Annotated in this window: 105 protein-coding genes, 2 tRNA genes and 1 other RNA gene (2 of these 108 running past the window's edge); 83 read left to right on the forward strand and 25 right to left on the reverse strand. The window is 48.2% G+C overall.

From position 1 onward, the window contains the following. The 3 genes from rny to xerD form a co-directional block, all read left to right on the forward strand. Positions 1–533 carry the 3' portion of a ribonuclease Y gene (gene rny / locus LC508_RS00945; protein ID WP_033141166.1) on the forward strand. It extends 1,027 nt beyond the left edge of the window, so the window shows 533 of its 1,560 coding nt (coding positions 1,028–1,560); its start codon lies off the left edge, out of view; the stop codon is at positions 531–533. 193 nt (positions 534–726) lie between these two features. After that, a complete protein-coding gene (locus LC508_RS00950) occupies positions 727–1,296 on the forward strand; it encodes a stage II sporulation protein M (protein WP_033141165.1) in 570 nt (189 codons plus the stop codon). 215 nt (positions 1,297–1,511) lie between these two features. After that, positions 1,512–2,396, forward strand: a complete 885-nt coding sequence (gene xerD / locus LC508_RS00955; RefSeq protein ID WP_033141164.1) for a site-specific tyrosine recombinase XerD — start codon at positions 1,512–1,514, stop codon at positions 2,394–2,396. Between the two features lie 146 nt (positions 2,397–2,542). Here the strand turns inward: xerD and LC508_RS00960 are convergent, their stop codons facing one another. Both LC508_RS00960 and LC508_RS00965 read right to left on the reverse strand, forming a co-directional pair. After that, the gene (locus LC508_RS00960; protein WP_033141163.1) at positions 2,543–3,574 is read right to left on the reverse strand and encodes a 3-deoxy-7-phosphoheptulonate synthase; all 1,032 of its coding nucleotides are present in this window, start codon (positions 3,572–3,574) and stop codon (positions 2,543–2,545) included. A gap of 244 nt (positions 3,575–3,818) precedes the next feature. Continuing rightward, entirely contained in the window at positions 3,819–5,150 is a 1,332-nt protein-coding gene (locus LC508_RS00965; RefSeq protein WP_033141162.1) for a polysaccharide biosynthesis protein, read from the reverse strand. A 162-nt stretch (positions 5,151–5,312) separates the two neighbouring features. Here LC508_RS00965 and LC508_RS00970 point away from each other — a divergent pair, with 162 nt between their 5' ends. The 5 genes from LC508_RS00970 to LC508_RS00990 all read left to right on the forward strand — a co-directional run bounded on the left by LC508_RS00970 (position 5,313) and on the right by LC508_RS00990 (position 9,287). After that, positions 5,313–5,768 carry an RrF2 family transcriptional regulator gene (locus LC508_RS00970; protein ID WP_033141180.1) on the forward strand — a complete coding sequence of 152 codons (456 nt, stop codon included), beginning with the start codon at positions 5,313–5,315 and terminating at the stop codon, positions 5,766–5,768. A 12-nt stretch (positions 5,769–5,780) separates the two neighbouring features. Next, complete coding sequence (gene nifS, locus LC508_RS00975) at positions 5,781–6,974, forward strand: cysteine desulfurase NifS (protein ID WP_033141161.1); 1,194 nt, start codon at positions 5,781–5,783, stop codon at positions 6,972–6,974. Positions 6,975–7,009: 35 nt separating this feature from the next. Further along, positions 7,010–7,447: a Fe-S cluster assembly scaffold protein NifU gene (gene nifU, locus LC508_RS00980; protein ID WP_033141160.1), complete on the forward strand. Its 438-nt coding sequence runs from the start codon at positions 7,010–7,012 to the stop codon at positions 7,445–7,447. After that, a complete protein-coding gene (mnmA, locus tag LC508_RS00985) occupies positions 7,447–8,523 on the forward strand; it encodes a tRNA 2-thiouridine(34) synthase MnmA (protein ID WP_033141159.1) in 1,077 nt (358 codons plus the stop codon). Before nifU ends, mnmA begins: the two co-directional genes overlap by 1 nt. 140 nt (positions 8,524–8,663) lie before the next feature. Beyond that, positions 8,664–9,287, forward strand: coding sequence for a GNAT family N-acetyltransferase (locus tag LC508_RS00990; RefSeq protein ID WP_054352346.1), 624 nt, complete (start codon positions 8,664–8,666; stop codon positions 9,285–9,287). A 16-nt stretch (positions 9,288–9,303) separates the two neighbouring features. Here the strand turns inward: LC508_RS00990 and LC508_RS00995 are convergent, their stop codons facing one another. Then, positions 9,304–10,104, reverse strand: a complete 801-nt coding sequence (locus LC508_RS00995) for a histidinol-phosphatase HisJ family protein (protein ID WP_033141157.1) — start codon at positions 10,102–10,104, stop codon at positions 9,304–9,306. 208 nt (positions 10,105–10,312) lie between these two features. On the opposite strand from LC508_RS00995, the gene gap reads away from it, so the two are divergent. The 3 genes from gap to tpiA all read left to right on the forward strand — a co-directional run bounded on the left by gap (position 10,313) and on the right by tpiA (position 13,444). Then, positions 10,313–11,332, forward strand: coding sequence for a type I glyceraldehyde-3-phosphate dehydrogenase (gap, locus tag LC508_RS01000; RefSeq protein ID WP_033141156.1), 1,020 nt, complete (start codon positions 10,313–10,315; stop codon positions 11,330–11,332). Positions 11,333–11,437: 105 nt separating this feature from the next. Further along, positions 11,438–12,631 carry a phosphoglycerate kinase gene (locus LC508_RS01005; protein ID WP_103731988.1) on the forward strand — a complete coding sequence of 398 codons (1,194 nt, stop codon included), beginning with the start codon at positions 11,438–11,440 and terminating at the stop codon, positions 12,629–12,631. Between the two features lie 63 nt (positions 12,632–12,694). After that, positions 12,695–13,444, forward strand: coding sequence for a triose-phosphate isomerase (tpiA, locus tag LC508_RS01010; protein ID WP_033141154.1), 750 nt, complete (start codon positions 12,695–12,697; stop codon positions 13,442–13,444). A gap of 61 nt (positions 13,445–13,505) precedes the next feature. Here the strand turns inward: tpiA and LC508_RS01015 are convergent, their stop codons facing one another. Further along, positions 13,506–14,408, reverse strand: a complete 903-nt coding sequence (locus tag LC508_RS01015) for a radical SAM protein (RefSeq protein ID WP_242980804.1) — start codon at positions 14,406–14,408, stop codon at positions 13,506–13,508. 188 nt (positions 14,409–14,596) lie between these two features. Between LC508_RS01015 and LC508_RS01020 the strand changes: the two genes are divergently transcribed. The 5 genes from LC508_RS01020 to gpmI all read left to right on the forward strand — a co-directional run bounded on the left by LC508_RS01020 (position 14,597) and on the right by gpmI (position 20,251). Further along, a complete protein-coding gene (locus tag LC508_RS01020; RefSeq protein ID WP_118594051.1) occupies positions 14,597–16,045 on the forward strand; it encodes a L,D-transpeptidase family protein in 1,449 nt (482 codons plus the stop codon). A 232-nt stretch (positions 16,046–16,277) separates the two neighbouring features. Next, complete coding sequence (locus LC508_RS01025; protein ID WP_033141151.1) at positions 16,278–17,057, forward strand: transporter substrate-binding domain-containing protein; 780 nt, start codon at positions 16,278–16,280, stop codon at positions 17,055–17,057. 85 nt (positions 17,058–17,142) lie between these two features. Continuing rightward, the gene (locus LC508_RS01030; RefSeq protein WP_033141150.1) at positions 17,143–17,838 is read left to right on the forward strand and encodes an amino acid ABC transporter permease; all 696 of its coding nucleotides are present in this window, start codon (positions 17,143–17,145) and stop codon (positions 17,836–17,838) included. Beyond that, positions 17,828–18,568 carry an amino acid ABC transporter ATP-binding protein gene (locus LC508_RS01035; RefSeq protein WP_033141149.1) on the forward strand — a complete coding sequence of 247 codons (741 nt, stop codon included), beginning with the start codon at positions 17,828–17,830 and terminating at the stop codon, positions 18,566–18,568. Before LC508_RS01030 ends, LC508_RS01035 begins: the two co-directional genes overlap by 11 nt. 141 nt (positions 18,569–18,709) lie before the next feature. Further along, complete coding sequence (gene gpmI, locus LC508_RS01040; protein WP_033141148.1) at positions 18,710–20,251, forward strand: 2,3-bisphosphoglycerate-independent phosphoglycerate mutase; 1,542 nt, start codon at positions 18,710–18,712, stop codon at positions 20,249–20,251. A 119-nt stretch (positions 20,252–20,370) separates the two neighbouring features. Here gpmI and LC508_RS01045 read toward each other — a convergent pair whose 3' ends face one another. Beyond that, the gene (locus LC508_RS01045; RefSeq protein ID WP_103732201.1) at positions 20,371–21,246 is read right to left on the reverse strand and encodes a helix-turn-helix domain-containing protein; all 876 of its coding nucleotides are present in this window, start codon (positions 21,244–21,246) and stop codon (positions 20,371–20,373) included. 214 nt (positions 21,247–21,460) lie between these two features. On the opposite strand from LC508_RS01045, the gene LC508_RS01050 reads away from it, so the two are divergent. From LC508_RS01050 to LC508_RS01110, 13 genes are all read left to right on the forward strand, one after another. Then, positions 21,461–22,717 (forward strand): uroporphyrinogen decarboxylase family protein, encoded by a 1,257-nt coding sequence (locus LC508_RS01050; protein ID WP_103732200.1) that lies wholly within the window; start codon positions 21,461–21,463, stop codon positions 22,715–22,717. 234 nt (positions 22,718–22,951) lie between these two features. Beyond that, complete coding sequence (locus LC508_RS01055; RefSeq protein ID WP_225305290.1) at positions 22,952–25,276, forward strand: SpaA isopeptide-forming pilin-related protein; 2,325 nt, start codon at positions 22,952–22,954, stop codon at positions 25,274–25,276. A gap of 725 nt (positions 25,277–26,001) precedes the next feature. Next, entirely contained in the window at positions 26,002–27,819 is a 1,818-nt protein-coding gene (ltrA, locus tag LC508_RS01060; RefSeq protein WP_198135805.1) for a group II intron reverse transcriptase/maturase, read from the forward strand. Between the two features lie 209 nt (positions 27,820–28,028). Next, complete coding sequence (locus LC508_RS01065) at positions 28,029–28,733, forward strand: MSCRAMM family protein (protein ID WP_225305291.1); 705 nt, start codon at positions 28,029–28,031, stop codon at positions 28,731–28,733. Continuing rightward, positions 28,726–29,307 carry a hypothetical protein gene (locus LC508_RS01070; RefSeq protein ID WP_054352354.1) on the forward strand — a complete coding sequence of 194 codons (582 nt, stop codon included), beginning with the start codon at positions 28,726–28,728 and terminating at the stop codon, positions 29,305–29,307. Before LC508_RS01065 ends, LC508_RS01070 begins: the two co-directional genes overlap by 8 nt. Continuing rightward, complete coding sequence (locus tag LC508_RS01075; protein WP_118594049.1) at positions 29,304–29,963, forward strand: hypothetical protein; 660 nt, start codon at positions 29,304–29,306, stop codon at positions 29,961–29,963. The genes LC508_RS01070 and LC508_RS01075 overlap by 4 nt, the downstream gene beginning before the upstream one ends. Next, positions 29,960–30,457 (forward strand): signal peptidase I, encoded by a 498-nt coding sequence (locus tag LC508_RS01080; protein ID WP_054352356.1) that lies wholly within the window; start codon positions 29,960–29,962, stop codon positions 30,455–30,457. Before LC508_RS01075 ends, LC508_RS01080 begins: the two co-directional genes overlap by 4 nt. Next, positions 30,432–31,124: a TasA family protein gene (locus LC508_RS01085; protein ID WP_052099417.1), complete on the forward strand. Its 693-nt coding sequence runs from the start codon at positions 30,432–30,434 to the stop codon at positions 31,122–31,124. The genes LC508_RS01080 and LC508_RS01085 overlap by 26 nt, the downstream gene beginning before the upstream one ends. A gap of 85 nt (positions 31,125–31,209) precedes the next feature. Then, a complete protein-coding gene (gene eno / locus LC508_RS01090; protein WP_033141141.1) occupies positions 31,210–32,529 on the forward strand; it encodes a phosphopyruvate hydratase in 1,320 nt (439 codons plus the stop codon). A gap of 188 nt (positions 32,530–32,717) precedes the next feature. After that, positions 32,718–32,954 (forward strand): preprotein translocase subunit SecG, encoded by a 237-nt coding sequence (secG, locus tag LC508_RS01095; protein ID WP_018596465.1) that lies wholly within the window; start codon positions 32,718–32,720, stop codon positions 32,952–32,954. A gap of 112 nt (positions 32,955–33,066) precedes the next feature. Further along, positions 33,067–35,259, forward strand: a complete 2,193-nt coding sequence (gene rnr / locus LC508_RS01100) for a ribonuclease R (protein WP_103731384.1) — start codon at positions 33,067–33,069, stop codon at positions 35,257–35,259. A gap of 4 nt (positions 35,260–35,263) precedes the next feature. Beyond that, on the forward strand, positions 35,264–35,731 hold the full coding sequence (gene smpB, locus LC508_RS01105; RefSeq protein ID WP_033141140.1) for an SsrA-binding protein SmpB: 468 nt from the start codon (positions 35,264–35,266) through the stop codon (positions 35,729–35,731). 42 nt (positions 35,732–35,773) lie between these two features. Next, complete coding sequence (locus LC508_RS01110) at positions 35,774–37,453, forward strand: M3 family oligoendopeptidase (RefSeq protein WP_103731383.1); 1,680 nt, start codon at positions 35,774–35,776, stop codon at positions 37,451–37,453. Between the two features lie 57 nt (positions 37,454–37,510). On the opposite strand, the gene LC508_RS01115 is transcribed toward LC508_RS01110, so the two are convergent. The 9 genes from LC508_RS01115 to ssrA form a co-directional block, all read right to left on the reverse strand. Further along, the gene (locus LC508_RS01115; protein WP_033141138.1) at positions 37,511–38,512 is read right to left on the reverse strand and encodes an ABC transporter permease; all 1,002 of its coding nucleotides are present in this window, start codon (positions 38,510–38,512) and stop codon (positions 37,511–37,513) included. A 1-nt stretch (position 38,513) separates the two neighbouring features. After that, positions 38,514–39,506 (reverse strand): ABC transporter permease, encoded by a 993-nt coding sequence (locus LC508_RS01120; protein WP_103731382.1) that lies wholly within the window; start codon positions 39,504–39,506, stop codon positions 38,514–38,516. Further along, positions 39,503–40,351 (reverse strand): ABC transporter ATP-binding protein, encoded by an 849-nt coding sequence (locus tag LC508_RS01125; protein WP_103731381.1) that lies wholly within the window; start codon positions 40,349–40,351, stop codon positions 39,503–39,505. The genes LC508_RS01120 and LC508_RS01125 overlap by 4 nt, the downstream gene beginning before the upstream one ends. Continuing rightward, a complete protein-coding gene (locus tag LC508_RS01130) occupies positions 40,348–40,500 on the reverse strand; it encodes a hypothetical protein (protein WP_181014410.1) in 153 nt (50 codons plus the stop codon). Before LC508_RS01130 ends, LC508_RS01125 begins: the two co-directional genes overlap by 4 nt. 117 nt (positions 40,501–40,617) lie before the next feature. Continuing rightward, a complete protein-coding gene (locus tag LC508_RS01135; protein WP_330659987.1) occupies positions 40,618–41,697 on the reverse strand; it encodes a sensor histidine kinase in 1,080 nt (359 codons plus the stop codon). Between the two features lie 2 nt (positions 41,698–41,699). After that, complete coding sequence (locus LC508_RS01140; RefSeq protein ID WP_054352358.1) at positions 41,700–42,365, reverse strand: response regulator transcription factor; 666 nt, start codon at positions 42,363–42,365, stop codon at positions 41,700–41,702. 154 nt (positions 42,366–42,519) lie between these two features. Continuing rightward, on the reverse strand, positions 42,520–42,675 hold the full coding sequence (locus tag LC508_RS01145) for a hypothetical protein (RefSeq protein ID WP_156120842.1): 156 nt from the start codon (positions 42,673–42,675) through the stop codon (positions 42,520–42,522). Between the two features lie 89 nt (positions 42,676–42,764). Continuing rightward, entirely contained in the window at positions 42,765–43,088 is a 324-nt protein-coding gene (locus LC508_RS01150) for a sporulation initiation factor Spo0A C-terminal domain-containing protein (protein WP_033141133.1), read from the reverse strand. A gap of 245 nt (positions 43,089–43,333) precedes the next feature. After that, positions 43,334–43,685, reverse strand: a transfer-messenger RNA (tmRNA) gene (gene ssrA, locus LC508_RS01155). A gap of 210 nt (positions 43,686–43,895) precedes the next feature. On the opposite strand from ssrA, the gene LC508_RS01160 reads away from it, so the two are divergent. The 5 genes from LC508_RS01160 to LC508_RS01180 all read left to right on the forward strand — a co-directional run bounded on the left by LC508_RS01160 (position 43,896) and on the right by LC508_RS01180 (position 49,360). Then, positions 43,896–44,657, forward strand: a complete 762-nt coding sequence (locus LC508_RS01160; RefSeq protein WP_103731379.1) for a Tim44 domain-containing protein — start codon at positions 43,896–43,898, stop codon at positions 44,655–44,657. A 145-nt stretch (positions 44,658–44,802) separates the two neighbouring features. Further along, positions 44,803–45,477 (forward strand): response regulator transcription factor, encoded by a 675-nt coding sequence (locus tag LC508_RS01165; RefSeq protein ID WP_054352361.1) that lies wholly within the window; start codon positions 44,803–44,805, stop codon positions 45,475–45,477. 3 nt (positions 45,478–45,480) lie between these two features. After that, positions 45,481–46,950 (forward strand): sensor histidine kinase, encoded by a 1,470-nt coding sequence (locus tag LC508_RS01170; RefSeq protein ID WP_033141131.1) that lies wholly within the window; start codon positions 45,481–45,483, stop codon positions 46,948–46,950. Between the two features lie 86 nt (positions 46,951–47,036). Continuing rightward, positions 47,037–47,711 carry a uracil-DNA glycosylase gene (gene ung, locus LC508_RS01175; RefSeq protein ID WP_103731378.1) on the forward strand — a complete coding sequence of 225 codons (675 nt, stop codon included), beginning with the start codon at positions 47,037–47,039 and terminating at the stop codon, positions 47,709–47,711. Positions 47,712–47,725: 14 nt separating this feature from the next. After that, on the forward strand, positions 47,726–49,360 hold the full coding sequence (locus LC508_RS01180; RefSeq protein ID WP_033141129.1) for a putative polysaccharide biosynthesis protein: 1,635 nt from the start codon (positions 47,726–47,728) through the stop codon (positions 49,358–49,360). Positions 49,361–49,444: 84 nt separating this feature from the next. Here the strand turns inward: LC508_RS01180 and LC508_RS01185 are convergent, their stop codons facing one another. Then, entirely contained in the window at positions 49,445–53,689 is a 4,245-nt protein-coding gene (locus LC508_RS01185; protein WP_103731377.1) for a 2-hydroxyacyl-CoA dehydratase, read from the reverse strand. A 281-nt stretch (positions 53,690–53,970) separates the two neighbouring features. On the opposite strand from LC508_RS01185, the gene tgt reads away from it, so the two are divergent. The 8 genes from tgt (at position 53,971) to LC508_RS01225 (ending at position 62,388) form a co-directional block, all read left to right on the forward strand. Next, complete coding sequence (tgt, locus tag LC508_RS01190; protein WP_033141127.1) at positions 53,971–55,107, forward strand: tRNA guanosine(34) transglycosylase Tgt; 1,137 nt, start codon at positions 53,971–53,973, stop codon at positions 55,105–55,107. Positions 55,108–55,317: 210 nt separating this feature from the next. Next, positions 55,318–55,641 (forward strand): preprotein translocase subunit YajC, encoded by a 324-nt coding sequence (yajC, locus tag LC508_RS01195; RefSeq protein WP_033141126.1) that lies wholly within the window; start codon positions 55,318–55,320, stop codon positions 55,639–55,641. 156 nt (positions 55,642–55,797) lie between these two features. Continuing rightward, positions 55,798–56,466 carry an L-serine ammonia-lyase, iron-sulfur-dependent subunit beta gene (gene sdaAB / locus LC508_RS01200; RefSeq protein WP_033141125.1) on the forward strand — a complete coding sequence of 223 codons (669 nt, stop codon included), beginning with the start codon at positions 55,798–55,800 and terminating at the stop codon, positions 56,464–56,466. A 9-nt stretch (positions 56,467–56,475) separates the two neighbouring features. Beyond that, the gene (gene sdaAA / locus LC508_RS01205; RefSeq protein WP_033141124.1) at positions 56,476–57,351 is read left to right on the forward strand and encodes an L-serine ammonia-lyase, iron-sulfur-dependent, subunit alpha; all 876 of its coding nucleotides are present in this window, start codon (positions 56,476–56,478) and stop codon (positions 57,349–57,351) included. 79 nt (positions 57,352–57,430) lie between these two features. Further along, on the forward strand, positions 57,431–58,282 hold the full coding sequence (locus LC508_RS01210; protein ID WP_225305293.1) for an AraC family transcriptional regulator: 852 nt from the start codon (positions 57,431–57,433) through the stop codon (positions 58,280–58,282). A gap of 287 nt (positions 58,283–58,569) precedes the next feature. Further along, the gene (locus tag LC508_RS01215) at positions 58,570–60,408 is read left to right on the forward strand and encodes an NAD(P)-binding protein (protein ID WP_103733119.1); all 1,839 of its coding nucleotides are present in this window, start codon (positions 58,570–58,572) and stop codon (positions 60,406–60,408) included. Further along, complete coding sequence (locus LC508_RS01220) at positions 60,402–62,150, forward strand: [FeFe] hydrogenase, group A (protein WP_225305294.1); 1,749 nt, start codon at positions 60,402–60,404, stop codon at positions 62,148–62,150. The genes LC508_RS01215 and LC508_RS01220 overlap by 7 nt, the downstream gene beginning before the upstream one ends. 91 nt (positions 62,151–62,241) lie before the next feature. Beyond that, complete coding sequence (locus LC508_RS01225) at positions 62,242–62,388, forward strand: hypothetical protein (RefSeq protein ID WP_181014583.1); 147 nt, start codon at positions 62,242–62,244, stop codon at positions 62,386–62,388. Between the two features lie 54 nt (positions 62,389–62,442). On the opposite strand, the gene LC508_RS01230 is transcribed toward LC508_RS01225, so the two are convergent. Continuing rightward, positions 62,443–62,973, reverse strand: a complete 531-nt coding sequence (locus LC508_RS01230) for a ferritin-like domain-containing protein (RefSeq protein ID WP_054352362.1) — start codon at positions 62,971–62,973, stop codon at positions 62,443–62,445. 244 nt (positions 62,974–63,217) lie between these two features. Further along, positions 63,218–63,288: transfer RNA gene (locus LC508_RS01235), tRNA-Gly, on the reverse strand. Positions 63,289–63,608: 320 nt separating this feature from the next. On the opposite strand from LC508_RS01235, the gene leuB reads away from it, so the two are divergent. The 12 genes from leuB to LC508_RS01295 all read left to right on the forward strand — a co-directional run bounded on the left by leuB (position 63,609) and on the right by LC508_RS01295 (position 77,626). Then, positions 63,609–64,691, forward strand: a complete 1,083-nt coding sequence (gene leuB / locus LC508_RS01240; RefSeq protein WP_033143500.1) for a 3-isopropylmalate dehydrogenase — start codon at positions 63,609–63,611, stop codon at positions 64,689–64,691. A 47-nt stretch (positions 64,692–64,738) separates the two neighbouring features. Further along, positions 64,739–66,406: a dihydroxy-acid dehydratase gene (gene ilvD, locus LC508_RS01245; RefSeq protein ID WP_103733117.1), complete on the forward strand. Its 1,668-nt coding sequence runs from the start codon at positions 64,739–64,741 to the stop codon at positions 66,404–66,406. Positions 66,407–66,444: 38 nt separating this feature from the next. Next, positions 66,445–68,130 (forward strand): biosynthetic-type acetolactate synthase large subunit, encoded by a 1,686-nt coding sequence (gene ilvB / locus LC508_RS01250; RefSeq protein WP_033143498.1) that lies wholly within the window; start codon positions 66,445–66,447, stop codon positions 68,128–68,130. A gap of 153 nt (positions 68,131–68,283) precedes the next feature. Beyond that, positions 68,284–69,366 (forward strand): 3-phosphoserine/phosphohydroxythreonine transaminase, encoded by a 1,083-nt coding sequence (serC, locus tag LC508_RS01255; RefSeq protein ID WP_103731469.1) that lies wholly within the window; start codon positions 68,284–68,286, stop codon positions 69,364–69,366. A gap of 2 nt (positions 69,367–69,368) precedes the next feature. Further along, the gene (locus tag LC508_RS01260; RefSeq protein WP_054352363.1) at positions 69,369–70,532 is read left to right on the forward strand and encodes a phosphoglycerate dehydrogenase; all 1,164 of its coding nucleotides are present in this window, start codon (positions 69,369–69,371) and stop codon (positions 70,530–70,532) included. A 320-nt stretch (positions 70,533–70,852) separates the two neighbouring features. Beyond that, the gene (locus tag LC508_RS01265) at positions 70,853–71,020 is read left to right on the forward strand and encodes a hypothetical protein (protein ID WP_156120899.1); all 168 of its coding nucleotides are present in this window, start codon (positions 70,853–70,855) and stop codon (positions 71,018–71,020) included. Between the two features lie 13 nt (positions 71,021–71,033). Beyond that, positions 71,034–72,269: a DUF1015 domain-containing protein gene (locus tag LC508_RS01270; RefSeq protein WP_103731468.1), complete on the forward strand. Its 1,236-nt coding sequence runs from the start codon at positions 71,034–71,036 to the stop codon at positions 72,267–72,269. Between the two features lie 3 nt (positions 72,270–72,272). After that, positions 72,273–73,331 (forward strand): [FeFe] hydrogenase H-cluster radical SAM maturase HydE, encoded by a 1,059-nt coding sequence (gene hydE / locus LC508_RS01275; protein ID WP_033143494.1) that lies wholly within the window; start codon positions 72,273–72,275, stop codon positions 73,329–73,331. 21 nt (positions 73,332–73,352) lie between these two features. Beyond that, the gene (gene hydG, locus LC508_RS01280; protein ID WP_033143493.1) at positions 73,353–74,774 is read left to right on the forward strand and encodes a [FeFe] hydrogenase H-cluster radical SAM maturase HydG; all 1,422 of its coding nucleotides are present in this window, start codon (positions 73,353–73,355) and stop codon (positions 74,772–74,774) included. Between the two features lie 13 nt (positions 74,775–74,787). Further along, entirely contained in the window at positions 74,788–75,972 is a 1,185-nt protein-coding gene (hydF, locus tag LC508_RS01285) for a [FeFe] hydrogenase H-cluster maturation GTPase HydF (RefSeq protein ID WP_054352364.1), read from the forward strand. A gap of 27 nt (positions 75,973–75,999) precedes the next feature. Next, a complete protein-coding gene (locus LC508_RS01290) occupies positions 76,000–76,491 on the forward strand; it encodes a GNAT family N-acetyltransferase (protein ID WP_033143491.1) in 492 nt (163 codons plus the stop codon). 40 nt (positions 76,492–76,531) lie between these two features. After that, the gene (locus LC508_RS01295; RefSeq protein WP_033143490.1) at positions 76,532–77,626 is read left to right on the forward strand and encodes an alkaline phosphatase family protein; all 1,095 of its coding nucleotides are present in this window, start codon (positions 76,532–76,534) and stop codon (positions 77,624–77,626) included. A 119-nt stretch (positions 77,627–77,745) separates the two neighbouring features. Here the strand turns inward: LC508_RS01295 and LC508_RS01300 are convergent, their stop codons facing one another. From LC508_RS01300 to LC508_RS01315, 4 genes are all read right to left on the reverse strand, one after another. Then, positions 77,746–79,434, reverse strand: coding sequence for a [FeFe] hydrogenase, group A (locus LC508_RS01300; protein WP_033143489.1), 1,689 nt, complete (start codon positions 79,432–79,434; stop codon positions 77,746–77,748). 12 nt (positions 79,435–79,446) lie between these two features. After that, positions 79,447–81,321, reverse strand: coding sequence for an NADH-ubiquinone oxidoreductase-F iron-sulfur binding region domain-containing protein (locus LC508_RS01305; protein ID WP_103731467.1), 1,875 nt, complete (start codon positions 81,319–81,321; stop codon positions 79,447–79,449). Further along, positions 81,318–81,797 carry an NADH-quinone oxidoreductase subunit NuoE family protein gene (locus LC508_RS01310; protein ID WP_033143487.1) on the reverse strand — a complete coding sequence of 160 codons (480 nt, stop codon included), beginning with the start codon at positions 81,795–81,797 and terminating at the stop codon, positions 81,318–81,320. Before LC508_RS01310 ends, LC508_RS01305 begins: the two co-directional genes overlap by 4 nt. Before the next feature lie 285 nt (positions 81,798–82,082). Next, positions 82,083–82,634 (reverse strand): helix-turn-helix domain-containing protein, encoded by a 552-nt coding sequence (locus tag LC508_RS01315; RefSeq protein ID WP_033143486.1) that lies wholly within the window; start codon positions 82,632–82,634, stop codon positions 82,083–82,085. 255 nt (positions 82,635–82,889) lie between these two features. Here LC508_RS01315 and LC508_RS01320 point away from each other — a divergent pair, with 255 nt between their 5' ends. The 20 genes from LC508_RS01320 to LC508_RS01415 all read left to right on the forward strand — a co-directional run bounded on the left by LC508_RS01320 (position 82,890) and on the right by LC508_RS01415 (position 103,790). Further along, entirely contained in the window at positions 82,890–83,471 is a 582-nt protein-coding gene (locus LC508_RS01320) for a LysE family transporter (protein WP_054352365.1), read from the forward strand. 277 nt (positions 83,472–83,748) lie between these two features. Further along, entirely contained in the window at positions 83,749–85,242 is a 1,494-nt protein-coding gene (locus LC508_RS01325) for an IMP dehydrogenase (protein WP_054352366.1), read from the forward strand. Positions 85,243–85,392: 150 nt separating this feature from the next. After that, positions 85,393–88,617: a 1,4-alpha-glucan branching protein GlgB gene (gene glgB / locus LC508_RS01330; protein WP_118594047.1), complete on the forward strand. Its 3,225-nt coding sequence runs from the start codon at positions 85,393–85,395 to the stop codon at positions 88,615–88,617. An 11-nt stretch (positions 88,618–88,628) separates the two neighbouring features. Then, positions 88,629–89,516 carry a mechanosensitive ion channel family protein gene (locus LC508_RS01335; protein WP_103731890.1) on the forward strand — a complete coding sequence of 296 codons (888 nt, stop codon included), beginning with the start codon at positions 88,629–88,631 and terminating at the stop codon, positions 89,514–89,516. Further along, the gene (locus LC508_RS01340; protein WP_054352369.1) at positions 89,513–90,211 is read left to right on the forward strand and encodes a GerMN domain-containing protein; all 699 of its coding nucleotides are present in this window, start codon (positions 89,513–89,515) and stop codon (positions 90,209–90,211) included. The genes LC508_RS01335 and LC508_RS01340 overlap by 4 nt, the downstream gene beginning before the upstream one ends. 65 nt (positions 90,212–90,276) lie before the next feature. Beyond that, a complete protein-coding gene (locus LC508_RS01345) occupies positions 90,277–91,365 on the forward strand; it encodes an oxidoreductase (protein ID WP_033143480.1) in 1,089 nt (362 codons plus the stop codon). A gap of 82 nt (positions 91,366–91,447) precedes the next feature. Then, the gene (gene bilS, locus LC508_RS01350) at positions 91,448–91,972 is read left to right on the forward strand and encodes a flavodoxin family protein BilS (RefSeq protein WP_033143479.1); all 525 of its coding nucleotides are present in this window, start codon (positions 91,448–91,450) and stop codon (positions 91,970–91,972) included. A gap of 5 nt (positions 91,973–91,977) precedes the next feature. Next, positions 91,978–92,385 (forward strand): zinc ribbon domain-containing protein, encoded by a 408-nt coding sequence (locus LC508_RS01355; protein WP_033143478.1) that lies wholly within the window; start codon positions 91,978–91,980, stop codon positions 92,383–92,385. A 46-nt stretch (positions 92,386–92,431) separates the two neighbouring features. Then, positions 92,432–92,504 (forward strand) — tRNA-Thr (locus LC508_RS01360). Between the two features lie 272 nt (positions 92,505–92,776). Next, positions 92,777–93,913: an ABC transporter ATP-binding protein gene (locus LC508_RS01365; RefSeq protein WP_225305295.1), complete on the forward strand. Its 1,137-nt coding sequence runs from the start codon at positions 92,777–92,779 to the stop codon at positions 93,911–93,913. A gap of 2 nt (positions 93,914–93,915) precedes the next feature. Beyond that, positions 93,916–94,773 (forward strand): ABC transporter permease, encoded by an 858-nt coding sequence (locus LC508_RS01370; RefSeq protein WP_033143477.1) that lies wholly within the window; start codon positions 93,916–93,918, stop codon positions 94,771–94,773. Then, positions 94,770–95,570 (forward strand): ABC transporter permease, encoded by an 801-nt coding sequence (locus LC508_RS01375; protein WP_033143476.1) that lies wholly within the window; start codon positions 94,770–94,772, stop codon positions 95,568–95,570. Before LC508_RS01370 ends, LC508_RS01375 begins: the two co-directional genes overlap by 4 nt. 9 nt (positions 95,571–95,579) lie before the next feature. Continuing rightward, a complete protein-coding gene (locus LC508_RS01380; RefSeq protein WP_033143475.1) occupies positions 95,580–96,620 on the forward strand; it encodes a polyamine ABC transporter substrate-binding protein in 1,041 nt (346 codons plus the stop codon). A 20-nt stretch (positions 96,621–96,640) separates the two neighbouring features. Further along, entirely contained in the window at positions 96,641–97,234 is a 594-nt protein-coding gene (locus LC508_RS01385) for a hydrolase (RefSeq protein WP_033143474.1), read from the forward strand. Position 97,235: 1 nt separating this feature from the next. Next, positions 97,236–98,093: a leucine-rich repeat protein gene (locus LC508_RS01390; protein ID WP_081960528.1), complete on the forward strand. Its 858-nt coding sequence runs from the start codon at positions 97,236–97,238 to the stop codon at positions 98,091–98,093. A gap of 59 nt (positions 98,094–98,152) precedes the next feature. Next, positions 98,153–99,520 (forward strand): vWA domain-containing protein, encoded by a 1,368-nt coding sequence (locus tag LC508_RS01395; RefSeq protein ID WP_054352371.1) that lies wholly within the window; start codon positions 98,153–98,155, stop codon positions 99,518–99,520. Further along, positions 99,510–101,030 (forward strand): ATP-binding protein, encoded by a 1,521-nt coding sequence (locus LC508_RS01400; RefSeq protein ID WP_054352372.1) that lies wholly within the window; start codon positions 99,510–99,512, stop codon positions 101,028–101,030. Before LC508_RS01395 ends, LC508_RS01400 begins: the two co-directional genes overlap by 11 nt. A gap of 286 nt (positions 101,031–101,316) precedes the next feature. Continuing rightward, complete coding sequence (locus LC508_RS01405) at positions 101,317–102,021, forward strand: LytR/AlgR family response regulator transcription factor (protein WP_033143471.1); 705 nt, start codon at positions 101,317–101,319, stop codon at positions 102,019–102,021. 18 nt (positions 102,022–102,039) lie between these two features. After that, on the forward strand, positions 102,040–103,347 hold the full coding sequence (locus LC508_RS01410; protein ID WP_103731617.1) for a sensor histidine kinase: 1,308 nt from the start codon (positions 102,040–102,042) through the stop codon (positions 103,345–103,347). Positions 103,348–103,358: 11 nt separating this feature from the next. Next, a complete protein-coding gene (locus LC508_RS01415; RefSeq protein WP_054352375.1) occupies positions 103,359–103,790 on the forward strand; it encodes a DUF3887 domain-containing protein in 432 nt (143 codons plus the stop codon). A gap of 68 nt (positions 103,791–103,858) precedes the next feature. Here the strand turns inward: LC508_RS01415 and trpB are convergent, their stop codons facing one another. Both trpB and LC508_RS01425 read right to left on the reverse strand, forming a co-directional pair. After that, positions 103,859–105,082 (reverse strand): tryptophan synthase subunit beta, encoded by a 1,224-nt coding sequence (gene trpB, locus LC508_RS01420; RefSeq protein ID WP_033143470.1) that lies wholly within the window; start codon positions 105,080–105,082, stop codon positions 103,859–103,861. Between the two features lie 33 nt (positions 105,083–105,115). After that, a complete protein-coding gene (locus LC508_RS01425) occupies positions 105,116–105,757 on the reverse strand; it encodes a tetratricopeptide repeat protein (RefSeq protein ID WP_033143469.1) in 642 nt (213 codons plus the stop codon). Between the two features lie 310 nt (positions 105,758–106,067). Between LC508_RS01425 and LC508_RS01430 the strand changes: the two genes are divergently transcribed. The 5 genes from LC508_RS01430 (at position 106,068) to LC508_RS01450 (ending at position 110,199) form a co-directional block, all read left to right on the forward strand. Continuing rightward, positions 106,068–106,808, forward strand: a complete 741-nt coding sequence (locus LC508_RS01430; protein ID WP_033143468.1) for an ABC transporter ATP-binding protein — start codon at positions 106,068–106,070, stop codon at positions 106,806–106,808. Then, on the forward strand, positions 106,808–107,725 hold the full coding sequence (locus LC508_RS01435; RefSeq protein ID WP_054352376.1) for a SufB/SufD family protein: 918 nt from the start codon (positions 106,808–106,810) through the stop codon (positions 107,723–107,725). The genes LC508_RS01430 and LC508_RS01435 overlap by 1 nt, the downstream gene beginning before the upstream one ends. Before the next feature lie 141 nt (positions 107,726–107,866). Beyond that, the gene (locus tag LC508_RS01440) at positions 107,867–108,805 is read left to right on the forward strand and encodes a hypothetical protein (protein ID WP_033143466.1); all 939 of its coding nucleotides are present in this window, start codon (positions 107,867–107,869) and stop codon (positions 108,803–108,805) included. Between the two features lie 152 nt (positions 108,806–108,957). Next, the gene (locus tag LC508_RS01445) at positions 108,958–109,983 is read left to right on the forward strand and encodes an SPFH domain-containing protein (protein WP_054352377.1); all 1,026 of its coding nucleotides are present in this window, start codon (positions 108,958–108,960) and stop codon (positions 109,981–109,983) included. Between the two features lie 18 nt (positions 109,984–110,001). Further along, on the forward strand, positions 110,002–110,199 hold the full coding sequence (locus LC508_RS01450) for a ribbon-helix-helix domain-containing protein (RefSeq protein ID WP_103731618.1): 198 nt from the start codon (positions 110,002–110,004) through the stop codon (positions 110,197–110,199). Positions 110,200–110,258: 59 nt separating this feature from the next. Here the strand turns inward: LC508_RS01450 and LC508_RS01455 are convergent, their stop codons facing one another. Beyond that, positions 110,259–111,065, reverse strand: coding sequence for an ABC transporter permease (locus LC508_RS01455; protein WP_181014430.1), 807 nt, complete (start codon positions 111,063–111,065; stop codon positions 110,259–110,261). After that, positions 111,058–111,828 carry an ABC transporter ATP-binding protein gene (locus LC508_RS01460; RefSeq protein WP_033143463.1) on the reverse strand — a complete coding sequence of 257 codons (771 nt, stop codon included), beginning with the start codon at positions 111,826–111,828 and terminating at the stop codon, positions 111,058–111,060. Before LC508_RS01460 ends, LC508_RS01455 begins: the two co-directional genes overlap by 8 nt. Before the next feature lie 214 nt (positions 111,829–112,042). On the opposite strand from LC508_RS01460, the gene LC508_RS01465 reads away from it, so the two are divergent. The 4 genes from LC508_RS01465 to asd form a co-directional block, all read left to right on the forward strand. Continuing rightward, positions 112,043–113,041, forward strand: coding sequence for a 2-hydroxyacid dehydrogenase (locus LC508_RS01465; protein WP_103731619.1), 999 nt, complete (start codon positions 112,043–112,045; stop codon positions 113,039–113,041). A gap of 1 nt (position 113,042) precedes the next feature. After that, a complete protein-coding gene (locus tag LC508_RS01470; protein WP_033143461.1) occupies positions 113,043–113,681 on the forward strand; it encodes an epoxyqueuosine reductase QueH in 639 nt (212 codons plus the stop codon). An 84-nt stretch (positions 113,682–113,765) separates the two neighbouring features. Continuing rightward, positions 113,766–115,145 (forward strand): argininosuccinate lyase, encoded by a 1,380-nt coding sequence (gene argH, locus LC508_RS01475; protein ID WP_103731620.1) that lies wholly within the window; start codon positions 113,766–113,768, stop codon positions 115,143–115,145. Positions 115,146–115,256: 111 nt separating this feature from the next. Continuing rightward, positions 115,257–115,343 carry the 5' portion of an aspartate-semialdehyde dehydrogenase gene (gene asd, locus LC508_RS01480; protein WP_033143459.1) on the forward strand. Its footprint extends 999 nt past the window's final position, so only the first 87 of its 1,086 coding nucleotides appear in the window; the start codon lies at positions 115,257–115,259; the stop codon falls past the right edge of the window.

Consider the following 115,343-nt stretch of genomic DNA (forward strand, 5'->3'; position numbering starts at 1 on the left):
CACAGCTTGCCGGCCTTTTGGCGGGTGAAGTTGGGACAGACATTCGCATGGCTAAACGTGCAGGTCTGTTACATGACATCGGAAAATCCATCGATCATGAAGTAGAAGGTTCCCATATTCAGATCGGTGCTGACTTATGTAGAAAATATAAAGAGTCCCAGGTGGTAATAAATGCCGTGGAATCCCATCATGGAGACACGGAACCCACATCACTGGTGGCTTGCATTGTACAGGCTGCTGACGCGATCAGCGCGGCAAGACCTGGTGCTAGAAGAGAAACTTTAGAAACATATACCAACAGATTAAAACAATTAGAAGACATAACAAACTCTTTCAAAGGAGTGGACAAATCTTTTGCTATTCAGGCAGGTAGGGAAATTCGAGTGATGGTAGTACCGGAACACGTAACAGATTCCGATATGGTACTGCTGGCACGGAATATTTCAAAACAGATTGAAGCTGAACTGGAGTATCCGGGACAGATCAAGGTTAATGTGATTCGGGAGAGCCGCGTAGTAGATTACGCAAAGTAGGCTGGACCGGGAAAGATGTGCAGAATGCTGCGATGATATTTTATATATCACTGCAGATTCTGCACTTTTTTATTGCAGAGAAAGATGGCTGCAGGGCCTGTTTACCCGGGAGCAGCGGCGGAAGAAAAAAGATGTGACAGACAGGAGCGTACTAATCGCAGGGGGCAGGGCATAGAATATATAGGGTGAGATTATGAAAAAATATTTGAATGTGTTTTTCCTCCTGTACTTAGGAGGATTTGTAGTGGGGGTGCTTTGTTGTAATTTTTTGAGGAGTTATGCGGGGTATCAGACCAGTCTGCTGGGGGTCTATCTGGCAGACAGGGCGGCGGGAAGTGTTTCCGGGAGCGGGATCTTTCTGCGGTTGTTTGAGAGAAGAGGTGTCTGGTTTTTGTTGTATCTGATCAGCGGGGTGACGCCTTTTGGGATTCCGCTGGTGCTTGGGGGACTGCTTTGGCTGGGGTTTCTGGGCGGGAATCTGCTGACTGTGTTTTTGATGGAATATGGGATTCGCGGAATCGGGGCCGCGCTTGCCTGCTTTTTTCCTCAGGGGCTTTTTTATGTGCCCTCTGTGCTGCTGTTTTTCTTCTTCATTGTGCAGATGAGCCAGAAGTATTGGGGGAAGGGTATTCGGGTGAAGGCGGACTACAGGGCATACCTTTTTTTTATGACCGGGATTGGTATCTTATTCCTGCTGGCTCTTTTTATGGAAAGTTATGTCAACCAAAATGTGCTGAGTTTTGTAATTGAGAGGTTTTTATAAAAAATTAACAAAATATTAACAATTTCAAATTTACCACATCTGGTAGACATAAATAGAGCTTTTTCGATATGTTGTGGAAATGTAAAAAAAGCCTGAAAAACAAGAAAAACTTTGGAAAAATCCGTTTGCTTTTTCTATGGAAGTTGATATATAATTTCATTATGATTTGGAAAGGTATGGCCTTTTACAATTAACTTAACGAGGGATAATCATACATGAAGTGCGAGATTGAAGAGTTTATAGCCTATTTACATAACACCAAAGGCACTTCCAAAAATACAGAAGTATCCTATGAGCGGGATTTGCGAAAGATGGATCAGTTTCTGAGGAACGAAGGAGTGGACAGGGTTCAGGATGTGACTGCCACGAATCTGAATTCTTATGAGATGTATTTGGAGCGGGAGAAGTTCGCTGCTTCCACCATTTCCAGGAGTATCGCGTCTATGCGCGCTTTTTTTCAGTATTGCTGCCAGCAGGGAATGCTTTCGGAGAATCCGGCAGACATATTGAAGGCGCCTAAGATCGAAAAGAAGATGCCTGGGATTCTTACTGTAGAAGAAGTCGATTTGTTGTTGAACCAGCCAAAGGAAAATACAGCCAAGGGTGTCCGGGATAAAGCCATGCTGGAGCTTTTATATGCCACAGGAATCCGGGTCAGTGAGCTGATCGGACTGAAGCTGGAGAATATAAATTTAAAACTGGGATACATCACCTGCGAGGCCAGCGAGAAGGAGAGGGTAATACCTTTCGGAAACGCGGCGAAGAAGGCGGTGAAGGAGTATCTGGAGCAGGCAAGGGAGGAGCTTTTAAGCCATAAGGAAAGCGACTGCCTCTTTGTTAATTGTTCCGGAAAACCTATGAGCCGGCAGGGATTCTGGAAGGTGCTGAAGACCTATGCCTCTTCTGCCGGGATTCAGCAGGATATCACACCACATACGCTGCGGCATTCCTTTGCAGCCCATCTGGTGCAGAACGGTGCGGATCTGAAAAGTGTACAGGAAATGCTGGGACATTCTGATATATCCACCACCCAGATTTATCTGAATATGAATGTGAATAAAATCAGGGATGTGTATCTGAAAGCGCATCCGAGAAAATAGAGGACCTGAAAAGATATGAGTTTTCGGGTTCTTTCTTTTTGGCAGGAGAAACAGGAAAGGCATTTGCCTCCGAGTGTGATGTTCGGAAGCAAATGCCTTTTGTTTTTGAACATCGGAAAGTTCAAAAAGCGTGGCTTTCCGATAATTTAACACAGTTCCGCGATGGTATAGAGGAGTTTCTCTGTCTCCTCCCAGCCAAGGCAGGGGTCTGTGATGGATTTTCCATAGATATGGTCAGGGCCGATCTTCTGGCAGCCGGATACCAGGTAGCTTTCAATCATGACACCTTTTACCAAATGGCGGATATCACGGGATACCAGGCGGCTGTGCAGCACTTCTTTGACAATGCGGACCTGCTGTTCGTATTTTTTGCCGGAGTTGGCATGGTTGGCGTCAATGATGACTGCCGGATTTTCCAGGTCACGGTCATTGTACATTTCCAGAAGAAGCTGCAGATCCTCGTAGTGATAGTTGGGCAGGGTATTGCCGTGTTTGTTCACAGCACCGCGCAGGATGGTGTGGGTGAGGGGATTGCCCTCTGTCTTGACTTCCCATCCTCTGGAGATGAAGTCATGTCCCTGCTGTGCGGCAACCACGGAGTTGAGCATAACAGAGAAGTCCCCGCTGGTGGGATTTTTCATACCCACAGGAACGTCAAGGCCGCTTACCATGAGACGGTGCTCCTGGTTCTCCACAGAACGCGCTCCGATCGCCACGTAGGAGAGCAGGTCAGATAAGTAGTGGTAGTTGTCCGGGTACAGCATTTCATCCGCGGAGCTGAGCCCTGTCTCCTGCAGGGAACGGATGTGCATGTGGCGGATGGCCAGAATGCCTGCCAGTACGTCCGGCTTTGCCTCAGGGTCCGGCTGGTGGAGCATGCCCTTATAGCCCTCCCCTGTAGTACGCGGTTTGTTGGTGTATATACGCGGAACCAGCACCAGACGGTCTTCCACTTTATCCTGAAGCTTTGCAAGGCGGTTGGTGTAGTCACATACAGAATCTTCATTGTCTGCAGAACAGGGGCCGATGATGACAAGGAATTTGTCGGAAGCACCTGTGATGACATCGCTGATCATTTTGTCTCTTTTAGCTTTTATCTGTTTCAACTCTTCGGACACGGGTGCCTGTGCTTTGATCTCATCCGGAGAGGGAAGCTGTTTTACGAATTTGAAACTCATAATTATCTCCTTTGTTTGACTTTCCAGAGCGTGTTTGAAAATTTATTCCGGCAGTCTGTACGCCGCACATCTTGCCGAAAGCAATTTTCAAACACGTTCTAGTTGATTATTATAATACAAAACTTTCCGGTTGTCGACAGTTTTGGGTAATTTTTTGCTTTAAAGCGTCTAAGCGGTAAAGATTAGAACTGCATGGTACGGGAGTCTGGGGGGGATCTTTTCCCGGGTGCGAAAAGCACCGGGTTTATTCACCCGGCGCTGTTTTCATGTAATCTTTTAAGAAAAATAAAGTGAGGAGCGTGATTGCCAATTCACTGATCAAAAGCCCCCACAGATACCCCAGAATACCGAAACGCGGAATCACGAAAAAAACAAAGAGCAGGCGGATGGAGAGGCCTAACAGGTTCTGGGCAAAGTATTTTCCCGTCTCCCCCAGACCGTTTAAGATTCCGCTCAGCGTGCTGGAGAGATACAGGCAGGGGCAGATAAAGGAAAGCGTTTTGATAAAAGTCCCTGCGAACTCATTTTTGAATAAAAACAGCCCCAGAAAATCACCGGAAAAATAAAAAAAGGCGGTGGAGAGGAAACCCAGCAGCAGGCAGTAGCGGGTGGTGGTAAAAATGCTTCTCCGTATATTCTTATAATTCCCCACTGCCTGGTCCTGTGCCACAGAGGGCAGAAGCATGGCTGAGACAGCGTTGGTGATCGCGGAGGGAAACAGTATGAGCGGCAGTGCCATACCGTTTAACACCCCGTAGATGGAGAGTGCGGAGGCGCTGTCCATGCCGAAAAGCCGCAGATGCCCGGGGATCAGCACAGACTCCATACTGTGCAGGATATTGATAAAGAGCCGGTTTCCTGTAAGGGGCAGAGACAAAGACACAATGTCCTTTAAATCCTTACCCGGCGCATGGATATTGCTGATTTGGTAATGATACTTTCTGTAATCCCACAGAATGAACAACAGAGAGAACAGCATGGAGACCAGTTCCCCCGCGAAAAGCCCCACAACAGCCAGCATGGGTGTGAGCGGATGCCCTTCCCCGGTCCACACCAGGTAGAGAAGGTAGGTTGCGCTCATGCGCGCTGTCTGCTCCACAAGCTGCGACCAGGCCGGGATTCCTGTCTTCTTCCTGGCCAGATAGTAGCCGTAGGCACAGGAATGAAAAGTTCCCATGGGAATTGACAGGGAGGAGACACGGAGCAGGTCTGTACACTGTTCCTCCAGCAGGATATGTACGGCAAACCAGGAGGCATGTCGGTACAGCAAAAAGGTGACGGCAAAAGATATGGCCATGGACAGGGAAGTGGCGATGAGAAAAATATCACGGGCGCCCTGTTCATCCTTTAAAGCTACCCGGGCAGCCACGAAGCGGGAGATCGCGGTCTGGATTCCTCCGACTGTCAGTGCAAAACAGAGGGTGTGGATGGGAAAGATAAGCTGGTAGATACCCATCCCCTGTGCACCAATTGTCTGCGACAGGAATATTCTATAGAGAAACCCAAGGATTTTTGTAAGGAAACCAGCCAGGGTCAGGATGAGTGTTCCTTTCAGCAAAATATGTTTGTTATCCATAAGAAGTCCTTTATAGTCACTATCCGCAGAGAGAGCAATAGTAACTTTTATAGCCTTTTTCACAATATATTCCAAAAAGTATCTTGACAGAACAGGATAAGAATGATATTCTACAATCAAATCCGAGTAAAACAGTCGGAATTTGAAAAGGATGGTGATGATTTGAAATTATCAACCAAAGGAAGGTACGGCTTGAGAGCTTTGATCGATTTGGCTTTATACAGCGAATCTGAGGCTGTTTCCATACAGAGCATTGCCACACGCCAGAACATTTCTGACAGTTATCTGGAACAGCTGGTGCGCAAGTTAAAGAGTGCCGGGTTGGTAGTGAGCGTCCGCGGTGCACAGGGCGGATATAAGCTTGCCAGACCTGCCGGTGAGATATCCGTAGGGGATGTCCTTCGGGCGCTGGAGGGCAGTCTGGATGCCGTTACCTGTAATGGAGGAGGAGAACATAGCTGCCAGGGTGCGGATTTGTGCGTCACCCGCTATGTATGGCAGCGTATCAATAATAGTATAAAAGAAACTGTAGATTCCATCATGCTGGATCAGCTCGTAGAGGAAAGCCGCAGGATGCGGGATAAGGGGCAGATTCAGGTGCAAAAATGTGACAATTAGGAGAGAGGAATTATGAAGACAACAATATATCTGGATAATGCAGCAACAACAAAAACAGCACAGGAGGTTGTAGATGCCATGCTTCCGTACTTCACAGAGAGCTACGGAAATCCATCCAGCATCTATGAGATCGGACAGAGAAGCAAAGAGGCGATCACAAAAGCCAGAGAACAGATCGCAGAGGTGCTGGGCGCAAAGTCAGAGGAAATTTACTTTACAGCAGGCGGCAGTGAAGCGGATAACTGGGCTTTGAAAGCGGCATTTGAAGCATACAAAAGCAAAGGAAACCATATCATCACCACGAAGATTGAGCATCACGCTATTCTGCACACCTGCGAATATCTGGAAAAACGCGGAGCAAGGGTGACCTATCTGGATGTGGATGAGAATGGTATCGTAAAGCTGGATGATCTCTTAGAAGCCATCACACCGGAGACAATCCTGATCTCCATTATGTTTGCAAACAATGAGATCGGCGCTGTCCAGCCCATCAAAGAGATCGGAATGATCGCCAAAGAACACAATATATTATTCCACACAGATGCGGTACAGGCATTCGGACAGGTCCCGATTCATGTGGATGAGATGAACATTGATATGTTAAGCTCCAGCGGACATAAGATCAACGGGCCAAAGGGCATTGGTTTCTTATATATCCGCAAAGGCGTAAAAATCCGCAGTTTTGTACACGGCGGTGCTCAGGAGAGAAAGAGAAGAGCAGGTACAGAGAACGTGCCGGCCATTGTGGGATACGGTGTGGCAGCAGAGCGCGCAGCCAGAACCATGGAGGAGCGTACGAAGAAAGAGATAGAGCTGAGGGATTACTTTATCGGCAGAATCTTAAATGAGATTCCCTATGTCCGCCTCAACGGTGACGCCAAAAGACGTCTGCCGAACAACATTAATGTGAGCTTCCAGTTCATTGAAGGTGAGTCCCTGCTCATTATGCTGGATATGAAGGGAATCGCGGCGTCAAGCGGCTCTGCATGTACCTCCGGATCCCTGGACCCGTCCCATGTACTGCTGGCCATCGGTCTGCCTCATGAGATTGCCCATGGTTCCCTCAGAATGACCATCAGCGAGGAGACAACAAAAGAAGATCTGGACTACACACTGGACCAGATTAAGGAGATTGTAAACCGTCTGCGTGAACTCTCCCCGTTATATGAAGATTTCATAAAAAAACAGAAACAGAACAGAGCGTAAGATCAAAAAAGACAAATTATGGAGGAAAATAAATTATGTACAGCGAAAAAGTAATGGACCATTTTCAGAACCCGAGAAATGTAGGAGAGATTGAAGGCGCCAGCGGTGTCGGAACCGTAGGCAATGCAAAATGCGGAGACATTATGAGAATGTATCTGGATATTGATGAGGACGGAATCATCCGGGACTGTAAATTCAAAACCTTCGGCTGCGGCGCCGCAGTGGCAACCAGCAGTATGGCTACAGAGCTTGTGAAGGGCAAAACCATTCAGGAGGCCCTGCAGGTGACAAATAAAGCGGTTATGGAGGCTCTTGACGGCCTTCCCCCGGTAAAAGTACACTGCTCCCTGCTTGCTGAGGAAGCAATCCATGCAGCACTCTGGGATTATGCGGAAAAGCACGGAATTAAGATCGAGGGTCTGGATAAGCCAAAAAGCGATATTTCTGAAGGGGAAGAAGAGGAAGAGTATTAATGGAAAAAAAGAAGGTAGTTGTGGGGATGTCCGGCGGTGTGGACTCCTCAGTGGCGGCCTATCTGCTGAAGGAACAGGGATATGATGTCATTGGAGTCACCATGCAGATCTGGCAGGATGAAGACAATGCGGCACAGGAGGAGAACGGCGGCTGCTGCGGCCTGAGCGCTGTGGACGATGCCAGAAGAGTGGCGAACATGCTGGAGATTCCCTACTACGTCATGAACTTCAAACATGAGTTCAGAGAAAATGTCATTGACTATTTCATTCAGGAATATCTAAAAGGCCGCACACCCAACCCCTGTATTGCCTGCAACCGTTATGTAAAATGGGAATCCCTTCTAAAAAGGAGCATGGAGATCGGTGCGGATTACATTGCCACAGGCCATTACGCCAAGATCGTGCAGACAGACAGCGGCAGGTATTCTCTGAAAATGTCGGATGCCACAGGAAAAGACCAGACCTATGCCCTTTATAATCTTACCCAGTTCCAGCTTTCACACACGCTTATGCCTGTTGGATTCTATGAGAAGGATGAGATCAGAAAAATAGCGGAACAGATTGGCCTTCCCGTGGCGAAGAAGAAGGACAGCCAGGAAATCTGCTTTGTGCCGGACAAGGACTATGCCGGATTTATCGAGGAGAATACAGAGCATAAGATAGAAGAGGGCAGCTACGTGCTGGCAGACGGTACGGTGATCGGGCGCCATAAAGGGATCACCCATTATACCATTGGTCAGAGAAAAGGCCTGGGCCTGGCAATGGGACATCCTGTCTTTGTGACAGAGATTCGTCCTGAAAGCAACGAGGTGGTGATCGGAGAAAATGAGGACCTGTTCCAAAGAGAACTGATCTGTAACCGGATTAACTTTATGTCCATTCCTGACCTGAAAGAGGACATGCATGTTATGGCTAAAATCCGGTATAACCACAGAGGTGCTTCTGCTGTCATACACAGAGAAGAGGAAGACAAGATTCGGGTGATCTTCGATGAACCCCAGAGGGCCATCACTCCGGGACAGGCAGTTGTCTTTTATGACGGAGAATATGTAGCCGGAGGCGGCATTATTTTATGACTTTTTTGGAGTATAAAATTGCCCGGGAGACAGTTTTTGCATGAAGCTGTTTTCCGGGCCGTTTTTTCTTTGGGCCGGTACAGATCGTATGCAGAACACGCGGCCGAAATATTGGGTTTTAACCGGGAGGTAAGGATTAGATGAATGTGAGAGCAGAGAGACTGGATAATGAAAGCATTCGGTACATATATAAAACCTACATGAAGAAAGATTTTCCAAGGTCAGAACTCAAACCTCTGAAAAGTATTCTGGCGCTGACAGAGAGCGGCAGAGGGGATGGGTATGGGTTCTATGACGGGAATGCACTGGCAGGATATGCGTTTTTGATAAAGGCACCCTCCGGGAGGGCATACCTGATCGATTATCTGGCAGTGCTGCCGTCTGTGAGAGGCAGAGGGTATGGGAGTGCATGTCTTCTGGCACTTCAGTCTATTTTAGATAAAAGAGACATGTACAGCGATAAAGAAGCCGTACGGGAGAAAGAGGGGTATATCATCATGGCAGAGACCGAAGACCCATCCTTTGCAGCCCGGGAAGAGGAACTGCAGGTCCGCAGAAGAAGAATCCGCTTTTACGAAAAAAATGGATTTTTTGATTCCCGGAACACCTGCCGCCTCTTTGGGGTGGAATACAGAATTTTAGGAAAGTCCTCCGCTGCAGCCGAAAAAGAGGAGATACAGATACGCTGCAGGGAGGAATTGGACAGCATTTACCGCACTGTCATTCCTAAGATCGTATATGGCAGCCAGGTGATCTGGCTGTAAGATTTCGGAATTTCTCTTACAATGGAAGAAATTCCGGTTTTCTGTTCCTGAAAACCGTATAATAATGAAAACCACATTCCTTTAACAATGCCCCTGCGCGCTCAAAGTCATAGGCTATATGTTCCGGCGCATGAGCGTCAGAGCCAAGGGTGAGGATTTCGCCTCCCAGTTCCCGGTAGCGGCTCAATATCTTTTCCGTGGGATTGGGATGCCCGAGACCGTATTTGAACCCCGCGGTGTTGCATTCCAGTCCGATGCCTTTCTGCACCAGAACGCGGAGAATTTCGTCCAGGATATCCCTGTATTTTTCATAGGTATAATACAGGTTGCGGTTGGGGCCGTAGCGAACCACATAGTCAATGTGACCGCATACATCGAAACAGGAGAAGACTTTTAAGTTTTCCAAAAGGCAGGTAAAATAGCTGCGGTATGCCTCCTCCTCGCTGCGGTTTTCAAAAAATATCCTGTCATAGGGGTCACATCCGTCCGCAACATGCACGGAGCCGATGACAAAATCAAAGGGGTAGCCGGCTGCGAAGGACGGCAGTTTCCCGGTCAGATGGGGCTGGAGTCCAAGCTCGATACCGAAATTTATCTCTATTTTATCTTCATACTTTTTTCTGAGTTCCAGAAGTTTTTCCCGGTAAGCCGGCATATCCACAAGAAAATCAAATTCTCCTGTGGGAAAATCGAAATCCATATGCTCTGTAAAGCAGACCCGGGGCACATTTCTGTGAATGGCACCGAGGATCATGTGCTCCATAGGAGCTTCGCTGTCGCTGGAAAATGATGTGTGCATGTGATAATCTGCGTACATAGATGACATCTCCTTTTCATTTGCTGCCCTAATTATATAGGAAAGAAAGGGAATTGTACATAAAGAGAATGTAAAACTGGTACGATTTTTCATTTTATGCTTGAATTTTTGTCTCAGATTAGGTACAATATCAAATAGGTTGATGTTTCTTTAACAATCTTAATAGAAACCTCACGGAATACAAACACTTTTAGGAGGAATGAATAACATGGCAGTAAAAGTAGCAATCAATGGATTTGGACGTATTGGACGTCTGGCTTTCAGACAGATGTTTGGAGCAGAAGGATTTGAAGTTGTAGCAATCAATGACTTAACATCTCCGACAATGTTAGCTCACTTACTGAAATATGACTCTACACAGGGAAGATATGCACTTGGCGATACAGTAACAGCAGGTGAAGATTCCATCACAGTTGATGGCAAAGAAATCAAAATCTACGCAAAAGCTAACGCTGAAGAACTTCCTTGGGGAGAAATCGGTGTAGATGTTGTTCTGGAATGTACAGGTTTCTATACATCCAAAGCAAAAGCAGAAGCTCATATCAAAGCAGGTGCTAAGAAAGTTGTTATCTCCGCTCCGGCTGGAAACGACCTTCCGACCATCGTTTACAATGTAAACCATGAGACACTGACAAAAGATGACAACATCATCTCCGCAGCTTCCTGTACAACAAACTGCCTGGCTCCGATGGCAAAAGCATTAAACGACCTGGCTCCGATCAAATCCGGTATCATGTGCACAATCCATGCTTACACAGGCGATCAGATGACACTGGACGGACCGCAGAGAAAAGGCGATTTAAGAAGATCTCGTGCAGCTGCAGTTAATATCGTTCCGAACAGCACAGGTGCTGCAAAAGCAATCGGTCTGGTTATTCCGGAACTGAACGGCAAACTGATCGGATCTGCTCAGCGTGTTCCGACCCCTACAGGTTCTACTACAATTCTGACAGCAGTTGTTGACGGAACTGTAACTGTAGATCAGGTTAACGCAATCATGAAAGAGCAGGCTACAGAGTCCTTCGGATACAACACAGATGAAATCGTATCCAGCGATATCATCGGTATGAAATACGGTTCTCTGTTCGATGCAACCCAGACAATGGTTCTGCCGTTAGACAATGGCACAACTGAGGTTCAGGTTATTTCCTGGTATGACAATGAGAATTCTTACACAAGCCAGATGGTAAGAACAATCAAATACTTCGGAAAATTATTAGAGAAATAATATTACGAATAAAGACTCATTAAGGGGTCCGGTCTATTTTGGACCGGGCTCCTTTTGTCCATTCTGTTATTTAACAAGAACAAATATTAAAGGAGGCATCATCCAATGCTCAACAAGAAATCAGTTGATGACATCAACGTAAAAGGAAAAAAAGTTTTAGTCCGCTGTGATTTCAACGTTCCCCTTCAGGAAGGTAAGATCACAGATGAAAACCGTCTGGTGGCAGCCCTTCCTACCATCAAGAAGCTGATTGCTGACGGTGGAAAAGTAATTCTGTGCTCTCATCTGGGCAAACCTAAGGGAGAAGCAAAACCGGAGTTATCTCTGGCTCCTGTTGCCAAGAGAATGTCAGAGTTACTGGGCCAGGAAGTAAAATTTGCAGCAGACCCGGAAGTAGTCGGACCGAATGCAAAAGCTGCTGTCCAGGCAATGAAAGACGGAGATGTTGTTTTACTGGAGAATACACGTTACCGTGCAGAAGAGACAAAGAACGGAGAGGCATTCAGCAAAGAGCTGGCATCTCTGTGCGATGTATTTGTAAATGACGCATTTGGTACTGCCCACAGAGCACACTGCTCCAATGTCGGTGTGACACAGTTTGTAGATACCGCAGTTGTCGGATATCTGATGCAGAAAGAGATCGACTTCCTGGGAAATGCTGTGGACAACCCCAACAGACCGTTTGTTGCAATTCTGGGCGGCGCTAAAGTTTCCAGCAAGATTTCTGTGATCGACAACCTGCTTGATAAAGTAGATACTCTGATCATCGGCGGCGGAATGTCCTACACATTCTCAAAAGCTCTGGGCGGACACATTGGCGTGTCTCTCTGTGAAGACGATTATCTGCAGTATGCACTGGATATGATGAAAAAGGCAGAGGAAAAAGGCGTGAAACTTTTACTGCCGGTGGACAACCGTATTGGTGATGCATTCTCCAATGACTGCAACATCCAGGTTGCAAAACGCGGTGAGATCCCGGATGGCTGGGAAGGCATGGACATTGGACCTGAGACAGAGAAGATTTTCTGTGACGCTGTAAAAGATGCCAAGACTGTTGTATGGAACGGACCTATGGGATGTTTCGAGATGCCGAATTTTGCTCATGGTACAGAAGCAGTTGCAAAAGCACTGGCTGAAACAGATGCTACCACTATCATCGGCGGCGGTGATTCTGCAGCGGCTGTCAATATCCTGGGATATGGTGACAAGATGACCCACATTTCCACAGGAGGCGGCGCTTCCCTGGAATTCTTAGAGGGCAAAGAACTGCCGGGCGTGGCAGCAGCTAATGATAAATAAAAGTAACTGTGAAAACACTGGACAGTTGCAGATAAAGAATAAGTGAAAGAAGGAAATAAAGTCATGGCAAGAAGAAAAATTGTTGCTGGTAACTGGAAGATGAATATGACTCCCAGCGAAGCTGTTGAATTAGTAAACACATTAAAACCTCTGGTAGCAAACGAGGAAGTTGACGTAGTATTCTGTGTACCGGCAATTGATATCCTTCCGGTTGTAGAAGCCTGCAAAGGCACAAACATCCAGGTTGGCGCTGAGAATATGTACTATGAGGAGAAAGGTGCCTACACAGGTGAGATCGCTCCTGGCATGCTCACAGATGCCGGTGTAAAATATGTTGTTTTAGGCCACTCTGAGAGAAGAGAATACTTCGCAGAGACAAGCGAGACTGTAAATAAAAAAATGCTGAAAGCATTTGAGCATGGAATCACTCCGATCATGTGCTGCGGCGAGACTCTGGAGCAGAGAGAGCAGGGCGTGACCATGGACTTCATCCGTCAGCAGGTGAAAGTTGGATTCCAGGGCGTAACAGCAGACCAGGCTAAGACAGCAGTGATCGCTTACGAGCCGATCTGGGCTATCGGAACAGGTAAGACAGCTACCACAGAGCAGGCACAGGAAGTTTGTGCAGGTATCCGTGCATGCATCGCTGAAGTATATGACGAGGCGACTGCAGAAGCTATCCGCATCCAGTACGGCGGATCCGTAAATGCCAAGACAGCTCCGGAACTGTTCGCTCAGAACGATATTGACGGCGGCTTAGTAGGCGGCGCTTCCCTGAAACCGGAATTCGGACAGATTGTGAACTACAAATAATATGTAACAGCAGAAAGAAAGCCTTCCACGGTAAACACGGGGAAGGCTTTTTTGACACTGTCTATATCCCCTCCAGATCAAAGGGCGGGGTGTATTCCTCTTTGGCACTGCTTTTTTCCTGCATATATCCGTCTGTGAGCCCAAGACGGACAGCCTCCTCCAGTACGCTCTCGTATTCATAAGTTGTGATCCTGCGGTTGATCTCAGGATACCCGCTGCTTTTATAGAATGGGGTAAACTGGCTCAGCAGGCTGATGAGATAGTGGTTGTCCGGAAGATTTTCCTTGATCCAGTGCAGCAGCCGGATGGAATCTTTTCGACAGCCGGGGAGGACCATATGGCGGATGATGACACCGCTTTTCAAAAGTCCGTTATCGTCAAATCTGGGAGCACCTGTCTGCTCTATCATATATGGTATGGCTTTGGACGCGGCGGAAAAATAATCGGGGGCCATGGAGTAGCGCATGGAGAGCGCGGAATCATAATATTTTAGATCCGGCAGATAAATATCCACATAATCTCTGAGGCGTGCCAGGGTTTCCGGTTTTTCATATCCTCCGCAGTTGTACACAACGGGAATATGCAGGCGGTCCTTTACCCTGTCAAGGGCAGGCAGGACGGAAGGCAGGTACTGGGTGGCTGTCACCAGATTGATATTGTGGGCACCGGCATCCTGCAGTTCCAGGAAGATTTCGGACAGCCTCTCCTCTGTGATCTCCTTTCCAAAGCCTTCACTGCTTACGGAATAATTCTGGCAGAAACAGCAGCGGAGCGTACAGCCCGTAAAAAATACAGTGCCGCTGCCGTTGGTGCCGCTGATACATGGCTCTTCCCAGTGGTGCAGGGCAGCTCTTGCGGCCGTCAGCCTGTCGGTACATTGACAGTAACCTTTACGCAAATGACGGTCTGCATGGCAGTTCCTTGGGCAGAGTGAACAATTTTTATATTCGTCAGGCTGGTTCATCAGCGATTTTCCTCCAAACATTTCAAATCTCTTCCAAAACTGTTTCGTTTTATTAACATCATAATGAAAATTTCCTAAAATTTCAAGTGTGTGCCTGAAACCTCTTCCTTTTTGTCGTATTTTGCGTTAAAATAATTCATGTGAAACTTTTTAGGGGAGAAATGCGTCTAATAATTAAGGGTGTGAAAATGAGTAAAAAAACGAATGAAAAAAAGAAAACAGAAAAAAAGAATAAGGGAAAAAGCAAGGTCGTCAAAAGGATACTGCTGGCGCTTCTGATCGTGCTGCTTTTGGCAGTGGTGGGTATCTATTGTGCTGTGGGCTATTATTACCAGGACAAGTTCTACAGCGGCACTACCATCAACGGATATGACTGCAGTGAAAAATCTGTGGACTACATCAAGGAGATCATTAAAAAAGAGGCGGAGACATATTCTCTGACGATCAAAGAGAAAGAGGATAAGCAGGATGTGATCCAGGCGGCAGATATTAAGCTGACTTATAAGGACGACGGTGAACTGGAAAAGCTTATGGAGGACCAGAACGCCTGGCTGTGGATCTTCAGCCTGACAAAAGACAAGAATTATGAGGTGAGTCTGGATAATTCTTATGATGAGGCAAGTCTTGACACGGTCATCAGCAGCCTGGCCTGTCTCAAGCCGGAGAATATGACAGCGCCGCAGGATGCTTATCTGGAGGATACAGGGGAAGCATATCAGATCGTTCCTGAGGTGGATGGCAATACGCTGGATCAGGAAAAGACAGTAAAAGCCATCAAGGATGCCGTTAACGGACGAAAAGGAGAAGTCTCCTTAGAAGAGTCAGGCTGTTATCAGGCACCGGCAGTGCGGCAGGATGACCCGGGGCTGACCCAGGAAAGAGATAAACTGAATGCATTGACCACCATGCAGATCGTTCTGGACTTTGGGCATGGACAGGAAACCATCACAAGGGACCTTTTGAAATCCTGGCTGAAGAAAGACGATGCAGGCAATTATTATTTTGATGAACCTACTGTGAAGCAGTATATTATCGATCTTTCCGCAGTATACAACACAAAGGGCAAAGCAAGGGACTTTGTTACTACAGGCGGAAGTACGGTCCATCTTACCGGAGGCGACTATGGCTGGCAGTTATGGCAGGATAAGACTACAGAGTCTCTGATGAATACTCTCAATGCAGGGGAAAGCACAACCTTGGAAGTGACCTGGCTGTACAAGGCGCAGAAGCATGATGGCAATGAGATTGACGGTACTTATGTGGAGATATCCATTTCCCAGCAGCATATGTGGTTCTATAAAAACGGCAGTCTTATTGTGGATACCCCGGTCGTGACCGGCAATCCCAACACAGGACATGCAACACCGGCAGGGGGTGTCTGGAATCTGAAAGATAAAAAGAGTCCTTTCACTCTGGTGGGCAAAAAACCGGACGGAAGTATTGACTATGAAGAGCCGGTTAACTATTGGCTGCCATTTAACGGAGGCGTGGGAATCCATGACCTTGTAAAGAGAGATGCTTTTGGAGGCGATATCTATCTGTCCAATGGTTCTCACGGATGTGTCAATACACCCATAGATGCGGTGCAGATGATCTATAATAATATTGAGGTGAATACACCGATTGTGGTGTACTGACGAAAGACGGCCGGAGCGGAAGCTTCGGCCGCAGCTATATCCGGAAATATTTGGTGCTCTCTGTGTGCGTAACAGCATCACTGCGGCGCGGGAAGGTGTGAATGTGTATCTTGTTTTTGCAGTTTTTCTGTTGAAATTTGCCTGCAAAGCTGATATAATGCTAATCAGTTGAATAAAAATACATAATATACATTAAAAATGCATAAAAATGAATGCGTAAGGAGAGAGAAAAATGAAAAAATTAGCAGCAGCAGCTTTAGTTGCTGCCATGGTACTGTCTTTGGCAGGATGCGGCAGCAGCACAAAGAAGATTGAGTCAAAAGAGGATTTAAAGGATGCCGTTATCGGCGTTCAGCTTGGAACAACAGGTGATACCACAGTATCAGAGGCGTCAATCGGCGCAAAAGAGGTAAAGCGTTATAACAAAGGCGCTCAGGCAATCCAGGCGCTGAAAAAAGGCCAGATCGACTGTGTGGTGATCGATACAGAGCCGGCCAAGAAGTTCGTTGAGCTGAATGATGACCTGAAAATGATTGAGAACCAGTTTGAAGACGAGCAGTATGCCATCAGCATGAAAAAAGGCAACACAGAGCTGAAAGATGCATTTAATAAAGCTCTGGGCGAGCTGGAGGAGGAAGGTGTTCTTTCCGATATCGTAAACAATTATATCGGTGACGAGGCGGGTAAAAATCCTTATGAATCACCGGCAGATGCAGACCGTTCCAAAGGAAAGCTTGTGATGGCTACCAACGCGGAGTTTGAGCCGTGGGAGTATCATGACGGTGAGGCTATCGTAGGTATCGATGTGGATATCGCGCAGGCAATCTGTGATAAGCTGGGTTATGAGCTGGAAGTGTCCGATATGGAGTTTGACGCCATCCTTCCTGCAGTACAGTCCGGAAAGGCAGACTTCGGTGCAGCCGGCATGACAGTAAACGAAGAACGTCTGGAGAGCGTTGATTTTACAGACACGTATGCAAACGCAAGCCAGGTAATCATAGTAAAGAAATAAGTTGAAAGATGACCCATGAAAAGAAAAGCTGCTGACAATCCTGCCGGCAGCTTTACTTGCGGGAGAAAGTAAGACAGGTGAAAAAATGTGTGTATTAGGGATTTCACAACAGCTTTATAACAACTTTATCAAGGATGACCGGTATATGTGGCTGCTGGAAGGCTTGAAAAATACTCTGCTCATCACACTTCTGGCAGTGATCATCGGTATCATCATCGGATTTGCGGTGGCCATTGTGCGTTCCAGCCATGATAAAAACGGTTCCTTCGGTGTTTTAAACGCCGTATTTAAGATTTATCTGACCGTGATCCGCGGAACACCAACCATGATCCAGCTGCTGATCATGAACTTCGTTATTTTCGGCAGCCTTTCTCTGGACCCTGTGCTGGTGGGCGGCCTGGCTTTTGGTATCAACTCAGGCGCCTATGTGGCGGAGATCGTCCGTTCCGGTATTATGTCAGTGGATCAGGGACAGTTTGAAGCAGGGCGTTCTCTGGGACTTAATTATTCCCAGACCATGAAGTCCATTGTCATGCCGCAGGCATTTAAGAATGTACTTCCGGCACTGGTCAACGAGATGATCGTGCTTTTAAAAGAGACTTCCATTGTGGGCTACATCGGAATGATGGATTTGACAAAGGGCGCTATGCTGATCCAGAGCCGTACCTACAACGCATTCCTGCCTCTGTTGGCAGCAGCGCTGATTTATTTGATACTGGTTATGATTTTAACAGCATGTATGAATAAGCTGGAAAGGAAGTTGAGGACCAATGAGCGATAACAACATTTTACTGGAAGTGCAGGGGCTTGAGAAAGCCTTCGGAGATAATAAAGTGCTGGACGGCATAACCACGGATATCCGCCAGGGTGAAGTGGTTGCGGTCATTGGACCTTCCGGATCCGGTAAATCCACTTTTCTCCGCTCCCTGAATCTGCTGGAAGTGCCTACAGGGGGAAGGATTCTCTTTGAAGGTACGGATATTACAGATCCCAAGGTGGATATTAACCGCCATCGCCAGAAAATCGGTATGGTGTTTCAGCAGTTTAATCTTTTCCCTAACATGACTGTGAAGGAAAATATCATGCTTGCGCCTGTGAAGCTGAAACTCATGTCACAGAGTGAGGCGTCAAAGAAAGCGGACGAGCTGCTTGCCAGAGTTGGGCTGCCGGAGAAGGCTGACACATATCCGGAAATGCTCTCCGGAGGTCAGAAGCAGAGGATCGCCATCGCAAGAGCTCTGGCAATGAATCCTGATGTTATGCTGTTTGACGAGCCTACATCAGCCCTTGATCCTGAAATGGTCGGGGAGGTTCTGGAGCTTATGAAGGAACTGGCACAGTCGGGAATGACTATGGTCGTGGTGACTCATGAAATGGGATTTGCCAAAGAGGTGGCTTCCAGGGTGATCTTCATCGATGAGGGGAAGATCCAGGAGGAAAACAAACCAAAGGAATTTTTTGAAAATCCGAAAAACCAGAGATTAAGGGACTTTTTGTCAAAAGTATTATAAATTCAAATCTTCCTGCCCTGTCATTTTTTTAACAAAATCCGTCCAAATCTTGCAATTAGGATTGAAAAATTCTGGATTTCTGTTAAAATGAAAAAGGTATGAGATGCAGAAATGGAATTTGACATATAAAGGAGAGAAAATATGAGTAAAAAACCAACCGTATTAATGATTCTCGATGGATATGGCCTGAATGATAATTGTGAGGCAAACGCTGTATGCGAGGCGAAGACTCCTGTTATGGACCAGTTAAAATCCCAGTGCCCCTTTGTAAAAGGCAATGCAAGCGGAATGGCCGTGGGCCTTCCGGAAGGACAGATGGGCAACTCTGAGGTGGGTCACCTGAACATGGGTGCAGGACGTATTGTCTACCAGGAGCTGACGAGAATCACAAAAGAGATTGAAGACGGGGATTTCTTCCGGAACGAAGCACTGCTGAAGGCAGTACGCAATGCCAAAGAGAACGGCTCAGCACTGCATTTATTCGGACTTCTTTCTGACGGTGGTGTGCACAGCCATAATACCCATGTGTATGGTATTCTGGAGCTGGCTAAGAGAGAAGGTCTTTCCAAAGTATTTGTACACTGCTTCCTGGACGGACGTGACACTCCGACCACAGCAGGAAAAGAATATATCAAAGAGCTCAATGACAAGATGAAAGAGCTGGGTGTTGGCCAGGTGGCATCCGTTATGGGACGTTACTATGCTATGGACCGTGACAACCGCTGGGATCGTGTGGAGAGAGCCTACAATGTTATGACTAAGGGAGAGGGCAAGCAGGCAGAGTGCCCTGTATGCGCTGTCAAGGACTCCTATGCGGCAGAGAAGACTGACGAATTTGTAGAGCCTACAGCCATTGTAAAAGACGGCCAGCCGGTAGGGATCATCAGGGACAAAGATTCTGTCATCTTCTTTAATTTCCGTCCTGACAGGGCGCGTGAGATCACGAGAGCCTTCTGTGATGAGGAGTTTACAGGTTTCGCAAGAGAGAAGAGACTGGATCTGACCTATGTATGCTTCACAGAGTATGACCCGACTATCCCGAACAAAGACGTGGCTTTCCATAAGGTAGCCATCAGCAATACATTCGGTGAATTCCTGGCTGCCCATGGCATGAAACAGGCACGTATCGCAGAGACAGAGAAGTATGCGCATGTGACCTTCTTCTTTAACGGTGGTGTGGAAGAGCCTAATGAGGGCGAAGACAGAATCCTGGTGAAATCACCCAAGGTTGCTACTTATGACCTGAAACCGGAGATGAGCGCTTATGAAGTCTGCGACAAGCTGACAGAGGCCATTCGCTCCGACAAATATGATGTTATCATCATCAACTTTGCCAACCCTGATATGGTAGGCCATACAGGAGTGGAAGAGGCAGCGATCAAAGCAGTGGAAGCCGTGGATGAGTGCGTAGGCAGAGCCGTGGACGCTGTGAAGGAAGTGGGAGGCCAGATGTTCATCTGTGCGGACCACGGAAATGCAGAGCAGTTGAAAGATTATGTGACAGGGGAAACCTTTACGGCCCACACAACGAATCCGGTGCCGTTCATTCTTGTCAATGCAGACCCCTGCTATGGTCTGAGAGAAGGCGGATGCCTGGCAGATATTGCACCTACACTGATTGAGATGATGGGGATGGAACAGCCGAAAGAAATGACTGGAAAATCTCTGCTGATCAGGAAATAAATGATTCAGTATGCCTGAATGAGAAAGGGCGCTGTTTCCCAAAACGGTTATAGGAACCGGGAGGGAACAGCGCTCTTTTTGCTGTACCGGAACAGTCTTCCGGACAGGATGTACGTAGATCAGGGGGATTTCTGAAAGCCGGAGGGGTCGAAGAATTTGCGGTAAACAGCAGGAGTGAAATCCAGGTCTTTTTTAAAGGCGCGGATAAAGTGGGAGGTGCTGGAAAAACCGCATTCCACGGCGATGGCGTCTATGGAGCGTGTGGTCTCCATAACAAGCTCCCTGGCCCGCCGGAGTCGGAGGGTGGACAGGTACTCATGGGGAGAGGAGCCGGTTTCGGCCTTGAATACCCGTGAAAAGTGGTATTTGCTCAGAGCTGTCTGGCGGGCAGCGTCCTCCACGGTCACTGGCTCCTGGAAATGGGTTTCCAGATAGAGGCAGGCTTTTTGAATGGAGGGGCTTAATGGTTTTCGGATTTTGGCAGCCAGAGAACCGAACAGGGTGTGGACCAGGGCGGAAAGACGGTGGTCATCAGGCTGGGGAAGACGGAGCTGATCCAAAAGCTGTTGGAAAGTTAACGCGGCCTCGGATTTATTACGGAACAGTGCTCCGTCTTTTTGGTAGAGATATTCACAGTAATCAGAGGTGATGCTGCCGTCAAAGTGAAAGAACTGGAACCTTACCTGTTTGGGTGTGTAATAATGGTGGGGATACATACAGTCTAAGAGAACGATATCCCCGGTAGCTGCTGTGAAAGAGTGATCCCTGTATGTAAAATGCAGTTCCCCTGACAAAATGCAGAAAAAAAGGTAAGAGTGCAGACCCTTTCGGCTGACCTGGTAGGGCGGTGCACAGAGATATTCAGCTCCCCAGTATACGCAGAAGAGATGCTCCTTCGCAAAGGGGGAGGGGGAATGAAAGTATATCCCTTTTTTGCTCATGATTCCCCGTTCCCCCGGTATCATGCCTTCCTCGTGTATTTTTTCCAATATCATAAGCAGCCTCCTGACAGCACAAAATGTATATTAATGAGCATGATTGAGTAGTGAAAAAACTATAAGAATAGTATATATTATGAATTAGAAACAAGCAAGACGGAATTACAGAGACATGGGAGAAAACTATTTTGTATGCGCACGATTTGTTAATTATGGGTAAACTGCGCATGTTGGGACGTACTTTTTGAAGTACGGGAAAGGAGAGGTAAGGATGACATCAAGAGAGAGAGTTCGCGCGGCGTTTGAACACAGGCAGCCGGATAAAGTGCCGGTGGATTTTGGGGGAATGTGCTGTTCCATGATCAATGCCATTGTGCTGAAGGATCTGCGGGCATATTACGGGCTGGAGTACCGTCCGCCGAAGATCAATGACATGTCCACCATGACAGCCTTTGTGGAGCCGGATCTGGCAGACTGCCTGGGATGTGATGTACAGCAGCTTTATAACTATGGGGACACTTACGGACATATCAATACAGACTGGAAAGAGTGGAGATACCGGGGAGAGACTGTGTTGATTCCCTCCAATGCGGTGGTAAAGGATGACGGAAAAGGCGGATATTTCGTCTATCCGGAGGGAGATGATTCCCTGCCCCCGTCCGGCCACATGCCCGCCAATGGATTTTACTTTGATAATCTTACGCGCACGCCGGAATTTGATGAGGACGAGGCTAATCCGGATGACAACGTGGAGGATTATACCCATGTGACAGATGAACAGATCGCCTACCACAAAAAAGTGCTGGCTCGGGTGAAAGGTTCACAGAGGGCCATACAGGTAGGCCCAGGCTATTTTGGCCTTGGGGATGCCAATAATATACCGGGACCAAATCTGAAGAATCCCAGGGGAATCAGAAGCATTCAGGAATGGTATATGGCGCCCCTTCTCTATCCGGATTACGTGGAAGAGGTTTTTGAGAAGGGAACAGATATTGCCATAGAGAGTTTTAAGAAATACTGGGATGCATTTGGTTCGGATATTGATATTCTCTTTATCTGCGGTACGGATTTCGGAACCCAGAGAGGCCCTTTTATGAGCCCGGAAGTGTTCCGCGACCTGTATATGCCGTATTATAAAAAGATGAATGACTGGGTGCATGAGCACACAACGTGGAAGACACTGAAACACTGCTGCGGGGGTATTTTCCCCATTCTTCCGTATATGATCGAAGGCGGGTTCGACGCCATCAACCCGGTGCAGTGTTCTGCAGAGGGAATGGACCCTAAGACACTGAAAGATACATACGGCAAAGACATTGTATTCTGGGGCGGCGGTGTGGATACACAGCAGGTACTGCCCTTTGGCAGGCCGGAGGAAGTGCGCAGACAGGTTCTGGAAAGACTGGAGATCTTTTCAAAGGACGGCGGCTATGTGTTTAATACCATACATAACATACAGGCCAATACCCCAATTGAAAATATAGCTGCCATGATTGAGGCTGTGAAGGAGTTCAACGGGGACAGGTAATAATATTTCAACAAAAATGCAGGGTAAAACAAGACGGGAATTTGTGAAAGTTTCCGTCTTGTTTTCATGAATTTCGTATGCTATGATTTATCTACAAATCAAATCTCGGAGCGATTCCGAAAATCTGAAAAGGCCGTTCGGCCGAAGTTTCCAAATGTAAAGTAAAAGCAGAAGGGGTAAAAAGATCCTTATAGGGGAATTTTGCGCCCTGAAGCGGAAAGGGGCATTGTTTTTATGAAAAAATGGAAGAAGGTTCTGGCAGCAGGGCTTCTTACAGTCCTTTTTTCCTGTGCTGTCTGTGCACAGGCAATTTCTGCCGGAAACGGCAGGGATATGCTGCATACGGATGCGCACGGTTTGGCTGTGGGGACAGCAGCGGGGGGAAAAGGCCCTCCGTTCAAATCGTCAGGAGGACAGGAATATGGACAGAAGTCCATAGGAGCAGAAAAAACTGCAGTTCAGAAGGAGGTTGCAGAAAATGATCACAGCAAGAAAGTGGGATTACACGGATGTACAGGAGAAAAGACAGAATATCAGAGCTCATCAGGCTATGAAGAAGACATGGAATCCGGCCAGATGCCGGGAACAGGCCAGATTTCCGGTCTGGAGACAGGGCGAGGGGAAAAGCCTGCCTGTAGTACATCCGCAGTACAGAAAGAAATGTCCTGTGATCCAGGTGTGGAGGCACGGGGAATATACAAAGCTGCCGGTCACCCGAAAACACAGTATATATCCGGCAAAGGATATGTACAAAAGAGACAAGAGCAGCAAAATTCTGACCTGGAACCCGGATATAAACAGAAAAACGGGCAGGATAGCTGTGAGGAAACCGAGATCAGTCTAATGGCTGAAGGAGGTGCAAAAGAGTTCGGCAGGCAGAAAAAGACGGACGGTTTGGAAGAGCCTGCAGGTTCTGCTTCTGCGCAGAAGCAGCCGGAGGATGTCAGTACGCCCGGTGAAAAGGACAAAAAGGAAAAACCGGAAAAGCAGCCGGGAAAGGAGAAGCGGCTGGAACAGAAGAAACAGCTAGAGAAAGAGAAACAGCTAGAGCAGGAAAAACAACCAGGGCAGGAGAAACAGCCAGGGCAGGGTAATCAGCCAGGGCAGGGTAATCAGCCAGGGCAGGAGAAGCAGCCGGAACAGGGTAAACAGCCAGGGCAGGAGAAGCAGCCGGAACAGGGTAATCAGCCAGAGCAGGAAAAACAGCCGGAACAAGAGGAACAGTCGGGGCAGGAGGCACAGTCGGGGCAGGGTAATCAGCCAGAACTGGAGGCGCAGCCGGAACAAGAGGAACAGCCAGGGCAGGAGGAACAGCCAGAACAGGAGGTGCAGCCGGAACAGGATACATCCGGGCCGCTGTTGGAGGAACAGATACCGGGACAGTATTCCAGAATCTCGGATATGTACCTGAGGAGTGCGGCCACCAGTACCATACAGGTGGGATGGCAGGAATCCTTAGGTTCCATTGACCCCGGCCTTTTAAGCCTGGACGATCCGTATAATGTCTCGATCAAGTATGTGGACTCCAGCGATTCTGACAACCAGGATATGCGGGGAAAGTGGCGCCTTCTTTACTGTGTGCAGTATCAGCACAATGCGCCGGAGGGGCAGATTACCTGGGATGGAGCAGGGCGTGTGTCACCGTCTATTGCCTATCTTATGTACTGGGGCTGCCGCTACTGGGGCCAAGAGAGCCTGTGGCCAAATTACAGGACAGGATACGGATGGAAATATGATGCACTGGCCACCCAGTATGCTGTCCACATAGTCAACGGGGAATTCTCCCTGAACACACTTTATAATCATCTCAAAGGATCTAAAAAAGAACAATTCTACAGCATCATCAACAAGATGGTAAATGATGCAAATCATCCCCCCTATTACACACCGTTTGCTGACGGATGGAGAGATTTTGACTACGCATTGTCTGACTCCAGTGTGACCTGGACAGCTCAGGATTATAACGGCAAGGCCGGTTTCACAACAAAATGGATCAGCCAGAACCTGTCGGACGGCCTCACAGACTGCAGCGAGTACATCACATCCAAAAAGGGAACGGCGGACAACGGTGCCACCGTGATCTGGAAGGACAGCGGCGATGCGTCCGCATTCCGGATCTGGATTCCCAAAACACAATATCTGCTGCTGCAGGAAAAAGGGGCCAAGGTCACAGCAACAATCTCAGGAAACCATTCCCTGTATCTGGCGGGATGGGTATATAAAAGCAGTAATTCCAAATATCAGATGGTGACCATGCTGGAGGGCGGCGGTGGTTCCGCGGCACATAAAAAGACAGTTACAGCCCAGATTCCCAAAAAGGCGGTAAGCTGCTACATTGATCTTCAAAAAGCGGACAAGGATACCGAAGAAACAAAACCACAGGGCAATGCGGAATTTTCCGGTGCGGTATATGAAGTGAAAAATAAAGCAGGGACCGTGGTGGACAAAATGACCACAAATACATCAGGGAAAGCCACCAGCGTACCGCTTGCTACAGGAACTTATACAGTCAGGGAGGTTACCGCGCCAAAAGGATATAACCGTGTGAAACGTTCCTAGCTGAAAAGGCTAGGCAGACAGCAAGTGCTGTTTAGAACTATTACTTTGAGAAATCAAATGAGTGGGTAACGCCACAAAGGGTTTCCTCTAATACTCCGACATGCGGGAAAAGTTGATATTAACATGAACCGTATGAAGCTCGGTGAAGTCGGTTGAAAGTGACCGTAAAGCATTATCAAATGCTACGAAATCTGCTCAGAGGTGGGCGGTGTCACCCATAGACCGGGAGTCTATAAAATACTCATGGATAGAATGGGTTCGCAAAACTATTGGCGAGACGAACCTGACGAATCTCCGAATGTACGGGTCTATAACCCTAATGCACAGAAATGTGTATGCCACGTGCGTGGTGTCAGTGCGGACGAGTAAGATTAGTTGTTATGAAAATCCGTTTATTGTTAAAGGCAGTAACAAGCTGACAGGCTCAAAGGAGAATCCTAAAAGTATATGTAAAGATAAAAGTAATGGAACGTTGGAAGCTGCCAACATGGAGAAAATATCTTCTATGAAGTGGTTGAAAGGAAATCTTTTGTGAAAATAGCAGAAGTATAACTTTATTTATGGCAGTGAAAGCGGTGACATGGTACTGATGAAGCGTCTAACAAACGTGGAGGGACGGTCACTAGTCTATGAAAGATGTATCATTCATTCTTCTTAGTAAGTTGTTAGAATAAGGTTCTGGTGAGACTAAAAAGGGCAAACCTCAATTAAGGAGGAGCCAACTTATTAAAAAGACAAACAAACTAAGGTACGCTGAGTATTATGATATGCAGTCTAAATTAGACCAATTATATATGCAAAGCAAGAATGGAAATAACTTTTATAAGCTGACAAAGCTTATGGAAAGTGAAGAAAATATCCGATTAGCCTATCGGAATATAAAGAAGAACATGGGCAGTCATACTGCTGGTGTTGATGGAAAAACAATAGCTGACATCGAAGATTTGACAGTTGAGGAAGTTGTAACAAAAATACGGGAAATGTTCAAATGGTATGAACCTGAAAAAGTCCGAAGAGTGTATATCCCTAAACCTGATGGACGGAAACGACCGTTAGGCATTCCCGCTATATGGGACAGGTTATTCCAACAATGTATTCTTCAGATTTTAGAACCTATATGTGAAGCAAAATTTCATCCACACAGTTACGGATTCCGACCAAACAGAAGTGCTCATCATGCAATAGCAAGAGCAAATCATTTTATGAATAATAAAGGGAACGGATACCATTATTGTGTTGATATGGACATTAAAGGATTTTTTGATAATGTAAATCATGGAAAATTGCTAAAACAAATGTGGACAATGGGAATACGAGAAAAGAAACTGCTTTCCATAATTTCCACTTTATTAAAAGCAGAAATTATCGGAGAGGGTAAGCCGATAAAAGGAACACCGCAAGGCGGTATATTAAGTCCGTTATTGGCAAATATTGTGTTGAATGAACTTGACTGGTGGATTAGCAATCAGTGGGAAACAATCAAAACTATAAGAGAATATACAACACATAAGGGTGCAAGAAGAGCCTTGATGAGACAAAGGAAGAATCTAAAACATTGCTATATGGTTCGTTATGCCGATGATTTTAAAATCTTCTGTCGAGATTATCCGAGTGCATTGAGATTGTATCATGCTACGCAAGATTTTATTGAAAGAAGATTGAAATTGGAAATCAGTCCCGAAAAATCAAAAATAGTCAATCTTAGAAAACAGCGAAGTGAATTTCTGGGTTTTACTATGTATGTAAGACCAAAAAGAAATGGTTATGTGGCTTATAGTCACATGAGTGACAAGGCAATCAGACATGCACATGATAAACTAAAACAATCTATTAAAAGGATTGCAAAGGAACAATCACGTGACGCAGTGTGGAAATATAATACGGTAGTAATGGGAATCCATAATTACTATGAAGTAGCCACGCACGTAAACAGAGATTTAGCCCATATGAGTCAACACCTTACAAAATCTTTATACAACAGGCTGAGAAGAGATTGGAGACCAGCGAGTAAAGCAGATTTATCCATAACACTTTTAAAACGTTATGGCAGGTATAATCCAAAATGGTATAAAGCTCACGATATGATTATCATTCCTATATACACATGGAAACACAGGTATGCGATACAATTCAATCAAAATATCTGTCCATATACAAAAGAAGGAAGAGCCTTGATACACAATAATCTAAAAGCGGTGAGCAGGGAAGTTCTTATACACATACAGAGATATTATTGTGATTATCGTTCTATTGAATATAACGATAATCGTATCTCAAAATTTATTTCTCAATATGGAAAATGTGCAATCAGTGGCGAAGAATTAACGTTGAGGGATTGGGAGTGTCATCATAAAGTTCCCTTGAAATATGGTGGAACAGACAAATATAACAATCTTATTATTATGATACTACCATTTCATAAAGCAATTCATAAAAGGGATAGAAAAGAACTTGACAATCTAATGGAGAAGTATCAGTTATCAGAACAAAAAAGGAAGTTATGTATAGAATTACATGAACTGGCTAATCAATCAGAAAAATAGATACATTGGAGTAGATGGCACGCCGTATGAGGTGAAAGTCTCATGTACGGTGTAGAGTGGGGGAAAATTCGGAGATAATATCAAAGAATTACCTATCACTATTGGATAAAAATACATATACGGTTACCTTTACAAACACGGATTTGAATCAGACCGTATACCGGAAAAGCGTCCGCTCAGAGGAGCCTGTGAAAAAGGGAAATGTGACTTTGAAGAAATTATCATCAGAGTCTGACAAGACCTTAAAGGGTGCGGTTTTTTATCTCTATACAAGTAAAAACAAAAAAGTAGGAGAATACACTACGGATGATAAGGGATGTATCACAGTCAAAAATTTACCATGGAACAGTTACTTCTTCATTGAGCAGACTGCGCCGGAGGGATACGAACTGTCCGATGAGAAGATCGCATTTTCTATAAATAAGGAATCCGCGGGAAAGACCCTGGAGGTTGCGGCCAGGAATACACCGAGAAAAGTAAAACTCATTCTGGAAAAAGAGATCCGTGCGGATGAGATCAATTTTGCCAACGGCAACCCCATTTTTCTGTTTGAGGTTAAGGGGGTGGATCTGGAAGGAAAGACACATATTCTGCATGGAACTGCCGAATTTACCAGGGAGTATACGGAACAGGAGAAAAACAGTGATGGTACGATCCGAAAAACTGTCACATTTTCGGAATTACCTGCCGGTACTTACACGGCATATGAGATGGAAGTTATGCGGTATTCACTGGAAGATATTACAGAAATAACAGGAGGCACCAGGAAGGAAGATACCGTGGTATTTGACCTGATCCAAAACGATGCCGGCCGCGCAGTCTTTATCAATCATAAAGACGAATGGCAGGACTGGTCAGATACGTCTGTCTGTGAAAATATTATTTTGAAGAGGGAAAAGGAAGAACATGAGTGAAGTCAGAAAAAAAGAACGGCTGAAGGAAGCCGCGGCACTGCTGCTGCTGATTCTTCTGCTGACAGCAGCCGGTCTGGCTGTGGGTGTGGGGAGTGCTTATTTCAGTGACCAGGACGCGCGCAGCAACCGAATCAGACCGGGTGACAGCAATCTGGAGATCACAGAGGAATTTCATCCCCCGGATGAGTTAAAGCCCGGGGAGGTCATAGCAAAAAGCGTGCAGATTGCCAACAAAGGCAAATCCAGTTGTTTTATACGGTGCAGGCTTCTTATGGATGATGAGGAAATCCTGCCCTATCTGCATCTGGGAATCGATTCAGAAAACTGGGAGAAGTCAGAAGATGGATACTATTATTACAAAAGCGCACTGGAGATGGGAGAGATCACTACAGAACTGCTGAGACAGATTACCGTGTCAGAGGGTGCACCGGAAGAATTGTTAAAGCGGGGATTTTCCCTGAGTGTCTATGCGGAATCTTACCAGCAGGGCCAGTTTTTAAAAGACGCCTGGCAGGAGGCATGGAAACATTTTGACAGGAACAAAAAAACAGGGAAAGAGGAGGGGAATGTATGAAAAGAAAGAGATATCATCCGCTGTTGTGCATCTGCCTACTGTTTGTAGGATTGAGTCTTCCGGTCCCTGTCCTGGCAGAAAAGGCCGAAGGTCTGGAAAAAGCCAAGGGGAAGGTGGATATCAGGCTTGAAGAATTCACCCTGGATAGAAACGGCCGGGAAGTACCCTGGAAGGACCTGGAGGCAGTTATGCCCGGACAGGAGATCATAAAGATTCCCAGAGTCACTAATTTGCAAAATGAATGTGAGATTCGGGCTAAGATTGAAGTGACCATGGGAAAGGAGGTGAAGCTGCCCGTCACAGAGGATATGATAAAGGGAATGCCAAAAGAATGGAAACGACGGGAGGATGGCTGGTATTACTATGAGAAGAAACTGAAAAAAGGTGAGAAAACAGACATCTTCCGTTCTTTTACCATTCCTTCTGCGTGGGATACAAAATATGACAGCAGTGGAAATATCATAAAATACTACACGGAGAACAGCCTGGATATTGTTGTAACCGTGGAGGCTGTGGGAGAGGGAGACTGGACAAAAGAAAAAGCCACAGTACGCTCCCCGAAGACAGGTGATGATACAGCCCTCTTTTTGACAGCGGTTCTGTGTCTGGGATCTGCGGCTGCGGCCTATGCGGTGTGGAAATGGAGAAAACAATGAAAAAAGCATGTTACCGCATAGGGGAAATCTTGTACTGGGTACTTTGTCTGCTTTTGATAGCCAACATAGCCTTATGTATTTTCGGTATTCGTCCATTTGTTGTTGTCAGCGGATCAATGGAACCGGCCATTCAAACGGGAAGTATATCCTGGGTAAATCTCCGCGCGGATGCCGATCACCTGCAGCAGGGGGACATTCTGGCTTTTGAAAGAAATGACGGAGAACTGGTCCTGCACCGGATTCTCCGAAGAACAGAAGCGGGAATAGTGACAAAGGGGGATGCCAATTCGGTGCCGGATGCGGCTTTGGTGAGAGTACACCAGATAAAAGGTAAGGTTTTGTTTAGCGTCCCGTATGTGGGAAAGGCGTTTATGAAAAACGCAGAAGAGTTTGCCGTATTTTTTTTAACAGGCAGTGTGATTTTATTTATTTTATTAAAAACAGTGAAAATTTCAGGAGGAACGTATTATGAGAAACATAACACGGAAGAGTAAAAAACAAGCATTTCTTTTATGTCTGGCACTGGCAGCCATACTTTTGGCCGGAAGTGCGGCGGCGTACTTTACGGACAGGGAACAGGTGAAAAACCATTTAACCATCGGTAAAGTGGATATTACCCTGACAGAACCGAAGTGGGACGCTGTGCCTGAGAAAGAAAAGCAGGATATCACGCCCAATAAAAAGCTGATCAAAGATCCTAAGGTGACCAATGTGGGGATAAATGACGCTTTTGTCTTTGTCACAGTACAGGTGCCGGTGGCAGATGTCATTACTGCAAACCAGGACGGCAGCAGGAATCCAAAGGCACTTACGGAACTTTATTCCTGGACCGTCAACAGCGGTTGGACAAGGATGGGAAATGCGGCAGACATTAAAAATGAGAGTAATGTGGTGGTAGCCCATGAGTACAAATATGTATACGGCACAGAGTCTGCCTGCACCGCGCTGGCAAAAGGAATCACAACACCGGAGCTTTTCAGTTCCGTAACTTTTGCCAATGTGATCGAGGGCGAAAAAATGCCGGATGGAACTGCCATGGAGGAGGCAGCAACGGATATTGATCTGAAGGCTTTTGCCATTCAGACTACGGATCTTACGGAGAAGGATGTGACGGACCCTGCAAACGTCTGGAAAATTTTTGAAACACAGAATAAATCCTGACAGCGTAAAATAATTTGTCAAGGCATATTTTTACCGGAGCCAGACAATACTAGTTTTGTATGAAGAAATTGCAGGAGGTAATGCCATGTATCGTTATTTACCAATACGAAAGGTATACGCCAGAGAAGTATTAGACTCCAGAGGAAATCCGACTGTGGAAGTGGAAGTGACAGTCGGTGAAGGAATAGTGGGAAAAGACGGGGTGACAGGAAGGGCGATCGTACCCTCCGGCGCATCTACGGGAAGATTTGAGGCAGTTGAGCTGAGAGACGGAGAAAAAAGGTATAGAGGCCTTGGTGTACAGAAGGCTGTGAACAATGTCAATGTGAAGCTGGCAGACGCTGTGCTTGGAGAAAACGCGCTGAGGCAGAGTCATATTGACAATCTCCTTCTGGAAGCAGACGGAACCGACAACAAGGAGCATATAGGTGCCAATGCGGTGCTGGGTGTGTCGCTGGCTGTGGCGAGAGCGGCCGCCAAAGCCCTGAAGCTTCCTCTTTATCAGTACCTCGGCGGATGTCACGCAAAGAGAATGCCGGTTCCCATGATGAATATATTAAACGGAGGAAAACATGCGGACAACACGGTAGACTTCCAGGAATTTATGATCATGCCGGTGGGAACAGAGAGCTTCCATGAAGGTCTGCGCATGTGTACAGAAATCTATCAGGCTCTGAAAAAGATACTGAAGGACAAAGAGTTATCCACAGGAGTAGGGGACGAGGGCGGCTTTGCGCCAAATCTGAGCAGTGCCGGGGAAGTATTTGAGATCCTGAATCAGGCTGTGGAAAAGTGCGGTTATGCACCGGGGGAACAGATCTGCTATGCTATGGATGCTGCGGCAAGCGAACTGTATGACCAGGAAAAAGACTGTTATTACTTTCCAGGGGAATCCCAGATGAACGGCAGTGAAGTACAGAGAAATTCCAGGGAAATGGTAGAATATTACCAGGAGCTGCTGGATAAATTTCCGATTGTCTCGATAGAGGACGGCTTACACGAGGATGACTGGGACGGATGGCAGCTCATGACGCAGGAGCTTGGTGAAAAGGTGCAGCTTGTGGGAGATGACCTGTTTGTCACGAACGTAAAACGACTCAAATGCGGTATTAAGTTAAACGCGGGAAATGCCATATTGGTGAAAGTAAACCAGATCGGCACTCTGACAGAGGCTATGGATGCTGTGGAAATGGCCCAGAAAGCAGGATATCGGGCAGTGATATCCCACCGCTCCGGTGAGAGTGAGGATACTTTTATTGCGGATCTGGCTGTTGCAGTGAATGCGGGACAGATCAAAACAGGTGCTCCCTGCCGTTCAGAACGTACAGCAAAATATAACAGACTTTTAAGGATTGAGGATTCTCTTGGCGCGCAGGCTTGTTATGAGACACCATTTGAGAGATAAAATCCCGAGACATCCGGCGCGATACAGAGCAGAATGCTCCATATCTGTGCATCGCGAAGCGTGATACTGGGCACGCAGTGAACAGTAACTATAATATTTCCAGAAACAGGCTAAAATCGCTAAAAACAGTTGAAATCTCGGAAATACTGTGATACACTAATTTTGTTTGACGATTAGGAGGTGTAATCATGGAAATTTTGAGAATTGTACTGACGATTTTATTCGTTATTGATTGTATTGGGTTGACCGTTATTATTCTGATGCAGGAAGGAAAATCTCAGGGACTTGGCACAATTGCTGGTATGGCTGATACCTATTGGGGTAAAAACAAGGGCCGTTCTATGGAAGGGGCACTGGTTAAAGCCACTAAGATCATGGGAATTTTATTCTTTGTTCTGGCACTGGTTTTGAATCTGAAATTTTAAGAGATGGCACTCTTGCAGTCACGCAAGGGTGTCATATTTTTATAGGCGAAAGACGCCTTTAGTTAGGAGTAAATATTTGAAAAAAAATGCGCAGGTTAAGAAACGCAAAAAGATGCTGTATGAGATCATGTGCTGCAAGGAGTATACGCCTATGCGGGCGAAGGAACTTGCAGTGCTCTTACAGATTCCGGCAGGAAAAAGAGAGGAGCTTCATAAGACTCTGGACATGCTGCTGGAGGAAGGAAAAATAAGCATCAACAAGCGGGGCCGCTATGAGGCGGTGAGAAAAGAGAGCGGGAAGAAGGAAAAGGAACCTTCCCGTGAATATGAGAAGAAAAACAAAGCAAAACGTGAATTTTATCTGACAGGAACCTTTGTGGGCAATGCCAAGGGATTCGGCTTTGTGGAGGTGGAAGGTGAAGACGAGGATATTTTTATCCCCGAGGAACACACCGGTGATGCGCTCCACAAGGATACCGTACAGGTAAGAATCCTGAGAGAGGAAAGAGACGGAAGGCGCAGGGAAGGCGCAGTGGTCAAGGTACTGGAACACGGAATGAAAGAGGTTGTCGGCACATATGAGAAGAGTGACAGCTTTGGCTTCCTGGTTCCTGACAACAGAAAATTTTCAAAAGATATTTTTATCCCCATGGAACACTCCATGGGTGCTGTCAGCGGTGATAAAGTAGTGGCGGCTATCCGCAGTTACGGCAGCAGAAGCAGAAACCCGGAGGGAAAGGTGAAGGAGATTCTGGGCCATCTGGGTGAAAAGGGCGTGGATGTCATGTCTGTGGCCAGAAGCTATGACCTGCCCATGGAGTTTCCGGAAAAGGTGCTGAACCAGGCGGAAAGAATCAGGGAAACCCTCAATGAGGGTGACTATTACGGACGCATGGATTTGAGGGATTGGACCATGGTCACCATTGACGGGGAAGATGCAAAGGATCTGGATGATGCGGTGTCTATTACGAAAGAGGGAGAGTTCTATCATCTGGGCGTGCATATTGCCGATGTGAGCAATTATGTACAATACAACAGTGCCCTTGACAGAGAGGCACTGAAAAGAGGAACCAGTGTCTACCTGGTTGACCGTGTCATTCCCATGCTCCCCAAGAAGCTGTCCAATGGCATCTGTTCCCTGAATGCAGGGGAAGACCGCCTGGCACTCAGTTGTCTCATGGATATTGATAAGAAGGGAAATGTGATTGGGCATAAGATCGCAGAGACTGTCATTCATGTGGACAGAAGGATGACATATACGAATGTGAAAAAAATCCTGCTCCACGAGGATGAGGAGGTTACCGGGGAATACGCGGAACTGGCCCCCATGTTTTTCCTTATGCAGGAATTATCAGGGATATTGAGAAAGAAAAGAGGAAAACGGGGAGCTATTGACTTTGATTTCCCGGAAAGCAAGATAAAGCTGGATGAAAACGGCAGGCCTACAGAGATATATCCCTATGAACAGAATGTGGCAACAGAAATTATCGAAGATTTTATGCTGCTGGCGAATGAGACGGTTGCGGAGGAGTATTATTTCAGGGAGATTCCCTTTGTGTACAGAACGCACGATAATCCGGACCCGGAGAAGATGGAGGCAGTGCTTTCCATGATACGCGGAACGGGGATCAAAGTGAAAAAGGCAAAGCAGGAGATCCATCCAAAAGAAGTGCAGCGGATTCTGGATGAAATCGAGGGAATGGATTGTGAACCTTTCTTTTCCAGACTGCTTCTGCGCTCCATGAAGCAGGCAAAATACACCACTGACTGCAGCGGGCACTTTGGACTGGCAGCCAGATATTACTGCCATTTTACCTCTCCGATCAGGAGATACCCGGACCTGCAGATACACAGGATCATCAAGGAGACCATCCATGGAAGAATGACCCAGGATAAGAAAAAACATTATGGGGATCTCCTGGACGCGGTTGCCAATCAGTCCAGCACCTTGGAGCGCAGAGCAGAGGAAGTGGAGCGGGAAACCGTGAAGATGAAGAAAGCAGAATACATGGAATCCCATCTGGGCGAAATCTTTGAGGGCACCATATCCGGCGTTATGGAATGGGGCTTTTACGTGGAACTGTCAAATACAGTGGAAGGGCTGGTGCATGTCAATACACTGACCGATGACTACTATATCTTCGACAGGGAGCATTACAGCCTGACCGGCGAAACGACAAAAAGGCAATATATCATGGGACAGAAAGTAAAGGTGCGGGTTGAAAATGCGGATATTGTCACAAAAGCAGTGGATTTTTCACCTGTGATCGGGGAAAGTGAAGAAATGGTGAGAGGAAAGGATTAAAATTATGGGAAAAGAATCAGGGATTCGTCTGATCGCAAACAATAAAAAAGCCTATCATGATTATTTTATAGAAGATACCTATGAGGCGGGTATCGAGCTTGCAGGCACTGAGGTAAAGTCCATGCGCATGGGAAAATGCAGCATTAAGGAGTCCTTTATTCAGATTGACAGAGGCGAGGTCTTTGTCTACGGCATGCATATCAGCCCTTATGAGAAAGGGAATATCTTCAATAAAGATCCTCTGAGAACCAGAAAGCTTCTCCTGCACCAGTATGAGATTCGTAAGATCGCAGGAAAAATAGCAGAGAAGGGTTATACCCTGGTACCGCTTAAGGTTTACTTCAAAGGCAGCCTTGTGAAAGTGGAAATCGGCATCGCAAAAGGCAAGAAGCTGTATGACAAGAGGCAGGACATTGCCAAGAAGGATCAGAAAAGAGAAGCTGAGCGGGAATTTAAAGTAAAAAACTTATAAAAAAGCGCGGGAATAAATTCAGTGAAAAGCGAGGAAACCAACATGAAATTTTGTGATATGCCGTATGAGAGAATTGACTTTGGAAAAGTAAAAGAGGAACTGCTGGGACTGATGAAGGCATTTGAAATGGCAGAAAGTGCACAGGAACAGTTTGAGATCCACAAAAAGTATTATGCCCTCTCTGACCGGGTTTCCACACAGGTCACCCTGGCATCCATCCGGCACAGCATGGATACCACAGATGCGTTTTATGAAGAAGAAAAGGCTTACTACGATGAACAGGTGCCTGCTTACAGCAACCTGTCTGTGGAGTATTTGAAACTGCTGTATCATTCCCGGTTCAGGGAAGAGCTGGAGCAGATCATCGGGCCTGTAGCATTTAAAAATATGGAGCTTTCCTTCCGCTGTGTAAATGAATCCGTGATACCGATCATGCAGGAGGAAAACGCGCTGGTGACAGAATATGAAAAACTCCTGGCCAGTGCCAAAATAGACTGGGATGGGGAAATATTAAATCTGTCTCTTTTAGGTCCTTATCTCAAGCATAAAGACCCGGAAGTCCGAAGACGGGCATATGAAAAGCAGAATGCATTCTTCATGGGTATTGCGGATAAACTGGATGAGCTGTACGACAAGCTGGTAAAGAACAGGACACGCCAGGCAAAAGAGCTGGGCTTTGAGAGTTATACAGAGCTGGGGTATCTGCGTATGCAGCGGAACAGCTACCAGAGAGAACAGGTGGAAAATCTGAGACGGCAGGTAAAAGAGGTCTTTGTGCCATTTGCGGAGAGTCTGTATGAGAACAGAAGAGAGCGCCTGGGTCTGGATAAGATGTATTTTTCAGATGAACAGGTCTATGGAAAGGATGGAAATCCCCAGCCGTTTGGGACACCGGAAGAGATTCTGGAAGCCGGACAGAAAATGTACGGAGAGCTTTCAAAAGAGACAAGGGAATTTTTTGACTTCATGATGGAGAACGAGCTTCTGGATGTGTTCGGTAGAAAGACAAAGGCAGTGGGCGGATATATGACATATATACCGGATTATAAATCTCCGTTTATTTTTGCCAATTTTAACGGAACCAGTGATGATGTGAATGTCATTACACACGAGTGCGGGCATGCTTTTCAGGGGTATCTGGCATCAGAGGACCCTATTCGGGAGCATGCTGATATCGGTATGGAGACTGCAGAGATCCATTCCATGTCAATGGAGTTTTTCACGGAGCCCTGGTATCCTCTGTTTTTTGCCGGAGTCAAGGCTGAGGCATACCGGGAGATGCATCTGGAAGATGCGGTATTATTCATTCCCTACGGCTGTATGGTGGATGAGTTCCAGCACAGGGTCTATGATGATCCGGATATGACGCCAAAGGAGAGAAAAGCCGTTTGGAAAGAGCTGGAGAAGACCTATAAACCGCATTTGGATTATGGCAGTCTGCAGTTCTTTGCAGAGGGCGGTTACTGGCAGCGGCAGCATCACATTTACAGCTTCCCTCTCTATTATATTGACTATGTGATTGCACAGCTCTGTGCCTTTGAGTTCAAAAATAAGATGCAGGAGAATTATGAGGAAGCGTGGAAAAGCTATCTGCAGCTCTGCAGACTGTCTGCTTCGGATTATTTTGAAAATCTTCTGCGGAAAGCCGGACTGCGCTCCCCCTTTGAGGATGGATGTATTCAGGAAATCGTGGATAAACTGAAGAAGGATATCACCAGGTAAGAAAAGCTGCGGCCGGGATAGGATTCCGGCCGCTGTAAAGCAGTGATCAGATGTATGCTATGACTTTCTTTGGCGGCACATAAGAAGATACGCAGCCAGCCAGATGATACTGTGCAGCAGAAGTACAAGGATGTATTCCTGCATATGTCCGCAGTATCCGTTTATAAGGTCCAGGATGCCATAAAAAGCAGCGCTTGAGGGAAGCAGATATGTTATGGTATGCAGGAAACTGTCTTCCGGAATGACCAGATAGAACAGCACCGGGGGTGCAAGGAACAGTATCATAACCATTTTAATACAGACAATCCCGGACATAAGCCCGTCTGAAAAATGTCCGATGAACAATCCCGCAAGAGCGGCAAGAAAAGCAGACAATAAAATGACCAGAAGCAGCGGGATTATCATATCCGGGGATATGCGTATGCAGATAAAGGCAGTAAGCGCGGCGGACAGAACGGCACCTATATATCCCAGAGAGAGTTTCTGCAGCATATAGCCCATCTTAGTCATAGGCATCACTTCATTCACAAATCCGATTCCCTCTTCCTTTTCATTGATCATATTCATAGCGTTGAACGTACATCCCATGAACAGAGCAGTTGCCATGGTGATGGCTGTCAGCAGCGGTTTTAAGCTGTCACTGCTGCCTCCCGGCACAATATCTATCTCGTAGGAGGAAAGTGCTGCCCGCTCCTCATACATCTTAGGAAGGGTATTTCCGATTACGGTATTTACTTCCAGTTCATCTCCGGAGAGAACGGCAGTGAGGCTGTCTCCGTTTTGGATCACACCGATCAACTGTGAGGCTGGCTGGTTGACTGCAGTTTCCATAGACTGTCTGTTTTCATACATTTCCAAACGCCCCATGCTGCGGAGCCAATGGACAGCGTCAGAGGTGAGGCTGTCTTTGACTGCGGCGAAACCTGTCTCACTGACTGAGGATAAGTTTATACCTGACAGCAGGTTGACAGCCAGTCCTGCAAGGATGGGAAGCAGAAAGGTCAGGATACACATTTTATCGCGGCGGACATTTTTTAACTGAAAGGTTATTCCTGTCATGTTACCCCTCCTTTGCCATTTCATGTTTCAGAGTCCGGCAGATCAGCATAAACAGTGACAGAACCGCTGCTGCACAGACTGCATAATATATGTTACCTGCAGGTTTCATGCCGAAATATGCGTTTTTCAGAGCCATAAACAAGTGATACATAGGATGGTATCTGATCCATTTCCAGGATATACCGGTCTGCCCCGCAAGAAAAACCGGTGTTGTGACAAATACGGCAAGTATTAGATACAGAAGGGAAAACTGCCGGAAACCCTGCAGGCATACGGCGCAGAAAAAACCTGTAAGTGCCATGACAACGGACAGAATACCTGCCTGGATCATAACAGCAGGCAGTACGGATAGTCCCTGTGAAACACCAAGATTAACTAAAGTCAGTAATGCCGCGAAGATCAAATCTGCCGCGAGAAAGAGCACCAGTTTGGAGAGCACTATGTAAGTCTGACTGACCGGCAGCGTACTGTGCACAAGGATGACACCCATCTGCTTTTCTTTAAACAGGGTGGAAGCCAGTCCGAGAAATCCCACTGCAGACAGTTCAAAGAAGAGAAATTCACAGGTGATCTCCCGCCTGTTTTTCATTTCCTTTGTATTGGTGCCTATGACTACAGTTTTCGTTTCAGAATCTGGGAAAAGCAGGGATACCGCATAGGCTGCCCTGCTGTTGTCGGTGCGCCTGATACCGGAGGAGACCATGTAGATGCGGGGAACACGGCCGGAGGCGTCAATCCCTACAGAATAACCGTCTGAACAGGCCTGATGCATTTGCTCTGCACTCTCTGATCTTATAGCTGCAGAGGAGGCAGTGCTCTGAACCCCCATGGGGTCATAGAGGTATACAGGGTAGATTTCCTGGTCCAAACGGACATAGACCAGGTTAATATAACAGGAATAGAGAATAAGGGATCCAAGTGCCAGCAGGAAAAATTTTGATGCCAGCATCAGGCGGAAATCTTTTTTGAGAAGAGAAAATACAACATATCTCATGAAATCAGCCCCTTCCCTGTATATTGGATAAAGATATCTTCCAAAGTGGGTTCCTTTGTATGGATACTGATGATTTTATCATGTGGGAAAGGGAAAACCCGGGATAGGCGGGACAGCTCCACGCTGACAGTACAGCGCTTATTTTCATAGAGATAAGTGACCTCTGCCATATTGCTGTTCTTTTGTTCTTTCAGCTTTTGCGGCGTATCCAGTGCATTGATCTCCCCGTCCGCTATAAATGCGACCCTGTCGCAAAGCAGGTCGGCATCCAGCATATTATGGGTGGTAAGAAAGACGGTAGTTCCTTTTCGGCGTTCCTCCTCAATGATTTTCCGAAACAGCACAGCTCCGGATGGATCAAGCCCGCTGGTCGGCTCATCCAGAAACAGCAGCCTGGGATTGTGTATCAGCGCTCTTGCCATGCTGACCCGCTGCCTCATGCCTTTTGAATAGGAAGATACCGGCTTTCGTAGAAATTCCTTTTTAAATTCCAGCATTTCCAAAAGTTCTGCAGCATTTCTGCGTCTTCCGGCGGGATAGAAAGAAGCAAAATAATTCAGATTGTCAAGAGCACTCAGATTTGTATACAGGTAAGGAAATTCAAAGAGCACACCGATCTGACTTCGGAAATCCATGGGATGTGCATCCGGTTTCTGCCCAAAAAGGAGTGCTTCGCCGCAATAACCGCCAAGAATCCCTGTCAGTATTTTCTGTGTTGTGGATTTGCCTGAACCGTTGGGCCCCAAAAAACCGAAAATTTCTCCGTCATCCACAGCAAACGTCAGACCGCGCAGCGTTTCATGGCCCTTTTTATAAGAAAAACGAAGATTCTTAACATCAATCATGATTCATCCCCCCATTTGTCGTTATCGAACTTTCTTTTTTCCACTCTGCGTTTGTTCCACCATCTCATAAATTTCACTTTCAGAGGTATGGAAAGTGCAAAAATCACGGCGATTATGAGCCACCAATACCATGCAAGACCAAAGAACATAAAATCACCTCCCTTGTATAAGATAGTCTATACAGGGAAGGTGAAGTCAGTGTGGGACTGCTGTGAAGTTCATGTGAAATAACTGTCCGCTGCAAAAGGGCAATCGTTGTCCGGGAATCATGTGATAATAGGGAAAGAAAAATAGAATTCCACTCCGTTCTTATGATTACGGACGCCATAGGGAACCCGGTATGCTGAGAGCACCTGGGCTACAATCGCCAGCCCCAGTCCGGAACCGCTGCCGGCAGTATTCTGTCCGCGGTAGAACTTGGACCAGATTTTTGGCAGTTCCGGTTCCGGAATGGGGGCGCACTGATTGAACAGGGAAAAGGACAGCTCCTTTTCAAAACAGCTTATAGTGAGGCGGATTTCACCGCCTTCCCGGACATTTTTTCTCGCATTTTCAATGAGATTGTCCAGCACCTGTTCCATGCGTTTTGAATCTGCCCGAATCAGAACAGGAGTATCAGGAAGCCGGTAAGTGAAACGGTAATTTCCGCCCGGGGTGCCGAGGAGCAGGTGTCCGGCACACGTCTCTGCCATTTCAATAAAATCAAAGGTTTCATCAGAAAGTTCCGCGGAACCGGACTCCAGTGCGGACAGATCCAGCAGGGATACCAGCATATGGCTGATCCGGTCTTCGGCAGATAGTATGGCATCCAGATACTGCTGTTTTTTTGTCTCATCCACCTCATCCTTTAAGCCTTCCGTATAAGCGCGTATGAGTCCAAGGGGTGTTTTCATCTGGTGTGACAGGTTATCGGTCAGCTCTTTTCTCTGAGCCTGCAGAAGACGCTCTTTCTGCACATCTTTTTCAAGCTGGATATTTGCCTGCTCCAGCTTTTGCAGTGCGTCCTGCAGATTGGCGGACATGGTATTCAGGCTTTGAGAGAGTCTGCCGAATTCGTCGTTGGAGTTTATGCGGCAGCGTGCTGTGAAGTCCAGATGTGCCATCCGCTCTGCCTCCCGGTTGATTTCGTTTAAGGGGGTGGAGATGAGGCGCCCCAGCAGAATATCCACACAGATGATAACGGCTGCCATAAGGCAGAACCATATGAGAAAAGAAAGACTGCTGTCTGCAGGCAGCTCCGAAGTGAGCAGATAGAATAAGACAATGGTTCCGCCCATGAGTTTTGAGAGCAAAAGTGTTTTTTTACGGATCGTGGTCAGTTGAAATGCAGATAGTATTTTTTTCATAGTCATACCTCAAACTTATAACCGGAACGGATGAGGGTTACAATATGCTCTCCTTCGCTGCCGAGCTTTTGGCGCAGAGTTTTGATGTGGGTATCCACAGTTCTTGTATTCCCTTCAAAATCATATCCCCAGATACGGTTGAGGAGCTGTTCCCGGGAAAAGACCTGGTTTTTGTTCAGCATGAAAAGGCGCAGCAGTTCAAATTCTTTATGGGTCAGTACAGTTTCCGTGCCGCTGACGGTAACTGTATGGGAGGAGAGCTGCAGCACTATGTCTCCGGCGCTTAGGATATCCTGCGGATGGACAGACGCAGCGCGGCGCAGGAGGGCATTGATTTTGGCGAGCAGTATTTTGGGACTGAAGGGCTTCGTGATATAATCGTCGGCGCCGTATTCATAGCCTTTTAATTTGTCTGTCTCGCTGTCTTTTGCCGTGAGAAATATAATAGGGATACTGCACATTTCCCTGGCAATCCGGCATACGGAAAAGCCGTCCAGATGGGGCATCATAATATCCAGGACAGCCAGATCCACAGGATTATTTTTCAGGATCGTCACAGCGTCTATGCCGTCATCTGCCGTTATACAGGTGTGTCCTCCGTGGCGCATATAGTCTGTCAGGATATCCTGCATACCTTTTTCATCCTCAGCAATTAAGATCAGTGCCATTTTTGTCTCCTTTTGTTTTTGTTCTTTAGTACAGGCTTTTATAACTGCCTGATTAGATTTTATTATATTACGTTCCAAAAGGGAATGCAAACAGAATGAAAAAGAGCTGCCCTATGCGGACAGCCCTATGTTACTGTTCACGGCAGAGCCGTAATCATTCATGGAAAAGTCCGCGGCGTTTTGCTTCAGCGGATATCTTGTCAAACAGCTCCTGTTCGCTCTGCGTCTCTTTAGGAACAGCTTCGCGTCTGACCGTTTCGGCGATCCACGCTTCAAATGCTTTGTCTGCCTTTTTATCAGAGTTTTCCAATCAAATCACCCCTGCCTCCATTATAAAACCGTAAGTCTGACAGATAAACTGGTAAATAATGGAAACAGCAGACTGCCATCCGAGGCAGTCTATTGATTCCGGTATACAGTGTAGGCGATAATATCTATAAATTCGCTGTTTGAGGGGCATCTGGAAAGCTTGTAGCCGGACAGCTCCTGCAGATATGTTTTATTGTTGTCCCAGCACTTCTCGATCACAGTTCTTATGTCACGTTCTACACTGACTTTGGTAACCCCATACTTATGAGCAATGACAGGATAGACATCCTTTGTCACCTTGAGACATTCATCGTAATTCTCGGCAGCAATGTGAATTGCGTCCAGCAGATAGCGGTATCCTTTATATTTTGAAGTAATGCCAAATTGCCTTATGATTTTATCTTTTGTATGCATGATTATTTACCCTCCTCATATGTTCTATAATATTATAAAGGAGATTCGTATAGAGAAAGGAAAGTTCGACATTATAATGCAAAAAAAGACCTTCGTTACACTGAATGTACAAAGGGAATGAAAATGCAGAGTGTCCTGGAAATAAAAAAAGACCCGGATGCCGGTAAAACCAGGCATTCCGGGTAAAATAAAAGTGGAGCTGATAAGTCAATATCCGAACACTCCTGATTCGGATTTGCACTATTAAGTGGACCTGGCGGGAATCGAACCCGCGTCCGAAAGTCTATCCCTTGAGGCATCTCCCATCACAGTCATTCTTTTAACATTCCCTCATACAACCGCCGGATGACAGGCTGATGTACTTAGTAGCTTCATGAATCTTTTACTTTCTCAAAGCTTTGAAAGTAAAGGGCCCTGCAAAGTCGATGCCGGATTCCCGGGCAGCAGGTGACCCGGGGCCGACAAGCTGCAATTAGGCAGCTAACGCTAAATTATTATTGTCTGCGTTTATATTTAAGTTCCAGGTTGTTGCGCAGTCCCGGAGTCTGCGGATGGCTTCCCCAACTTCAAAACCCCCGTCGAAACCAGTACAAGCCCATAACTGGACTTCACTGTGGAAGTATACTATAGAATAGCGTCTTTTTATGGTTTTGTCAAGGGAAAAGCGTAAAAAAATTGTTTTGTGCACAGGCGGGAAGCAGCAGGCTTGACAGATAAATCTGTCTGGGATAGACTGAATTTAAATGAATCACAAGGGGAAAGCAGGGGGAGGGCCCATGGGGGACAGTTTCCCTGCAGACAGAAGAGATGATGAAGTTATCAAATAAGAAAAGAAAGTATAGGAAGTTCTGGCACGGCTGTTTACTTCTTGGAATACTTCTGACTGCTCTGGCTGTGCCTGTCTGGGGACGGGCCGGCGGCGGAAGTTCGGGCGGAGGCGGCGGACACAGCGGAAGTTCCGGGGGAGGCAGTTACCACAGCGGCCGCTCCTCATCCCGCAGCAATCTGACGGGGAATATTCTTTTCGGGGTGAATGCTATTGTCGTTACCTGCGGCGGAGCAATCGCGTTTACAATAAAAGCCAAAAAAGCTGCTGCAAAAAGCAGAAATCTTATGCGCCAATATGAAAAAATCGGAGGAAACTGGGATTACCGGGAAGTACAGCGCCAGGTGGAGGAGGCTTATTATCAAATACAGGAGTGCTGGAGACGGATGGACGCCGGTTATGCGGCTGCCTATCTCAGTGAGGAACTGCTGGAAGATTTTAATATGAAGATTCAGTGGATGGAAGTGAGGGAGGAAGAAGTGGTACAGAAGCATGTAAAGCTTCTGAGCGCAGTGCCGGTAGGGGCCTATGACGAACTGGGAGAGGAGAATGACTGTATCTGGTATCTGATTCACGGCAGCATGGTGGGGTACTATATTAACAGGAACACAAAAATCTGTGTGCGCGGCAACACGAAAAAAGAGAGCTTTTATGAATATTGGAAATTTATTTACCGGAATGAGCGGTGGGTTCTCCAGGAGATCAGACAGCAGGATGAAATAGATATCAATCAGTTTGTATAAAAGCATTTGTTCACAAATTCAACAAATTTTTCTGCTATATTTAACTGAAATGGCAGGGATATTACGGTTTCTGCCGGCAGTATGAGTCAAACAGGTACATAAAAAACAGACAGAAATAGTCTGTAGGAATAGAGAGGGAACGGATATGGAAAAATGCAAAATACTGGTAGTGGATGATGAGAGCAGGATGCGCAAGCTGGTGCGCGATTTCCTGGTTAAGAAAGATTTTGAGGTGCTGGAGGCCGGCAACGGTGAGGAGGCACTGGATATATTTTATGCTACAAAGGACATTGCCCTTTTGATTCTGGATGTCATGATGCCGAAGATGGATGGCTGGGAGGTATGCAGGGAAATACGCAGGGAGTCAAAGGTGCCCATTATTATGCTGACAGCCAGGGGAGATGAGAGGGACGAGCTTCTGGGATTTGAGCTGGGCGTGGATGAGTATATTGCAAAGCCTTTCAGTCCGAAGATATTGGTTGCCAGGGTGGAGGCTATCCTGAGAAGAGCAAATATCTGCGGAAGCAGTGATGTTCTGTCAGCAGGCGGTATTGAGGTGAATAAGGCATCCCATATTGCAACCATTGACGGGCAGCCCATGGAGCTGAGTTATAAGGAATTTGAGCTGCTGACCTATTTCCTGGAAAACCAGGGAATTGCGCTTTCCAGGGAGAAGATTCTGAATTCTGTATGGAATTACGATTATTTTGGCGATGCCCGCACCATTGATACCCATGTAAAGAAACTTCGCAGTAAACTGGGGGACAAGGGTGAATACATCAAGACCATCTGGGGCATGGGATATAAGTTTGAGGTATAAGACATGAGAAAATCAATTAAGGTGCGTTTGGCAGTTTCTTTTATCGGGATCACGCTTTTGTCTCTTTTGTCCATAACGGCAGTAAACCGGCTGTTCTTGGAGAAATATTACATTTCCAGAAAAGCGGACTCGCTGGAAACGGTCTATAAAGCATTGAATGAGCAGGCCTTCAATGACCCGGAGGGCAGGACGCATCTGCAGGGGCTCTGTATTGAAAAGAATATATCCTGGGTACTCGTGGACGTGAGCTCTCAGGACTGGACCATCATAGCCAATGACGGCCGGAATCCGGATCTGCTGGCAACCAGGCTTCTCTTTGGATATATCTGGGGCATGATGCCGGAAAACAGGGAAGTCATTTCGGCAAATGATTCCTATACGCTGGAGCAGAACACAGATGATAAGGAAAATGTGGTGTATCTGGATATGTGGGGCGTGATGGAAAACCGAAACTGCGCGTTTCTGATTCGTATGCCCATGGCGAGTATCCGGGACAGTGTGGAAATCTCCAATATGTTTTACGTCTATATCGGGCTTCTCGTGATTATGATAAGCAGCGGGATCATCTGGTTTATGAGCAAGCGGATCACAAAGCCTCTTTTGGAACTGACTGAAATCTCCAGGCGTATGAGCAATCTTGATTTTGAGGCCAGATATGAAGGCGGCGGGGAGGATGAGATCGGCACTCTGGGGCAGAATTTTAATAAGATGTCCGAGGAGCTGGAACATACCATATCCGAGTTAAAGACCGCCAACAATGAGCTGCAGGAGGACATTGAGCAGAAGAAACAGATTGATGAGATGCGTAAGGAATTTCTCTCCAATGTATCCCATGAGCTGAAGACGCCCATCGCTCTGATCCAGGGCTATGCGGAGGGCCTGAAGGAGTGTATCAATGACGATGCGGAGAGCAGGGAATTTTACTGTGATGTCATTATGGACGAGTCTGCCAAAATGAACAATATGGTGAAAAAGCTGCTGTCTCTCAACCAACTGGAGTTCGGCAATGACCAGACTGCCATGGAACGTTTTGATCTGACGGACCTTGTGAGAGGCGTCGTGCAGTCTGCGCAGCTTCTGGCAGACCAGAAAGGCGCGCAGATTTCCTTCCCTCAGGATGAGCCTGTATATGTGTGGGGCGATGAGTTCAAGGTGGAGGAAGTGGTGACCAACTATGTGTCCAATGCCCTGAATCACGTGGATGGGGATATGAAGATCGAGGTGAAGATGAGAAGAAGGGACAATCATGTGCGCCTCTCCGTCTTCAACACAGGCAGACCCATTCCGGAGGAGGATCTTGATAAGATCTGGATAAAATTCTATAAAGTGGACAAAGCCCGTACCAGGGAATACGGCGGAAGCGGTATCGGTTTGTCAATTGTCAAGGCTATTATGGAGGGAATGCACCAGAAGTTCGGCGTTGTGAACTATGACAACGGGGTGGAATTCTGGTTTGAGCTGGAAGAAAAGTAACCGGGGGTTCTGCGACACCTCCTTGCATTTTTCGATGGATTCTGCTAAACTAGAGGACATGATAAAAATGCAGGAGGGATGTTTTTATGCCGCCTTTACAGGGAGAATGGCTGGAGGCTTTAAAGCCGGAGTTCGGAAAACCATATTATAAACAATTGTTCGCGAAGGTGGGGCAGGAATACCAGACAAGAAAGGTATTCCCCGCACCGGACGATATTTTCAATGCATTTCATTTTACCCCCTTGGACCAGGTGAAAGTGGTCATACTGGGACAGGATCCTTATCACAATGACGGACAGGCTCACGGCCTGTGTTTTTCTGTGAAGCCGGATGTGGAGATTCCTCCTTCCCTGGTGAATATTTACCAGGAACTGCAGGAGGACTGCGGCTGTTATATACCCAACAATGGATATCTGGAAAAATGGGCAAAGCAGGGCGTACTGCTTCTGAATACAGTGCTGACTGTGCGCGCCCATCAGGCAAATTCCCACAGAGGGATCGGCTGGGAGGAGTTTACGGACGCAGCGATCCGTATTCTGGATGAACAGGACAGGCCCATGGTATTTCTTTTATGGGGAAGACCGGCGCAGATGAAAAAGAGTATGCTGCACAATCCCGGCCACCTGATCCTGGAAGCACCTCATCCCAGTCCGCTGTCTGCGTTCCGCGGATTTTTCGGATGCCGTCATTTCAGCAAGGCAAATGCTTTTCTGCAGGAGCATGGCCTGGAGCCAATTGACTGGCAGATAGAAAACAGATAGAGGAATTTGGACAAATGGGTAAAAAGAATAGTAATACATTAGTAAAAAACGCGTCTTTCTTAATGGTTGCAGCACTGATTTCAAAGATCATCGGAATGATTTACAAAAGTCCGCTGTCTTCTCTTTTGGGAAGAGAGAGCTTTGCCTGCTTTCAGTTTGCGCAGAATGTCTATTTTATTCTGTTGATGATCGCATCCTTCAGTATTCCGCAGGCTGTATCCAAGATCATGTCAGAGAGGATCGCATTCAAACGGTACAGGGACGCGCAGAGGGTTTTTAAAGGTGCCCTTTTATATGCAGTCATAGCAGGAGGCATTGTGGCGCTCATATGTGTGTTCGGCGCTTCTGTCTTAGTGCCGGACAGTGTGGCAAATGCCAGACTGGCGCTTCAGATGCTGGCCCCCACCATTTTCATTTCGGGTATCCTGGGTGTGTTCCGCGGATATTTCCAGGCTTACAGGAATATGATGCCCACGTCGATCTCACAGATCGTGGAGCAGATAGCAGTTGCGGTAGTGGCGCTTTTGATGGCAAACTTTATGGTTCACCATTTCGCAGGCGCAGGTGAGGATACGCTGCAGAGATGGAGTGCCGCCGGAGCGACCATCGGTACGGGCGCAGGTGTTACGGCAGCGCTTCTTTTTATGCTGTTTGTATACAGTGTGAACAGGAAGACCATCAACCGCCGGATCGCCAGGGACAAAGTGTCTGTGGATGAGAGTTATCAGCAGGTTATGAGAAACATTGTGCTGATTGTGGCTCCCATTATTCTCAGCGCCTTTATTTACAATGTGAATGGCTATATCAATGGTGTGATGTACACAAGCATTTCCGATTTCAGAGGGATGGACAACAGCCAGGTGAAGGTGCTGTATGCGGAGTTTGGATTTTTCATGACGCTGATCAATATCCCCCTGACACTGGCAAGTACGGCGCCAACCTCCATGATTCCGGAGGTCTCCGCCCACTATGCCACCGGTGATGTGAAGGGGGCTATTGAAAAGATAAACAATGCCACATGGATCAGTATGCTGATTTCCATGCCGGCCTCTGTGGGTCTTGCTGTGCTGGCACAGCCGGTGACCTCCCTGCTGTTCCCCTCCACAGAAGGCGTGGCAGGAAAGCTCATGGTGCTCGGTGTCATCACGGTTATTTTAAACAGTACATCCAATATATCAAATGGTGTGCTGCAGGGAATCGGAAGGGCCAATATTCCTATGATCAACGCAGCTGTTTCCCTGGCTGTGGACGTGGTTTTTCTTGCGGTACTGCTGTTTTTCACCAATGCGGGCATCTATGCCGTGGTTATTGCCATGATTGTCTATGCCATAGTGATGTGTGTGCTCAATGACAGGGCGCTGAAGAAATATCTGGGATATCAGAATCCCTGGAGATATGCTTATCTGCCTCCGCTTTTAGCTACCATTCCCATGGGAGCAGTGGCATTCGGGGTGTACAAGGGAGTGCGGTTTCTGGCAAAAGCTCTGCCCCATTCCAATTTGCTGGCATTGATTCCCTCCATTGCGCTGGCTGTTGCTGTGTATTTTATTGCATATCTCTTTATTGCGAAACCATCCAGACAGGAACTTTTGTCTCTGCCGGGAGGAACAAAGCTGGCTGTGCTGGCTCAGAAACTGAAGATCATTTAAGAAAAATAAATCTGCAAACAGAAAAAAGCTTTCGGGCCGCATAGAAGACGGCGGCCCGAAGGCTTTTTTTATATTCCGGAGCATTTACATTTTTTTGAATGCAGTGGAGAGCATCAGCTTAATACGATTTAACTGGTTTACCTCGCTGGCTCCCGGGTCATAGTCAATGGCAACGATATTGGCGTCAGGGTAATCCTTGCGGATAGCCTTGATGACACCTTTGCCCACAATATGGTTAGGCAGGCAGCCAAATGGCTGTGTACATACAATATTGGGCGCTCCGCTGTGGATCAGCTCCATCATTTCTCCGGTCAGGAACCAGCCTTCCCCGGTCTGGTTGCCGATGGACACAATGGGTGCTGCCATTTTTGCCAGATCTTCAATGCTGGCAGAGGGCGTAAAGTGCCTGCTTTTGGCAAATTCTTTGTTGGCGGCGCCTCTGATAAACTCAATGGCTTTGATACCCAGATTGGCGGTTTTCGCGGAAGATTTCTTGAAGCCGAGATATTTTGCCTTAAAGTTCTGGTTGTAGAAACAGTAGCATAAAAAGTCTATGAGATCAGGGCATACAGGCTCTGCGCCTTCTTTTTCCAGAAGTTCTGCCAGATGATTGTTGGCAGCCGGAAGGAATTTGACCAGAATCTCACCTACAATGCCGACCCTCGGTTTTTTCTCACCGGTGATGGGGAGAGTATCAAACTCCCGGATCATCTGGCGGCAGATACGGTTAAACTGTCCGAAGGTGATATGTTTCGCGCTCAGGAAACGGATGCAGCGTTTCTCCCATTTGCGGTGCAGGGCATTTGCGGAGCCTTTGACTGCTTCGTAGGGGCGCATGCGGTAAATGCATTTCATCAGGATATCACCGAACACTGCGCCGAAAGCCAGCCTGGTGGCCAGTTTTGCCGTGATCTTAAATCCCGGATTTTCTTCCAGCCCGCTTAAGTTGATGGAGATGACCGGTATGTAGGACATGTTTGCCTTGGCAAGTGCCCTTCGGATAAATCCGATGTAATTGGAGGCACGGCATCCGCCTCCTGTCTGTGACATGATGATCGCTACCTTGTGCAGATCGTATTTGCCTGACAGAAGTGCCTGCATGATCTGGCCCACCACCATGAGGGAAGGATAGCAGGCATCATTGTTCACATATTTTAAGCCTACATCCACGGCTTCCTTGTTGTCATTGGGAAGCACCTCCAGATTGTATCCGCTGGCGTTGAAAGCTGCCTGCAGGATAGAAAAATGGATGGGTGACATCTGGGGGCAGAGAATGGTATATTTTTTTCTCATTTCCGGTGTGAACACCACCTTTTTGATGGAGGAGGGTGATATTTTCCGTTTGATATGCTGCTCTTCCTTGACGCGGAGGGCAGCAATCAGGGAGCGGACACGGATACGGGCAGCACCCAGGTTGTTTACCTCATCAATTTTCAGGCAGGTGTAGATCTTGCCGCTGCCAGCCAGAATTTCATTTACCTGGTCAGTGGTCACGGCATCCAGGCCGCAGCCAAAGGAGTTTAACTGGATCAGATCCAGATTATCTTTTTCCTTCACAAAGTTGGCAGCCGCATAAAGTCTGGTGTGGTACATCCACTGGTCATTGACACGAAGCGGGCGTTCAATGGGAGCCAGATGGGAAACGGAATCCTCAGTGAGTACGGCGATACCGTAGGAATTGATCAGATCCGGGATGCCGTGATGGATTTCCGGATCAATGTGGTATGGCCTTCCTGCCAGCACAATGCCGTGTCTTCCTGTCTTATCCAGGTAGCGCAGGGTTTCCTCGCCCTTTCGGCGGATATCCTCCCGGCATCTGGCCATTTCCTTCCAGGCAGCGTGGGCGGCGTCAGAGACTTCCGTGGAGGGAATGTTTTGGAATTCTTCCAGCAGTCGCTCTGTGATGGTCTCCTCATTCGTCATGGCTAAAAACGGATTGTGGAATTTGATTTCCGGGTCATTCAGCTCGTCAATGTTATTCTTGATATTTTCCGCGTAGGAGGTGACGATCGGACAGTTATAATGGTTGATGGAGTCCTCAAATTCCTCACGCTCGTATGGGATACAGGGGTAGAAAATGTATTTCACGCCCTGTTTGATCAGCCATGACACATGACCGTGGGCCAGCTTGGCCGGGTAGCACTCGGACTCACTGGGGATGGACTCAATGCCCAGCTCATAAATCTTTCTTGTGGAGGTGGGAGAAAGCACCACCTGATATCCCAGTCTGGTGAAGAAGGTATACCAGAAGGGATAATTTTCAAACATGTTGAGGACCCTGGGGATTCCCACTTTTCCTCTGGGGGCTTTGTCCTCTGTCAGCGGTTCATAGGAGAACAGCATTTTATATTTATAGTCAAACAGGTTGGGAATATGATCCTTGTTCTTCTCCTTGCCGATGCCGCGCTCGCAGCGGTTGCCGGAAATGAACTGGCGTCCGCCTGAGAATTTGTTGATGGTCAGACGGCAGTTGTTGGTACAGCCCTTACAGTTTGCCATAGTGGTCTTATACTGAAGGCTGTTGATCTTCTCAATGGGCAGCATGGTAGTGTCCTGTCCTGCCGTATAGCGCTCTCTGGCAATCAGGGCAGCACCGAAAGCTCCCATGATCCCGGCAATATCCGGACGGATGGCCTCACAGCCGGCAATACGCTCAAAGCTTCTTAAAACAGCATCATTATAGAAGGTTCCGCCCTGTACCACAATGTGTTTTCCAAGTTCGGAGGCGTCGGATACCTTGATTACCTTATACAGTGCGTTCTTGATGACAGAATAAGCCAGGCCCGCTGAGATATCCGACACCTCGGCACCCTCCTTCTGTGCCTGTTTTACCTTGGAATTCATGAAAACAGTACATCGTGTTCCCAGGTCAATGGGGTTTTTGGCAAACAGGGCAGCTTTTGCGAAATCCTGCACACTGTAATTCAGGGAGTTTGCAAAAGTCTCAATAAAGGAGCCGCAGCCGGAGGAGCAGGCTTCGTTGAGCTGCACACTGTCTACGGTCTTGTTCTTTATCTTGATACATTTCATATCCTGTCCGCCGATATCCAGGATGCAGTCCACCTCCGGGTCAAAGAAGGCAGCGGCATAATAGTGGGAAACAGTCTCCACTTCCCCTTCATCCAGAAGAAGCGCCGCCTTTATCAGTGCCTCGCCGTATCCGGTGGAGCAGGAGTAGGCAATCCTTGCTTCCCGCGGAAGGTGGCTGTAAATCTCCTGGATGGCGCGGATACTGGTAGCCAGGGGATTGCCGTTATTGTTGCTGTAGAAGGAATAGAGCAGGGAACCATCCTCACCGACCAGGGCTGCCTTTGTTGTGGTGGAACCCGCGTCAATGCCCAGATAACAGTTTCCGCTGTAGCTGGAAATGTCTCCGGTTATGACATTGTAGTGGCTCTGGCGCTCATTGAATTTGTCATAATCCTCCCTGGAGGCGAACAGAGGCTCCATACGGTTCACCTCAAATTCCATATGTATATTGGCTGACAGCCTGTCGCGCATGGCAGTGACAGAGACAGCAGGCGTTTCTTTTTTCGCATTCAGCGCGGAACCGATAGCCGCGAACAGATGGGAATTGTCAGGCACAATAGTGTGCTCCTCATCCAGCTTCAGTGTGCGGATAAACGCTGTCTTGAGTTCAGATAAAAAGTGAAGCGGACCGCCCAGAAATGCCACATGGCCACGGATGGGTTTCCCGCAGGCAAGACCGCTGATAGTCTGGTTTACCACAGCCTGGAAAATGGAGGCGGAAAGGTCTTCTTTGGTGGCGCCCTCATTGATCAGCGGCTGGATGTCTGTCTTGGCGAACACACCGCAGCGGGCTGCAATGGGATAGAGGGCTTTGTAATTCTTTGCGTACTCATTCAGCCCCGCAGCATCTGTCTGCAGCAGAGAAGCCATCTGGTCAATAAAAGAGCCGGTACCGCCGGCGCAGATACCATTCATACGCTGTTCAATATTTCCACCCTCAAAGTAAATGATCTTTGCATCCTCACCGCCCAGCTCTATAGCCACGTCGGTTTTGGGTGCCAGTTCCTGTAAGGAGGAGGATACAGCGATAACCTCCTGTACAAAGGGAACCTCCAGATGCTTTGCAAGTGTCAGTCCGCCGGAACCGGTGATGACCGGGAGGACTGAAAATTCCCCCAATTGTCTGTATGCCTTGTCAAGCAGCCCAGCCAGTGTATTCTGAATGTCTGCAAAGTGGCGTTCATAATCAGAGAAAAGGATTTCTTTTTCTTCATTTAAAACTGCAATTTTTACCGTGGTGGAACCGATATCAATGCCAAGACGGTATGCGGCTGCAGTATTTTTATTATCTGCTGACATAGTCAGGAGACCTCCTTCATAAAAAATGGACGGTTTTCACGCCGTCATATATGCGTTTCTTCTTATTTATATAGTGCTATAGAAAATCATTTAACATTATACGACAATATTTCTAAAAATACAATTGCTATTTTGAAATTGGATTATTTTAGTTATATATATGGACAAAAGAAAATATTCCTGCCGGTTGCGTTTATATTTTCCATATGGTAGAATAAGCCAGACACAGATGCCGGAAACAGCCGGCAGAAGAATTATTTTTAGAAAGAGGAAATTGCTGTATGTATAAGATATTGAAACAGGAAGGCATGGCAAAACGCGCCCATTTTGAAACTGTGCACGGGTCAGTGGAGACACCTGTCTTTATGAACGTTGGCACAGTGGCAGCCATCAAGGGCGCTGTAGCCACAACAGACCTGCATGAAATAGGAACCCAGATAGAACTGTCAAACACCTACCATCTCCATGTGCGTCCCGGTGACCAGGTGGTGAAGAAGCTGGGCGGCCTTCACAAGTTCATGAACTGGGACAGGCCGATCCTCACGGACTCCGGCGGATTTCAGGTGTTTTCCCTGTCAAAATTAAGGAAGATCAAAGAGGAGGGAGTTTATTTCAATTCCCACATTGACGGTCATAAGATTTTCATGGGACCGGAGGAAAGTATGCAGATACAGTCCAATCTGGCATCCACCATTGCCATGGCCTTTGACGAGTGCCCGTCCTCTGTGGCGGACCGGAAATATGTCCAGGATTCTGTTGATCGAACCACAAGGTGGCTTGCAAGGTGTAAGGATGAGATGGCAAGGCTGAATGCGAAGGAGGACACCATCAATCCCCAGCAGATGCTGTTCGGCATTAACCAGGGCGCAGTGTATGATGATATCCGTATTGCCCACGCAAAAGAGATCGCCAAAATGGACCTTGACGGCTATGCGGTGGGAGGACTGGCCGTGGGAGAGAGCCATGAGGAGATGTACCGGATCCTGGACAGTGTGGTTCCCTATCTTCCGGCAGACAAGCCCACATACCTGATGGGTGTGGGAACACCGGCTAATATTCTGGAGGGTGTTTCCAGGGGCGTGGATTTCTTTGACTGCGTATATCCAAGCCGGAACGGACGCCATGGCCACGTGTACACCAACTTTGGAAAACTGAATCTGTTCAACGCCAAATATGAGCTGGATTCCCGTCCCATTGAGGAGGGTTGCCAGTGTCCTGCCTGCAGAAGCTACAGCAGGGCATATATCCGACATCTGCTGAAGGCAAAGGAGATGCTGGGCATGCGTCTGTGTGTGCTTCACAATCTGTACTTCTACAATACAATGATGACGGAAATCAGGCAGGCACTTGATGAGGGGCACTATGAGGACTATAAACAGCAGAAACTGGAGCGCATGGCAGCAGGCCCAAAGGCATAAAAACAGAAAAAATGTGTAAAATATATAAAAAAACCTGAAAAACACTTGAAGAAATAAGAGAAATTGTGTATTATTGTAATAGCGTTCAATATAGCAGTCCGGGTGATCGGATGAAACAGCGGTATAGCTGCTGTATCATACCGAGTTTATATGGGAACTCGGCATATAAGTTGAAAGAACTAAAAAGTTTATTTTGCAGGAGGAGCTAAAATGTTTTTAGGACAGGCAAGCGCAGGCGGTGCAGGCGCATGGGCAACTATGTTACTGCCCCTGGTTGTATTTTTTCTTTTAATGTATTTCATGATTATGAGACCGCAGAAAAAGGAACAGCAGAGAGTAAAATCCATGTTATCCTCTATGGAAGTGGGAGACAGCGTGGTAACAACAAGCGGTTTTTACGGAATCTTAATTGATATTACAGATGAAGATGTGATCGTAGAATTCGGAAACAACAGAAACTGCAGAATTCCTATGAGAAAAGCGGCAATCGCAGAAGTTGAGAAAGCCGGAGACGGAATCGCAGAAAAAGAGTGATCAGAAGATTGAAAAGTAAGACAGGTGTTGCAGGAAAAATAGTTCTGCGGCGCCTGTTTTTTCGTCTGTCAGAAGGTATTTGAAAATAGTGTTCTGCAGTCTTCGCCAAATGGGATACAGGCTGTGGAGATGAATCAGAAATGGAGAAATAAACATATGGCATTTATCAGTTTATTTGATGTGATCGGTCCCAATATGGTAGGGCCTTCCAGCTCTCACACGGCAGGAGCGGCGTCAATGGCCCTTCTTGCGCGGAGGCTTTTTCCGGGGAAAATAAAGAAGGTACGCTTTACTCTGTATGGCTCCTTTGCCCAGACATACCGGGGACACGGCACAGACCGTGCACTACTCGGGGGAATCATGGGATTTCAGACGGATGACCTGCGGATCAGGGATTCCCTGACACTTGCCCGTGAACAGGGACTTGATTATGAGTTTATCATCAGTGATAAGCTTGGCGACGAACATCCCAATACCGCGGATATGGATATGGAGGGTACCGGCGGGGAGCATCTCTTTGTGCGGGGTGTGTCGCTGGGCGGCGGTAAAGTAAAGATTGTCCGGCTGAACCAGATAGAGGTGGATTTTACAGGGGAGTACAGTACCCTGGTGGTGAGCCAGACGGATAAGCCGGGTGTGGTGGCCCATATCACCAAGGTACTGAGCGAAAGAAATGTGAATATTGCGTTCATGCGCCTCTACCGGGAGGAGAGAGGAGCCAGGGCATATACCATTGTGGAGTCGGATGAGAAAATACCGGAAGATGTGACAGAGAAGATCAGGGAAAATCCCTGTGTCTCCAATGTGATTCTGGTACAGATATAGGAGGATAGGATGGAATTCAATCAGGGCAGTGAGCTTTTAGAGATATGCAGTGAGAAGAACATACCCATTTCCAGGGTCATGAAGCTGAGGGAGACAGAGTTTTCCCGGATTTCAGAGGAGGAAGTGGATGAGAAAATGAAGAAATCCCTGGCGATCATGCGCCGTTCCGCAAAAGAACCTCTGACCAATCCAAAACCGTCCGTGGGCGGTCTCATCGGCGGAGAGTCCGGGAAGCTTCACCGCCATGCAGAGGCAGGAAAATCTGTCTGCGGGACTGTGCTGCAGCGTGCGGTCACATACGCCATGGCGGTTCTGGAGGTCAATGCCTCCATGGGTGTGATCGTGGCTGCGCCCACAGCGGGCTCCTCGGGTGTGGTGCCGGGCGTGCTCCTCTCTCTGGAGGAGGCGTATGATCTGCCGGAAGAGGTGATCTTAAACGGGCTGTACACGGCAGGGGCTGTGGGATATCTGCTTATGAGGAATGCCTCTGTGGCAGGCGCGGAAGCTGGCTGTCAGGCAGAAGTGGGCGCCGCGTCCGCCATGGCTGCCGCGGCAGCGGTGGAGATGATGGGCGGTACACCAAAGCAGTGCCTTGACGCGGCTTCTGTGGCAATGTCCAACCTGCTGGGCCTGGTCTGTGACCCCATAGCCGGCCTTGTGGAATACCCGTGTCAGAACCGGAACAGTGTGGGAGCGGCCAATGCGCTGATCTGCGCGGAGCAGACACTGGCAGGGATTCCGGCTCTTATTCCCTTCGACGAAATGGCACAGGCCATGTATCATGTGGGCAGAAGCCTTCCCTTTGAGCTACGGGAAAGCGCGCTGGGAGGCTGTGCGGCAACCCCGGCGGCATGCAGGCGTACCTGTGAGATTTTCGGCGGCTGAAAACGGACAGACGCATTTTCCGTGCCGATATTTTCCGTAGAAAAATTGTCGGGCAGACAGGATCTGGATGGCTTATACTATGCGTAAGGCAGGTGAGAAAATGGAGTGGATGCAGCGAATCAACCGGGTGATGGATTATGTGGAGGACCACCTCCGGGATGATGTGGATGAGGAGGAAGTCAGCAGGATCATGGCGTGTCCGTATCAGAATTTTCAGAGTCTTTTCGGACAGGTGACTAATATCAGTTTTTCTGAATATGTGAGAAGACGCAGGCTTACCATGGCAGCCTATGATCTGCAGAATACAGAGGAAAAGGTAATAGATATCGCATTAAAATATGGCTATCAGTCAGGAGATGCCTTCCGGGTGGCGTTTCGCAAAATGCACGGCGTCAATCCCTCAGAGGTAAGGCAGAGTGCTGTTCCGCTGATGTTTTACTGCAGGCTGGAATTTCAGGTGACTGTGAAGGGAGTGGAGTCTATGAAGTATACGATTGAGGAAAAAGGGGCTTTCCGGGTATTGGGAACAAGAATGACAACGCCGTATGGCGGCGGTACCTGGGCAGTGGTCAAAAGTGACGGCACCAATGAGAAAATGAAAGCCGTAAGCGGAGATTTCTTTGATCTGGGACTGTGTTTCGGATTTCAGGAGGATGGCAGCAATGATTATATGTGCGCTGTTTTATGGGACGGGCCGGAGATAGATGGTTTTGTGACATATCAGTATCCCCCGGCAACGTGGCTTATTTTTCAGGCCAGGGGTAAGATTTCTGACAATGTTCTGGGAAATCTGTGGCGGCAGATCAATCAGGAATTTCTTCCGCAGAGCCAGTATGACAAGTGCGGACTGCCCACCATTGAAAAGTACGTTTTCTGGAACGAGGCGGAAGATTTGGGAGAAGTGGAAGTCTGGATACCGGTGAAATATTGAAAAAGAAGGATGCCTCATATCTGTAAAAAGATATGGGGTATTTTTATATGAAAAATATAGATAACAAAGCATTATTATTGGAAAATTAATAAAAATAACTGAAATAGTATTGACGATAAAGCTGTAAAATGGTAATTTTAAATTATAACTATATCCCGTTAATATGATAAAGCGAAAGGGTAACTGTCATATCATTCTGAGATCATATGGAGCCCGGAATGTATATGGGCGGCAGTTCAGAACAGTTATCTGAACTGCCGGGTATACAGAAGCAATTGGAGGTAGATATGAGCAGATTAAGTATCATTACGCAAAACAGCGCGCAGCGGACAGTGGAGGAACTCTATAAGGACCTGGAACGGCGGATTGTTGCCAGCCCGCCCGGGTTATGTCCGGTGGATATGGCGGCATCTTTCCTGAAAATGTGCCATGCTCAGTCCTGCGGAAAGTGTGTTCCCTGCCGTGTCGGACTGGGGCAGCTGGAAAAATTATTTGATGATGTGCTGGATGGTGATGCCACTCTGGAGACCATTGCGGTTATTGAGCGGACAGCCAGGAGTATCTTCTATTCCGCGGACTGTGCCATCGGTTATGAGGCCGCCAAGATGGTGCTGAAGGGAATCCGGGGATTCAGGGAGGATTTTGAAGAGCATATTTTAAGGGGGAGGTGCTCCTGTAACCTGAACCAGCCCGTGCCGTGTGTATCCCAGTGTCCGGCTGGTGTGGACATTCCCGGTTACATTGCCCTTGTCAGGGAGGGCAGGTATGCAGATGCGGTGCGCCTGATCCGGAAGGACAATCCCATGCCGGCAGTCTGCGGCCTTATCTGTGAGCATCCCTGTGAAGTGCGGTGCCGCAGGACCATGTTGGATGACCCCATCAATATCAGGGGACTGAAACGTTTTGCAGTGGAGCAGGCAGGAGAAGTGCCGGTACCAAAGACAGCCCCTGCAACGGGTAAGAAAGTTGCAGTGATCGGGGGCGGTCCGGGAGGCATCAGCGCAGCGTATTACCTGGCTTTAATGGGCCATAAGGTGACAATCTATGAAAAGGAAAAACAACTGGGCGGCATGCTGCGATACGGCATTCCCAGCTACCGGCTTTCCAGAGAGGTTCTGGATGGGGAAATAAGCCGGATTTTGAGCGTGGGGATTGACGTGGTCACCGGGGCAGATGTGGGGGAGGAGCCGTATCTGATACAGGATATCCGTCCCCGGTATGATGCCGTCTACATAGCCATCGGTGCCCATACAGACCGAAAGATAGGAATGGAGGGCGAGGATGCCGAGGGCGTTATGTCCGCAGTGGAAATGCTGCGAAGCATCGGTGACGGAGAGATGCCGGACTTTAAGGACAGGGATATCATTGTGATCGGCGGCGGCAATGTGGCTATGGATGTGGCGCGCTCCGCGGTGCGTCTGGGCGCAAAACGTGTGCGTATTGCCTACAGAAGAAGGAAAGTGGATATGACGGCTCTTCCGGAGGAAGTGGAAGGAGCCATTGCGGAGGGGTGTGAGGTGCTGGACCTTCATGCGCCGCTGTCTATAGAGAAGGACGGACAGGGCAAGGTTTCCGCGCTCTGGGTACAGCCTCAGATCATCGGTAAAATGAAAAACGGAAGACCCACACCGGGAGACGCGGATGTGGCAAAGCTCCGTCTGCCCTGTGACCGGATTCTGGTGGCGATAGGACAGGGGATTGACTCCCGGCATTTCGGGGAATCCGGTATTCCCATTACAAGAGGTGCTGCCATTGACGCCTTTGACTGGAGCGGTGTGAAGGATGCTGCCGGCGTATTTGCCGGAGGTGACTGTGTGACCGGTCCGGCGACTGTGATCCGTGCCATTGCGGCGGGGAAAGTGGCGGCAGCCAATATTGACGAATTTCTGGGATATAACCATACGATCACAAGCGGTGTGGAGATTCCAAGGGTCCGTCTCCATGACCGTCCCACCTGCGGCCGTGTGAATATGAAGGAGCGCGAGGCATCCGTGAGAGTGAAGGATATGGAACTGATCGAATGCGGTATGACTTCTGAGGAGGCTTCCCAGGAGGCAAGACGCTGTCTGCGCTGTGACCACTTCGGTTTCGGTGTGTTTAAGGGAGGCAGGGTGGAAAAATGGTGAATACAGAGAGAGTTAAACTTACGATTGACGGCATACAGATAGAGGCCGACAGACGCAGCACGATCCTACAGGCGGCTGCCCTTGCAGGAATCCGGATTCCCACTCTGTGCTATCTGAAGGGTATCAATGAGATTGGAGCCTGCCGTGTCTGTGTTGTGGAGGTGGAAGGCTACGCAAAGCTGGTCACGGCCTGCAATAACCGGGTAAAAGAGGGAATGATGGTGCATACGAACAGCCCCAAAGCCCGGAAAACCAGAAGAACGAATGTGCAGCTTATTTTATCTCAGCACAACAGCAACTGTGCCTACTGTGTCAGGAGCGGGAACTGTTCCCTGCAGAGCGTGGCAAACGATTTGAACATCATGGATGTTCCTTTTGTTAAGGAGCTGCCGAAAAACTGCTGGAATATGGAGTTTCCGCTGATCAGGGATTATACGAAATGCATCAAATGTATGCGCTGTGTACAAATCTGTGATAAAATCCAGTCTGTTAATATCTGGGACGTGGTGAATACAGGCTCAAGAACCACAGTGGATGTGTCAGGCAACCGGAAAATTGAAGAATCGGACTGCGCTGTGTGCGGCCAGTGCATCACCCACTGTCCGGTGGGGGCGCTTAGAGAGCGGGATGATACGGAGCATGTACTGGATGCCATTGCCGATAAGGACAAGATCACAGTAGTTCAGATCGCGCCTGCCGTGCGTGCGGCATGGGGAGAATCCATTGGCCTGGCGCCGGAATTTGCAACCGTAAAAAGGCTGGCCTCGGCTCTGCGCAAAATGGGATTTGACTATATCTTCGATACGAATTTCAGTGTGGATCTGACAATCATGGAGGAAGGCAGTGAGTTTCTGGAGAAACTGAAGAACAGAGAAAATGAGACATTCCCTATGTTTACCTCCTGCTGTCCGGGCTGGGTCCGGTTTATGAAATCCCAGTATCCGGATATGGTGGACCAGCTTTCCACAGCCAAATCACCGCAGCAGATGTTCGGGGCTGTGGCAAAGACCTATTATGCAAAGCTGCTGGATGTGGACCCGGAGCGGATCTTCTGCTTGTCTGTGATGCCGTGCGTAGCCAAGAAACAGGAATGTGCCCTTCCGACCATGAGGGATGCGGGTGCAGGGCAGGATGTGGACGCTTCTTTGACTACCAGGGAAATAGACCGGATGATTCGTATGTTCCATATACTTCCTGAGACGCTTAGAGAGGAGGAGCTGGATATGCCTCTGGGCGTGGGCTCCGGCGCAGGCGTCATTTTCGGCGCCACAGGCGGTGTTATGGAGGCTGCACTGCGCAGCGCGTATTATCTGGTGACCAGTAAGAATCCCGAACCGGATGCCTTCCGGGCAGTCCGGGGCATGGACGGCTGGAAGGAGGCAGAATTTAATCTGGCAGGCACGATTTTAAAGGTGGCGGTTGCCAGCGGACTGGGCAATACCAGGAAATTGATGAAAGCGCTAAGAAAGGGCAGGGTTTCCTATGATTTTGTGGAAATCATGGCATGTCCAGGCGGATGCGCAGGCGGAGGCGGCCAGCCTATCCACGACGGCCGGGAGCTTGCCGGGGACAGGGGACAGATCCTATACGGCCTGGATAAGGTCAGTCACATCCGGTTCTCACATGAAAATCCCTCTGTGATAAAATGCTACGAAGATTTTTTGGAAAAACCATTGTCCCACAAAGCCCACGAGCTGCTGCATACAGACCATCACGGATGGAAAATGCCGGGAGAAACGTGAGCTTAAGCGGCATACATAAAAACCATAGCCTTTGGGAATACTGAAGTGTAAGAATAATATGTAAAAACACTTTAATGCCGAGGTGAATAAGATGGATAAAAAGCAGCAGGAAGCGTTAAACAGAAAGAGATCAAACGAGACTTTCAACAGCATTACCCAGAAGGTAAAACCGGAAAACCAGAATCAGCAGCACAATGCCAGGTCTGAGGCCGTGGAGCCGAAGATCAGACAGGTATAAAGAGCTGTCGGCAGGGGCGGAATGCCGCCCCTTTCACAAAGCAGTGTCAAACAATTATATCTGTGACAAAAAGTCACTGAAAATATTATAGTGCAGTTTTTCATCGAGGGCCAGTCTTGCCAGCATTTTTGAAACAAGAGGATCTTTTATTTCTCTTGACTGTTCCAGATATGCTTTGGCAGCAAACTTCTCTGATTTAGCGTTAACTGCAAGTATGGTGTAAATATCAGGGCTGTAATCCACCATATCCCCGCACCAGAAAGATTTGGATTCTGAAGAACGGCATTCCGGCTGTCCGCCGAGAAGGGCGATCAACTGTCCAATGACAGAGAAATGGTGTTCCTCGACCACGGCAATGCGTTTGATTATACGGCGGATATTACCGTATTCGTTATTGATTGTCCAGGATTGGAATAGATATTGATGTACAGTTGTCATTTCACTGACCGCAGATGCAAGATCCGGCATGAGCAGCTGTGCGTAATCTGTATTTTTTTCAGTGACTTTGACCGGGGGATACCAGTTAGAGTATTTCACTGGTATGGAATCGGGATTGGCATGGATATTATACTGGTATTTATTCATATTTGATTTCCTAAATGGGATTAATAATTTTTATGTGGGAAGGTTCCGGGATAGAACTATATTTGCAGGTAGTTCCGGATAGCTCAACAGGCAGTATAAAAACGGACTCAGCAAAATTGCTGGGTCCTCTGTTTTTATTTGGCTATAAATCCAATAGGATATTTAACGGAATTACATTAATGAAGAAGCAAAGAAAAAGCAGTAAAAACCTTTAAATTCAAGATTTTTACTGCAAACACTTAACAGCAGATAACGGGAATCGAACCCGCCTCTCCAGCTTGGGAAGCTGGCGTTCTACCGATGAACTATATCTGCATACATGTATAATTGAGGAACCTGAACATTTCCAGGCATGCACCAGCCTGCGCGTGTTCCTCCGGGATATTCATATGTGTGAACCGAGACACCGCAGATACGGGCGTAACCGCACTCCTCCCGGAACTGATGCGTTGAAAATATTATAATCCAAATTATTTTTATTTGCAAGAGGGTTTTTAAACTGTTATAGCTTATATAACGAAAAAGAATAGCAGACTGCCTTATTATGCCTTGAAATATAAGCGAAAAAGGATTATCATAATTAAAATACTATAATGCGATAACATACGACAACTGTACGACAGGAGGAGAATCTCATGAACTATAAAATTGCATTGATACCGGGTGACGGAATCGGACCGGAGATTGTGGCAGAGGCCAAAAAAGTGCTGGATAAGGTCTGTGAAACATACGGACACAGCTTTTCCTATGAGGAAGTGCTGCTGGGCGGGGCATCTATTGATGTACACGGTGTACCGCTGACAGAGGAGGCTGTGGAGACGGCAAAGGCTTCTGACGCAGTGCTGATGGGTTCCATCGGAGGGGATGCCAAGACTTCTCCCTGGTATAAACTGGAGCCGTCAAAACGCCCTGAGGCAGGACTTTTAGCTATCAGAAAAGCCCTGAATCTGTTTGCCAATCTGCGCCCGGCGTATCTGTATGATGAGCTGAAAGGTGCCTGCCCCCTGAAAGAGGAAGTCATCGGAGACGGATTTGACATGATCATTGTCAGGGAGCTGACCGGCGGCCTGTATTTCGGTGAGAGAAAGACTGTGGAGGAAAACGGTGTAACTACAGCCGTTGACACACTTACATATAATGAAAATGAAATCCGCAGAATCGCTGTCAAGGCATTTGATATTGCCATGAAGAGAAGCAAAAAAGTTACAAGTGTGGACAAAGCCAATGTACTGGACTCCTCCAGACTCTGGAGAAAAGTAGTGGAAGAGGTGGCAAAGGACTATCCGGAAGTGACACTGGAACACATGCTGGTAGATAACTGCGCTATGCAGCTTGTCCATAACCCGGGTCAGTTTGATGTGATCCTCACAGAGAACATGTTCGGCGACATTCTGTCTGATGAGGCCAGCATGGTGACAGGTTCCATCGGAATGCTCTCATCAGCCAGCTTAAATGAGACAAAATTCGGCCTTTATGAACCAAGCCACGGTTCAGCGCCTGACATTGCGGGAAAAGGCATCGCCAATCCCCTGGCAACCATTCTGTCTGCGGCTATGATGCTGCGCTATTCCCTGGACCTGGACAAAGAGGCAGATGCCGTGGAGGCAGCCGTACAGAAAGTCCTCACAGAGGGATACCGCACAGTGGATATTATGGCAGACGGTATGAAGCAGGTGGGAACCAAAGAGATGGGAGATTTGATCGCAGAGCGGATCTGAGATTGGAATGAGATAGATAACGGACAACAGAAAGGATTGTGAATGATATGAGAAGTGATGCAGTAAAAACAGGTATGCAGCAGGCACCGCACCGTTCCCTGTTCAATGCCCTGGGAATGACAAAAGAGGAACTGGAACGGCCGTTGGTAGGTATTGTGAGTTCCTACAATGAGATCGTGCCGGGTCACATGAATCTGGACAAAATCGTGGATGCCGTAAAATTAGGTGTTGCTATGGCAGGCGGAACGCCCATTATGTTTCCGGCTATTGCTGTCTGCGACGGCATTGCCATGGGACATACGGGAATGAAGTATTCCCTGGTGACAAGGGATCTGATCGCGGATTCCACAGAGGCTATGGCTATGGCCCATCAGTTTGACGCCCTGGTCATGGTGCCAAACTGTGATAAGAACGTGCCGGGACTTCTGATGGCAGCAGCCAGGATCAATGTCCCCACTGTATTTGTGAGCGGCGGCCCCATGCTGGCAGGCCGTGTGCATGGCCAGAAGAGAAGTCTCTCCTCCATGTTTGAGGCCGTGGGCTCCTACAGCGCAGGAACCATGACAGCGGAGGAAGTGGAAGAATTTGAAAATAAAGTCTGCCCCACCTGCGGCTCCTGCTCCGGCATGTACACTGCCAACAGCATGAACTGTCTGACAGAGGTGCTGGGCATGGGATTAAAAGGAAACGGCACTATTCCGGCTGTATATTCCGAGAGAATCAAGCTTGCAAAACACGCGGGCATGCAGGTAATGGAAATGTACAGACAGAACATCCGTCCAAGGGATATCATGACAAAAGACGCCATCATGAATGCCCTGACCGTGGATATGGCACTCGGATGTTCTACCAACAGTATGCTGCATCTGCCGGCAATTGCCCATGAGATCGGATGGGATTTTGATATTACATTTGCAAATGAAGTGAGCGCAAAGACACCGAACCTGTGCCATCTGGCACCGGCAGGCCCCACCTACATAGAAGACTTGAATGAGGCCGGCGGCGTGTATGCGGTCATGAATGAACTGACCAAAAAAGATCTGCTGAACCTGGACTGCATGACAGTGACAGGAAAGACAGTGGGTGAAAATATCAAGAACTGTGTAAACAGAAATCCGGAGGTGATCCGCCCTGTAGAAAATCCTTACAGCCAGACCGGCGGCCTTGCGGTTCTCACAGGCAACCTGGCTCCGGACGGCGGCGTGGTAAAACGCTCCGCGGTCTGTGAGGAGATGATGGTACATGAAGGCCCTGCAAGGGTATTTGAGTGCGAGGAGGATGCCATTGACGCCATTAAGGGCGGTAAGATCGTGGCAGGCGATGTGGTTGTGATACGCTATGAGGGACCAAAAGGCGGCCCGGGTATGAGAGAGATGTTAAACCCCACTTCCGCCATTGCAGGTATGGGACTCGGCTCCAGCGTGGCACTGATCACGGACGGACGTTTCTCCGGTGCATCCCGCGGAGCTTCCATCGGACATATTTCCCCGGAAGCAGCCGTAGGCGGCCCCATTGCCCTTGTTAAGGAGGGAGATACCATCCGCATCAATATTCCGGAAAACAAACTGGAACTGGCCGTATCGGATGAGGAGCTGGCAAGGAGAAAGGCTGAGTGGCAGCCAAGAGAGCCTAAGGTGAACACAGGATACCTGGCACGCTATGCGGCTATGGTGACCAGCGGCAACAGAGGGGCTGTTCTGGAAATCCAGAAATAAAAAGAAAAAGAAAAGATAACGGTTGGGAGGATTTCAATATGCAGTTGACAGGAGCAGAAATAGTAATCGAATGTTTAAAAGAGCAGGGTGTAGATACCGTTTTCGGTTATCCGGGCGGAACGATTCTGAACATTTATGATGAGTTATATAAACACAGCAATGAGATTCATCACGTACTCACATCCCATGAGCAGGGTGCAGCCCATGCAGCGGACGGCTATGCCCGTTCCACAGGGAAAGTGGGTGTGTGTTTTGCAACCAGCGGCCCCGGCGCCACCAACCTGGTAACAGGTATTGCCACAGCACATATGGATTCTGTGCCTGTGGTTGCCATCACCTGTAACGTAGGTGTTCCTCTTCTGGGAAAAGACAGCTTCCAGGAGGTAGATATCGCAGGTGTGGTTATGCCGATCACAAAACACAGCTTTATCGTAAAAGACGTGAAAAAGCTGGCGAAGACCATCCGTCGTGCTTTTGTCATTGCAAAGAGCGGACGGCCCGGCCCTGTCCTTGTGGATATCACCAAGGATGTGACTGCAGCCAAGACAGAATTTGAAACTACAGTGCCAAAGCCGGTGAAACCCTATGTGGCTGAGATTGAAGAAGCAGATCTGGCTAAAGCAGCAGATATGATCCGGGAGGCAAAACGTCCCTTTATCTTTGTGGGCGGCGGAGCCATCGCGTCCAACGCCTGGGAGGAGCTGCGCACACTTGCACACAAGATCCAGGCTCCTGTGACCGATTCCCTTATGGGAAAAGGCGCATTTTCCGGCGAGGATGAGCTGTATACCGGTATGCTGGGGATGCACGGAACCAAAGCCTCCAATCTGGGTGTGACAAAATGTGACCTGCTGATCACCGTGGGTGCCAGATTCAGTGACCGTGTGACCGGCAATACCAGAAACTTTGCCAGAAATGCGAAGGTGATCCAGATAGATGTGGATGCAGCGGAGATCAATAAAAATGTGCTGGTTGACTGCAGCGTTGTGGGTGACGCCAGAGAAGTTCTGAAACGCCTGAATGATATGCTGGAGCAGAAAGAACATAAAGAGTGGCTGGGATACATAGAGGAGCTGAAAGAAAAATATCCTCTGCGCTACAACCAGGAGGGCTTAAGCGGTCCTGCCATTATCGAGGAGATCTACCGCCAGACAAAAGGCGATGCCATAATTGTAACAGAGGTGGGACAGCACCAGATGTGGGCTGCCCAGTATTACAAATATAAAACACCCCGCACCTTCCTGTCCTCCGGCGGCCTGGGAACCATGGGCTACGGCCTTGGGGCAGCCATCGGCGCCAAGATGGGCAATCCGGACAAGGTGGTCATCAATGTGGCAGGAGACGGCTGTTTCCGTATGAACATGAATGAGATCGCAACAGCCACCAGAAATGATGTACCTCTTATCCAAGTGGTCATCAATAACCAGGTGCTGGGAATGGTACGTCAGTGGCAGACGCTGTTCTATGAGGGCAGATATTCTAATACAGTATTAAAAGACAAAGTTGATTTTGTCAAACTGGCAGAGGCCATGGGAGCAGTGGGTATCCGCGTGACCACAAAAGAGGAGCTGCAGGAAGCCCTTGCAAAAGCCATCCGGTTAAATACAACGGTGGTTCTGGACTGCATGATCGACAGTGATGATAAGGTATTCCCAATGGTACCGGCAGGGGCCAACATTGAGGATGCGTTCGACGAGGAAGACCTGAAAGCAAAACAGAAATAATATGTCTTTTGTAGAAAGACAAATGTTTTTATTGACAATAATATAACAAAGAGGTAGAATACTTCTTGTCAAGCAATTTATGCCACGTGTCCCCAGAGGGGGCATGTGGCGTAACCGTTTTGAAGAGTAAATCAACAGAGGAGGAAACAACAAGTGAGCAGAGTTTATAACTTTTCAGCAGGACCGGCTGTTCTGCCGGAGGAAGTGCTGCGGGAAGCGGCAGAAGAGATGCTGGATTATAAAGGAACAGGCATGTCTGTTATGGAGATGAGCCACCGTTCCAAAGCATTCGAGGATATCATACATACTGCGGAGGCAGATTTGAGAGAGTTGCTGCATATTCCGGATAACTATAAAGTATTATTTCTGCAGGGCGGTGCCCATCAGCAGTTTGCCATGATCCCCATGAACCTGATGAAAAACAAAGTGGCTGACTACATCGTAACAGGCCAGTGGGCGAAAAAAGCATGGCAGGAGGCACAGAAGTACGGGACAGCCAACAAGATCGCGTCCTCTGAGGATAAAACTTTCTCCTACATTCCGGACTGTTCCGACCTTCCCATCAGCCCGGATGCGGATTATGTGTACATCTGCGAGAACAATACGATATACGGAACAAAATTTAAAACACTGCCGGACACAAAGGGCAAGACCCTGGTGGCGGACGTTTCCTCCTGTTTCCTCTCCGAACCGATGGACGTGGAGAAATACGGTATTATTTACGGCGGCGCGCAGAAGAATATCGGCCCTGCAGGTGTGGTGATCGCCATCATCCGTGAGGATCTGATCACAGAGGATGTGCTTCCGGGAACACCGACCATGCTGACCTATAAGACACATGCGGACGCGGAGTCCTTATACAATACACCGAACTGCTACGGCATTTACATGTGCGGCAAGGTATTTCAGTGGCTGAAAAAACAGGGCGGCCTGAAAGCCATGAAAGAGCACAATGAGAAAAAAGCAAAGATCCTGTATGATTTCCTGGATGAGAGCGTAATGTTCAAAGGTACCGTGGAACCGGCTTCCCGTTCCCTTATGAATGTTCCCTTTGTCACAGGAGATAAGGATTTGGATGCGAAATTTATCAAAGAGGCCCAGGCGGCAGGCTTTGTGAATCTGAAAGGCCACAGAAGCGTAGGCGGCATGCGTGCCAGCATTTACAATGCCATGCCCATAGAGGGCGTGGAGGCTCTGGTTGCCTTTATGAAAAAATTTGAAAAGGAGAATGCTTGATCATGTACAGATATCACTGTTTAAATCCCATTTCCAGCGTAGGACTGGAGCATTTCCCGGCAAAATACGAGAGCACGGACAATATGTCTGATGCGGATGCCGTGCTGGTGAGAAGTGCAAACATGCATGAGATGGAGCTTCCGAAGAATGTGGTTGCCATTGCCAGAGCAGGTGCCGGCGTCAACAATATTCCGCTGGAAGAGTGCGCAAAGGACGGCGTGGTAGTCTTCAACACACCGGGAGCAAATGCCAATGGTGTAAAGGAGATGGTCATTGCCGGAATGCTGCTGGCATCCAGGGATATAGTGGGCGGTATCGAGTGGCTGGAGCACCAGGAAGCCACAGAGGATATCGGAAAGCTGGCTGAAAAGAAGAAAAAACAGTTTGCCGGCTGTGAGATCAGCGGCAGAAAGCTGGGTATCATCGGTCTTGGCGCCATCGGTGTAAAAGTGGCAAATGCCGCGGTACATCTGGGAATGGAAGTCTATGGATATGACCCCTTCATCTCCGTGGATGCTGCGTGGAACCTTTCCAGAAGCATTCACCACATCAATGACCTGAATGTGATCTACAAGGAATGCGATTATATCACCATTCACGTGCCGCTGATGGAATCCACAAGAAAGATGATCGGCGCGGATGAGATCGCCCAGATGAAAGAGGGCGTGGTTATCCTGAACTTCGCAAGAGATCTTCTGGTGGATGAGGAAGCTCTGGCGGAGGCCCTGAAAGAGGGAAAAGTGAAAAAATACGTGACAGACTTTGCCAACCCTCTTGTGACCAGTACCCCGAATACCCTGGTAACTCCTCATCTGGGAGCATCCACAGAGGAATCCGAGGACAACTGTGCTGTCATGGCTGTCAGACAGCTTATGGACTATCTGGAAAACGGAAATATCAAGAATTCCGTAAACTATCCGGATTGTGATGCAGGAGCCTGTGTGGACGTGGGAAGAGTGACGATCAACCACAAAAATATTCCGAACATGATCAGCCAGTTCACAAAAGTGCTGGGTGATGCAGGCGTGAATATCTCCAACATGACCAACAAGAGTAAAGGCGATTTCGCCTATACTATGATCGACGTTTCCACACCGATTTCCGGAGACGTGGCAAAAGAACTGAAAAAGATTCATGGTGTTTACCGCGTGCGTATTGTGAAATGACCCTTTTAAAAGAATAGACGGATATGGGCCTGTCCTGAGACTTTGGTTTCAGGGCGGGCCCTTTTGTGGATATTCCGGAAATTATATATATTATCCTGTCGTTACCACTATGGAGATAAATAAACCAGGGTCGAAAAAAGCACCAGCGGGGAAAGAGTCAAGGCAATCCCCGTCTGGTGTTTTTTTAATACCTCTGTCAGTCATAAATCCGCCGGAAAGTGTGCAAATTATTGTGCCTATTTCATTGTATTTTAAGACTATATACGGTATAATTTTATTATGGCGTTATAAATAGGCATCAATATATTTGGGGTGTGAAAATGAGCAGAAAAATAAAAAAACCGAAAACATTCATACAGAAGAGAATCCGCAGTGCAAAGCGGATGAAATCTTTTTTTGGCGCGCTTGGCAGAAACCGCAGGCGGCTGGGAAAGGTATTCAATGGTGTCTGCGAAGTTGCTGCCCGCGTTATGGAGAAAAAACTATAAAGGAGATTTGATAATGGCGGTAGTTAAACCATTTTGTGCAGTGCGTCCCCAGGAGAACCTGGCATCTAAAATTGCCGCACTGCCATATGATGTATATAACAGAAAAGAGGCGAAAGAGGAGACCGAAAAAAATCCATATTCCTTTCTGAAGATTGACCGTCCGGAGACACAGTTTCCGGATGATACGGATATGTACGCTCCTGAGGTGTACAAACAGGCCCGCAGGATATTCTGGAAGATGATGGAGGACGGGGACTTCCTGCAGGATGTGGACCCCAATTTTTATCTCTATGAGCTTACCAGAAACGGGCATGTGCAGACAGGAATCGTGGCATGTGCGTCGATTGACGATTACTTAAACGGTGTCATCAAAAAACATGAGAACACCAGAGTGGAAAAAGAGCTGGACCGCATCCGCCATGTGGATGTGCTGGAGGCGCAGACAGGACCTATTTTCCTGGCCTACCGTGCCAATGCGGATTTTAAGCATCTGATGGATGTGAAGAAAAAGGATTTTCCCATTTTCGACTTTGTATCAGAGGACGGCATCCGTCACAGAGGATGGATGATCTATGAGTCAGCCATGATTCACAAGATAGAGAAGACCTTTCAGGCCATGGACAGCATATATATCGCAGACGGCCATCACAGGGCGGCCTCAGCCATCAAAGCAGGTCTGAAGAGACGCCGGGAGAATCCCAATTATACGGGCAGGGAGCCCTTTAATTACTTTCTGTGTACCCTGTTTGCAGATGAGGAGCTGGAAATCCTGGATTACAACCGTGTGGTAAAAGACTTAAACGGATATTCCGCGGAAGAGTTCCTGGAAAAAATAAGGGAGCGCTTTACCGTGTCCGAACCGGGAACAGAGGCAGTATCGCCCCGGGAAAAAGGCGAATTCGGTATGTATCTGGAGGACAGATGGTATAAACTTAAGATAAAGGAAGAATACCGGGCTACAGATGTGGTGGACGGACTGGATGTGGCATTGCTTCAGAATAACCTTCTGGAACCTGTGCTGGGGATCCGGGAGCCGGCAAAAGACCCCCGGATTGATTTTATCGGGGGAATCCGGGGACTGGGTGAGCTGGAAAAACGTGTGCAGACAGACTGTAAGGCAGCCTTTTCCATGTATCCCACTTCCATGGCAGAGCTTTTTGCGGTTGCGGACGCAGGAAAGCTGATGCCGCCGAAATCCACCTGGTTTGAGCCAAAGCTGAGAAGCGGGCTGTTTATTCACAGGATATAGACTATGACAGAGAATTTATTTGATAAAATTGACCGCTTAGAGGCAGGAGAGTCCCTGGACAGGGAGAGCTATACCGCGCTGATCGAAAAGCGGAATGAGGAACTTGCCGGATACCTGTTCGGCAAAGCAGCCGGGATGCGGGAGAAATATTACGGAAACCGCATTTATATCAGAGGGCTGATCGAGTTTACCAATTACTGCAAAAATGACTGTTATTACTGCGGAATCCGAAAAGGAAACCGAAAGGCAGAGCGTTACCGCCTAGGCAGGGAGGAAATCCTGGAGTGCTGCCGGAAAGGTTATGTTCTTGGGTTCAGAACTTTTGTGCTGCAGGGCGGAGAGGACCCCTGGTATACGGATGACAGGATCGCAGAGCTGGTCCGGGACATAAAAAAGGAGCACAGCGACTGCGCAGTGACGCTCTCCGTGGGGGAAAAGGAGAGAGAAGCTTATCAGAAGCTTTTTGATGCAGGGGCAGACAGATATCTGCTCAGGCATGAGACTGTATGCGAGGAACATTACCGCACGCTGCATCCCCCATCCATGTCTTATGATCACAGACAGGAATGTCTGAGAAATCTAAAGGACATTGGATTTCAGACAGGATGCGGATTTATGGTAGGAACGCCGGGGCAGACGGCTGAGAACCTGGCTGATGAACTGCTGTTTTTGAAAGAATTCCAGCCTGCCATGGTGGGAATCGGGCCTTTCATCCCCCACAGGGACACTCCATTTGGAACAAAGGCCCCGGGGAGTGCAGAGCTTACTCTGTATCTTCTGGGACTGATCCGCCTGCTGCTTCCGAAAGTCCTGCTTCCGGCCACAACTGCCCTTGGAACCATTTCCGATGACGGGCGGGAGAGAGGCATACTGGCAGGAGCCAATGTGGTTATGCCGAATTTATCGGCTTCACTGGTACAGGGGAAATATGAACTGTACGACCATAAAATTTATACCGGCGCAGAAAATGCCGCCGAACTGGAACTTCTTCGCAGCCGAATGAAGAAAATAGGCTGTGAAGTGACTGTAGACCGGGGGGACACCAAAATGTACACCCGGTAAAGAGAAAAGGAGAGGGTAAAAATGAATTACAATCCGAAATCACTGAAAGCAGAGGAATTTATTTCCCATGAGGAAATCCAGGAGACACTTGCCTACGCTGAGGCAAATAAGCACAATGAAGAGCTTATTGACCAGATCCTTGAGAAGGCAAAGCTCAGAAAGGGACTCACCCACAGGGAGGCATCCGTACTGCTTGACTGCGACATAGAGGAGAAAAACCAGGAGATTTACAAACTGGCTGAACAGATTAAAAAGGATTTCTACGGAAACCGGATTGTTATGTTTGCGCCCCTTTATCTGTCCAATTACTGTATCAACGGCTGCGTGTACTGTCCTTATCACAGAAAAAACAAACACATAGCCAGAAAGAAACTGACGCAGGAAGAGATCGTAAAAGAGGTAACCGCTCTGCAGGATATGGGCCACAAGCGCCTTGCTCTGGAAGCAGGGGAGGACCCGGTCAACAATCCCATTGAATACATACTGGAGAGCATTAAGACCATATACAGCATCAAACATAAAAACGGCGCAATCCGCCGTGTCAATGTAAATATCGCGGCCACCACAGTGGAGGATTACAGGAAATTAAAAGACGCCGGCATCGGTACCTATATTCTGTTCCAGGAGACCTACCATAAGGAGAGCTACAAAAAACTGCATCCCACAGGACCGAAGAGCAATTATGATTACCACACAGAAGCCATGGACAGAGCCATGGAGGGCGGCATTGACGATGTGGGACTGGGTGTACTGTTCGGGCTGGAGATGTACCGCTATGAATTTGCCGGTCTTCTCATGCACGCGGAGCATCTGGAGGCGGTTCACGGAGTCGGCCCGCATACCATCAGCGTTCCGAGGGTAAAACACGCAGATGATATCGATCCGTCTGCTTTTGACAACGGTATTGATGATGATATTTTCGCGAAACTGGTTGCCTGCATCCGAATCGCAGTGCCTTACACCGGTATGATCATCTCCACAAGAGAGAGTAAGGAGTGCAGGGAGAGAGTGCTTCACCTTGGCATTTCCCAGATCAGCGGTGCTTCCAGGACAAGCGTGGGCGGCTACAGCGAACCGGAACCGGAGGATGAGAACTCCGAGCAGTTTGATGTGTCAGACAAGCGAACCCTGGATGAGGTGGTGCACTGGCTGATGGACATGAAATATATCCCCAGCTTCTGTACTGCATGTTACAGGGAAGGAAGAACCGGTGACCGTTTCATGAGCCTGTGCAAGACAGGACAGATTCAGAACTGCTGCCACCCCAATGCCCTGATGACCCTGAAAGAGTTCCTTATGGATTACGCAAGCCCTGAGACAAGAAAAATCGGAGAAGAACTGATCCGGTCAGAACTTGTGAACATTCCAAGGGAAAGAACAAGAGAGATCGTGGTGGAACGCCTGGCAAAGATTGAGAACGGGGAGAGAGATTTCCGTTTCTGAGAGGAGGATATACATGAGCCTGAACGCAGCACCCTCTGCAAACAGGGTACATATCAGCTTTTTCGGGCGGCGCAACACCGGAAAGTCCAGTCTGCTCAACGCAGTCACAGGGCAGGAGATGGCAGTGGTATCGGATGTGAAGGGAACCACCACCGACCCGGTGCAGAAAGCCATGGAGCTTCTGCCCATAGGTCCTGTTTTGTTTATCGACACGCCGGGTATGGATGATGACCAGGAAGGCCTGGGCGCTCTCCGGGTAAAAAAGGCGGAGCAGGTGCTCCACAAAACAGACGTGGCAGTCCTGGTGGTGGAGGCGGGAAAAGAACTGGTCCCCATGGAACTACAGCTCATAGATCTCTTTGAAAAGAGAAAGCTGCCGTATCTTGTGGTATACAATAAAATGGATCTGCTGGCAGAGGAGAGAGAACCGAAGACAGACCATGAAATCTACGTGAGTGCCGGACAGGGTGTTCACATTACTGAACTGAAGGAAAAGCTGGGAAGCCTTGCAAAGGAAGGGCAGGAACGTCCTCTTGTAAAAGACCTGGTGTCACCGGGGGACTTTGTGCTCCTGGTGATCCCCATTGATAAAGCGGCACCGAAAGGGAGGCTGATCCTGCCTCAGCAGCAGGTGATCAGAGAACTGTTGGATACAGGTGCAGTTCCCCTTGCCGTGCAGGATGACAGGGTGGAGGATGTACTTGGACGTCTGGGAGAAAAACCGCGGCTTGTCATTACAGACAGCCAGGTGTTCGGGAAGGTGGACAAAGCGGTTACGGCTGATATCCCTCTTACTTCCTTTTCCATACTGTTCGCACGGTATAAAGGGATCCTGGACGGCGCGCTGGAGGGTGCCTATGCCCTTGACCGTCTGGAGGACGGGGACAAAGTGCTGATCAGTGAGGGCTGTACCCATCACCGGCAGTGCAATGATATCGGTACGGTGAAAATGCCCCGCTGGATTGAGGCGCATACCGGGAAAAAGCCTGACTTTGCATTTACCTCAGGAACCGGGTTTCCGGAGGATCTGACACCATATCGGCTGGTGGTACACTGCGGAGGCTGTATGCTTAATGAGCGGGAGATGCAGTGGCGCAGGAACCAGGCTGGCCTGCAGGGTGTGCCTATGACAAATTACGGTATAGCCATTGCGCATATGAACGGTATTTTGCAGCGGAGCCTGGAAATATTCCGGTGATCAGTAAATATGCGGGAGGGCAGTTTAATGGAGTATGTTCCAATTGATGAGACAAACCGGGAACGCGTCAATGAATTCATAGAGAGCCAGTGGCTCACAACAGAGATGGTCATTCGCGGCAGAGTTGTGGATATGACCGGGACAGACGGCATTGTTGTCTGGGAAAAGGGAAACATTGTGGGCCTTCTCACATACCTGATCCGGGACGGTATCTGTGAGATCATATCCCTGGACAGCCGTCAGGAGGGCCGGGGGATCGGAAGAAACCTGATCGAAAAGGTAAAAGAGACAGCAGAAAAGAAAAAATGCAGAAGGCTTGTGGTGATCACCACAAATGACAACATTCAGGCCATCCGCTTTTACCAGCGCTGCGGATTTGATATGTCACATCTGTACCACAATGCCCTGAACTTTTCAAGAAAGCTGAAACCGGAGATTCCTCTGATTGGGGCAAATGGAATTTTGCTGATGCATGAGATTGAATTTGCGATGGATCTGCAGCCGGGAAGGAACAGATAAAGAATCCGGCAGCAGAAAGGAAGAAAGAGGAGGATAAAAATTGTTTGCAGATTACAGCAATAGCCTGGTGAATTTATCCTGCTCTGTATTAAAAAGATTCGGCGCAGAATACGGTCATAAGACTTTGCCCTGTGCGGATGAATGGATGGGAAAGGGATTCAGGAACGTTGTTGTGGTCCTGCTGGACGGAATGGGATGCGAGGCGATTGACTTCCATCTGAAAGAGGATGGATTCTTCAGAAGCCATTACAGATGCGGGATCTCCTCCGTCTTTCCGCCTACGACAACGGCTGCCACCACGACTATGGAGAGCGGTCTGACACCGGCAGAGCATGGATGGCTGGGATGGAGCCTGTATTTTGGGGAAATCCATAAAGTTGTGAATGCTTTTACCAATCAAGACCAATATGAAAGGTGCGCAGCGGAAGATTACCATGTTGCCAGCCGTTTTATCCCTTACACAAAGATATATGACAAGATAAACCGGGCGGGAGTCGGACATGGATACAGTGTGTCCCATTTCGGCACAAATAAAATAGAAACCCTGGATGAAATGTGTGAGGAGATACAGAGGCTATGCGGGCAGGAGGACGAAAAGTACATCTATGCCTATTGGGAGGAACCGGACAGCACCATGCATGACCAGGGATGCCACAGTGAATGTGTGACAAGGGAATTAGAGTATCTGGAAGGGAAAATCGCCCGGATGTCCGACAGACTGGAGGATACACTTCTGATCGTGACAGCAGACCATGGGCATATAGATCTGTCGCATTATATTCTCACAGACTATCCGGACATATTGGAAATGCTGAGGCTTCCCATATCTGTGGAGGCCAGGGCAGCGGCCTTCTATGTGAAGGAGGAATTCAGGGAAGAATTTCCAAAAAGATTCCGCAGACATTTCGGAGAGGAGTTTCTGCTTTTCTCCGCCAAGGAGATGCGGGAGAAGCAGATATTCGGTGATGGGACACCCCGTGAAAGGTTTCGTGAACTGGCCGGTGATTTTCTGGCTGTGGCAACTGCGGATAAGGGATTTGCCTGGTCCAGAAATCTGCCCATGTTTCGATCAAACCATGCGGGCATGACAGAACAGGAAATGATGGTACCGCTCATTGTAGTGGAAAAGCAATAATTTCTGATATAACAGGAAAAAGGACATGCTGATGACCCAAAAAACGTTGTCAGCATGTCCTTTTTTTGCTGCTGTGAAACCTTTCCGGATCTCACAGCAGCCATTTTTATACAGCAGCTTTAATAGCTGTCATTGTGCAGCAGTTCGTGCTCTTTTCCTTTTAACAGAGTATCATACAGAGACATAACCAGCGGGTTCTCATCCGCCTTGCGGATACTGGTCACATTGTCTGCTTTGTAGAGGCCGTCTTTTCTGGCCGCTTTTGTGCGGTCTCCGGCTCTCGGCGGCTGTCCGCCTCCCATGATACATCCGCGGCGGCATGCCATAATCTCCACAATGTGGTAGTGGGCTTCGCCGCTCTTGATCTTTTCCATAACCTTCTGTGCATTGGCCAGGCCGCTGGCAACACATACATTCAGCGGAATACCTTTGTAGGTGACAGAGAATTCCTTGATACCCTCTTCACCGCGGGCACCTGTCTCAGCTACGGTATCCATGGTTGCCTTGTCGTGTTTGTCTGCAAAACGGCGGAGCATGGCTTCTGTCACACCGCCGGTTACGCCGAAGATAACACCGGCGCCGGAACCAAAGCCGAATGGCATGTCGCAGGCTTCCGGAATCAGAGTCGGGAACTCAATGCCGGAGTTTTTGATCATACGGATCAATTCTGTTGTTGTGATGACAATATCCGTGTTCTGCTCTCCGTGGGTAAAGCTGTTTGGACGGATGGCCTCCATCTTCTTGGCTGTACACGGCATGATGGACACAACAACGGTCTTCTTGCCCTGGTTTTTCTCATATCCCCTGTAGTATTCCTTGATGACTGCGGAGAACATTTCCTGAGGAGAACGGCAGGTAGAAAGATTGTCTTTGTATTCCGGATACTGGTCACAGAGGAATTTCACCCATGCCGGACAGCAGGAGGTGAAAAGAGGAAGCTTGGAACTGTCTCCCAGACGCTCCAGGAATTCCTTGGATTCTTCCATGATGGTTAAGTCCGCACTGAACGCGGTATCGTAAACTTCATCAAATCCCATGCGGTGCAGAACGGCTACCAGTTTGCCCATAACACTGTTTCCCTTGTCCAGGCCAAAGGCATCGCCGACTGCCACACGTACGGCAGGCGCTACCTGAGCCACAACTCTTGTATTCGGATCAGCAATCGCTTCCCATACTTCGTCCATATGGGTCTTGATGCTGATCGCGCCGGTAGGACAGTAAATACGGCACTGACCGCAGCTTACGCAGTCGGTCTCTGCCAGAGTCTTGTTAAAGGCCGGCATTGCCATGGCGTCTGTTCCTCGGAACGCGAAGCCTAAGACGCCCAGTCCCTGAATCTCGGAACAGGCACGCACACAGTCGCCGCAGAGAATACATTTGTTGGGGTCCCTGACAATGGAGGGAGAGCTGGTATCCAGCGGACGGATTTCCCTTGTGTTCTGGAAACGCACATCCGTAATATTCATTCTGTGGGCCAGATCCTGCAGTACGCACTCGCCGCTCTTTACACAGGTGGTACAGTCACGGCAGTGGGCGGAGAGCAGAAGCTCCACAATCAGTTTTCTGTATTTTTTGATCCTTCCGGAATTGGTATAGATGACCATTCCATCTCTGGGAACCTCTGAGCAGGAGGCAAAGGTACGTCCCCTGTCATCCTCCACAGTACAGAGCCGGCAGGCGCCGAAGGTGGAAACCTCAGAGTGATAGCAGAGTGTCGGAAGATTGATCCCGGCTTTCCGGATGACGGAAAGCACATTTTTTTCGTCGGTAAATTCAACTTTTCTACCGTCAATCGTCATAAATCCCATATTAAAACCCTCCTATGCTTCCACGTAAATGGCATCAAAGGCACAGTTGTCTTTGCAGGCACCGCACTTGATACACAATTCGTTGTCAATATTATAAGCTTGCTTGCGCACACCGGTGATGGCACCAACCGGGCAGTTCTTGGCACATTTACCGCAGCCTTTACAGAACTCAGGATTGATGACAAAGCGGCGCATAGCAGTACAGCATTTGGCAGCGCATTTGTGGTCTAAAATGTGCTCCTCATACTCATTTCGGAAGGTCTTTAATGTGCTGATAACAGGAAGCGGAGCACTCTTTCCGAGTCCGCACAGAGCCATATTCTTAACCATGGCTGCCAGCTCTTCCAGGGTATCCAGATCCTCGATGACGCCTTTGCCGTCTACGATGCGTTCCAGGATCTCCAGCATACGTTTGGTTCCTTCACGGCAGGGAACACACTTTCCGCAGGATTCCCTCTGGGTAAAGCTCATGAAGAAACGGGCAACCTCTACCATACAGGTGTTCTCGTCCATGACAACCAGTCCGCCGGAACCCATGATGGCATCGTATTTTTTTACACTGTCAAAATCCAGACCTACATCCAGATGCTCCGCCGTAAGACATCCGCCGGAGGGACCGCCGATCTGTACGGCTTTGAATTCTCCGCCTCCCTTGATGCCGCCGCCGATATCATAGATCATCTCGCGCAGGGTAGTTCCCATGGGAACCTCAATGAGGCCTGTGTTCTCAATGGAGCCGGTGATGGAGAAGGTCTTCGTTCCGGGACTTCCCTCTGTTCCGATGGTGCGGAACCAGTCAGCACCCTTCATGACGATACCGGGCACATTGGCGAAGGTCTCCACATTGTTCAGGACTGTGGGTTTGGCCCAGAGTCCCTGGTCTACGGTTCTTGGCGGTTTAACACGGGGCATACCTCTGTCACCTTCGATGGAAGCGGTCAGGGCAGAACCTTCACCGCAGACGAATGCACCGGCACCGCGGTTGATATGCATATGGAAGCAGAAATCTGTTCCCAGAATGTTATCTCCGAGCAGGCCCTTTTCCTCAGCCTGTGCAATGGCGTGGGTGAGCCGCTCTACAGAGAGGGGGTATTCCGCACGTACATAGATATAACCGTCCTGTGCATTCACTGCATAGGCGGCTATGGTCATACCTTCGATCAGACGGTAGGGGTCACCTTCCATAACGCTTCCATCCATGAATGCGCCCGGGTCACCCTCGTCGCCGTTACAGACAACATAGTGTTCTTTTACATCTGTGTGGGCAGCTACCTGTTTCCATTTCTTTCCGGTGGGGAATCCGCCGCCGCCTCTTCCGCGCAGGCCGGATTTGTCCACTTCGTCGATGACATCTCTCGGAGACATGTCAAAGATGGCTTTTGACAGGGCACTGTAACCGCCGGATGCTATGTATTCGTCCAGAGACTCCGCGTCAAAACGTCCGCAGTTTTCCAGAGTGATCCTGGTCTGCTTTGCAATGAAGGGGATGTCATCCGGTGTGGGGAAGGAGTCCTCGCCTTTTTTGTAGAACAGGCGTTCCACAGGTTCTTTGTTCAGGACTGTGCGTTTGAAGATCTCTTCACAGTCGTCCATCTGAACCTTTACATATTGATAATGCAGGGGCTCGATTCTCATCAGGGGTCCCAGTTCGCAGATACCCTGGCAGCCTGTCTTCACAACTCCGATGTGAGGAACATGGCCGTCAAATTCTACGGAAACACCGGGCATGTCTTTACAGAGTTCCTGCATTTTTTCGTAGATTTTCTGTGAGCCGGTAGCAACACAGCCGGTTCCGGCGCAGATCAGGATACGGCATTCATAAGAATCAATCTGTTTTTGTGCAGCCTCCTGCTCTCTTTTCAGAGCCTCTCTGTTTTCGATAATCATACGCTATCACCTCTCAATTCTGTGAGTAATTCCAATGCTTTTTCCGGCGTCATAGTGGGGTGTACTTCATTGTTCACGGTGAGTGTAGGAGCCAGCCCGCAGGCACCCAGGCAGGAAACAGTCTCCACAGTGAAAAGCATATCGTCTGTGGTATGTTTTTTCTTGCTCAGGCCCAGCTCTTTTTGAAGGGCTTCCAGAATGGGCATGGATTTGCGGACATGGCAGGCAGTTCCGTCACAGACTTTGATAATGTATTTTCCCTTGGGTTCAAAGGAAAAGTTTTCGTAAAATGTGGCAACACTGTAGGCTTTGGCCTCTTTTACCCCAATCTCTTTTGCCACGTAGGTCAGTAGTTCGCCTGGCAGATAACGGTATTCTGCCTGAATGTCCTGCATGATGGGAATCAGTGCACTTGGCTTGCGGCCGTAATGGCTGATGATTTCGTCCGTCTTCTGGTAGTAGCTCTTGTCAAGCATTCAGATACCTCCTTTAGATTTAATCATTCATGACAACAGTAAATTCACCGCAGGTGATTTCTGTTGCCTACAGTACACTTCCGCATGTGCTTTGGGTATTTTTGCACATATACCTGTTCCCCTAATTATATAATGCCGGGAGGAAATACACAATAAATATTTTGAAAAAAACACGGAAATATACAAATTGGTTAATGGTAATATCCGCGTCAGCGCATATTTTATATTTTGCAGCGGCAGGATGTTCGGATGATCCAAATACGGAATGTCTTTCAGGCTGCTCCGTCAGGGATTAAAAAGGATCATATGCAGTATTGCGGTCTCATTGCCGGTATTTTTATAGGAATGGACAGTATCGGCCCTAAATCGTATGCTTTCGCCCTTTTCGACCATAAATCTCTGGCTGTCAGCATGAATTTCGATTTTGCCCGAGAAGACAGTGATAAATTCAGTGGTTCCCTTTAAGTGCGGTTCGGATTCCCAATAACTCCCCTGGTCTAATTCCAGATAATAGACTGCAAATCTACGGTTCTCGTTATCCGGGAAAAGGGAGTAGTTTTTTACTTTTCCGTCATCTTCAAGCAATGGCTGCACTTCAGATGTTTTTACGATCTCATATGGACTCTTTGGGCGAACGGTCAATGCGTCAAATGGTACTTTCATTCCATTTGAAATTTTCCATAATGTAGAAAGCGTCGGGTTTCCGTCACCGCGTTCGATCTGCGCAAGCATACTCTTACTGACACCGCTTAATTTTGCAAGCTCGTCCATGCTTAATTTCTTTTCTTCACGCAATCGTTTAATATTTTTAGCAACTATTGTATTCATTGAATCCATGATATGGTTCTCCTCTCTTGACAATATAATGCACATGATGTATTATTATATCGTACTAGTGCGATATAATAACTGTTTTGTATCATTATACGATTTCAGCTTGGGCTTGTAAAGAGGAAAGGAGATATGTCTATGATTCTAAATCTTGAAGAAGAAGGTGAAATGTTCAAAGAATACAACAAAGGTGACTGCTCAAAATGCTGTGAGGTTCTTCTGCGGACATACGGTAGAAATGAGCAATAGAAAGGATGCATTATGTTCCGTTTATACGATTTTCTGATTTATTGTTTTATTACGGCTTACACACCGGGTGCCAACAATCTGCTTTCCATGAGTAATGCCATACGGCTGGGATTTCGCCGAAGCATTCGCTTTAACTTGGGCATACTGGCCGGATTTGCAGTCGTTATGTCTGTTTGCACCGTCTTCAGCGCAACACTCTATTCCTTTCTTCCTAAGGTAAAGATGGTCATGCAGATCCTGGGCGCTGCTTATATGCTGTACCTTGCATGGAAGGTCTGGAAGAGTTCTGCGGAGGTAAATACGGAAGGCGGGAAGGAGGCTGGTTTTATTTCCGGCATGGTACTGCAATTTATCAATCCTAAAATTTACATTTACGCAATCACGGCAATGTCGCTTTATATCCTGCCGGTTTATCATTCCGGCACGGCACTGGCCGGATTTACTGCCGTACTGTCTCTGATCGGTGCTTCCGGTTCTTTTATATGGGCGCTTTTCGGGGCGGCATTTTGTAAATTCTTCTCCAGACATACGAAGCTGGTAAACGCTGTTATGGCTCTTTTACTTATTTACTGCGCTGTTTCTTTGTTTCTTTGATCCTTTGTCCGTGGTCCCGATGAGCAAATATCCGTGAAGAGGAAGAGATGCGAAAAGGTTAAAACGGAGCGGCAAAATGCAGTGTGGCAGGGGCACCGGACGGAGGGAAAAGAGTGCGCCTGTTTTCATTGACAAAGAAGAACTGCCTGTGCTAGTATCAAACATAACCAGTTACCCTTTGGGCATTCCCAGGCGCCGGGAAGCCGCAGGATTTTTGAAAAGGTAACGAAATACGAATTGCAGTCGGAAAACCAGCAGTCAGAAAAGGAGAATTGACATGGCATTTTATTATGAGGAGCCGTCCAGAACATTTAGCGAATATCTTCTGATTCCGGGGTATTCGTCCACACATTGTGTGCCGTCCAAAGTGGATCTGAAAACACCTCTGGTGAAATACAAAAAAGGGGAGGAACCGGCACTGACTATCAACATTCCCATGGTCTCTGCAATCATGCAGTCTGTCTCAGATGACAATCTGGCCGTAGCCCTTGCCCAGGAGGGCGGTATTTCCTTTATCTACGGTTCCCAGCCGGTTGAAAAGCAGGCGGAGATGGTGGAAAAGGTAAAACGTTACCGTGCCGGTTTCGTGGTCAGTGACTCTAACGTGTCGCCGGAGATGACCCTTCAGGATGTGCTTCGTCTTACGGAACAGACGGGCCACTCTACCATAGCTGTCACGGAGGATGGTTCACCGGGGGGAAAGCTGCTCGGCATTGTCACCAATAAGGATTACCGGGTAAGCCGCATGAACCTGGACTTAAAGGTAAAAGAATTTATGACAAAACTGGACGACCTTGTATATGCAGACGAGGAGACGACTCTGAAGGAGGCCAATGACATCATCTGGGAGCACAAGATAAACTGTCTGCCTCTTGTGAATAAGAACCGGGAACTGGTGTATCTTGTTTTCAGGAAGGATTACGATACACACAAGAAAAATGAAAATGAACTGATTGACAGCCATAAGCGCTACATGGTAGGGGCAGGAATCAACACCAGGGATTACGAGACGCGTGTTCCGGCACTGATCGGGGCGGGAGCCGATATTCTGTGTATTGACAGCTCGGAAGGCTTTTCAGAGTGGCAGAAGATCACGATTGACTATATCAGGAAAAATTATGGAAATGATGTAAAGGTAGGTGCCGGAAATGTGGTGGACGCGGAAGGATTCCGCTTCCTGGCTGAGGCAGGGGCTGACTTTGTCAAGGTGGGAATCGGCGGCGGTGCTATCTGTATTACCCGCGAACAGAAAGGCATCGGCAGAGGACAGGCCACTGCATTGATCGAGGTGGCAAAGGCCAGGGATGCGTATTTTGAAGAGACGGGAATCTATATTCCCATCTGCTCTGACGGCGGAATCGTCCACGATTATCATATTACCCTGGCGCTGGCTATGGGTGCTGACTTTATTATGCTGGGAAGGTATTTTGCCAGATTTGACGAAAGCCCTACCAAGAAGGTTAATATCAACGGCAGCTATATGAAGGAATACTGGGGTGAGGGCAGCGCGCGGGCCAGAAACTGGCAGCGGTATGATATGGGAGGCGAGAAAAAACTTTCTTTTGAGGAAGGTGTGGATTCTCTGGTACCCTATGCAGGAAGTCTGAAGGATAATGTAAACCTGACTCTGAGCAAGGTCCGCTCTACTATGTGCAACTGCGGAGCGCTCACCATTCCGGAGCTTCAGGAAAAAGCTAAGATCACACTGGTTTCCGCTACAAGTATTGTTGAGGGCGGCGCACATGATGTGTTGCTGCGGGATCAGAGATAAATTTATGAGACAGATTCTGTAAAAGAGGGGGTTCTGATGACGGAACCTGCTTTTGCGGAATCTGTTTTTTTCTGGTATCGCGCGCCGTTTTCATCCAAGGTTTACTTTTTAACGCTTTAATGATAAAATGTAACAAAAGGAGGGTGTTTTATGTCTGACAAATTATATGAATTGATGGATTGGCCGGAAATAGAGGCTGTTGTATATTCTGAGGAAAGCGAACCGCGCCGTATTTTGGGACCGAGAGTGACAGAAGACGGTATTTTGATCCAGTGTTTTGTGCCGGGCGCTGTGCAGGCAAGAATTCTGCTCACAAAGGAAAAAGAGACTTACGATATGGTCATGGAGGATGAGGCAGGCTTTTTCGCTGTGCTGATTCCGGGAAATAAAATACCGAAATATAAAGTGGAAATCCAGGATGGGGAAGGAAACAAAAAACAGTTTTATGATCCCTATGCTTTTACATCTAAAATCAGCCTTGACGAGGAACAGCAGTTCTGTGCAGGCATCTGTTATGATATCTATGAAAAACTGGGCGCGCATACCATGACGATCAATGGTGTGTCCGGTGTGTATTTTGCAGTCTGGGCACCGAATGCGATTCGTGTTTCCGTGGTTGGTGATTTTAACCACTGGGATGGCAGGGCGCATCAGATGAACCGCCTGGCTGTGTCAGGGATTTTTGAGATATTTATACCCGGGATCAAACCGGGCGCCTTATATAAATATGAGATCAAGGCAAAAGGTTCCCTGGTATACTTAAAGGCAGATCCCTACGGAAACCAGGCGGAGCTGCGTCCGAAAACAGCCTCCATAGTAGCAGATCTGAACCATTACCGTTGGCAGGATGACCAGTGGTTAAAAGACAGGAAACGTGTCAATGACGAGAAGAAGCCCATGCTGGTCTATGAGATGCATCTCGGTTCCTGGATAAAACCTGAGGAAGAGGGAAAACTGTTCTGTAATTACCGGGATATCGCGCCAAAGCTTGCTGAGTATTTAAAGGATATGGGTTACACACATGTGGAGCTTATGCCGGTTATGGAACATCCCTTTGACGCCTCCTGGGGATATCAGGTGACAGGATATTATGCGCCTACCAGCAGATACGGCACCTGTGAGGATTTTATGTATTTCATGGATTATCTGCATCAGCAGGGCATCGGTGTGATCCTTGACTGGGTACCGGCACATTTTCCGAAAGATACCCCGGGACTTCCGAATTTTGACGGCACCTGTCTGTATGAGCATTTAGACCCGAGACAGGGTATGCATCCCCATTGGGGAACACTGATCTACAATTACGGAAGGCCGCAGGTTAGAAATTTCCTTATTTCCAATGCACTTTTCTGGGTAGAGAAATTCCATGCAGATGGTATCCGTATGGACGCGGTGGCTTCCATGCTGTATCTGGATTACGGAAAGAATGACGGGGAATGGGTTCCAAACATTTACGGCGGCAATGAGAATCTGGAAGCCATAGAATTTTTAAAACATTTGAATTCCATTTTTAAGAAGAGACATCCGGATGCACTTCTCATAGCAGAGGAATCCACGGCATGGCCTAAGATCACGGGCAGCATTGAGGATGACGGCCTGGGCTTTGATATGAAGTGGAATATGGGCTGGATGAATGACTTTATTGACTATATGAAAAAGGATCCGCTGTTCAGAGGCGGTGCCCACGATGAGCTTACATTCAGTATGGTGTATGCCTACAGTGAAAAGTTCCTTTTAAGTCTGTCACACGATGAGGTGGTGCATTTAAAAGGCTCCCTTCTTATGAAAATGCCGGGTGACAAGGAGCAGAAGTTCGCGAATCTCCGTGCTGCCTATGGATTTATGGCTGTTCATCCCGGCAAGAAGCTGTTGTTCATGGGACAGGAGTTTGCCCAGGAGAGAGAGTGGTCTGAGGAGAGAAGCCTTGACTGGGAGCTTCTGGAACAGCCGGATCATCAGCAGTTTAAAAATTATGTGAAGGCACTCTGGAACTTCTATAAGGAACAGCCGGCTCTGTATGAGATGGATTACGATACAGAGGGATTTGAGTGGATCAACCACATGGAATCCGAGAAAAATATGCTGACCTTTATCAGGAAGACGAAAAAGAAAGAGGAGCTGCTGGTGATCGTGTGCAATTTCTCACCTCTTTCGTACGAAAAATACCAGATGGGCGTTCCGTATCCGGGCAAATATAAAGAAATCTTCAACAGTGATGCCGCAGAATTCGGCGGAACCGGCGTGAGAAATGCCAGAGCAAAATCCTCCAAACGGGCAGAGCATGACGAGAGAAAGAATTCTATCGTTATTGATGTTGCGCCGTTGTCTGTACAGATATTCTCCTACATAAAAGAGGAGAAAAAGACGACAGCAAAGACCGGTGCAAAGAAAACCGTGAAGGAGACAACGTCTGCAAAATCTGCGGAAAAGGGTAAAACCAGGGCTGCCAGAGCAGAAAAGGCTGCTGAGAGCCGGGAAAATCCTGCAGTTTCAAAAGTCCGGGCAGAGTTAGAGCAGAAGATCGAAGAAGAGCGTAAAAAGGAGCTGGAGCAGCAGGCGCTGAGTATCGCGGCGGCAGCAGAGGCTGTCAAAGCGGATGCGGTATCCAAAAAGGAGACAGGAACAGGCGCCGAGGCGGAAAACACCGGGACGAATGCAAAGAGCAGTAAGGCTGAGGCAGGAAAGAACGACAAGGCGCTGACAGCAAAAGCCGGGGCTAAAAAAACAGCATCCAAGAAGACAGCAGGAACAAGAGCAAAAAAGGCGGCAGCCAAAACGGGAACAGAGAAGGCAGCCGGGGCTAAGGCTAAAAAAGCTGCAGTCGGGACAGCGGCTGAGAAAGTAGAAGTGAAAGCGGAAGCTGAAAAAACCATGGCAAAGCCGGAGAATGAGAAGATAGAGGCAAAGCCGGAAGCTAAAAAGATAGAGGCAAAGCCAGACGCTAAAAAGATAGCGGCAAAGCCGGAAGCTGAAAAAATAGAGGCAAAGCCAGACGCTAAAAAGATAGCAGCAAAGCCGGAAGCTGAAAAAATAGAGGCAAAGCCAGACGCTAAAAAGATAGAGGCAAAGCCGGACGCGGAGAAGATAGAAGCGAGGCCGGAAGCTAAAAAGATAGAGGCAAAGCCGGACGCGGAGAAGATAGAAGCCAAGCCGGAAGCTAAAAAGATAGCGGCAAAGCCGGATGCAGAGAAGATAGAAGCGAAGCCGGAAGCTGAAAAGATAGCAGCAAAACCGGAAGCGGAGAAGATAGAAGCCAAGCCGGAAGCTGAAAAGATAACAGCAAAGCCAGAGGCCGAGAAAATAGCAGCAAAACCGGAAGCCGGCAAAACAGCTTCCAAAAAGGGAACAACGAGAAAGACGACCGGAAAAAAATAAGGATGAACTAAATGACAGGAATTTTGGCAAAAAGCATTAACCTAGAAAAAATCTGGAACCACATCAGTGCCCAGATTCCCGCTGTGGAAGCTTTCGCATGGAAAGTGATCCTGGCGATCGTCATCTATTTTATAGCCAGCAAGGTGATCGTCAAGATATGTGCCTTTATACGGGCAGCCATGAACAAAGCAGGTGCAGACACCGGCGTAATCCAGTTTTTGACTTCTTTTGTAAAAACGGCCCTGTATTTCCTGCTGATCGTAAGTATTGCGGTCCGTTTTGGAATTAAGGAATCCTCCATTGCGGCATTACTGGCATCCGGAGGTGTAGCGATTGGTCTGGCACTGCAGGGCGGTCTGTCAAACCTGGCAGGCGGAGTGATCATTATGCTTCTAAGGCCCTTTACAGTGGGAGACTACATTATAGAGAACACCAACAGCCAGGAAGGGACCGTGGTGAAAATTGATCTGTTTTATACCACACTCTCTACCGTGGACAACAGAAGGATTACCATACCAAACGGAAACATTACCAATTCCAGCATTGTGAATGTGACATCTCAGGACAAGCGGAAACTGGAGATCAAGGTGATGATCGGCTACCAGTCGGATCTGAAAAAGGCTAAAGGAATACTGGAAACGCTGCTCCATGCAGATCCTGCCATTATGTCGGAGCAGGAGATGCTGGTGTTTGTGGATGAACTGGCAGATGATGGTGTGATCCTGGGACTCCGGGCATGGGTGAAGACAGAAGACTACTGGCCTGCAAAATGGAGGCTGAACGAGGAGATTAAACTGACATTTGACGAGGAAGACATTGATATTCCATATCCGCAGCTTGATGTGCATATCAAGTCCGGATTGCCGGAAACTTTCGGCAGAGAGGAGCGCAGCCTATGAAACACAGAAAAATATGTCTTGCCATCCTGCTGGGCGCTGTCCTGATATTTGGCGCGGCCGGATGCAGCAATGCCAAGGATACAGACGCGAAAACCCAGACAGAGGCAAAAGAAGAGCAAAAGGACAGCGGCCAGGAAAACAAAGAAACCTCAGATAAGGAGTCAAAAAAAGAGGACACCAAGACAGATAAGAAAGAAAATACGGAAGCAAAAGAGAATCCGGATGAGACAGCAAAGAAAGACACAGAAAAAGATGCGGATAAGAACAGTGCTGATACACAGGAACCTGAGGAGGAGAACACCCCGGTCCAGGCAGGCCAGGCTTTTATCTATGTTCCCGATGACAATGCAGAGGGCTGGAATGTCAATCAGGTAGAGATTGCACAGGTGACAGCAGATGCCCTGATTGGCCAGCTTGTGGGCGCCGGCGTTCTGACGGACAGCATTACAGTCCAGAATTTTGAGGAGACAGAGGAGGAGGGGCAGTATGTCCTGAAACTGGATCTGTCCTCCAATTTTAAAGACAGTGTCCGTTCCATGGGGACTGCCGGAGAGATTCTTACCATTGGTGCAGTGGTCAATTCTTTTCTGGACACCTTTCAGGCGGAAGCAATCCAGATTACCGTGGACGGTGGTACACTGGAGACAGGCCACGAGGTTTATGAGGGCTATATGACACATATGGATTATCAGTAACTACAGGTGCAGCGCCGGGGATATTCCGGCTGCTGCATTTTCAGATTGGATGGGAGTGGTTGGCTATGAAAAAACTATTTGAACCATTACAGATAAAAAATGTGCAGATAAAAAACAGAATTTGTTTTCCGCCGGTGGTATGCTATGCCTGGGGTTCCCGGGACGGCTATGTGTCACCGGAAAATGTGGAACATTACAGAAATGTGGCAAAAGGACAGACCGGCCTGATCATACAGGAGGCTACCTGTGTGGATAAGAACGGAAAGCTTGCCGAAAATCAGCTGGGCATCTGGGAGGACGGCCAGATCCAGGGACTTTCCCGGATCGTGGACGCAGTACACGGGGAAGGATGCCCCATCTTTATCCAGATCCATCATGCCGGTGTCTCAGGTCTGGATGGTGAGCTTGCCTGTCCCAGTGACTACAGCTTCTATAAAGATGGGGTCAAAAAAACAGGAAAAGAACTGACAACCGAGGAAATACATAAGATTCAGCAGGAATTTACAGACGCGGCAGTCCGTGCCTGGAAAGCAGGCTATGACGGTGTGGAACTGCACGGATGCCATCAGTACCTGATGTGTGAATTTTTTAACCGCTGGGTGAACCGCAGGCAGGACGCATACGGGGAACACGGAGAACGGTTCGCAGTGGAAATCCTGCGGGCCATTAGGGAAAGGGTGCCGGAGGATTTTGTGGTGGGAATCCGTCTGGGCGGATTTGAGCCAAGGCTGGAGGACGGAATCCGGCATGCCAGGATACTGGAAAAGGAGGGCATAGATTTTATTGATGTGTCCTATGGCTTTTCCGGTGAAGATGACCCGAAAGCACCGGTGGATTTTCCATATGAAAAATGTATCTACGCGGCAGCGGAGATCAAGCGTGCCGTGTCCGTTCCTGTATTTGCGGTAAATGGTATCACAAGCCCACAGATGGCCCAGGACGTATTGGAGCGCACCGATGTGGATATGATCGACATTGCGCGGGGGATCATTGTGAATTATAATTGGGCTAAAGATGCCATAGAAGGCCGGGATACAGGGAAATGTCTGCACTGCAGGCGCTGTCTGTGGTGCGAGAATCCGGAAACCTGTGCCGGCAGAAAAGTCCTTAAGAAAAATCTGAGAAGAAAAAAGGAATTTATAGACAATTTATAATTTTTAAGAGTCAGGAAATATCTATTTGTCTGTCATCGTGCTATTATTAATATATCGTAAAAATGAGAGAGGATGATACCACATGAAGACGCAGGTATTGTATAAGAGCAGAACGGGCAACACGGAAAAGCTGGCAAAGGCCATATTTGCAGCAGTTCCGGGCTCGGATAAGGACATTGCCCGGCTGGACGGGCAGACAGACTATGATATGGCGGACATTTATTTTATCGGTTTCTGGACAGACAGAGGAAGCGCCAGCGTAGAAGTGCTGGATTATCTGGGCTCCCTGCAGGGAAAGAAGATCGCATTGTTCGGCACCTGCGGAATGGGAGAAAGCCCGGAGTATTTTAAGAAGATTGAGGAGAACATCCGGGTTTTCATAGAGGATGACAATGAATATCTGGGCGCATTTATCTGCCAGGGCAAAATGCCGATTCAGGTCAGGGAAAAATACAACCGTATGAGAAACGGGGATAATGACAGGCAGATTGACACCATGATACGGAATTTTGATATGGCCATGCTGCATCCTGATATGGATGATCTGGAGCATGCGGCACAGTTTGTGAGCAAAATATATGAATCATTAGAGAAGGATGGGAATTAAGAATCATGAAAGAAAAATTTGCAAGGTTTATGGCAGGACGCTACGGCACAGACAGGCTGAACCAGTTTATGCTGATCGTACTTCTGGTCTGTGCTGTCATCAATATGTTCATCAGAAATGGATATGTTTCCATGCTGCTGACTTCCTGGGAGATTCTGCTGATCGTTTTTATTTACATCAGAATGTTTTCAAGAAATCTCACGAAACGTTATGCTGAGAATCAGAAGTATCTGGCTGTGGAGAACAAGGTACGCCATTTTTTCGGACAGAAAAAATATATCCAGCAGCAGAGAAAGGATTACCACATTTATTCCTGCCCAAACTGCAAGCAGAAGATTCGTATTCCGAAGGGAAAAGGCAAGGTAAGCGTGCGCTGTCCAAAATGTGGGACAGAATTTGTAAAAAATAGTTGAAATTTTCTCAAAATCGTGTATAATATCACTTGTGTGTGAAACACAAGCTGGAATAGCTCAGTCGGTAGAGCACTTCACTCGTAATGAAGGGGTCGTGAGTTCGAGTCTCATTTCCAGCTTTTCAGAATCCCGCAGATATGCGGGATTCTTTGTCTTTTCAGAGCTAAAAGCGCAAGGTCCTATAGCAGGACTTTACGCTTTCTTTGTTTTTCAGCGGGTTACACATTCGCCAATACTGCTCACAGCCAGCCGATATTTTAATAACAGAGAATAAAATGGATAAAATACATCTGAATTGCCCGCCGGGAATTGACAACGCCGAACATTTGTGCCATTATATACCAGAGATAGTTTAACAAATAACAATGTTAAGATTAGAAAAGGACACTACATGAACGATATACGACACCTGCAAGAAACTCCCGCGGATTCTGCAGTGGCAGATGCGGGAAAAGAGACGTTACTGGAACTTAAGGGGATAAGCAAGAGCTTCGGGACCACAGACGTGCTCAAAGATATTGACCTTTCGATAGAAAGAGGAGAATTCATCACATTCTTAGGCGCTTCCGGCTGCGGAAAAACCACAACTCTGCGTATCATTGCCGGGCTGGAAATGCCGGACAAAGGCCAGGTGATTCTGGAAGGCCGGGATGTGACCATGCTGGAACCCCATCAGAGGGATGTGAATACAGTGTTTCAGAATTATGCCCTGTTTCCCCATATGAATGTGGAGGCAAACATCGGCTATGGCCTGAGAATCCGTAAGGTTCCAAAAAATGAAATCAGGGAAAAAGTAAAGAAAATGCTGGATCTGGTTCAGCTCTCCGGCTATGAAAAGCGTATGCCATCAGAACTGTCAGGCGGGCAGAAGCAGAGGGTTGCCATTGCCCGCTCCCTGATCAACAGCCCAAAACTCCTGCTTTTGGATGAGCCTCTGGGCGCCCTTGATCTGAAGCTCAGAAGGGCTATGCAGACAGAGCTGAAGCGGCTTCAGAAGAAGCTGGGCATTACCTTCCTGTACATAACACATGACCAGGAGGAGGCAATCAACATGTCAGACCGTATTGTGGTCATGCGTGACGGTCAGTTTGAACAGATCGGTACCCCGGATGAGATCTATAACCGCCCGAAGACCAGCTATGTGGCTGACTTTGTGGGCAATGCCAATATAATCTCCGGTGTTGTGGAGCATATAGGGGAGGAGCTTACGGATATCCGGGTGAACAACTGCCTTATCACAGCAGGGACGGCGGACGGCCTGAAAAAAGGCGGCAGGGCTGTGGTAGCTGTGAGAAGGGAAAATATCAAAGTCTGCCGCGAGTGTAAAAAAGGCCTTCCTGCAGTGATAACCGATAAATCCTTTAATGCAGGACAGCTCCACATGGCCTTTAAACTGGAGGACGGCAGGGAAGTGGTTGCCAGCCATTACGGCATAGATACAGATCTGACGGTGGACCAGAAGGTCTGTGTGGGATGGGAGCCGCAGCACGCTGTCTTTGTGGATCTGGAAGATACACAGGAGGCGTGAGGATGGAGAAAAAGAAAAGATCAGGACTGTTTCTGACGGTTGCACCCCTCTATATCTTCACCCTTGTCTTTGTGGCAGGACCGCTGCTCTACATGATAGCCCTGAGCTTTGCCACAAACAGTGACGGATGGGGGACCCTGTGGAAATTTACCCTGGAAAATTATAAGAAGATCGCAGATCCTGTTTACCTGAAGAGCTTTTCCCAGTCCTTCCAGCTTGCGTTTACCAGCACCATCTGTATCACGCTGCTGGGATATCCCTTTGGCTATTTTATGGCAAAACAGTCGGCAAAATGGAAGAAGAGGATCATGCTGCTGATCATGGTGCCTTTCTGGACCAGTTCCCTGATCCGTATGTACGGATGGATCATCCTGCTCCAGGCAAAAGGCGTGTTCAATACGCTGCTTGTGAAGCTGGGCATCATTGAGGAACCGCTGAAAATCCTCTACTCCTATCCTGCAGTTGTCATTGGCATGATTTACGCGCTGCTGCCTTTTATGGTGCTCTCCGTGTATTCCAGCGTGGAAAAAATGGACTGGTCTTTGGTGGAGGCTGCAAGAGATCTGGGGGCCAGCCGGGCCAAGGCATTTTTGACGATTACGCTGAAGCTGACGCTGCCCGGACTTTTGACGGGTGTGATCCTGTCCTTTGTGCCGTCCATGGGACTGTTTTTCATTGCGGATATTCTGGGCGGAAATAAAATCGTTCTGGTGGGCAGTGTGATCCAGGATCAGCTCACAAGAGGAAGCAACTGGCCCTTTGCGGCAGCGCTTGCCGTGGTACTTATGGTCCTGACTTCCATTATGATTTATCTGTACCGGAAAATTACCCACGTGAAAGATTTGGAGGGATTCTTTTGAGAAAAAAACATAAGCTGTCAGGCATTTATCTGGCCGTCCTGCTGCTCGTCATGTATCTCCCCATTGTGATGGTGGTGATATTTTCCTTTAATGAGTCCAAGCTCACAGCCAGCTTTACAGGATTTTCCCTGAAATGGTATGAAACACTCTGGCATGACAGAGATATTAAGGAAGCGCTGTTCAACAGCATACTTCTGGGCGTTATAAGCTGCGCCATCTCTGCAGTCATCGGAACTCTGGGTGCTGTGGGCATGGCCCGGGCGGATTATAAGACAAAAGGCATGATGGAGTATCTGTCCACAGTTCCCATCATGATACCCGAGATCATTCTGGGCATGGTATTTCTTGCCTTTTTCTCCTTATTAAACCTGCCTTTTGGTATGACAACCCTGGTAATTGCACATACTACTTTTTGTATCCCCTATATATTTATGATGGTAAAGGCCAGGCTTGTGGGAATTGACCGGTCTTTGGAGGAGGCAGCCCGGGATTTGGGCGCATCCCAGATCAGGACGTTCTTTGACATAACGCTGCCGCTCATTATGCCGGCGGTTCTGTCCGGAAGTCTGCTGGCGTTTGCCATGTCTTTTGATGATGTGGTCATCAGTATTTTTGTAAACGGTCCAAGGCTCAATACGCTTCCGGTAAAGGTTTACACCCAGCTTAAGACAGGGGTGACACCGGAGATCAATGCGCTTTGTACCATAATTTTAGCGGCCATCGTACTGGTTCTCGGCATTTCTTCCCTGGTGCAGAAACGGCAGGAACGCAGGCGGGGAGAACTTTCAGAAAGATGAGGTAGAAATATGAAGAAAAGATTAGCAGCCCTTACACTTTGTTTTGCAATGGCAGCCTCCATGCTTGCCGGATGTGGTGAAAAAGAGGAAGATGACAACAAAGAACTGGTACTCTACACCTGGGAGGGACTGTTCCCCCAGGAAGTGCTGGATGGCTTTGAGGAAGAGACAGGAATCAAGATCATCAGCTCCAACTTCGACACAAATGAAACCATGCTGGAAAAAATTCAGCAGACAGACGGAAAAGACTACGACATTGTTGTGGGCGATGATTATATCATTGAACAGATCGTGAAGAACGGTCTGGCAAAAAAACTGGACAAGACACAGATCAGCAATTTCGGCAATATCAATCCTCTGTATCAGAGCCAGTTTTATGATCCGGACAATGAATATACCGTTCCGCACGGGGCAGGTATTCCTCTGATCGTGTATGACCCTGCGCAGGTTGACTTTGAGATCAAGGGATATGAGGACCTGTGGAATCCAAAGCTTGAGGATAAGATCGCCATGATCGGCAGCTACCGGGCAGTCAATGGATTTGTGCTTCAGACTATGGGAAAATCCATGAATGAGGAAGATGTACAGGTCATCGAACAGGCAGGGGAAAAATTAAAAGAGCTGGCGCCGAATATCCGTATGATCCAGGACAGTGATACACAGAACGCACTGCTGAACGGAGAGGCCAGTGTTGCCTATCTGTATACTTCCCAGGTGACAGCAGCCCTGGCAGAGAATCCGGACCTGAAGGTGGTCTATCCGGAAGAGGGACTGGGCTTTGGCATTATGAACCTGTTTATTCCCAAAAACGCACCGGATGAACTGAACGCCTATAAATTCCTGAACTATATTCTGGAGCCGGAAAACGCGGCGAAATGTTTTGATGCTCTCGGATATTACTGTACTACAAATGCGGCGGATGATCTGGTAAATCCCAACCTGGTAGTGCCGGATTCCGTGAAAAAGGGCGAGATCGTACAGAATGTAAGCGCAGAAGCCAACGAGGCATATGAGAAAAACTGGACAGAATTCAAAGCTGCATGTGACTAAGGAAAAAGGAGGTACATACAATGCAGACAAAAGTGACAAGAGAACAAGCGCTGGAGCTTCTGAAAAAATACAACAAAGAGGAATTCCATATCCTACACGCTCTGACCGTGGAAGGCGTTATGCGCTGGTATGCCCGGGAGATGGGATACGGCGATGAGGCAGAGTTCTGGGCAATGGCAGGCCTGCTTCACGATGTGGACTTTGAGCAGTATCCGGAGGAGCACTGCAAAAAAGCGCCGGAGCTTCTTTCTGAGATCGATGCGGAGGAGGAGCTGGTACACGCGGTTGTGAGCCACGGATACGGCCTCTGCTCTGACGTGGAGCCGGAGCACCTGATGGAGAAAATCATGTTTGCTTCCGATGAGCTTACAGGCCTTATCTGGGCAGCGGCAAAAATGCGTCCCTCCAAAAGTGTCATGGACATGGAAGTCTCCAGTGTCAAGAAAAAATTCAAGGACAAGAGATTTGCCGCAGGCTGTTCCAGAGATGTGATAAAGGACGGCGCCGAGATGCTGGGATGGGAACTGACGGAATTATTTGATAAGACGATCCAGGCTATGCGTTCCTGTGAGGCTTCTGCTGCCCGGGAATGCGGGGAACTGGCAGCACAGTGATATGAAGGATAAATACAGTATGAATGCGGGCAAAAGGGATGCGGAAGCATCCTTTTTGCCTGCTTACCATTATTCACCCTGGAAAGAGGGAAGGACAAAAGAGGAACAGGAGGCTCTGCTTCTTGCGGAAGAGATGGAGATCGCGGATGGTGTGGAGGAGATTGGAAACTATACCTTCTACGGCTGCGGGAGGCTCAGAAGCCTCTCCTTTACAGATTCCCTGAAACGCATAGGGGGAGGCTCCTTCACGGGATGCTCCGCCTTACGTGAGCTTCATGTGCTCATGGGGGAAGGGGCAAAAAGCTGCATAATGGATGTGGCGGCGGAGACCTTTCATGAAGTGTTTGTGACCATCACATTCAGGGAGACAGGGGACCGGGCGAAGCTGGTGTTTCCGGAATATTATGAGGAGGGTGTGGAGAACACGCCTGCCAGGATCCTGGAGACACATTTTCACGGCTCAGGCTATCGCTACCGACAGTGTTTTACAGAAAAGCGGGTGGATTATCACCGTTATGACAGTTTGTTTGAAGTGGCAAAGGTATATGAAAAGCCGGAAATCCTCATTCCCATGGCTATGGGACGCCTGATGTATCCCCGGGAACTGGGGGAGGAGGCGGGGAACGCGTATGCCGCATATGTAAGGGAGCATCTGAAGGAGGCAGGCGCGTATTTTCTGAAACGCCGGGAATGGCACAGTGCTCTGTGTTATCTGGCAGAGTACGCGGTGCAGAGGGCTGAGGAGATGGAACTGCTGTTGGGTCTGGCATCCGGATGCGGGATGGCGGAGGCCGTGAGCCTGCTGATGGAGGAGAAGAGAAAACGGTTTGGCAGGGCTGTAAAGTCCTTTGAATTTTAAGATGCGGCGGCACATGTGATAGTACCGGACGTGGATCGAAACAATAATGGAGTAAAAAAATGGCACAGGAAATGGAAAAACGTATCAATGAAGTGTGTATCAGAATCCTGGCCTCGTCCAGAAGTGAGCTTTATCTGCACATGCGATTCCTGGATGTGGCCCTCTCCGCCTTTTCCTATGTACAGAATCCGGAGATGGGGACTCTGGGTACAGATGGTGTGGGACTTTATTATAACCCTTCTTATCTGGGGGGCCTTTACCGGCAGGGGCGTGTTTTTGTAAACCGGGCGTATCTGCACATGGTGTTTCACTGCATATTTGCCCATCCGTGGAAAGATGTACGCCTGAGAAAAAAGCGGGCATCCAGACTGGTTGAAGAGGAGACGGCGGATCTTTTGTGGGAGGTCTCCTGTGATATTGCCAGTGAAGCCATGATCGACAGTATCCCTCTGCACTGTGTGCGCCGCCCGACCTCTGTATTGAGGCGGGAGACGTATGCATCGCTTGGAAAGAAGCGCAGGGTTTTGAACGCGGAGGGGGTTTTTGGCGCCCTTCTGGAGGATAAGCCGGATTTGGAACGGCTCCGGAGGCTGAAAGAGGAGTTCTATGTGGATGACCACAGCCTGTGGAGCGGGGGAAAGAGAAGGGCACCCAGTCAGCGCCCGAAAGAAAACTGGGATGACATCCGCGATAAGATGGAAACGGAGCTGCAGAGCTTCGGCCAGGACTCTGCAGTCGGAGCTTCGGAGGGAATCTTGGAACAGATCAAGGTGGAAAACAGGGATTCCTATGACTACCGCAGGTTCCTGCAGAAATTCGCGGTGCTGAAGGAGGAGCAGCAGATTGACCCGGATTCCTTTGACTATGGGTTCTACAGCTACGGACTTTCCCTGTACGGCAATATGCCTTTGATCGAGCCTCAGGAGAGCCGGGAGGTAAAGAAGGTGGAGGAGTTTGTCATAGCCATTGACACCTCCATGTCCTGTTCCGGTGAACTGGTGAAAGCTTTTTTGAAGGAGACCTATTCTATTCTGAGGGAGACAGAGAGCTTTTTCAGGAAGATCAATATCCATATCATCCAGTGCGATGAGGTGGTGCAAAGTGATGACAAGATCACGTCTCAGGAGGAGCTTAAGGCCTATATGGAACATCTGGAGCTTCTGGGCCAGGGAGGGACGGATTTCAGGCCTGTTTTCACCCGGGTGGAGGAGCTGCTGGCGAAAAGAGAATTTACAAGCCTGAAAGGGCTGTTATATTTTACCGACGGAAAAGGGATATTTCCGCAGAAAATGCCGCGGTACGAAACAGCATTCGTGCTGATGCAGAAAGAATATGAAGAGATAGATGTACCTGCCTGGGCCATAAAAATATATCTGGACCAGGAGGAAATGGAAGCATACAAAGAGGGAATTACAGATGAACATTAAACGAGCAAAACAGGAGATCAAGGACGCTATAGAGGCATATCTGATCAAGGACGCCTATGGAGAATACTGCATTCCTTCCATCCGGCAGCGCCCCATTCTGCTGATGGGCCCTCCGGGAATCGGAAAGACACAGATCATGGAGCAGATCGCCAGGGAATGTGAGATCAACCTGGTATCCTATACCATTACCCACCACACCAGGCAGAGTGCCGTGGGGCTGCCTTTTATCAGGGAGAAGGAATACGGCGGGAAGTCCCATTCCGTGACAGAATATACCATGAGTGAGATCATATCCTCTGTGTATGACAGGATGGAGGAGACGAAGATAAAGGAGGGAATCCTTTTTATTGATGAGATCAACTGTGTGTCTGAGACGCTTGCGCCCACCATGCTGCAGTTTCTGCAGTGCAAGACCTTCGGCAATCAGTCTGTGCCCAAGGGCTGGATCATTGTAGCAGCAGGCAATCCTCCGGAGTACAATAAATCTGTCCGGGAGTTTGACGTGGTGACTCTTGACCGGATCCGCAGGATTGACGTGGAAGAAGATTTCGGCGTGTGGAAAGAATATGCCTACAGTGCAGGTATCCATCCGGCTGTGATCTCCTATCTGGATATTCACAAAGATAATTTTTACCGCATGGAGACCAGTGTGGACGGGCGCATGTTCGCCACAGCCAGAGGATGGGAGGATCTGTCCCAGTTCCTCTATGCCTATGAAAAGCTGGGAAAAAGAGCGGACAGGGAAGTGGTGGGCCAGTATATCCAGCACGGGAAGGCGGCTAGGGATTTTGCCAACTATCTGGAACTCTTTGAAAAATACAGGACGGATTACCGGATCGAGGAGGTGCTGGCAGGCCGTTTTGAAAAATTTGCGGTGGATAAACTGAAGCTGGCGTCCTTTGATGAAAAATTCAGTGTGGTGGGACTGCTTGTGGGGCATCTGGGTACCAGATTTTACGCGTACTATGAGATGGACCTGTATGTAACGACCCTCTATGAGAAGCTGAAGGGCTGGAAGCGGGAGATGGGGGAAGGCACATCGCCTTCCGCATCACTTGCGCTGCTTCTTGACCGGGAGCAGGCGGATTATGAGAGGAAAGAAAACGCGGGTCAGTTTACAGCTCCCGCGCGCCATGCGGCTGTGAAGACTATAGGATTTTTAAAAGCGCGGTTAAAAGAGGCTGAGGCCGGTGAGAGGGAGGGCCTGATGCCGGAGGAGATATTTACCGGTGCGGCCGGTCATTTTGGGCAGGAATCCGCCAAACGGGAGAACATGGTCCTTGAGACCGGCGGTGCCCTGCAGAATGCTTTTGATTTTCTGGAGCTGGCGTTTGGGGACAGTCAGGAGATGGTGATTTTTATCACAGAACTGAACACAAATCCCTACAGCATTCAGTTTATCAGTGAAAACGGATGTGACAGCTATTATAAATACAACAAAAAACTTCTTTTTGAAGAGGAACAGAGGAACATTTTAAAAGAGCTGGATGACATTGAGAATGACTTATAAACACCTGGCGGGACAGTGGAGTATGAACAATAACATCTTGTGATACTGTTCACTGCGTGCCCAGTATCACGCTTCGCGATGCACAGATATGCAGCATTCTGCTCCATATCGCGCTGGCTGTCTCGGGATTTTCATGCCTTCGGCCTGAAAACACCTCGCGGGACAGTGGAGTGTGAACAATAACATCTTGTGCACAATTTTCTGTACCCTGTGCCGCATGTATTGAGCAGAACAGAGGACAGGGCTATAATAAATAAAAGCAGATGAAGACGACAGGAGGAGAAAGATGCGTATCGCAGTGTGTGATGATGACGAGACTGCAGTATCTTTTTTAAGAGAACTGATAGAGACGTATCCGAAACAGAAACTCTGCGCGGACGGATACAGCAGCGGGGAGGACCTGCTTCGGTCGGGGCATGTGTATGACCTGATTTTTCTGGATATTGATATGAGGGGCATAGATGGAATCGAGACTGCACGGAGGATTCGCGTCCATGACAGGAAGGTGAAGATCGTATATGTGACCTCCTACAAGGAATATGCAGGACGAGCTTTTTCTGTCCATGCTTTTGGCTACCTGCTGAAGCCTGTGAAGCAGGAGAAGCTTTGGAAGCAGATCGAGGATGCCATGCTCTGGCAGGAGGAAGAGACGCCGGAGGTAAAGCAGGTGGAGTTTTCCACCGTGGAAGGGCTTGTGAGGCTTCCGGTGGATGCAATCTATTATTTTGAGTATCAGAACCGGCGTATTTTCATGAAGACAAAGGAAGTTACCCATGAGATGCGGGGGAAGATATCCGACATTGCCGGTAAGATGGGAGAGTATGGATTTTCCGTTCCCCATAAAAGCTTTGTGGTGAACCTGTACCATGTGAAGAATATCAAGGGGTACGAGATCCTCATGATGAACGGGGAGTGGATTCCTCTGTCCCAGAAGCAGGCAGTGCAGTTCAAGGAAAAACTCAGTCTTTATCTGGCGGATAAGATGGGATAGGAAGAAGGTGGTAACCGGGTGTTTGACTATATTCTGATGGCAGTGGATCTGTCTGTGCTGGGATTTTTGTTTTACTGGTTCATGAACAGAACCGGGGAACGGCGTATGGATAAGGCATGGGTATATCCTGCATCGTTTGCGGCTTTTGCTGTTTTTTGCCTGCTGGTCCAGTATTCCCGGAGTGAATGGGTCGTTACCTTTTCCATTGTATTGATGGTATTTTTCATGGAAACCGTATTGTATCGGCCAAACGGGGTGTCTTATTTTTACTGTCTGGTATATTGTCTGGGATTTTTTCTCTGCCAGATAACAAGTGTCTTTGTAGTGCAGTGGATCTTTACGAACATGACTGCACTGACCCTTCTGCGCGTAGGCCTGGAGAGGGTAGACAATATGCAGTTGATCCTCTTGCTGGTCAAATGGTTCACGGAATTTTTCTGGACGTATTTTATTCTCGCGATCGTAAAAAAGGACGAGGAGGAGGAGAATCGTTTTTTTCTCTATAAGCGGCAGTATTTTTTCTTCCTGCTGCTTCCGCTGTTCTCCATTGTATTTATGGTATCTATTATCTGGATGAGTGCAGATTTCTTTGTGCTCAGGTATGGATTCGGTCCGGTGATCCTGAATATTATTCTGATATTTGCCATGAACCTGCTGCTCTTGTATCTCTTCAGGCAGACAGGGAAGGGCAGTCGGGCACTCAGGGAGGAAAAGCTCTACAAGCAGGAGTCAGAGCTGCTTTACCAGCACTACCAGACTCTGGAGGAGAGTTATCAGGCTTCCAGAAAGGCCATACATGATGCCAAGAACCACATGCAGGCAGTGGCCCGTCTCTATGAGAGCGGGGAGACAGACAAGGCCAGGGCCTATGCGGAGGAGGTTTTCCATCTGCTGAACCAGACAGGCCATACCTGGTATACGGGCAACCGGATGCTGAATATCATATTGAATGAGAAGCTGGGGCAGGCATCCATGCGGGATGCAAGGCTGGAGCTGGATATCTGCGACGGATGCCTGGACAGAATCCGGGAGATCGATATCACCACCATATTCGCAAATCTTCTGGACAATGCGGCGGAGGCCATGGGGGAGGGGGAAAACAGATACTTTTCCCTGCAGATACAAAACATCCATTCCTTCCTTGTGATCAAAATGATGAATTCAAAAGGGAAGAAAAAGGAGAGAGCAGGACAGAAGCATCAGCGGCTGGGACTGCAGAATGTGCGGAGTGCCCTGGGCAAATATGGGGGTACCATGAAAATCTCCCAGACGGATGAGGAGTTCCAGGTGAGTATCATGATACCGGATGAGCAAAAGGAAATGTGAGGTGAAGAGGGATGGAGATATGGCGAAAGATTCGGAAGAGATGTTTTTTGCTGGGGGTCATATGCCTGATTGGGACATCTGCGGCGGGATGCGGAAATAAGCTTTCCGACAAATTTGACGAGGAGGAAGTCAAGGAAGCCGCTGAAACCATGATTAACCAGGTAAATTCCGGTGAATTGAAGGATGTGTATGAGAATACCTTTGCCCCTGTCATGCGCCAGGGAATCGAATATGAACAGCTTCAGGAGAATCTGGATTATGTCTTTGACAAGCTGGGTGAATTTGAATCCTATGAGAAGATAAGTGTGGTGGGAGGACAGGACAAGGATACGGAGACACCGTATGCGGTGGTGGTGCTTCTGGCCAAATATGAGGAGGGGAAGGCCCAGTATACAGTCACGTTTGATACGGGTATGAAATGTATTGGATTTTATGTGAAATAAGTAAAAGAGAGTCCGGCGGAATGTGTGCGCCGGACTCTCTTTCGTATCTGTTGTTGTAACTATTCAGTTTATTTAAAGAACTGCTCTCCGTAGCCGTAATGCTCTACCACGTAGTCAATATCCTTGTCTCCGCGTCCGCTCAGATTTACGAGAATGGAGCCTTGTTTCATCTCTTTTGCTTTCCGCATGGCATAGGCAACCGCGTGGGCACTCTCAATGGCCGGAATGATGCCCTCTGTGCGGGACAGCTTGAAGAATGCGTCCATGGCCTCCTCATCGCTGACGGTGTCGTACTGCACTCTGCCCAGGTCGCGGAGGAATGCGTGCTCCGGTCCCACAGAAGGATAGTCCAGTCCGCTGGCAATGGAGTATACAGGAGCCGGCTCGCCTTTGTCGTCCTTCAGCATGATACTTTCAAATCCGTGCATAACACCTTTTTCCCCGTACTGCATGGATGCGGCGTGGTCACCCATGCCGGTGCCTCTTCCGAGAGGTTCCACACCGACAATGTCCACCGGTTCATCCACGAAGGGAACGAACATGCCGATGGAGTTGCTGCCGCCGCCTACGCTTGCGCAGACTACATCGGGAAGCAGGCCGGTCATCTCTTTAAACTGGTCTTTTGCCTCCTCGCCTACGATGTACTGGAAATCCCTGACCATGAGAGGGAAGGGATGGGGGCCCACTGCGGAGCCGATACAGTAGATGGAGTCCTTATAGTTCTTAGCATAGGATTCAAAAGCGGAATCCACGGCCTCTTTCAGGGTCTTGTTGCCGTGTGTGACGGGAACCACCTTGGCGCCCAGGATCTTCATACGTGTCACATTGGGAGCCTGTTTGGCAATATCCACCTCACCCATGTGCACTTCACACTCTAATCCGAAGAAAGCCGCCGCTGTAGCGATGGCTACGCCGTGCTGTCCGGCACCTGTCTCTGCGATAAGACGTTTTTTGCCGATGAATTTTGCCAGCAGCCCTTCCCCCATACAGTGGTTCAGCTTGTGGGCTCCGGTGTGGTTCAGATCCTCTCTTTTCAGGTAGATCTGGCAGTTGCCGATGGTTCTTGACAGGCGCTCGCAGTGATAGACCGGTGTGGGTCTTCCCTGGAATTCCTTGCGGATGCGGCGCAGTTCACTGATGAACTGGGAGGAATGGCAGATGGTCTGGTATGCGTCTGCGATCTCCTCAAAGGCCGGAACCAGCTCTTCTGTCAGGTAGGCGCCGCCGTAAGGGCCGAAGCGTCCGTTTCTGTCCGGGTAATGTCTCAGATAAGTTCTGTAATCTACTTCCATGGTTGTTTTCTCCTTTATGTAAATGATATATTTTTATTCCTGCTCTCCGTGAAGGGCGTCCTTTGCCAGCTTGAAACCGTTCTGGGCGGCTTTTGTCAGCCACAGGTCGGCTTTCGCCTCGTCTTTTTCCACACCTTCGCCGTAGCGGTAGAGGATGGACAGATTGTACTGTGCGGCCGGGATGTTGGCGTTTGCCGCCTTTTCAAAGAGCTGGAATGCCCGCTCTGTGCTCTGCGGCACTGCCTGGCCGCTTAAAAAATAACCGCCCATGCAGCACATGGCCCGGTAGTCGCCCTGCTGTCCGGCTTTCTTATACCAGTCAAAGGCTTTGGAATAATCCTGTCTGGTCCCAATGCCTTCCTCATAACATCTGGCCAGATTATACTGGGCATTTTTACTGCCCGTCTCAGCCGCGCGTTTGATGTAGGAAAATGCTCTTGTTTCGTCTTTTTTTACGCCTTTTCCCTGGGCATAGAGAAATCCCAGGTGCAGCAGCGCGTCCACATGGTCTTTTTCGGCTGCTTTTTCATACCACTGGGCGGCCTGTGCGTAATCAGTCAGGGTGTGTATGCCGTTTTCATAGTAAAAGCCTACGGCATACTGCAGATCCTTCTGACCGTTTTCCGCCAGGATTTTCAGTTCTTCCAGGGTAAAATCCATATTTTTTGCGTCCATTGAAAATATCTCCATTTTTCTTTTGACAAATTTTGTAATATAGTGTACTGTTTTTGTAGGAATTAAACAGCTGCGCAGTCAGGTCTGCACATTTACTGTGCTGACCGTGTGATAGAATAGTGGCAGCATGTATTCGCCCCATCGCACAGCGATTTTTAATGGGCGAATACCCGTAACTTTTCAGCTGGCTGAATAGTTACGGAATTAAATCCACGGTTGAGCCATCCTTTGGCCCATTGCTGATATTATAACATAGGAACCGGGATTTATAAACATAAAAAGATGAAGATGACATCGGAGGAAATGAAAAATGCTGGAACTGAGGGATGTCTCCTTTAAAGTCGAAGAGGAGACAAAGGAGAAAGGGATTCTGGAGCGTGTAAGCTTTACTCTGGAAGACAACAAATTTATTGCCATCACAGGACCAAACGGCGGCGGAAAATCCACGCTGGCAAAGATCATTGCCGGTATTGAGAAGCCCACGGAGGGAAGGATCTACCTGGACGGTGAGGATATCACGGAACTGAACATTACGGAGAGGGCGAAAAAAGGCATCAGCTATGCCTTTCAGCAGCCGGTGCGTTTTAAAGGAGTGACCGTGCTTGACCTGATCCGGCTGGCATCCGGGGAAAACATTACCGTTGCCGGAGCCTGTCAGTATCTCTCTGAGGTGGGATTATGCGCAAAAGACTACATCAACCGCGAAGTCAACGCAAGCCTTTCCGGAGGGGAGATGAAGAGGATCGAGATCGCCACCGTTATGGCGAGGGGGACCAGGATGTCCGTATTTGATGAGCCTGAGGCCGGCATTGACCTGTGGAGCTTCCAGAACCTGATCCATGTGTTTGAAAATATGCACAGGGAGATTCACGGCTCCATTCTGATCATCTCACACCAGGAGAGGATCCTGAACATTGCAGATGAAATTCTGGTGATCGCAGACGGAAAACTGGTGAGCCGCGGAAGCAAAGAGGAAGTGCTTCCCGCTTTGCTGGAAGGTGTGGATGACTATTCCGGCTGCAAAATCTGGAAGGATGGGGGAGTAAAATAATGGACGCAATACAGAAACAATTACTGGAAGCAGTGGCCGGGCTGCATGAAATCCCGGTGGGAGCATACAACATCCGGGCGAACGGAAAAAGTGAAGGCAGAAACAGCACAGAGCATATCGAGATCACCACAAGAGAAGAGGGAGACGGAATCATCATCCGCATCAAGGACGGCACCAGGAAAGAGAGTGTCCATATCCCGGTGGTCATGAGCCAGGCAGGGCTTGAAGAGGTGGTCTACAATGACTTTTACGTGGGCGATGACTGTGATGTGACTATCATCGCAGGCTGCGGCATCCACAACGGCGGGGATGCATCAAGCCGCCATGACGGCATCCACAGCTTTTTCATCGGCAAAAATTCCAGAGTGAAATATGTGGAAAAACACTATGGCAGCGGGGACGGCAAAGGCGAGCGCATCATGAACCCGGAGACGATCATAGAAATCGGGGAGAACAGCGTCATGGAGATGGATACGGTGCAGATCAAAGGCGTGGACTCCACAAAGCGCATGACAAGGGCAAAGTTAAAGGAAGGCGCCAGCTTAAAAGTGATGGAGCGTCTCATGACACACGGAACCCAGGATGCGGAGAGCCGTTTCATTGTGGATATGGACGGGGAAAATTCAGGTGCCAATATCATATCACGTTCGGTGGCAAAGGATGATTCCCGTCAGCTCTTCCAGTCCGTGCTCAACGGAAACGCGGCCTGCAGCGGCCATACGGAATGTGACGCCATCATAGTGGGCAATGCCAAGATCAGCTCCATCCCGGAGATCACCGCGAACAGCTCCGATGCGGCGCTCATTCATGAGGCAGCCATTGGTAAGATCGCAGGGGAGCAGATCATCAAGCTCATGACCCTGGGCCTTACAGAGGAAGAGGCGGAAGCACAGATCATTAACGGTTTCCTGAAGTAAAACGACATAACACTACAGCGTCAGCCGGGCAGATACACGGGACAAAACCGTGTACAACTGCCCGGTTTTGTGCTATAGTTGGGATAGTAAGAGTTACAAGCCATTGGGGAACAAAAAACATATTTATAGGGAGAGGTTTTTATGATTTACAACAATGTACGCCATGAGTGCAATCTGTATAATTTTTTCTATGCACCGAGAGGAAACCGTAGAATGATGGAACTGGGAAAGAAGATTGCCCAGATGTATCTGAACCCGTTTGACCGTATTATCGGTATCATCGGTGCCAAGGACTCCGGAAAAAGCATGATGATCAAGGGTATGTTTCCGGGGATTCAGGTAGTGGACGGGGATGACGAGTATGATATCACCAACATGCCCCTGCTGAACGCGGAGGATGTGGGATTCTATACCCCCAGGACCTTCCACGTGGATGCCAGAGCCGCGAGAAAATATGTGGATCTGGAGACCATCGCGGAGGCCATCATACGGGTGACTTCCCAGCACAAGAGAGTGATCGTGGAGCATTTTGAGATTCTGTATCCTGTGCTGAAAAGGAATGCGGATCTGATGGTCGGCATCGGTGAGGAGGTCATTGTGACACGTCCTTCCCTGTTCGGACCGTTGCCCCAGAATATAGCTGATATTGTGTTCAAATCCCTGATCTACAGGAAGATGGCGCACAGCGCAGAGGATTTATTCGGCTATGTGGTCAGGGACATTGAGCGTCCAAGCTATGTCCGCGCGGACATCCGCCATGGATTTATGCTGGATTATTCCGAAAAGCCGGTGAATTTTGATCTGGTGGAGATTGAAAAGAAGATGAAAGAGCTTATCGCACAGGATCTGCCCATCACATATTATGATGAGGAGCATGTGAAATTCGGGGATGATATCATTTCCTGTACCGGACCTCTGATGCATGTGAGCAGTACGGGAAAGATAGAAGGATTCTCCCTGGTAAAAGAGTTCTTCTATGATTCCAAGTTCGGCTACTATATTGTGGCCGGTACTGTGGGACATAAGGAAGAGGAAGACAGCGACAAGCTGAATACCATTGATATACAGACTGAAGTATAGAATCAGGACCAAAAGGCTGTCCGAAACCGGAAGACGGGGACGGACAGCCTTTTTTTGTTGACATTTTTATAGATAAGGTGTATTATGATGATATCAAAAAGATATCAAATTAATTACTGCCGCGTGCGGCCTTTCAAAGAGGAGGAAGTATAATGGAAGTAAAAGACGGAACCAGTCCAATGAACAAGAACGTGGAGGAAAGGATCCTGCATCCGAAGTCAGGTATGGCGATGCTGTTTCTGCTGATCCTGGGCATTGTGGGAAGTATTGTGCTGATGATACTCTCAGGGGCAGTGATCTCTGAGATCAGCAGTGTGCTGTCCGGTTTCTGCGTAACAGTCGGTATCCTGATCCTCTGCACAGCCAGTGTATGTCTGGCAGGCTTAAAGGTCATCAACCCCAATGAAGCGCTTGTGCTGGCTTTGTTCGGAAAATATTACGGAACCCTGAATCAGAACGGCTTTTACTGGGTCAATCCCTTTGTGACAGGAATCAATCCCACAGTGCGTGCAGCAGGAAGCGCCGGCTCCACGGTCCTGAAGGGCATGGGCATTGAAGCGGAACAGAAAAACACAGAGACAAAGTCCAATAAAAAGGTTTCCCTGAAGACCATGACCCTGGACAACAAAAAGCAGAAGGTAAACGACGAACTGGGAAATCCCATTGAGATCGGAACGGTGGTCATATGGAAAGTGGAAAATGCCACAAAAGCGGTATTCAATGTGGAGAATTACAAGGACTATCTGTCCATCCAGTGTGATGCCATCACAAGAAATGCCGCCAGAAGATATCCCTATGACACAAGCGAGGGCGGAGATGAGCGTTCCCTTCGCGGAAGCAGCCAGGAGGTAGCCAGCATCATGCAGCAGGAACTGCAGGAGAAGGTGGAGGATGCGGGGATCAAGATTCTGGAAATGCGTATCACCCATCTGGCATACGCGCCGGAGATCGCATCTGCCATGCTGCAGAGACAGCAGGCTGCTGCCATCATAGATGCCCGTCAGAAAATCGTGGAAGGTGCTGTCAGCATGGTGGAGATGGCCCTGCAGAAATTAAACGATAAAGATATCGTGGAACTGGATGAGGAGCGGAAGGCAGCCATGGTCAGCAACCTGCTGGTTGTCCTCTGCGGCAACAAGGATGCCCAGCCCATCGTCAACAGCGGTTCCCTGTATTAGTCAGGAGTGAAGACCTTCATGGAAAACAAACCGAAGGAAAAACAAAAAAAGCAGATCCCCCTGCGGCTCTCCGCGTCTCTGTACAACGATCTGGCACAGTGGGCGGAAGATGATTTCCGCTCTGTCAATGGGCAGATCGAGTATCTGCTGACGGAATGTGTGAAGCATCGGAAGAAGACAAGGAAGAATTCCACGGAGGAATCTGAATCAGAATGAAAGAAAATCCAGGCAGCGGCCGGCAGTTGGACCGTACACGCCTGGATTTTTTGCATTTTTCAGAAGTGTTTTCTGTATTTTTTCTCAGCCACATTGATCAGACTGTATAAAACAGCAGCGATGATGCATAGAATAACAATGCTCATGATCATGGTATCCAGCTTGAAGACCTGACTGGAATAGATGATCAGGTATCCAAGGCCGCGTTTGCTGCCGATCATCTCTCCGATGACGACACCGATCAGACACAGGCCGATGTTGACCTTCATAATGCTTAAAATAAGCGGAACGGAGGAGGGCAGAACCACTTTAAAAAGGGCATCCTTTTTCGTGCCCCTCAGAGTGGAAATCAGTTTCAGTTTATCCGGGTCCGTGCCGCAGAAACCTGTGTAAAGATTCAGGATAGCCCCGAAAATAGCCACAGAAAGACCGGCAACGATGATGGTCTTGATATTGCTGCCCAGCCACACGATCAAAAGCGGTGCCAGGGCTGATTTCGGCAGACTATTTAAGACTACCAGGTACGGCTCTAAAATAGAGGAGAGCTTAGGGAAGCACCATAGAAGCACCGCGATGGCAACACCGAACACGGTCACCAGGGCGAAGCTGGCAATGGTTTCCCAGATCGTTACGCCTGTGTGTACGGCAAGGGTTCCGTCCAGTATCATGTGATACATGGCCATAACCACCTGGGAAGGGCTGGAAAAGATAAAGGAGTCGATGAGCCCCAGCCTTGCGCTGCCCTCCCAGAGCGCCAGAAAGACCAGAAATATAAGGATGCGGATCAGCCTCACTATCTGGGAATCACGCCTTAACTTCTGCAGATAGTTCTTTTGTCCTCTGGACATAGAAGTTATTTCAGCCATTATGGTTTAGCTCCTTCCATATTTCATTAAAATAATTCTTGAACTCAGGAGCGCTTCTGGAGGTAAAAGGCGTGCGGTTGTCAATGGTGAGCACAATGGGGATGATCTTTTTGATCGCTGCCGGGCGTTTTCCGAGGATGATGACCCGGTCTGCCATACTGATGGCCTCCGAGATATCATGGGTTACCAGTATGGCGGTCTTTTCCTCCCGTTTGATGATCTTGCCAATGTCATCCCCCACGGAGAGGCGTGTCTGATAATCTAAAGCTGAAAAAGGTTCGTCTAAAAGCAGCAGATCCGGTTCCAGAGCCAGGGTGCGGATGAGGGCGGCGCGCTGCCGCATACCGCCGGAAAGCTGGGAGGGACGTGATTCCCTGAATTTATCCAGGCCGTAATCGGCCAGAAGATGATTGACCTTTTCTCTGGCATTGGGTGAATTTTTCTTCTGGATCTCCAGGCCCAGCAGTACATTGCTGTAGATGGTGCGCCATTCAAAGAGGTGGTCCTTCTGCAGCATATATCCGATGTTTGTCACCGATTCGCTGAGTGGTTTCCCGTTTAAAAGAATTTCTCCTTCTTCCGGGGTGAGCAGACCGCAGAGCATATCCAGCAGAGTGGATTTTCCGCAGCCCGAAGGGCCGACGATTGCCAGGAATTCTCCTTTTTCCACGGAAAAAGATATATGGGACAGAGCGGGTGTTTCACCGGATTTTGTATGATAGGCATAACTGACATCTTTTACTTCTAAAAGAGGTGTATCCATAAGTTGTCATTCCTTTCTTTTTTCCATCGTCAGGCAGGTGTGAGACTGTCTGTTTTTTGGGTTGGTATACAGTATCATATGATGAAAAGCCGGGGGTTGACATATGGGAAAGGGAGGCACTTGTGTTTTTCTTTGATTATTGATAAAATAAGTACGGATTGGGAAACCTATCCGGTAACGGAAACTTTGTTTGACAAGAACAGGAGGCAGAACTATGAGAATTTTATTTTTTGACACCAAGAACTACGACAGGGCATCCTTTGATAAACAACTGGAACATTATCCGGGAATAGAGGTCGACTATCTGAAAACAGACCTGGCACCCAAGACTGCGCCGCTTGCAAAAGGCTTTGACGCTGTGTGCGCCTTTGTAAGCTCCGACGTGGGGGCAGAGACCATGACAGCCCTTCATGAAGCAGGCGTCAGGCTGGTGCTTATGCGCTGCGCAGGCTTCAACAATGTGGATCTGGAGAAGGCAGCCATGTACGGCATCCGTGTTATGCGCGTGCCGGGCTATTCACCTGAGGCGGTGGCGGAGCATGCCATGGCTTTGGCCCTCACCGCAAACCGCAGGATCCATAAGGCTTATGTAAAAGTGCGGGAAAATGATTTCAGCCTCAGCGGACTTATGGGCTTTAATTTCTACCAGAAGACAGCGGGGATCGTGGGAACCGGTAAGATCGGCGCAGCCATGGCAAGAATCTGCCGCGGCTTTGGCATGAAGGTCATTGCCTATGATGTGTACCAGAATCCTGACCTGGATTTTGCGGAGTATGTCTCTTTCGATGAACTGCTTGAGAGAAGTGACCTGATCTCCCTGCACTGCCCTTTAATGGACAGCACCTACCATCTGATCAACAGGGATACCATAGCAAAGATGAAGGACGGTGTGGTCCTGGTCAACACATCAAGAGGCGGCCTGGTAAAGACAGAGGATCTGATCGAGGGAATCCGCGCCCGCAAGTTCTTTGGGGTGGGCCTTGATGTATATGAGGAGGAGACCAAGAATGTGTTTGAGGACCGATCCGATGAAATCCTGGAGCATTCCACGACGGCAAGGCTTCTGTCCTTCCCAAATGTAATGATCACTTCCCATCAGGGATTTTTTACCCAGGAGGCTCTGGCTGCTATCTCCCGGACTACGCTGGACAATGCGGTGGCCTTTGAAAAGGGCGAGACAAACAGCAATGAAGTATTAAAAAGGGAATCTTAAAATGAACCGGAACAGAAATTACCAAAGAGAACTGGAAAAGATACTGGAGCAGATACAAGGGGAAGAAAAAGTCCCCACCCTGTTCCTGCACAGCTGCTGCGCACCCTGCAGCAGCTATGTGCTGGAATACCTGTCCCAGTATTTTGAAATCACAGATTTTTTCTACAATCCCAATATTTCTCCCAGGGAGGAGTATGAGAAGCGGGAGGAGGAGCTTGAGCGGCTCATAGCGTCCATGCCTTTTGTACATAAGCCGAAATTTTTAAAAGGGGTGTACTGCCCTGAGAAGTTTTTTGAGATGGCAAGAGGGATGGAGGACATCCCGGAGGGCGGGGAGCGCTGCTTTGCCTGCTATGAGATGCGTATGGAGGAGGCGGCAAGGCTGGCGGCAGAGGGCGGTTATGATTATTTTACCACAACCCTGTCAATAAGCCCTCTGAAAAATGCGGCAAAGATCAATGAGATCGGCGAAAAGCTGGAAGAAAAATATCATGTCCGCCATCTGCCCTCGGATTTCAAGAAGAAAAACGGGTATAAGCGCTCCACAGAGCTTTCACGGGAGTACGGCCTGTACCGGCAGGATTTCTGCGGCTGTGTATTTTCCAAAAGGGAGAAAAATCTTGCACGGCCAGACAGATAATGATAAACTGTTACCCATAAGCCGGATAGGGATATGCGGCTTATGGCATAGGAAAAATTCAATGAAAAAGTGAGGTACGAAAAGATGGCTCAGTTATGGGGCGGACGTTTCACAAAGGAAACGGACCAGCTGGTATATAATTTCAACGCGTCATTGAGCTTTGACAACAAGCTCTACAAACAGGATATCACAGGAAGCATGGCACATGCTTCTATGCTTGCAAAGCAGGGCATAATCACAGAGGAGGAGAAGGAGACGATCCTGGCAGGATTGAAGGGCATTCTGACAGATATAGAGAGCGGAGCGCTTGCCTTTTCCCCTGAATATGAGGACATCCACAGCTTTGTGGAGGCTAACCTGATCGACCGCTGCGGGGATGTGGGCAAGAAACTGCACACAGGCAGAAGCCGCAATGACCAGGTAGCTCTTGATATGAAAATGTACGTAAGGGATGAGATCGGGGAGATCGATATCCTTTTAAAAGAACTGCTGGAATCCATTTACAGGATCATGGATGAAAATGTACATACTTACATGCCCGGATTCACGCACCTGCAGAAGGCGCAGCCGGTGACACTGGCACATCACTTCGGCGCGTATTTTGAGATGTTCAAACGTGACAGAAGCCGTATGGCAGACATGGGTAAGCGTCTGAACCTCTGTCCTTTAGGCAGCGGAGCACTGGCGGGAACCACGTATCCTCTTGACCGGGAATTTACGGCAGAGGCACTGGGATTTGACGGGCCTACCTTGAACAGTATGGATTCTGTGGCGGACAGGGATTATCTGATCGAGCTTTTGTCAGGCCTTTCCACCATAATGATGCATCTGAGCCGTTTCTGTGAGGAGATCATTCTCTGGAATTCCAATGAGTACCGTTTTGTGGAGATCGATGACGGCTACAGCACAGGCAGCAGCATTATGCCCCAGAAGAAAAATCCGGATATTGCGGAGCTGGTGCGCGGAAAGACAGGACGTGTCTACGGCGCCCTCATGTCCATTCTGACGACCATGAAAGGCATTCCTCTGGCGTATAATAAAGATATGCAGGAGGATAAGGAGTTTACCTTTGATGCCATTGACACGGTAAAGGGCTGTATCGCTCTGTTTAACGGTATGATCGCCACCATGTCCTTCAATAGAGAAAATATGGAAAAGAGCGCCAAGAACGGCTTTACCAACGCCACAGACGCGGCAGACTATCTGGTGAACAACGGTGTGCCCTTTCGGGACGCACACGGCATTGTGGGACGTCTGGTGCTTGCCTGCATAGAGAAAAACATCTCTCTGGACGAGATGAGCCTGGAAGAATATCAGGAGATCAGCCCTGTATTCAAGGAGGATATCTATGAGGCCATCAGCATGAAAAACTGCGTGGAGAAGAGAAATACCATCGGTGCTCCCGGCGAGGCAGCCATGAAGCAGGTTTTGGCACTGCACAAAAAATATCTGGAAGAAAACTAAAAAATACTTGCTTTTTTCCCGGATTTGTTATAGTATTGTTTAGGAAAAACAAATGTGCGCACAGGGAAAACAAAAGTGGGCACAGAATACATAGACGAGGAGAATTGCCGTATGAGTGAGAAATTAAGAGTTGGTATATTAGGTGCAACAGGAATGGTAGGCCAGAGATTCATCTCTCTGCTTGAGAACCATCCCTGG

Origin of the sequence: Blautia parvula, assembly GCF_020215665.1 — a bacterium.
GTDB classification, from domain to species: Bacteria; Bacillota; Clostridia; order Lachnospirales; family Lachnospiraceae; genus Blautia; species Blautia celeris.

Excerpts from the sequence above, each read along its gene's own strand:
- mnmA (WP_033141159.1), top strand. The coding sequence starts at position 7,447 with ATGGAAAAAAAGAAGGTAGTTGTGGGGATGTCCGGCGGTGTGGACTCC.
- LC508_RS01140 (WP_054352358.1), bottom strand. The coding sequence starts at position 42,365 with ATGGCACTGATCTTAATTGCTGAGGATGAAAAAGGTATGCAGGATATC.
- LC508_RS01130 (WP_181014410.1), bottom strand. The coding sequence starts at position 40,500 with ATGTTCTTTGGTCTTGCATGGTATTGGTGGCTCATAATCGCCGTGATT.
- ung (WP_103731378.1), top strand. The coding sequence starts at position 47,037 with ATGCCGCCTTTACAGGGAGAATGGCTGGAGGCTTTAAAGCCGGAGTTC.
- LC508_RS01215 (WP_103733119.1), top strand. The coding sequence starts at position 58,570 with ATGAGCAGATTAAGTATCATTACGCAAAACAGCGCGCAGCGGACAGTG.
- LC508_RS01455 (WP_181014430.1), bottom strand. The coding sequence starts at position 111,065 with ATGGCTGAAATAACTTCTATGTCCAGAGGACAAAAGAACTATCTGCAG.
- LC508_RS00950 (WP_033141165.1), top strand. The coding sequence starts at position 727 with ATGAAAAAATATTTGAATGTGTTTTTCCTCCTGTACTTAGGAGGATTT.
- LC508_RS01220 (WP_225305294.1), top strand. The coding sequence starts at position 60,402 with ATGGTGAATACAGAGAGAGTTAAACTTACGATTGACGGCATACAGATA.
- smpB (WP_033141140.1), top strand. The coding sequence starts at position 35,264 with ATGGGAAAAGAATCAGGGATTCGTCTGATCGCAAACAATAAAAAAGCC.
- LC508_RS01045 (WP_103732201.1), bottom strand. The coding sequence starts at position 21,246 with ATGATATTGGAAAAAATACACGAGGAAGGCATGATACCGGGGGAACGG.
- LC508_RS01400 (WP_054352372.1), top strand. The coding sequence starts at position 99,510 with ATGAACATTAAACGAGCAAAACAGGAGATCAAGGACGCTATAGAGGCA.
- LC508_RS01340 (WP_054352369.1), top strand. The coding sequence starts at position 89,513 with ATGAAACACAGAAAAATATGTCTTGCCATCCTGCTGGGCGCTGTCCTG.
- LC508_RS01125 (WP_103731381.1), bottom strand. The coding sequence starts at position 40,351 with ATGATTGATGTTAAGAATCTTCGTTTTTCTTATAAAAAGGGCCATGAA.
- yajC (WP_033141126.1), top strand. The coding sequence starts at position 55,318 with ATGTTTTTAGGACAGGCAAGCGCAGGCGGTGCAGGCGCATGGGCAACT.
- leuB (WP_033143500.1), top strand. The coding sequence starts at position 63,609 with ATGAACTATAAAATTGCATTGATACCGGGTGACGGAATCGGACCGGAG.
- LC508_RS01470 (WP_033143461.1), top strand. The coding sequence starts at position 113,043 with ATGAACCGGAACAGAAATTACCAAAGAGAACTGGAAAAGATACTGGAG.
- LC508_RS01015 (WP_242980804.1), bottom strand. The coding sequence starts at position 14,408 with ATGAACCAGCCTGACGAATATAAAAATTGTTCACTCTGCCCAAGGAAC.
- LC508_RS01385 (WP_033143474.1), top strand. The coding sequence starts at position 96,641 with ATGCAGACAAAAGTGACAAGAGAACAAGCGCTGGAGCTTCTGAAAAAA.
- LC508_RS01170 (WP_033141131.1), top strand. The coding sequence starts at position 45,481 with ATGAGAAAATCAATTAAGGTGCGTTTGGCAGTTTCTTTTATCGGGATC.
- LC508_RS01150 (WP_033141133.1), bottom strand. The coding sequence starts at position 43,088 with ATGCATACAAAAGATAAAATCATAAGGCAATTTGGCATTACTTCAAAA.
- trpB (WP_033143470.1), bottom strand. The coding sequence starts at position 105,082 with ATGGAAGTAGATTACAGAACTTATCTGAGACATTACCCGGACAGAAAC.
- ilvD (WP_103733117.1), top strand. The coding sequence starts at position 64,739 with ATGAGAAGTGATGCAGTAAAAACAGGTATGCAGCAGGCACCGCACCGT.
- nifS (WP_033141161.1), top strand. The coding sequence starts at position 5,781 with ATGAAGACAACAATATATCTGGATAATGCAGCAACAACAAAAACAGCA.
- gap (WP_033141156.1), top strand. The coding sequence starts at position 10,313 with ATGGCAGTAAAAGTAGCAATCAATGGATTTGGACGTATTGGACGTCTG.
- LC508_RS01260 (WP_054352363.1), top strand. The coding sequence starts at position 69,369 with ATGTACAGATATCACTGTTTAAATCCCATTTCCAGCGTAGGACTGGAG.
- LC508_RS01265 (WP_156120899.1), top strand. The coding sequence starts at position 70,853 with ATGAGCAGAAAAATAAAAAAACCGAAAACATTCATACAGAAGAGAATC.
- LC508_RS01345 (WP_033143480.1), top strand. The coding sequence starts at position 90,277 with ATGAAAAAACTATTTGAACCATTACAGATAAAAAATGTGCAGATAAAA.
- LC508_RS01290 (WP_033143491.1), top strand. The coding sequence starts at position 76,000 with ATGGAGTATGTTCCAATTGATGAGACAAACCGGGAACGCGTCAATGAA.
- LC508_RS01335 (WP_103731890.1), top strand. The coding sequence starts at position 88,629 with ATGACAGGAATTTTGGCAAAAAGCATTAACCTAGAAAAAATCTGGAAC.
- LC508_RS00995 (WP_033141157.1), bottom strand. The coding sequence starts at position 10,104 with ATGTACGCAGATTATCACATGCACACATCATTTTCCAGCGACAGCGAA.
- LC508_RS01055 (WP_225305290.1), top strand. The coding sequence starts at position 22,952 with ATGAAAAAATGGAAGAAGGTTCTGGCAGCAGGGCTTCTTACAGTCCTT.
- nifU (WP_033141160.1), top strand. The coding sequence starts at position 7,010 with ATGTACAGCGAAAAAGTAATGGACCATTTTCAGAACCCGAGAAATGTA.
- LC508_RS01120 (WP_103731382.1), bottom strand. The coding sequence starts at position 39,506 with ATGAGATATGTTGTATTTTCTCTTCTCAAAAAAGATTTCCGCCTGATG.
- LC508_RS01085 (WP_052099417.1), top strand. The coding sequence starts at position 30,432 with ATGAGAAACATAACACGGAAGAGTAAAAAACAAGCATTTCTTTTATGT.
- LC508_RS01305 (WP_103731467.1), bottom strand. The coding sequence starts at position 81,321 with ATGATTATCGAAAACAGAGAGGCTCTGAAAAGAGAGCAGGAGGCTGCA.
- tgt (WP_033141127.1), top strand. The coding sequence starts at position 53,971 with ATGTATAAGATATTGAAACAGGAAGGCATGGCAAAACGCGCCCATTTT.
- ilvB (WP_033143498.1), top strand. The coding sequence starts at position 66,445 with ATGCAGTTGACAGGAGCAGAAATAGTAATCGAATGTTTAAAAGAGCAG.
- LC508_RS01405 (WP_033143471.1), top strand. The coding sequence starts at position 101,317 with ATGCGTATCGCAGTGTGTGATGATGACGAGACTGCAGTATCTTTTTTA.
- LC508_RS01435 (WP_054352376.1), top strand. The coding sequence starts at position 106,808 with ATGGACGCAATACAGAAACAATTACTGGAAGCAGTGGCCGGGCTGCAT.
- argH (WP_103731620.1), top strand. The coding sequence starts at position 113,766 with ATGGCTCAGTTATGGGGCGGACGTTTCACAAAGGAAACGGACCAGCTG.
- hydG (WP_033143493.1), top strand. The coding sequence starts at position 73,353 with ATGAATTACAATCCGAAATCACTGAAAGCAGAGGAATTTATTTCCCAT.
- LC508_RS01440 (WP_033143466.1), top strand. The coding sequence starts at position 107,867 with ATGATTTACAACAATGTACGCCATGAGTGCAATCTGTATAATTTTTTC.
- LC508_RS01110 (WP_103731383.1), top strand. The coding sequence starts at position 35,774 with ATGAAATTTTGTGATATGCCGTATGAGAGAATTGACTTTGGAAAAGTA.
- LC508_RS01300 (WP_033143489.1), bottom strand. The coding sequence starts at position 79,434 with ATGGGATTTATGACGATTGACGGTAGAAAAGTTGAATTTACCGACGAA.
- LC508_RS01035 (WP_033141149.1), top strand. The coding sequence starts at position 17,828 with ATGAGCGATAACAACATTTTACTGGAAGTGCAGGGGCTTGAGAAAGCC.
- LC508_RS01080 (WP_054352356.1), top strand. The coding sequence starts at position 29,960 with ATGAAAAAAGCATGTTACCGCATAGGGGAAATCTTGTACTGGGTACTT.
- LC508_RS01325 (WP_054352366.1), top strand. The coding sequence starts at position 83,749 with ATGGCATTTTATTATGAGGAGCCGTCCAGAACATTTAGCGAATATCTT.
- eno (WP_033141141.1), top strand. The coding sequence starts at position 31,210 with ATGTATCGTTATTTACCAATACGAAAGGTATACGCCAGAGAAGTATTA.
- LC508_RS01355 (WP_033143478.1), top strand. The coding sequence starts at position 91,978 with ATGAAAGAAAAATTTGCAAGGTTTATGGCAGGACGCTACGGCACAGAC.
- xerD (WP_033141164.1), top strand. The coding sequence starts at position 1,512 with ATGAAGTGCGAGATTGAAGAGTTTATAGCCTATTTACATAACACCAAA.
- LC508_RS01030 (WP_033141150.1), top strand. The coding sequence starts at position 17,143 with ATGTGTGTATTAGGGATTTCACAACAGCTTTATAACAACTTTATCAAG.
- LC508_RS01270 (WP_103731468.1), top strand. The coding sequence starts at position 71,034 with ATGGCGGTAGTTAAACCATTTTGTGCAGTGCGTCCCCAGGAGAACCTG.
- glgB (WP_118594047.1), top strand. The coding sequence starts at position 85,393 with ATGTCTGACAAATTATATGAATTGATGGATTGGCCGGAAATAGAGGCT.
- LC508_RS01075 (WP_118594049.1), top strand. The coding sequence starts at position 29,304 with ATGAAAAGAAAGAGATATCATCCGCTGTTGTGCATCTGCCTACTGTTT.
- LC508_RS01465 (WP_103731619.1), top strand. The coding sequence starts at position 112,043 with ATGAGAATTTTATTTTTTGACACCAAGAACTACGACAGGGCATCCTTT.
- LC508_RS01370 (WP_033143477.1), top strand. The coding sequence starts at position 93,916 with ATGGAGAAAAAGAAAAGATCAGGACTGTTTCTGACGGTTGCACCCCTC.
- hydF (WP_054352364.1), top strand. The coding sequence starts at position 74,788 with ATGAGCCTGAACGCAGCACCCTCTGCAAACAGGGTACATATCAGCTTT.
- LC508_RS01160 (WP_103731379.1), top strand. The coding sequence starts at position 43,896 with ATGATGAAGTTATCAAATAAGAAAAGAAAGTATAGGAAGTTCTGGCAC.
- LC508_RS00965 (WP_033141162.1), bottom strand. The coding sequence starts at position 5,150 with ATGGATAACAAACATATTTTGCTGAAAGGAACACTCATCCTGACCCTG.
- sdaAB (WP_033141125.1), top strand. The coding sequence starts at position 55,798 with ATGGCATTTATCAGTTTATTTGATGTGATCGGTCCCAATATGGTAGGG.
- LC508_RS01395 (WP_054352371.1), top strand. The coding sequence starts at position 98,153 with ATGGCACAGGAAATGGAAAAACGTATCAATGAAGTGTGTATCAGAATC.
- LC508_RS01450 (WP_103731618.1), top strand. The coding sequence starts at position 110,002 with ATGGAAAACAAACCGAAGGAAAAACAAAAAAAGCAGATCCCCCTGCGG.
- LC508_RS01020 (WP_118594051.1), top strand. The coding sequence starts at position 14,597 with ATGAGTAAAAAAACGAATGAAAAAAAGAAAACAGAAAAAAAGAATAAG.
- LC508_RS01185 (WP_103731377.1), bottom strand. The coding sequence starts at position 53,689 with ATGTCAGCAGATAATAAAAATACTGCAGCCGCATACCGTCTTGGCATT.
- rnr (WP_103731384.1), top strand. The coding sequence starts at position 33,067 with ATGCTGTATGAGATCATGTGCTGCAAGGAGTATACGCCTATGCGGGCG.
- LC508_RS01070 (WP_054352354.1), top strand. The coding sequence starts at position 28,726 with ATGAGTGAAGTCAGAAAAAAAGAACGGCTGAAGGAAGCCGCGGCACTG.
- LC508_RS00960 (WP_033141163.1), bottom strand. The coding sequence starts at position 3,574 with ATGAGTTTCAAATTCGTAAAACAGCTTCCCTCTCCGGATGAGATCAAA.
- LC508_RS01460 (WP_033143463.1), bottom strand. The coding sequence starts at position 111,828 with ATGGATACACCTCTTTTAGAAGTAAAAGATGTCAGTTATGCCTATCAT.
- LC508_RS01320 (WP_054352365.1), top strand. The coding sequence starts at position 82,890 with ATGTTCCGTTTATACGATTTTCTGATTTATTGTTTTATTACGGCTTAC.
- LC508_RS01225 (WP_181014583.1), top strand. The coding sequence starts at position 62,242 with ATGGATAAAAAGCAGCAGGAAGCGTTAAACAGAAAGAGATCAAACGAG.
- LC508_RS01310 (WP_033143487.1), bottom strand. The coding sequence starts at position 81,797 with ATGCTTGACAAGAGCTACTACCAGAAGACGGACGAAATCATCAGCCAT.
- sdaAA (WP_033141124.1), top strand. The coding sequence starts at position 56,476 with ATGGAATTCAATCAGGGCAGTGAGCTTTTAGAGATATGCAGTGAGAAG.
- LC508_RS01025 (WP_033141151.1), top strand. The coding sequence starts at position 16,278 with ATGAAAAAATTAGCAGCAGCAGCTTTAGTTGCTGCCATGGTACTGTCT.
- LC508_RS01445 (WP_054352377.1), top strand. The coding sequence starts at position 108,958 with ATGGAAGTAAAAGACGGAACCAGTCCAATGAACAAGAACGTGGAGGAA.
- LC508_RS01005 (WP_103731988.1), top strand. The coding sequence starts at position 11,438 with ATGCTCAACAAGAAATCAGTTGATGACATCAACGTAAAAGGAAAAAAA.
- gpmI (WP_033141148.1), top strand. The coding sequence starts at position 18,710 with ATGAGTAAAAAACCAACCGTATTAATGATTCTCGATGGATATGGCCTG.
- LC508_RS01230 (WP_054352362.1), bottom strand. The coding sequence starts at position 62,973 with ATGAATAAATACCAGTATAATATCCATGCCAATCCCGATTCCATACCA.
- LC508_RS01425 (WP_033143469.1), bottom strand. The coding sequence starts at position 105,757 with ATGGACGCAAAAAATATGGATTTTACCCTGGAAGAACTGAAAATCCTG.
- LC508_RS01165 (WP_054352361.1), top strand. The coding sequence starts at position 44,803 with ATGGAAAAATGCAAAATACTGGTAGTGGATGATGAGAGCAGGATGCGC.
- secG (WP_018596465.1), top strand. The coding sequence starts at position 32,718 with ATGGAAATTTTGAGAATTGTACTGACGATTTTATTCGTTATTGATTGT.
- LC508_RS01210 (WP_225305293.1), top strand. The coding sequence starts at position 57,431 with ATGCGTAAGGCAGGTGAGAAAATGGAGTGGATGCAGCGAATCAACCGG.
- LC508_RS01390 (WP_081960528.1), top strand. The coding sequence starts at position 97,236 with ATGAAGGATAAATACAGTATGAATGCGGGCAAAAGGGATGCGGAAGCA.
- LC508_RS01135 (WP_330659987.1), bottom strand. The coding sequence starts at position 41,697 with ATGAAAAAAATACTATCTGCATTTCAACTGACCACGATCCGTAAAAAA.
- LC508_RS01315 (WP_033143486.1), bottom strand. The coding sequence starts at position 82,634 with ATGGATTCAATGAATACAATAGTTGCTAAAAATATTAAACGATTGCGT.
- LC508_RS01180 (WP_033141129.1), top strand. The coding sequence starts at position 47,726 with ATGGGTAAAAAGAATAGTAATACATTAGTAAAAAACGCGTCTTTCTTA.
- bilS (WP_033143479.1), top strand. The coding sequence starts at position 91,448 with ATGAAGACGCAGGTATTGTATAAGAGCAGAACGGGCAACACGGAAAAG.
- LC508_RS01430 (WP_033143468.1), top strand. The coding sequence starts at position 106,068 with ATGCTGGAACTGAGGGATGTCTCCTTTAAAGTCGAAGAGGAGACAAAG.
- LC508_RS01115 (WP_033141138.1), bottom strand. The coding sequence starts at position 38,512 with ATGACAGGAATAACCTTTCAGTTAAAAAATGTCCGCCGCGATAAAATG.
- LC508_RS00990 (WP_054352346.1), top strand. The coding sequence starts at position 8,664 with ATGAATGTGAGAGCAGAGAGACTGGATAATGAAAGCATTCGGTACATA.
- LC508_RS01380 (WP_033143475.1), top strand. The coding sequence starts at position 95,580 with ATGAAGAAAAGATTAGCAGCCCTTACACTTTGTTTTGCAATGGCAGCC.
- hydE (WP_033143494.1), top strand. The coding sequence starts at position 72,273 with ATGACAGAGAATTTATTTGATAAAATTGACCGCTTAGAGGCAGGAGAG.
- LC508_RS01415 (WP_054352375.1), top strand. The coding sequence starts at position 103,359 with ATGGAGATATGGCGAAAGATTCGGAAGAGATGTTTTTTGCTGGGGGTC.
- LC508_RS01050 (WP_103732200.1), top strand. The coding sequence starts at position 21,461 with ATGACATCAAGAGAGAGAGTTCGCGCGGCGTTTGAACACAGGCAGCCG.
- LC508_RS01365 (WP_225305295.1), top strand. The coding sequence starts at position 92,777 with ATGAACGATATACGACACCTGCAAGAAACTCCCGCGGATTCTGCAGTG.
- tpiA (WP_033141154.1), top strand. The coding sequence starts at position 12,695 with ATGGCAAGAAGAAAAATTGTTGCTGGTAACTGGAAGATGAATATGACT.